This is a genomic window from Acinetobacter sp. UBA991, from assembly GCF_002292065.1.
GTDB lineage: Bacteria > Pseudomonadota > Gammaproteobacteria > Pseudomonadales > Moraxellaceae > Acinetobacter > Acinetobacter higginsii.
Map to the genome: position 1 here is coordinate 98398 of NZ_DBBF01000043.1, position 115343 is coordinate 213740.

Genomic DNA, 115343 nt, shown 5'->3' on the forward strand with positions numbered 1-115343 from the left:
TTGCTTTTTTTATGGCAGTTGGGGTGTTAACGGCCATCCCATGTAGAAATATTTGACAATCTAGCAATACATGCAGCAGCAGTGGATGAGGATTTACTCCAGTCTTTTTGACCTTGATCGTTTAGACAAATAACGCCATTGCCAGCTTGTGGTGTACCAGTCTTAGGTATTGCCGTTAATACCCATGTTGAAGCTGTAAGCGTATTAAAATCAAGATCATAGAGTGGAGTTCCTTGCTTCGGACTAACAGATGAACCATAAATAGCAGTTATGGTATTCTTTGATGTGTCTGTATTAAGATAGCTATTATACGCTAGCTTCCTTGCCTGCATTATCTGAGCGATATTAATCATTTCTGCTTGCACATCAGCACGCTTAGCTCTTTGTCCATATTGTAGATATGATGGATAGGCGACAGCCGCAATAATGCCAATAATGGCCACTACAATCATTAATTCGATTAGCGTAAAACCGTTTGTAATATTTTTCATCACCAATTTTCCCCACCTGTTCCACATGTAGCATAGGTAATGTTTGCACTTGTTTTATTTTGACAACGTAAGCCAGAACTGGTCATTAAAAATGAAAAATTTTGCACATCAGCACTCGTTGCTCTAATCGCCCAACTTTGTCCTGTTGCAGATGCTGCAGACAAAAGTGGATTTGTCGTCATTCCATCAACGATCGTTAATGTATATCTTACAGCTGCGCCAGTCGCATTTAATGGTACTGTCAAAGTTTGAGTACTTGCATCAAACGGCGTTGTCCCCGTTGAGTTATACAAATATTGGGCATTAAAGCCTTTATAGCTAAAATTCCTTGATTTATGCCGTTCAAGTTGCTCAGCTAATTTCTGCATTTCTTGTTGTGCCGCAGCAGCGTTTGCACGGCGGGCATAATTTTGATAACTAGGCAGTGCAATTGCAGTAAGGATAGCAACTATAATCAGTACTAACATAAGTTCAACTAGGGTAAACCCTAGTTTGAACTTAGCTTGAGATTGGTAATTTTGCATAGCATATCTCTTATTGGCGGTAACGTTCATACCAGCGCGTTTGTATTAAACGACTGGTACATTGCCATTCACCTGTTCCTTGCGTATTACCTGCCATCGTGAGTTTACCGCAACTTCCTGCACTACTATCAGGTTTTGGTACAAATGTAATGCCACGAATACCACCACCGATCACATTATCATTACATTCAGTTACCCCCGCAGGACAGCCGTTTGTCTTTGTCTGGAAGCCACTCTTAATTTCTAGTGCAGTATTTAAAGTTCCATCTGTTTTAATACATGCTCCAAACGGTAAACAGTACCTTTGCCAATCTGTTTCACCAACAACACGAGGTTTACAAGGGTCTTGTTGCTCAATACCAGTACCTTGTGGATCATAGACTGGTACTAACAAATTATTTGTAATGGCTAACGGCTCTTCGAATGCTTTCTGCCCCCCTCTAATACGGAAAGTACCATCCGCTCTTTCCATACTATTAATACCCGTTGTCGATGTACTTTTACTCGATAATGATCGATACCATCCAGCAGCCCCTGTGGTTGAACTCGGGAAAAAGAATCCAACAACTGTCTCACCTGTACCTAAAACTTGGGGATTCTTCTTAAAATCAGCTCGTGTCTTATTTTGCGTACTCAAAGTTGGACTAGCAGTAATCAAATCTCGCTTAGCAAAATCTTTATCCAATATGCCGTATACATTATTTACTGGTTGAGAGGTCAAGGCTGTTGTTGGTGTCATTCCATCTCGACCTGTCAATGGGAAAACATCTAGCGGGGTACTTCGATTCCCTGATGCAATACCAACCACAATAAAAGTACTTGTACCTTGATCATGAATGGTGACCGTTGGTGGTTCATAAAAACGCGGGGCTTTCGCTCCAGTGTAGTCATTCCCAACATCATTAGTTGTATCATTGGTTGCAAGATTTGCTAAACGGACTACACGAACACCAAAATCGCTATACGTTGAACCAGTCAATTTCTGATTATTATTAAAGTCAGCACGAAATACCTGCCCTCCCAAATCACCAAAATATAAATGATCAACTAGCCCATCAGCATCGCGATCCAAGGTACTAATACGACTTACAATGCTATGTTTCATATATTGCTTATCACCATCAGCAGTTGTAGACCCGTAGGTAGCGGACCAAACCAGTTCTCCAGTTTTAGCATTAATCATATAAACTGCATTACCTTTTGCTTTCGTTCTAGTCGCACAGGTACTATCATTTCCTGATGCCGCTAAGGTAAATTCAGGATCCTCATAACATTCATCATAGCCACCACCGACAATTATGACTCGGGTAAGCACACCGTCTTTGCGAATATTTGCCAATACAGGTTTAGACCAAGTTTGCCCTAAACGATCGAAACCAGAGGTTGAACTGTCAATTCTAAATAATAATTTAGGTTGAGTCGGCTCCAATACATTAAGACCATAATAACTATTCCCCCCCATTCGCATCCCACCGTAAATATTCATTTGTCGAGCAGTCACACTACTAGTCGCAGGAGTAGCTGTTGTATCTGTTGTGATTTTATAAGTAGGATCTGCTACCCAAGAGCCATCTATACCATATGCCGGGGCTAAAGAAGAATCACTTTGCCCTACTACAAGCGCTTTAGATTTCACACTATGGTTAAGAATCTCGGTAGGCACAAATACCATTTGCTCTTTACCATCCGAGGCATCAACAATATGAACACCTCCCTCCATTGAACCGTATAATATGGACTGAGTTCGGGCACTCGTTAAATTACCATTCGTATCCAAAGTTCCTGAATATGTCAGTTGCATCGGATAGGAGTGAATACTTCCTCCCATAGACAAATAAGGGGCGTCCGATGTTGTTAGTGAAGGAGGCAATGTTGTAGCTGTAATATCTGTACTATAGCCTAAATAATTTAATAACTTGAGCTTAATACCTATAGGGAAGTCTTTAAGTGTAGTTTGCCCAGTTGTGGTATTAAATTTATTTAAAACATAGGCCGCAGTTAAATCAATATTAGTATAAGGATCTGAGTTATCACTCGGCTTCGCAGGAATTTGCAATAATGCAGTTCCTGCAGTTGAGCCCGTTAACGGTGTTAAGCTTGTCCCATCCGAACTAGCAACATCGGTAAAAAGATTACGAATTTTATAAGCAGCAGTATAAGCATATCGTGAAATCACACCATTAGCACTAAGCTCTGTTTGCCCATTCATAGGTAAAGGAACTTTTGAGAATGTTCCACCCAAGAAAACCTTTCCACCATCAGTATACGTTGAGCCATTCCAATAATCCTTAGTCGTAGTTCGAAACGTACCATCAGTAGAGTAGACTAACCCCCCAGAATCTCCCTGAAAAGCTCCAAGATTTGCTGTTCCTGACATCGCAACACTATATTTTTTAAGATTACCACGCCATGTTAAAGAGTTATTCGCAGGATCAGGTTCAATCGCACGTAAGAAACCATATTCGGATAAGTTGTTTGGGTTTAATGCATCATAAGGCACCGAAATCTGGCCAGTGGTCAGAGGCTCTAACGTTCTCCCGCCTAAACTTTTAATAAATGCAACAACACTATTCGTAACTTCTGATGGACTAGATGCCTGAAAAAAACCACCATTACCAAAGCCACCATTATAGGTAGTCGGGGACGTAGGAGCAGGAACCGTAACTGTCCGTCCTCCTCCAGGAGAACACTTATCTGTTGGTGCCAGGTTAGTCAACGGATCATTATAAGCTCTAGAGCTAAGTTTACATGCATTTTGAGCATCTTGTGTGGCTGTACTATCAATTTGTTCCGTCTGGAAAACATTACCAAACCCCACAAAAGCAGTTTTTATTGAAACACCTTTTGGATTAGTTGCAGGGTTAAATAAAGCTTTAGCAAAGGCCCCAATACAATTCCAAGCACTACCAGAACTAGTATTAGGTAAGTCAGTGGAACAGCTAAATGTACTTCCAGAACTATCTAAAGCTTTTTGCATTACTTGTAATGCTCGGTCATTGCTTGAACCATTCGGTTGACCATCCGACAGGAAATAAATTCCCTGTCCATCACAACTAGCACGATCAGCTACTGTAGGTAATGGAGATTTATATCTTGTGCCTAGATTAGTACTTGTACGATCCTCGACAATATCTGAGTTCGCTGTTGTATCATTTGCTTTAGATTTTGGAGTACCACTATCATCATTTGAAACAACATATACAGATGGCAATGAATAATAATAATAATAATAATAAGAGTCGTAATCAGAAGAATACGGATTTAATATACCTATTCCAGGATTACTATTACTCCAACTTGACCAACCGTTATTTCTACAGTTTTGCCACAAGTTATTAAGATCAACAGAACTTGAAGAAGTTTCGCACTGCCTATACTCTATATTACCATTTGTTCTACGTACTCTTTTCTGATACATATCTTTTTGAATATTATATGACTGCTCAGAATATGTAGTTGTTCCAAGCAAATATGCTGCGGACTCAGCCATTGCATGAGCCGATGGTGTACTTGCTCCCGCTGAAAGGCCAGCAATTTTCTCTTTTAATAAATTACGTTGCGTACTATTTATATCACCGAGTGGTTTAGCGGCAACTAAAATTTGACCAGTCTTATTGTCAGCATCCGCAGAAAAGTTTCCTAATCCAATACTGGTTGTCGACAACCTAATTGGTGCGCCTGATGTATTCCCAATATTCACATCCGAATCACTGCTTCCTAATAACGCAAACATTCCATCTTTCAACCGCGTCAAACGGTCATAACAGCGATAACCTGTAATTGAACTGCCTGTTGCATTCAATGGAAAAGGTTCACACCCACCATTTTCGGGAGTCCTTTTTGCTAAAGAAGGTGCATCTCGAGCACTTAAATAGCAGAAATTACGAGAATATGCCGTTGACCCACTCCCCTGCGTAGTAAAATAATTTCTATTACTAGTTAAGCTTCCAGACACCGGAAATTCAACTGGCGCATTATTATCATTACAATTACCTGACGTTATACCGTAATCTCTATAGCTATTACCTGTACCATTGTCAGGTCCCATAGAGCCCGAAGTATCCAGCATCATAATAATAGTTTTTTTACCTGCTTTAGGTACTGCATAAATCTGTAAATCACTCGCCTGTACTATGGATGTAGTCATCAGCCAAGTCATTGCTAAAGAACTCGTACAAATGGCATACCATAGCTTGTTATGTTGAAAGTCTTTTAATCTTTTATTCATGGTATTCCCCTTAACTTCCTGGAGCTGAGACTTCAGTTAACTGATTCACATAGTTAAATTCTTGAACTTGAGTACTAAATGGCACTCCTTTGTCTGCAAGGCATTTTGCAAGCGTATATTCGCTTCCTGTGGCTAATGTCGCTGTCAGATCATCACTAACTTTGGCATTGGTTGAGCTTAGGCAGTCTGTTTGAACAGATGAGATATCCACAGCATAGGCAGGTAACATCGCTGTTGTAGTTACCCGTATCCGCTGTGCTGATGTCATACTCTTTGGTAATTGAGTACCTTCTGAAACATTAATTCCTCGGGGTAAGTTCGAACCAGGAGCATCATTATTAGCATTAGTTGGAACACTAACAGCAACTTGAGTCACCACAGCAGGCCTATTACTACCAAAGTCAGACGTCAAACTACAAAAACCAGCCACACCACCATCATCAACACTGGCATTATCTGTTGTACCTTTACGAATTAAGCTTGCATTCTTTGTTTGTGCAAAACGACTTGTTGTTGATGTTGGTTTATAACAAAAAATATATTCTCCACCGGGATTACTCTCATTCTCTTTTAATGCAGCCCCAATTACATTACCAACGCTTGTTACCGTAGTTGGATCAAAATTATTAAACCATGCAAGCGGTGCATCAGAGGATTGAAAATTTAATTGTCCAACCTGACTATTTGTTGCGACTCCCAATGAAACGATAGCGACTCGAACAGCGAGTATTCCAACCACAATAATGATTAGTAAAATGATCATGACTACAATTAAGGTCGCACCACGCTGACGTTTTAAATATGTGCGTTTTGGATGGTTCATAGTGAATCTCCCATTGCATTACGTAGTGCAACAGTGGTGCTATATACCCGACGTTGAAAACGTGTAGTTGTATCCGAAGGTGTAGCTGTTTGATCCAACATTAAGAGCGGCTGAGTTGGATCAATGGCCTTATTTTGCGCATTATTCGCGGAACGTACTAATACTGAAATCTGTGTTGATAAAATTCGTGAGCTCACCGATACTTTTCTATTCGTTTCTGTTGCGCTTCCAGCACCTGTTGTATTATCTGTCGCTGCAGTTTCAGCTACAGTACGGTACTGAGGAATCGTGTAGTAACCAAATTGATTCGACACTGTTTTTGTGGTGGTCGCGGTTACAGGTGTCACTGTTCTATTTGTAACGGTAGTTGTCGTTTCGGTTGTCACCATCGCACCAAGTAAAACATGGAAGTGATCAACACGAGGAATAATAATTTGCCCCGCATCTCCTAAACCAGTAATTGGTAAAGGAGAAATTGTATTTGTTGTTGAATTCACCGTTGTTCGCGCTGTAGTAGCTGCTATAACACCAGCAGCTGTTGCTGATGGCGTATTTGCATCACAAGCTAAAGCAAAGTCTGTAGAGGAACCATTACTATCGGGACGTACAAAATAACGCTGAACAACTAAATCGCCAGACAAAACGGTTGCACCTTCACAATTAGTCATCTGCGTTGGTGCAAAAAATTGAATTGTCAATTGATCACTTACAGGATTTGCAATAACTGCACCTGCTGAGTCTTTTAAAGTTACTTGGGTTAGTCCTTTCCAATAGTTTGATGTGGTTGAAACAGTATCATCCTGCCCACGACTTAATAAAGCAGAATCAATATAAGCCGAACTACTCACTTTCGGTACAAAGTTAACATTGGTTGAACTTGTTGCGGTTGATCCCGTTAAAATAATTCCACCATAAGGTGTTTTATCATTCAGTTTTAAATTAGCTAAGTTGTCTTGGTTCGCAAATCGAATATCTCGGACAATATAATCTAAACCAAAAATTCCACTGTCCTGAATTTCAGCATTGGCTTGCTGTAAGCGGCTTGAAAGAATTCCACCAGTAAATAGTTGTACTGCAGCAGCGACAACAATTAAGCCTAGAACCAGTGCAACCATTAACTCAATTAAGGTAAAACCTGACTGCGACTTCACATTATTTTTTTTCATTAATAAACCTCCATCATGAGACAAGAGGCTCCAGCAACATAGATACCATTACTCCCCATGCAGCTTGAAACATCTGCAGAACTGGTCGTCACTCCTGAAGCTGAATTTTCCTCGACAGTTGGAGCTATTTTCCCCCAAAATGCATATAAGCATTGGCGACGTATCGCCATCGATGAAGTCACCCCTGGACAATTATCCATGGTTAACTGCATCCCTAATTGATTAGCATTTCGTGCTGCTTGATAAGCATCAAATTGAGCAACTTGACTTGCTGTACACCCAGAATTAAAACAACTTGTAGGCGCTGTTGTTGCCGATGAAAAACCTGTGTAACCACGAACAAATGCAGGGTAACTCCCCATTTGGCTTTTATTAATACGCATATTTTCAGCAAGACCACGCATAATCACCATCGCCTGAGACTTCTGCATCGCTTCAGCAGAAGCATCATATGCTCTTAACTGTAAGGCGACGTACCCCAAAACGCCTATTGCCAGTAATAATAGTGCAACAAGAACTTCCATCAATCCGATGCCCGCTTGTTTTTTATATTTGATCATCAGCAAGCACTCACTGTCGTATCTGACTTAATAATGTATGCTCCTAGTCGAGTGATAACGATTGGCTTTTGAACCAATAATTTGGAATTGCACAATGTAATCGTGGTATCACCTGTAATATTTGCGACTAAACCATTGCTATCAAACCTTAAGGCAGAGGTTGTTGTAGTTGTCGTAGATGGTGGCATCGTAATCACACTTACTGAAGTCGGGGCAGGAGAAATCGTCAATGTCGTATTACTGTTTGCGACACCCCAGCTTAGTGTTCTTGCATTATTTGTACTTCCAGAAGAAGCAGCCAAATAAGCATCTATATTTGTCCTATTTAAAATTGCTTGGCTTTTTGCTTGAGATAATGCAGTTAGCAACTCCCTAGCATTTCGTTCATAACGTCTTTTTTCCATCAGGTTCGACATTGATGGCGCAGCCATGGTCGCAATCACCCCCAGTACAGCAATTGTTAGCATCAATTCAATTAAGGTGAACCCCTGACTTTTCCCCATCGCCCCTGCACCTAATTATTAAAATTCACTACTCTATATTAAATTTTATTTTTACAGAACCAATACAAAGCAGATAAGCACCAAAAAAAAACGGATGGAGTGTCATCCATCCGTTTCCATTTCACATTTTTCTAATAAAATTAGGCTTGTATCACTTGGATACGCAACTCTTTTGGTAGACTAAAGGTAATGTTTTCCTCACGTCCTTGTAGTTCTTTTGGTGGCGTCGCACCCCAATCTTGTAAGCGCTGAATCACTTGTTTAATTAAAATTTCTGGTGCCGATGCACCTGCGGTGACACCAATTTTGCTCTCTGCTTTAAACCAATCTTTTTCAAGTTGATCCGCATTATCGACCAAATAAGCAGACTTACCCATACGCTCAGCCAACTCACGTAAACGATTCGAGTTTGACGAGTTTGGTGAACCGACCACAAGAACCACATCACATTGTTCAGCTAGGTCACGCACTGCATCCTGACGGTTTTGGGTGGCATAGCAAATATCATCTTTACGCGGGCCTTGAATTTTTGGAAATTTAGTTCGAAGCGCATCAATCACTTTAGCCGTGTCATCAATTGAAAGCGTGGTTTGCGTGACAAAAGCGACTTTTTCAGGATGTCTTACCATTAAAGCATCAACATCCTGTTCATCTTCAACCAGATAAATCTCACCACCTCTAGATTTATCATATTGCCCCATCGTACCTTCCACTTCTGGGTGACCTTCATGTCCAATCAGGATAGCTTCAGTCCCTTCGCGTGCATATTTGGTCACTTCAATATGAACTTTAGTCACTAATGGGCAGGTCGCATCAAATACTTTTAAACCACGGCGATCGGCTTCTTGCTGTACTGCTTTCGATACGCCATGTGCACTAAAAATCACAATGGAATCATCAGGAACTTGATCTAATTCATCGACGAATACAGCACCACGCTGACGTAAATCATCGACCACAAATTTGTTGTGCACCACTTCATGGCGTACATAAATAGGTGGGTTAAAACATTCCAGTGCTCGATTGACGATTGCTATAGCACGGTCAACTCCAGCACAAAAGCCTCGTGGATTGGCCAACACGATTTCCATAACATCCTCTCTCATGATCTGAATTTTTACACCAAACTATTTCGTTTAATGGCACGCTACACTACAATAGCCAAGATATTTTATCATATTCAGGAAAAATATCATGTCGGGTCTATTGTTTGTCGTTTCTGCAGCCTCAGGAACAGGCAAAACATCTTTGGTCAAAGCCCTACTCGATCGAGTCAGCAACTTACACGTTTCTGTCTCACATACTACACGCGGTCAACGCCCTGGTGAACTTGATGGTGTTCACTACCATTTTACCAATAAAGAAAACTTTTTAGCACAAGTTAATGAAGGCGGTTTCATCGAATATGCAGAAGTATTCGGAAATTATTATGGTACCTCTCAAGCCAAGGTCAAAGAACAACTACTACAAGGTCATGATGTTCTACTCGAAATTGACTGGCAAGGTGCTGAACAGGTTCGTCGACTTTTTCCTGAATCAAAACAAATCTTTATTCTCCCTCCAACACAATATGATTTAAGGCAACGTCTTTCAAATCGTGGTACAGATTCAGTTGATGTCATTGAACATCGTTTAAGTTGTGCCGTTGAGGATATGCGTCATTTTGCCAGTTTTGACTATGTCATTATTAATGATGATTTCAATAAAGCGGTACATGACTTAGAAGCAATTATCGCTGCAAATCGATTGGTTACTTTGCAACAAAGTGTGCGTCATCAACAATTAATCGAAAACTTGCTTACCCTTGATCGTGAATAACTTGAGTCTGGACTAAAAGCCTTTTATACTACTCAGTCTTTTCAAATGTAATGTTCAAACGAGACAACTTATGGCACGTGTAACCGTTGAAGATTGTTTAGACCATGTAGATAACCGCTTCGAGTTGGTACTGGTGGCGAGTAAACGTGCACGTCAATTAGCACGTCAAGGCATGGAGCCCACTGTAGAATGGGACAATGATAAACCAACAGTCGTTGCGCTGCGTGAAATTGCAATTGGTCATGTGACTAAAGAAATTTTAAAACAACGCGATCAAGACTACCAAACATCAAACCTTGATATGGTACTGTCTACAAATTCACTAAACTTAGAAGGTTTTACTTTCTAAATCGAATTTGTTATGCGTAAAGCCCATTGTGAAGACTCTGGGCTTTTTTCTTTCTTGCAAAATTCAATGCATATTGATAAAAGCAATATCCGTCATTGAAAAAAATTACGAGTTTTTATAATGAACAAATTGACAAGTTTCTCAATTTGCTTTTCATTAGAAGATAAGCGTAATGTTTGCGAACACTTGCGATCAGTGTAAGTTTTCAATGGGATCAAATCTGGTTTCCGACATTCAATTCGCATTGAATCGGTGAACCATCAACGTAATATATCTTTATATCGTTGAAGTATCAGCAGACATAGCATTTCTGAATTTAGGTTATAAAAGGTGTTATATGCCAGGCGAAGAGGTCAGCCAAGCCAAGCAGCAGCTCAGAGCAATTATTGAGGCCTATCTTAATGATAGTGACGTTCAACGAGTACTTGCGGCCTGCGATTTTGCTGATTTAGCCCATAGTGGTATCACCCGTAAAAGTGGTGAGCCTTATGTGTTGCACCCGATTGCAGTAAGTTGCATTTTGGCGCATATGCGTCTTGATGCTGATACACTGATGGCGGCCTTACTACATGACGTGATTGAAGACACTGAATTTACCAAAGACGAAATTGGACAAAAATATGGCTCAGTGGTCGCCGAATTGGTCGATGGTGTCACCAAACTTAGCCATTCCAGTGATAAAGAATATAACAAAGCCGCATCCTTCCGAAAAATCTTGCAAGCAACGCTACAAGACCCTCGTGTCATTATTATTAAATTAGCCGATCGCTATCACAACATGACCACCTTAGGCGCATTGCGTCCAGATAAGCGTGCTCGTATTGCACAAGAAACACTGGATATTTTTGTACCCATGGCTCGTCTGGTCGGTATGAATGAGATGGCGGATAACCTTGAACACCTGTGTTATCAGAATCTTGATTTAGACATGTTTAATGATGTGCAAACTGCACTGCTTGAGACCAAGCCGAAGCGTTGCGAATATCAAGCGGTTTGGGAGCAAAAACTTTCTGAACTGCTAAAAGCCTATGACCTCAAAGGCCGAATCAAAAAGAAAAACAATAATATCGAGTTACTGCGCCATTTTATTAAAAATGAAATCGACTTAAATGAACTCAGCCACAGCCATGCCTTTGAAATTATTTTACAAAGTATCGCAGACTGTGACCGTCTAGTTGATGCACTGAAAGACAATTTCCAAGTTCTACAATATAGCGATCATATTCGCCGTCCTTTACCTGGTGGCAACCAATCACTCATGATCCAGTTGAAAGGTGAAAAGACCACACTTTCATTGACCATCCAAACTGAACTGATGCGTAAAGCAGCGCGTTTTGGTGTGGTACTGGGTGAAAATGCACCGCAAGCCTGTCGCTCAGCGATTCAGGCATCCATGCAGAACTTGAATACTCTAATTGATAGCGGCTGTGCCAAAACCACCTTTAGTGATTTGCTTGATTATCTTCACCAAGAAAAAATTTGGGTCTATACCCCACATGGGCAACTACATGAATTACCACAAGGCGCAACCGTAGTTGATTTTGCCTATTCAGCTAGCCTATTTTTAGGTAACCACGCGGTTGGTGCCAAAGTCGATGGTGAAATTCGCCCTCTATCGACACCATTACACAGTGGACAAGTGGTTGAGATCATTACCGATGTTTTAGCAACTCCAAATCCAGACTGGCTCAGCTTCATTAACACGCAGAAAGCACGTCGCGCACTGCAAAATATGCTTAGAGAGCAGGATATTGATGAACAGCGCTTAGTTGGTCAGCAAGCGTTAAACCGTGCATTAAAACTATTCCAGCGTTCAATTGATGATCTATCGCCAACTGATTGGACGAATGTGCTGGAGTGGCGTCATTTAAGTAGTAAAGATACCCTGTTCGAACAGATTGCTGTGGGTGATCTCTTACCACAACTGGTTGCAAATCATTTATTTGCTCAGGATTATCATTCACAGCATCATGAAGCATCTGATCGTCTGATTTTAGGTACAGAGGGTGTTGATGTAAAATATGCGCATTGCTGCAACCCAGTCTTGGGCGATCCAATCCAAGGACACCTCTCCAGACGCGGTTTGATCGTGCATCGCTCACGATGTCGTAATTTATTACATGAACAGCACCTTCACCCAGAAAATATCATGCCATTGCATTGGCAATCCGAAGAAATTGATGATGTCCGTTTCAGTGCTTATCTATGTATTCACATGGCAATGAATGATGAGCAGATCTCTGATTTAATCTATCAATGCCGTAAAGCCAAAACGGGGGTAGAGATGGTTCATTCACAAGACCAAAAAACCTATGTCAACATCGTGGTCAGCAACCGAAATCAAATCGCCCAAATTATCCGGGATTTACGCATGAACTTTGGCTTCCCTCGTATTGAACGCCTAAATATGCCCATCGTACAGCCTGAAGTCGCAAAATTGGCAACCACCAATTAAATACAAGTGCAGCTGTGAAATGAATCTTTAAAGCATTTCATCGACATAAAAGTTCTAATAAGATATCCATGCAACTGCGACTACACAGTACTCAAGACTTTCGTGCCTGAATTTTTGTGTTAAAGTCGCATGGTTTAAGATAGAAAAAACAACCTAGGAGAGCTAAATGTCACGCCAAGTTATTCATACTGAACACGCCCCTGCTGCTATCGGAACATATTCTCAAGCAATTCTTGTTGGCAATACACTCTACCTTTCTGGTCAGATTGGTTTAGATCCGTACAGTATGGAACTTGTAGAAGGCATTGAAGCCCAAATCCGCCGTGTATTTGATAATCTTAAAGCCGTTTGTACTGCGGCTGGTGGCAGTTTAGCTGATATTGCCAAACTCAATATCTTTTTAACTGACTTGTCACACTTCCAATTGGTGAACCAAATTATGGGCGAATACTTTGCGCAACCATACCCTGCTCGTGCAGCGCTTGGTGTTGCTAGCTTACCAAAAGGTGCTTTGGTGGAAATGGATGGGATTGTGATCATTCCATAAGCACTTTTTTAAATTTATATTTATCAAAAAGTTATAAATCATCAAAAATATCGCCGATCAGGCGGTATTTTTTTATTCAAATTCCCAATAAGAATATACTCATTGTTAGAATGAAATTCATTGACAAACGATAATAATTATCAATAATATCAATTATCGCATTTATATTTGTGGCTCACTCCCATGTATGTTTGTTTATGTCGTGGAATTACAGATCAGGATATCAAAGACGCCGTTGCAAATGGCGCTGAGAGCTATCGTGAAATCCGTGACCTACTCGATCTAGGAACATGTTGTGGTCGTTGCGCTCCAGAAGCCCGTGCTATTATCAGCGATGAACTTGCTGAAATCGCTGCACGTATTTCTATAGCTGCCTGATTTATCTTCAAAACTCTTCCTCCAATTCAATTCGTGTTTTACGACTCCACCGCTTCCTGTAGAACTTAAAAAGTTCCTCATTTAAGCGGTTTTTTTATAAAAATCATAATCATATCAGGATGTTTTTGATTGTGATTTTCATTTGCCGTTCTATAAATTACTCGCCAGATGCTTCTTTCTTGATTAAGATAAGATAAATTGCCTTAGCAACTAGGGCATCGTGTGGTGTTTTTGGAGTAAGCGCAATGAAAGGCAATCGCGAAGTTATCAATCAGCTGAATCAGGTGCTGTACCATCATTTAACTGCGATCAACCAATATTTCTTACATTCTCGTATGTTTAATGACTGGGGAATTGAGCAACTCGGTTCAGCCGAATATAAAGAATCTATTCGTCAAATGAAACATGCTGATAAAGTGATTGAGCGTATTTTATTTTTAGAAGGCTTACCGAATTTACAACATCTAGGCAAGCTCTATATTGGTCAACATACTGAAGAAGTTCTGAACTGCGATATCCGTAAGGTCAAAGAAAATATTGAAGCAATTAAACAAACTGTTGAACTTGCTGAAGCAGAACAGGATTATGTGACCCGTGATTTGGTCCAAGAAATTTTAGAGAAAGAAGAAGAGTATTGGGATTGGCTCGATACCCAACTTGATCTGGTTGAGAATGTGGGTATCGAAAACTATATTCAAAGCCAAATCTAATTCTTCTCTTCAACCCAAACTATTGATTGGGTTAAATCAAAAAATAAAGCCCTAATCAGGGCTTTATTTTTATCTCGCTTGCTTATTCATTTCAATCACTTCTGGCAAGCTGAGTGTTTGTCCATACAGCTGCTGTAAAATAAAAAGCTGCTGTTCTGCTTCTTCAAACTTGTGATTATAAACCAGTACCTGTGCATACTTTTTCAGATTATAAGGAGTTGCTTTATTTTTGACGAAAGCATCCATCCACTCCAAATCCGTATTAGACATTTGAGTTTGAGGTTGTAGATTGATCCAATCAAGTCGTTGCTGAAATTGCGTCAGCAGCAGAATCTTAGAACTTCCCAATATCTCTACTGTCGGTTGCTGCTTTTTAAAAATTAAACGGCTGTTTTCCTGAAATAGCTTGTAATCACGCCAGATCAATAACAGCAGTACAATACCAATCAGCCAGATAACGCGAATGACATTTGTATTTAAAGTTACTGCTTTTAGCTGAGGTGTTTGTGCTTGAACTAAACCCAATAAAAAGCCCATAGGCAGTAGGAAATACGCATAACGTTGCGGAAACTCCAGCATGGTATGGATCAGAATTGCAGCAACCATCATAATTGCAACCACTGAAGTGGTGTCTTTGGCATTTCGCTCTAACCAGAAAAACCAGACTGCCATATAGCCAATAATCAATAATCCAAGTGGTAAACCATTCCAAACCAAGATATCCAACAAAACATTGTGCGCACTGATCACCCACTCATGCGAAGGATGTAAATTAAAAATACTAATCTGAGCAATACTGGTTTGATTCCAGCCATAACCAAACCATGGCTGCTCTTTTAGCGCCAAAAGCATCTGCGTCCAGATATCAAAGCGTAAATAGCCTGAGCTCGCCCGGTCAGCCAAACTGGTTGTTTGGATGACTTCAGAGTTTGAGAACGTTTCAATGACATTTGTGAGTAGTGGTAAGCCCCAAGCCGCAATCACAAAAAAACCGATACACCAAATCCAAAGCTGACCAAAGTTGAAACGTGGTTGCTGCTTGTATTGTTTATACATCCAATAAAATAGAATAAATAAACACACCACCCATGAAGTTCTAGACTGGGTTAAAGCAATAGTAAATAGGATCAATAGACTAGAGGGCACTAACCAATACGCAGCTACAACTCTTTTCTCATATAGATATAACGCCCCCATTAAGCCCATGATCAAAAAAGTTGCCAAGTGATTTGGTTGACCAAAGTTTGCATAAGGGCGATCACCTTTTAATTGCATCACCCCATTAATCACACCGCCAAACCCGCACCATTGCACAATTGCCATGACACTACAGACAATCGCAATACCAAATAGCAGCTTAGCGGTCTCTTGCATCAGCAGTTCACGCTGATCCGCCTGCACCGAAAGGTTATAGCCAAGCACGATCATCAGCCAAAAAGCGAATACATAGAGTGAGCTTAATAGTGCCGTGCTAAAGTCATTGACCAGACCAAAGCCCCACTGCAACAATGGAACAGCAATAATCGGTGCGATCCAGAGTTGAACTCTGGGAATAATCATTTTTTTATTGAGAAAAACTGCAAGTAAAACTAGTCCAGCTGAAAAACTGGCAAACTCACCAGAAAAAGTAACCCAAGGATAAGTATGAAATGGGGAGAGCCAAGCAAAGCTGATCAGAACGCTGGCAAGAAAAAAGCATAAAAATTGCATAAGGTATCTTAGAAAAGCACTTATCTCTATAATACAGCAAAGTACTTTATACAGCTTAAACAAGTCAGATAAACTACACTTCTAAACTAATCTAGGACCACACTGACTATATTTCTAATTAAGCAAATTATTTATAAGATTGAGTTTTTTTATACAACCATACACATTAGAATACACTTATATTATCAATACTTTATCGATATGAAAACCGAGTCTAAAAACAAAAACATGTCACATCTTTACGCTATAATTAACAACAAGATCACAACTAAGCAATTAACCATTGCAGTGATTGGCTTGGGTTATGTCGGTCTACCACTGGCCTTGGCCTTGAGTAAAAAGTTTAAGGTTATTGGCTATGATACTAACCCAAAGAGAATTAGTGAACTCGAAAATCAACAAGACTCTACTTTAGAGATCAGCCGCACAGAACTTGGTGATTTATCTAATCTTCATATGAGCTCTGATCCAAAAAAACTCACGGAATGTGATGTTTTTATCGTCACAGTACCGACGCCAATCGATCATTTTAAACAACCCGATTTAAATCCCTTAATTCAAGCGTCAACCACAATTGCAAGACATTTAAAAGCTGGCGATATTGTGATTTATGAATCCACCGTCTACCCTGGTGCGACCGAAGAGGTTTGTGTTCCAATATTAGAAAAATATTCACAACTCAAGTTTAATCAAGATTTTTTTGTAGGTTATAGTCCTGAGCGTATCAATCCAGGAGATAAAACCAAAAGTGTTACGACCATTAAAAAAGTTACATCAGGTTCAACACCAGAAATTGCCGATTTAATTGACCAAATTTATTTAACTATTATTACCGCAGGCACACATAAAGCTGCGTCAATCAAAGTGGCCGAAGCAGCAAAAGTAATCGAAAACACACAACGTGATGTCAATATCGCCCTCATCAATGAACTTGCCCTCATTTTTAATAAACTCGGCATCGATACTGAAGAGGTATTAAAAGCCGCAGCGACCAAATGGAACTTTTTACCTTTTCGTCCAGGACTCGTTGGTGGGCATTGTATCAGTGTAGACCCGTATTATCTTACCCATAAGGCCCAATCTATTGGTTTACATCCAGAGATTATCTTAGCGGCGCGCCGATTAAATGACCGTATGGGTGAGTATGTTGCGACGCAACTCATCAAAGAAATGGTTAAACAAAAGATCCAAGTTGTCGGGGCAAATATTCTGGTGATGGGACTGTCATTTAAAGAAAACTGCCCAGATATTCGCAACACCAAAATCATTGATCTGATTCAATCACTCAAAGAGTATGATTTGAACCTTGATGTCTATGATCCTTGGGTTGATCCATTAGAAGTCATTAAAGAATATGGCTTGGAACCTGTTCAAACCCTTCAACCAGCTAATTACGATGCGATTGTACTGGCTATTGGGCATCAACAATTCAAAAATATGACTTATGAAGAAATTCAGGCTTTGGGTAAGGAGAACTTTGTTCTTTACGATCTTAAATATATTCTCCCATCTCACCAATCGAATCTCCGATTATGATTTAAATACCTCTACATATAGAAGGCAAAAACTTTTGGGAAATTTGTGATGATGCACACTCCCAACGTGCTGAACCATTACCCGCATAGTTCATCATTGCAAAAACAAGCGTTTTTCCTGCCACTCCAGCATTCATATTCGTAGAATTAAATGTAAATTCAAAAGCACATAAAGCTCCGGTATATGTTGTATTAATCCCAACGCTTTGAACATATTTAGTATTCAGTGTTCCTGATGCATTCAACCCCAAATCTGCTGGTGAAATCGGGCAGCTCCCGCTTTCACCATATTTTGCCAATAATTCAGCCTTAATTGAGCTTGCCATATTAAGTGCCTCAGCAACTTGCGCCCGCGTGGTGTAGTTTTGATATGCAGGAATAGCGATACTCGCTAAAATACCAATAATAGCAACAACAATCATCAATTCAATGAGTGTAAATCCTTTCGCACCAATCATGACTTTGCTCCCCAAAAATGTAATTATGGGAGCTTAATTTCAAAAATCATGCCAAATAAATAAAATAAACAATTTCAAATATATAAGTTAAATTAAAAGATCAAATGAATGACCTATTTTGTCACATGATGACTTATAAGATAATTTTATTGAATAAAAAATTTAACGAAAGAACTTCAAATCATATACACTTTAGAAGAGCTTATAATCTCTTAAAATCATGTCTAAGAAAAAAATATTGATCGTGACCCGCAATCTTCCTCCATTAATTGGAGGAATGGAACGCTTAAATTGGCATATAGCAGATGAACTATCTAAGGATCATGATGTTCTGCTTATTAGCCATACCAAAGCAAGAACAATCGCGCCATCAAAATCCACATTTTATGGAGTCACATTAGATCCACTTCCTCTTTTTCTTATATTGGCTTTTATCAAAACATTCTGGATATGCTTAACCCAACGCCCAGATATTTTATTTGCAGGCAGTGGTTTAACAGCTCCAATCACAGTTTTTTGGGCAAAGTTTTTTAGAAAAAAAAGTTTAGTTTATATACATGGTTTAGATATAAAAAATGATAGTCGTATTTATCATTTAGTTTGGACACCATTCATACGGGCTGCAAATCATATTATTACAAATAGTTCACCTACTCGTGATTTATGCATAAAAAAAAATATTCCATCTATGAAAATATCTATAATTCACCCTGGTGTAACATTTCCAGCAAAAATTCAAAATCATACAGTTATGCAAGAAATGAAAGAGAAATTAAATCTTAATAACAAAAAAATTCTCCTTTCTGTCGGACGCCTAACAGAACGCAAAGGTTTAAGTGAATTCATAAAACTTTCTTTACCTCAAATTGTGAAAAACAATCCAAACGTAATCTTGCTCATTGTCGGTGATTCAGCCAATCATGCTCTGAATAAGAATATGCAAACCCGAAATCAACTCATTAAAATAGCTCAAACTCATAACATAGACCAACATCTATGTTTTGCAGGAAAAGTTACAGATCAAGAGCTTTCTAGCCTATTTTATTTATCCTCTATTCATATTTTTCCTGTTAAACACATAACAAATGATCCAGAAGGCTTTGGTATGGTTGCGATAGAGGCTGCAACACATGGAATTCCTACAATTGGCTTTGCTACAGGTGGTGTAATAGATGCTGTAGAACAACAAAAGAGTGGTTTTTTAGTTGAGAGTAATAATTATCAAGAACTCAGTAATGTTGTTACACAATTTCTGCAGAAAAATACCTTAATAGACCGAGATACATGCCAAGATTATGCAGAGAAATTCTCATGGAACAACATGAGAATTAAACTCTCGTATTTATTAGACAATTAGGTTCGACCATACTCATCCTTGAAGCGAATAATATCATCCTCACCTAGATAAGAACCAGACTGTACTTCAATCAATTCCAATGGAATAGAGCCTGGATTTTCTAAACTATGTACTGTCCCCAATGGGATAAAGGTTGATTCATTCTCTGAAATAAAATATTGTTCCTCACCTTTAATAACTTTCGCTGTACCTTTCACAACAATCCAATGTTCTGCGCGATGGTGATGTAGTTGTAAAGACAATTTTTCTTTAGGTTGAACAGTAATTCTTTTAACTTGATAGCGCTCACCTATATCAATACAATCATATTTGCCCCATGGACGAACAACTTCTTTATGTTGTAACAACTCCACCCTTTGGGTGTTTTTCAACCTCTGCACTATATTCTTAATTTCTTGAGATTTATCTTGATGGGAAATTAATATTGCATCTTTTGTTTCTACAATAATAAGATTCTCAACACCTAATACGGAAATTAAACGTGAAGAAGAATGGATATAATTATGATAGCTCTGCTCAACTAGCACATCACCAAAAATCACATTCTCTTGCTCATCCTTTTGATTAGACTGCCATAAAGATGACCATGTACCTAAATCATTCCAGCCAGCTTTCAAACTTATAATTACACCATTTTGGGTATGTTCCATAACCGCATAATCTATTGATTCATCTGCACATTGTTGAAATATATCAGCATTAACACGGATAAAGTCCATGTCTTGTTTTTTACTTTGCCATGCCAGTACACAACTTTGATAAATTTCATCTTGATATTTTTTAAGCTCTTCAAGAATTACAATAGATCTAAACATGAACATACCACTATTCCACAGATATTGATTCGTGGATAAGTACTTTTCTGCAGTTGACCGATCTGGTTTTTCAACAAACTGTTTAAGTTTATAAGCCTCGTTTTTCTTAATTTCATCTCCCAATTGTATATAGCCGTAACCAGTATTTGCTTCTGTAGGAACTACCCCAAAAATAGCTAAATCGTTTTGCTTTGCATAATGATAGGCATTTTTAACACACTCTTCGAAGCATTCAATATCAGCAATAAAATGATCTGCAGCTAAGACAAGTAAGATAGTGTCATGCTCTGGATAGAGTTCGAGTCCCAGTAAAGCGGCTAGAGCTATTGCTGGGGCAGTATTTTTTGCGTAAGGCTCTAAAATAATTGAAGCGTTTTTAATATTTAACTGTCGGAGCTGCTCAGCAACAATAAATCTGTGCTCTTCATTACATACAATAATCGGTGGTGCGATTGGTTTTGGTAAATTTTCTAAGCGCTTCAAAGTTAATTGCAGCATTGTATGACTTTCATCTACAAGTTTTAAAAACTGCTTTGGGTAAGCTTGACGTGAAAGTGGCCACAAACGTGTACCAGCCCCCCCAGCTAAAATGACTGGAACAATCATGTGTATTTCCTTTCTAAACACATTGAAATATATTAAATATAATCATTTATTAGTAAAATGATATCACGAATTTTATCTTTGCTCTTCTTGGAAGCACTTATGACAACACCTGCAATCTGGTTTCCAGCAGTCAGAACCAATAGCGGCTCAGATAAATTCACAGAACAACTCGTAATAGCATTGAATAAAAATGGGATTCGGGCTGAAATTACTTGGTTGCCACATTATGCAGAATATTTACCATGGCTAGTAAAAGCACCTACTGCACCAGAATGGGCAAATATTATACACATCAATACTTGGCTTCCCTCAAAATTCTACCCCAAGAATCTTCCCATTGTTGCTACATTACACCATTGTGTTCAAGATAAAAATTTTTCACCTTATAAAACAAAACTGCAAAAGCTCTACCATTTTTTATGGATTACTCCAATTGAAAAAAAATCTATTCAGCATGCGACTATTATAACCACCGTTAGTCAATATACAGCGAATTGTGCAAAAGAGATTTTTGATATTTCCAATATAGAAGTTATTTATAATGGCGTAGATCTTGATATTTTTAATCCCGTACCCCGAAATGAAAAGAAAGAAAATCAAAAGTTCAGTCTATTGTTTGTAGGCAATAACTCAATTCGCAAAGGTTTTGACTTACTACCTAGGATAATGGAACAGCTTGGTGATGATTATGAACTGTTTTATACAGCCAAATCTGCCGAAAAACTCCCATCAAATATGAAACAATTACCATATCAAAAAAGCTCTCAAGATTTAGCAAATGTTTACAGATCAATGGATGCATTACTTTTTCCTTCAAGACTGGAAGGATTTGGTTTAGTGGTAGCAGAAGCTATGGCATGCGGTTTACCTGTTGTCGTTGCTAATAGCTCGGCACTACCAGAACTTATTGACCATGGGGTATCTGGTTTTATTTGTCAAAAGGATAACATTTTAGATTTCACAAAAAAGATAAGAAAACTGAGGGTTGACCAAAATTTGCAAAAAAAAATATCTAATGCAGCAACTACCTATATTCATAAAAATTTCAATATACAACAAACCATCGATGCTTATATTAAAATATATATAAAATTACTTGCAGATCGTTAGATATCTGCAAGAAAATCACCAATTCCTTTCTTGAAATTTTCCTTACTAAATCTTTTAATATTAATCAACCCCTTACCGGATAAATTCTCACATAACTCATTATCAGTCCATAATCTTTTAATGCATTCTGCTATTTCTTCTACATCTAATGGATTTTGCAACATTAATGCAGAGCCTTCAGTCACTTCAGGTAAAGAGCTATTATTAGAAGTTAAGACAGGTACGCCCAATGTTTGAGCCTCGATAATAGGTATACCAAATCCCTCATTCAAACTTGGAAATAAAAATGCTCGGCTATTTCTTATTAAGCACAGCTTTTCAATATCAGATACAAAGTCTGTTTTAAAAATATTAAATTTTGAATGAGAAAAGTTTCTATGGTTAACTAAATAATTCTCTAATAAAAATTCTTTCTTATATTCTATATCAATGCTACCAGAAATGACCAACGGAATAGACTTATCCGAATGTGTTACTTGAGCGTATGCTCGGACTAAATTATGGATATTTTTTCTCTTCTCAACAGCCCCTACATAGTACATATATTGACCAGATTTCAAGTTGTACTTATCTAGCACTTGTTGTTGAATTTCAGGTAAAGAACTCAGATAAATGCTATTTTCATCTGCAGGCAATGGTTGATACACAACTTGCACTCTATCATGCATTTGTGGAAAATATTCTAAGAATTTATTTTTTGAATGATTTGATACTGCAAGAATTTTATCTGCGTAGCAACACGCTTCTAATCTTTTATAAAAATACTGATAATATTTTCTTTTTTCATCAAGAGGTATAGTATCATGAACCGTTTGGATCATTTTATGTCTATTAGACTTAAATGCAAGTGGAGAATCTGTAAATATTATATCTTTACTAAAAAAACCAGGTAAATTAATATCCTGCAAGTATAAACTTTTAAAAAACAATAAATCTATATTATTTGAATAATAAAGCAACTGTTTATTTAAAAAAAAATTAAACATTTTTTCTTTTTCAAAAAAACTATCAGCATTATTTAAAAAAAGATAGTCCATCTGCATGATTTTATTAAAAAAATAACCCAACACTATTTTAAACTTATTATTGTGTTCGAAAAAATATTTATTAGGATCTCTTAAGTAATTAGAAACACTATCGTTTATCAAATCTTTATTATACATTTGTGAAAATAAACCAATATCGTAATGATTTCCTTTAATTGCCTCAATTAAAGATCTAGCGAATTGATAAACTCCTCTACGATCACTTCTATTAAATGAATAACTCAAAAAAACAACACGGTTATTAATGCTCATTTTTATTCCTTACTAACCTATAAAAGCGTCTCAACCTTAAATACACCTTGGGTGATAAAAAAATAAGAAAGGTTCTAACAAAATCCTCCAAAAAACCTAATCTAAAAAATTTAGTAAAATAAAAAATGCAGAACAACCTAATTAGCCTTAGGTTTATATATTTCACATTATAATAACGATAATACAATAAATTAATCTCATCAGATTTATAAATATTTTTTTCCAATAATTTTTGATCAGAAATAAATCTTTCAGGATAGATAAAACCTGTTTGCTCCCAATTAATAATATTAAAATTTAATGAAAGTATAATTTCAGAAAGAAAAAAATAACTCTTTGAAATATATGTTGTATAAGGCAGGTATATACCATATCCTTTTGAATTAACCCAATCAACCATTAAAGCTTGTTCTGGAGTCAACCTCTCCCCTTTATCACAAAAATAATTAAAACAAGACTTAATGCTCAATGGTGTAAATAAATAATCCCTAGAGAATAACTTTCTCCCCCATAAATCTTTCATTTGTCTTGTTAAACCAAATTGAACAACATCACCTAAGTGAAATAAAAAATGCTGATATGATAATGGATTTTTTGTGTATAAATTAGATACATTTATTGCTTCTTCAAAAAACTTATATTTTAAGTATTGATCAGGGATATTCTTTTTTTTCTTCACTTTAAAAAAATTATTATTACTTAAACTCAAATCAGCACGAATTTTTAAAGTATATTCACGATTAGCATATTTCAATCCTTCCATAGTAGAAAAAACCATTTTATTGAAATTCCAAGGCCTACTATCAAATCCCTCAAAAACCATTATACTTTCTGGTTCATCATTATATAGAACTTTATCCACAACCGATTCATCACAATTTTGCCCTTCCCATGTAGACACAATAATTTCAGCATATGGTAAATATTTTTTTATAGAGTCAATACATTGATAAAACAAGCAATTCTTGTCATCCTTCACATAATGAGTTAGACCTTGAATGACTACGGAAATACGTGCAGAGCCTATGACCTCTCCATCGCTTTGCAATTCTTTCATATCACTCCTCAATTAAATACTTATCATCTAGAGCTCCTGGAATCTTCACCACAATATTTATAGCATCTGTTAGTGCTTCAAAGTCTGTTACTTCGCCTGGCTGGAGTACAATGATATCACCTTCCTGCCATTCTTGACCTGCCATCCTTACTTTACCACTCAAAATCATTGTAATTTCAGTCGCTACTTTATGGTAATGCTTAGCTTCATAATCACCGATAACATACTTTTTTATAGCTACTTCACAAGCATTCGTATTAAAAGCAGTTGGTGTAAACCCACCAACAAACCAGCCCTTGATCATATCTTCATATCTTGCATGATTCATCATCATATTTCCTTAGAAACCACGAACTAATTTTATAAAATTTTTAAGCGCAATTCTCATAAGAGAGTCTATAAACCTAACGACAATTTTCCATAATTAGCTATCTTTTCTTTTCTATAAATGCTTCTAACTGTTCCAGTTGTTTTTCATTTTTTATAGGGTGATAAAGCTCAGTAGCAACTTTAAATATACCAATTCTATTTTGCTCTAATACTAACTCATTGAGGCTTGGGCAAATATAAAATAAACCATTGACTGAAGCATCTTTTCGAATCATATTTTTTGCAGCTTTTACAAATATTTCACCTTTCTCAAACCAGAAGAAACCAGCCGTCGCATGTCTACTAATGGGTCTTTTTTCTGCTGCTTCAATAACTAATTCATCTTCAATTTTCACATAAGAATAACGTGGATGTACAGAATTAAAGCTAACCACCCCTGCGTCTAAACCACGCTGACGAAAATTTCGTAAAGGTAATGAAAAATCAATATCTAGTAATTCATTTCCATTAAGAATAAGTAATTCATCATTATTATCAATATAAGGTATTGCAAGAAGTGCTGTACATGCGGCTCCTCGAGTATTATCAGAAACCTTGAGTATTTTAGCATCTGGAGAAAGTAGACATACAATATTATCTAAATAATAATCTCGAACATCTGTGTCACGTAAAGCAATAATAAAATTAACCTCTGAGTCAATAGAAGCACATTGTTCAATCAGTTTTTGAATCAAGGGAATACCCTCAAACTCAACCAATGTTAAAGGGTAACTTTCATTCTGACTTTGCAACGGCATATACCCAGCAGCTAAAATTAATACATTCACATCAAAGCCTCAATTTGTTTGATTTGAGATTCTATATTACTTAAATTAACATCATGTACGTCTTTTACCACCAACACATGTGCTCCAGATGCCCTTGCAGACTTAATGCCATTTTCATTATCTTCAATAACTAAACATTCCTTTGGCATTAAACCCAACTTTGTAATAGAGGTTAAATAAATTTCTGGGTCAGGCTTTGGTTTAATGACATCGCTCGCTGATACGATTTGATCAAGATAACCTCCAAGTTTGGATTTTTCCATCATTACTTCAACGGTATGTCTAATAGAGTTTGAAGCAACCGCAAGTTTAAATCCTCTCGCTTTTAGTTTTGACAAGGCATATTCATGGACAAACTGAGGTTTACATTCGGCATAAACAATTTCCATCGTATAAATCTGTTTCATTTCATTGATAAACTTATGAAGTTCCCTAGGGAGCCCAGATTCTAATGATAACATTTCAAGTTTTTTGATAGTGGGCAATCCATCATAAGTAGTTAGATGATCATATCGGTTAATTTGATAGCCAAATAATCCTAATGCACGATTGAGTGCTTTGTAGTGCCAATCCTTAGCCTCTATTAACACCCCATCCATATCAAAAATAATTGCTTTTATTTTCACGTTTTAGCTCGACTAAAATAAGCTTTAGCTTCTTCAGGTATGTCAGTACACAACATCAATTGAGAGTAATGAGATAAAGGGCGAATTAAGCTCCATAAAGAGGTTTTATCACGACCATGCAGTTCCGAAGATACAATACAAACTTTTTTGCCTTGAATTAAAAAATTTTCGATTATAGTCGAGTTATACCACTCCTCTGAAAAAGAATCTAGCCAGACACCTACGGCTTGATCAAACCATATAGGATGTTGTTCAACTTCACTCATTCGAGTAAATATTGGAAGTCCTAGTTTTATATAGGCTCGCATATCAGGTATTGACATATCAAAAACAAACCAGTTGGTATTCGGTATATTTTCCATATACATTTTAAGAGTCTCTGCCAATCCATCTGCTTTGACATTTAACGCCAATGGTAAATCAGATCCACTATAAATATCTAAAAAATCTTTAAAACTTATGGCATGATTATTAGGCATATCATGTGAAATAACCAGTGTTCCATTTAAATCCCGAATATCTGTTTCTGTACCAAACCCAAGATTGAAAGAGTGCATAAATGCAGCAATGGTGTTTTTCTCTTTTATCTGTCTCCAATAACCACGATGACTTAAAATAATCATGTATTCATCCCCGCTGCCCTTTTCGAAATAGGTAAACTCAAAAAAAGATCCAAATCTTGGGGAATACCTAAGCCATACATGCCTTGAGCTTCCGAACCTATATTATAAATTCCTATTTTTTGTCCTTGTTGAATGAGTCGATTATAAACAGGAGCAACATAGAACTCATCATTCACCCGCTCATTACCATGAATCATGTTTTCTGCGGCAGCTACAAAGTTACATCCGTGAGTATAATTATAAATACCTACGGTTGCCTCATTGGAAATCACTTCTTTCTCGACGACTTCTGTCGCCATATTTTTATCATTTAATCTAACAAATGACCATTTGGGATCATTAGCTGTCATCGTCATAATCAAACCATCTAAATTATTTGATCTCTGATAATTCAGATAGTCATCAATGCGAATATCTACATACTGATCACTATTGGCAATCATTAATGGATCTTTATTATTAATAAACTTTTTAGCAGCTAGCACTGTACACGCTGCTCCCTCAGTAAGACCCTCAATTTCTATAATTACTGAGGTTGGAGCCCATTGATTCAATTTCTCAATCAAATTATATTCTCTAACATGTTCTGCTTGACATATAAAGATAAATCGATGGGGTTGATTTGGCATTAGATTATCAATAACTAACTTAATCATTGGTTCATCATGTATTCTTATCAGCGGCTTTGGATCAATATAACCAGCCTTGGCAAATCGACTACCCGCACCAGCCATTGGGATTACGATATTCAGCATATATATTCCTGACTTATAAAGTAATAATGTGATCACAGTTCGCAACAGCACTTTCTCTATGCGCAATAATCACTATGGTTTTTTTTCCACTTAAATTTTTAATTGCTTCATTTACTGCATGTTCAGTTTCAATATCTAATGCACTGGTTGCTTCATCCATAAATAAAATTTGCGGATTCTTATATAATGCACGAGCGATTCCAATACGTTGCCTTTGACCACCAGATAACATTACCCCACGCTCACCAACTTTTGTTTGATACGCTTGTGGTAATTGCTTCACAATAAACTCATCAATCTGAGCCTGTTGTGCAGCAAATCTAACTGCCTGCATATCGATTTGCTCGACATCAAGACCAAATGCGATGTTTTCTGCAATACTTTTGTCCGCTAGATAAATGCTTTGCGGTACATATCCTACAATTTGATACCAAGCCTGTATATTATTCTGATTTAACTCAACACCATCAATTAGGATTTTTCCATTATTTGGGTGCAATAAACCCAACATAATATCCATGAGTGTACTTTTACCACTGCCACTCTTACCCACAATTCCTATGCTTTGATTTTTTAGAATATTTAAATTAAAATCATCAAAAACCAAATGATCAGAACGACTTGAGTAAGAAAAACATATATTTTCTAATTGGATTATTTTTTCAAATTTAAGTTTATAGTCTGGCTTAAAATCTATTTTTTCACGCTCTAATAAAAACTCATTTTTTATCACATTAAAAACGTTTTGAGAAAATTTTATTTGTGAAACTGCTCTATATATATTTTGTGCGGCGGGTAACATTCGATAAGCAGCTATTCCATACAATCCTAATATAGGTAAAATATGAGAGATTTCTTTACCAGAGACAACTAATGTGATAGCAAGAATAATAATACAGCCATACCCTATCGTCTCCACAATATGTAGAGGGACTTGACCTAAAGTTTCTTTCGTTGCTAAGTGTAGTGAATATAGTCTTGAACTATGATCCACTTTCTCAATGTATTGTTTTTCTGCATGATTAATTATAATATCTTTAATACCACCCAATACTTCCGAACAAGCTTGATAGCGTATTTCATTTGCCTCAACAAAACTTTGGCCTATCCGATCAAGAACTTTTTTCACACTTAAAAAAATAATAATATAAAAAAACATTAATATAAATGCAGTAGAAATTGCCATTATAGGATCATAACAAACTAAAATAGCAATCACACACAGGATAACAACACTATAAGCAATCAAAAACAATATAGGTTGAATAATCCCCCGAACAAGTTCATCTACTTCTGACAATATATTTTTTATCAAGTTTGAGCTATTTTTTTCAATAAAAAATTCATAAGGCTGTTGTAAGTAAATTTCTAAAAGTCGAGTTGAAAAATAATGCCGCTGTAGGTTAGAAAATCTATATAATGCATATTGAGTAATAATCTTAATAACGGTAGAACAAATAACAATGATAAGTGAAATTACACCTAGGTATACAATAAATTGACGTGTATCACTCACTAATAAAATTTTTGAAATTTTTTGAAGCAATAAATTGCTTTCTATAACTGTAGGATTCGCTAATACGGCGAGAAAAGGCATAATTGAAACAACACCAATTGCTTCAATACCTGCCATAATAACTACAAGAATAAGAACAACCAATAGTTTTCTTTTATCAAGCGGTGTCAAAATTTTCCACAACTGTATTAATATACTAAACACAGTAATTCCTACTTATTATCTTTATACATGAGGGCAGTCACTTGCTCAGAAATTAGCCCCATCAAAAATATCATCACACTTCCCGTGTAAAGCAATGCACTCATATTAGTAAAACGATGATATTCATAAAGTGTATAGCCATACCAACTTGTTGCAATCAGAAATAATACAACAGCTATCGGTAAAAACATCTTTAAAGGTGAAAATAGAGTTGCTATTTTAAAAATGATAAGAAAAAAACGTATTCCATCTTTTAATGGATGAATATGGCTTTTTCCAATTCGTTTAGCAGCATGGATTGGAATATAAGCGACTGAATACCCTGCTCTAAAAAATGCCATAGTACTGGTCGTTGGATAAGAAAAACCGTTGGGTAACAAATAGAGAAATTCTCTAAATTTCTCTGCACGTACTGCACGCAAGCCTGAAGTGAGATCTTCTACTTTATGTTCTGTCATATAAGTCGCTAAATTATTATAAAGTGTATTTGCAATACCACGACCAACACTTGCTTGCGAACCTTTTTGTCTTGCACCAACAACTAAATCATAACCTTGCTCAATTTTTTCAATTAATCGAGAAATATCATTAGGATCATGCTGTCCATCAGCATCCATAAAAACAATCACATCCCCTGTTGCTACTCTTGTACCCGTCTTAATTGCTGCACCATTACCTTTAGAATAAGGATGCGTAACCACCACTGCCCCTGCTTTTTCTGCGACTTCTTTTGTGCTATCAGTTGAACCATCATTGACAACAATGATTTCATAAGCAATATCTAATTGCCTGATCTTTTCAACTGTTTTTCCAATCGCCCCTGCTTCATTTTTCGCGGGTAATACTATACTAATATTCAACTGATATTCCCTCATTTTTTGTTTTGCAACTTTTGCTGCAAGACTTCCCTTAAACGTTTAATTTCAAAATCATATTCGCGCTGAGTACGTTTTAATGTTTTAGTATCTTGCCGACGATAAATTTCCTCTACTTTATCAAGCAAAATTAATGCTTCATCGTAATATTTTGCAGAACCTAACTCAGCTACCATCATCATTCCAGCTTCAACATCATTATAGCGTAATATAGCTTCTAAATATTGATTCAAAGCTAATTCAGGTTTACTTAGTGCTATATAAATTTTTGCTTTTAAATAGGGCATTAATCGCTGAAATAAAGGGAATTGATTATATTTTGCATTTTTTTCTAATGCAGATATGAGTGAAAGAGACCAATTTGCATATTTCAAAGTTTGTGGATTATCGACAGTAAATTCAACTAACGTTCTTAAGGCCTGTATTGCTTGCGCATCAAAAGGTTGTTTTTTTAATCGGTTTGCTGTTTGTTCAAAGTCATCAATTGTTGCTACACCTGCATATACTTTCTGTAAAAGTAAACGCATATTCAGTAATGCACTATCAGGCAATCTTTGCATCGCCTTTTGCACATATTGATTCGCTTCAAATAAATTCCCTTTATCAAATAAAACGGCTGCAATTGCATTTTGTGCTCTGGGCGAATCTGGAGAATTTTTTGCCCAATAAAGTTGTAATCGATCTGTATTTCCCCAGAGTTTGGCTCGTTCATAAGTAAAAAAGGACAAAATAGATAAAATCAATAGAATGATAAAATAGACTAACCTAGCATCAATATATTTTTTTAATGAATAAAAGCCACTAGCAATAGGTAAAAATAAAAAAATAGCTGATAAATAGTTCCGATGTTCAAAATATAATTCTAATCCAATAACTGTAGATTCCATCAAATGTGCAGCAAAGAAAAATAAAATCGCTAATGCACATAAAGGATATTTTCTTTTAAATATTAACACCAACAGCAATAAAATAAATAAAAAAACTATAGAATATAATGTTGTAATTGGCTGAGTTAATGATTTTGAGATATAAAAACCATCTTGATAAAGACCTTTCAATTCAACTTGAGGAACAATTAAATTATATAAATACTCACTTACAATACGAGCTTCACTATAGAGACGTTCAATCATATTAAAATTACGATTGGGCCATGGATGAGCTGAAAAATCCATATACTTTATAAGTAATAGAGTAATTGTAATAGAAGGTAACCATAAACAGACTGCTCGCCATTGCCATCTTGGTTTATTTTTTTCTTTATTTGGGTTACAAAATTCTATGACTAAAATAAGTAAAGGTAATAAAGCACCATTTTCTTTACTAAAAGTTGCTAAAACTGTTCCTAACCCAATACTTAAACTCATCAATATATAAGCAGGAATTGATTTTTCAGATAAAAATAAGCGTGCTTTTAAGTACCCCACTATTCCAATTAAACTAAATAGTGTAGCAAGTTGAGCCATACGTTGTATAACATATAGAGTTGTTGAAACGAAATAGGGGTGTAACAACCAAATTGCTGTACTGACTAATGCAATCCAAACTGCTTTTTGTTCTTGGTATTGATAGTTTCTTAATAGCAGTAATATTGCCCAACAGAGGAAAACCCCATTGAGTAAATGAATCATCAAGTTAGTATATTTAAAAGGATAAGGATCTGTTGGCCAAGTATTCGCATCAATTAAAAAACTTGCTAATGAAATCGGACGACCTGTAGGCCCTGCAAAACCATTAAAAATAAATGCTCTAGTTTTATCCCAACTATCAATTACCCCATATGTTCCAAGATCCTGTAAATTAGGATAATCATCAAATAAATAATCACCTTTTAAACCAACTGAATAAATAAAGATACATATAAATAAAGATAAGAATAATACAATACCAGAATAATATTTTTTATACATATTTAACTCATATTTGGTTTAAATCAATAAAAAACGCCCATTCAAGATGAGCGTTTTCAAGTCAAATATATATTAACGACAATTAGATGGAACTAATTTAGGGTCAATAGTACCCACTTTACATTTCCACTGGATTGCACCACCAGCAGTTGTCGGACTTAGAACAAGAGTTTTACCAGTTGTATCATCAATTTTTGTATTATATGCAACCGTAATTAAACCACTAGCTACAGTAACAGATGTTACAGCATTACCAGTAATAGCACTTGCAGCAGCTAAACCTGCGCTTGCGTTATTTGCAGGATAACGGTTATTCGATGAATAGAATTCTGTTACTGCAGTTTTTGCCCCTCCTGCGAGGTTAAGTCCTTCTGAAACGTGCGAACGTTTCGTATAGTTTTGATATGCAGGAATTGCAATCGCCGCCAAGATACCGATAATCGCGACAACAATCATCAATTCAATAAGAGTAAAACCCTTTTGCATTGTGTTCATAACATTTCTCCAATGTATAAATTTTTTATAAGCTTTTTTGCAGCTGCTTTGTATTTAGCATGTTTTATGCCAGTCCTTAGCTTAGCCAATTTTAACCTAAAAAAACAGAGACTTAAAAAAAAATCATATTGGATAAAATAAGATCAATTTAGACACTTTAAGAAAAAAAATGACAAATAACGTCATCTTTACTGTTTAATTATTCTTTTTTTTAGCGAACGAATTTGACTATTTTCTACTTGTATGTAAATTGAGCGACTCAATTCACAGAAACTTTATTAATATTTTTTTTACCGCTTATCAGAAGGAAATTGCAACAAGCAGCCGATTGCAAATTTTATATACAGAACATTCTGCACAATAATTGATTTTAAACAAAACAACAAGCCCTATTTTTAAATGACAAGATCGCGTTTTAATTTAAAATAATTGGTTCATTCGGCAATTCATTTTGATCGTCCAGATCTGTTTTTACATAATACTGATCTAATACCTGTCCAATTTCAGTAACCCCTTTATTCACGGCCTGTAAATATTGCTTTTGAGCTAACATCTGTACAATGTTTTGGCAAATCCCATTCCATGTTTCAGTCGGTGTGGCATTTTTTAAACCGCGATCAATCACAATTTCGACTTTGCGCTCGCATAGATTGAGATAGAGCAATACACCACTATTCAGTTCAGTATCCCAAACTCCCAGTTCAGCAAACAGTTGTTGCGCGCGTAAACGGGTATTTTGATGGTAAGCCTGTGAACACGGAATGTGTCCTTCAATCACCACCTGAATCTCCCCCACATGCCCCTTTTCCGCTTCGTGTACTGCTTTGGCAATCTCGACTCGATCTTGCTTATTGAAATAACGATGCGCCGACGAAACATAAAGGAAATGCTTGAACCAGCGTTTTAAACTTGGCTGTACATGCTCATCTAGTTTAGGCTGAGTAATAATCTGTGTTGTATCTGTCTTGGTTACCATGAGCCTGATGCTCCTCCCCCGCCAAAGCTACCGCCGCCACCACTATAACCACCGCCACTGCCGCCGCCAAATCCACCTCCGCCGCCACCGCGACCACCACCCGATAGAAAGGCTTGGAAAATCAGTTGCGCCAACGAGGTGATCAATAAAAAGAAAATCCCAACACCGAGCAATAAGCTCATCACCAGACCCGCACCGTTGACCAAACCTGCAACAGTTGCAGCCACAGCTGCGGTGGAAGCACTTAAACGATTACCGACAATAAATGAACCGACGACACCAGCTACCAGAATGAATAACGCCATAGTCAAAGTATTGTCTTTAGCCTGCTGTGCTTGTATCGCTTGTTCATGTCGATCTTTCAATTCTTGTGCGGCTTGCTGCGCAATCTCTGGGTCTAAGTTAACAATGCGACTAATTTCATCTAATCCCGCAGAAATACCTTGTGCGTATTGCCCCTGTTTAAAGTAGGGTGTGATTTGATTGCGGATAATCCGACTCAATACCACATCAGGCAGTACGCCCTCCAAACCATAACCCGTCAAGATCTGGATATTACGATCATTGACTGCAATCGCCATCAGTAAGCCATTATCACGTTTTGCTGAGCCAAGCTGCCATTTTTCACCAGCACGCAAGGCAAAATCAAAAATGGCTTCCTGCCCAGTGGTTGGTACGATAATCACCCCGATTTGCGCTTTGCCTTGCTGATACAGACTGAGAATTTTCTGATTGAGTTGCTGCATTTCAGCAACACTCAATACTTTGGCCTGATCAATCACGGGTTGATTTAAAGTTGGCAAACCACGAATCGATTCGCCCTCTGCCATGTCATTGACCACTTGGGGCAATGCAGGAGTTTCAGCATTTGCCAAGGCTGGTGTAGTCGTCGTTTTATTCTTTTGCTGTTCTTGAATAATTTTACCCGCAACAAGCACATCACTTTGATCAGTTGCGGTCGCGACTTCAGCCCAAACCGTATGTTGGAAAAACAGTGTCGCAAAAATAATGGTTAAAACAGCTAAGATTCGCTGCTTTAAGCTCTGCTTAAACACGTTCAACATACGGTAACTCCTCACAGTTCGAAACAATTTCAGATATTAATTAAATGAAACTGTTGGCGCTTGCTGTGCAGACTGTTCCGCTTTAAAGTTTTCTTTGGTTTTCATGCCAATGACTTTAGCCGTCAACGCTTGAGGGAATTGACGGACATAGCCGTTGTAATCTTGAACCGTGGTAATATAACGGTTACGCGCAACCGCGATACGGTTTTCAGTCCCTTCAAGTTGTGCTTGTAAATCACGGAATTGCTCATTGGCTTTTAAGTCAGGATAATTTTCTGAAACCGCAATCAAGCGCGATAATGCACCCGTCAATTGGCTTTGCGCTTGTTGGTATTTCTCAAATAGCGCTGGATCTTCCAACACTTCTTTATCAACTTTTAAGCCCGCAACATTAGAACGTGCTTGTGTGACTTCAACCAAAACCTGCTCTTCATGTTTGGCATAACCTTTCACCACATTGACCAAATTCGGCACAAGATCGGCACGGCGTTGATATTGGTTTTGAACTTCAGACCAAGAAGCAATCACAGCCTCATCTTTGACTTGCAGAGTGTTATAACCACAACCTGTAAATAACAGTGTGCTTGCCAATACAGTTGCCAATGCGGTTTGTTTGATGATTTTCATAAAAATTTATCCTCAAGTTTTTCTTTATATTTTTGCGATAATTCATTGTAATGAGATTTTTTGTCGGCTGTGTAACATTTATTAACGTTGCTTTATCTGAATTTAAATAAAAAAGGCATTACTCAAGAACCTTGATGTAATGCCATGCTAAGCAACTTTAATGGTATTGGATGATGATTAACTATAAATTTTAGAAGCAGTTTCTTCTTGGAAACTTGCCATCCCATATTCATCTGCCATGCGTGCTTTCCAGTAATTCACCAATGCAGTGTAATCGTGTTTTGCTGGATGAAAATCAGCTTGATAATAAGATAAATACTCAGGAATCAACTGTAATAGCATTTTACTCAGTAAATACATACCAAACAGATTGCCACCCAATTTCGGTAAGCTCTTCCATTTATCCTGCCAGATCAACCGCGTGGTCGCATAAAACGTCAGGCTGGCAAAGCCTGTCGTCACACTCCGCATCAGTAAACGGCGAATACGATCATCGCCATATACTTCTTGGTAAACATCAAATGCCACCGAACGATGCTCGATTTCTTCAATTGCATGCCAGACCCAGAGCTTCATCGCATCATCATCTAGTGTACTGAGTATTTCTGGGTGTTTTAAAATATAGCCACCTAACATTGCAGTAAAATGCTCAAAGGCACAGGTCAAAGCCAGTTGCAATTTCGGGTGAATATTTCGCAGCATATCATCCCGTTTCGCCAACCACGCCTGAAAACGATCAAGATTATAATCCTCACGTCGCCAAGCATCGTTAAACTCGGTATGTGCTTTGGAATGCATCGCCTCTTGCCCAATAAATGCCGCAATCTGCGCCTGTAGTTGAGGATCTTGCACTTTATCTCGGACATTACGCACACTATTCACAAAATACTGTTCTCCAATTGGAAATGTTGAAGACAGTGCTGTTAATAGATGTGACATTACTGGAGAATTGGCAAAATAATGACGTTTGATTTTTTTCGGATTAAATTGCAAACGTCGTACTGTAATTCCCAATGCTTTAGGGCGATTTAAATAATTTTTTTCCACATTCACATTTGCAAGAGCCATCTCGATTGCCTGCATCATTTCCTAGCCTGAGTTCGAGTATTGCGCTGGGAAAATGGCAAAGACAGGGCAAAAAAGCTTATAAAGTTTGCCAAAACTACCAAAATGATGACTGGTCTATGACGATGAAATCGGTGCGACACATTCTTCTTGTTTAATTTTTCTCAAGCTCCATATGGCTGCAATAAACAGTCCGCCCATGGTGGCAACCACACTATGAAAAGCCAATAACTGGGCCTGAGCCATAGAATAATGCAGTGTTTCAACGGTCCATTGAATAATTAATGCTGTCAGGGTCCCCAATACTGCAATGCCAAAGGTCAGGCCAAGCTGCCTGAGCATATTTAATATTGCCGCGGCAAAGCTGGCATCTGCCTGCAATACTGCATGCAGGCTCAAGGTACTCGAACTGGGTACAATCAATCCAATGCCTGCACCCATCAGGCCACTTAAGCCAATAAACAACAGATAAGATGAATTACTCTGGAAACTGACCATCGCGATCAATGCAACGCCTGAGATCAGCAAACCAATCCGAAGCAATGACAATGCTCCATAACTTTGCTGCAAGCGACCAAACCAAATGGAAACCACGGCCTGCATTAGGAATTGCGGAGCGATTAACCAGCCTGCTTGCGCTGCACTTAAATGAACTTGTTCCTGATAAAACAAAGCAAAGACAAATAAAGAGCTATAGCCTGCAAATCCCAATAAAAATGAAATCAGGTTAAAACGCAAAAAAATGCGGTTGCGAAATAAATGACGTGGCACCAGAGGGTGCGAGGCTTTATTTTGATGTCGAATAAAAATCAGAGCAAAGACAATCGAGATGAGAAAAGTAAAACTGATCAAATAACCGATATGGGCCTGCTGTACCATGATAATGCTATAGGTCAATGTTGCGATTGCAATCACGCTATAAATCAACCCTAAATAGTCAAAACTTACTTTTTGCTGACTTGAATCTGGTTCAATCCCTTTCCAGCCTAAAAACAAGGCCAATAATCCAACGGGTAGATTTAACCAAAAAATACTCTGCCAGCCTAGATAATGCACCATTAGGCCACCCATCAGTGGCCCAACAATCAAGGCAAAAGCACTGAATGAACTCCAGTTGCCAATTTCTCGTGCCTTGCGATTGGCTTGGGTAAAGTGATGTACAATGATTGCAAGGGTTAAAGGAATCAGCATCGCCCCCGCAATGCCTTGGATCACTCGCCCAACAATCAATAAGCTAAAATCTGGCGCAGCGGCACAAATCACCGAGCCAAAAATAAAGATCACGACACCGACTAACCATAAGCGTTTACGTCCCAACCATTGGCTTAAAGCCCCCACCGCCAACATTAAACTCGACATACTCAGCGCATAGCTATCAATCACCCACTGTAAATCGGCGAGATGACTATGGAACTGTGTCTGAATTGCAGCTAAAGCCAGATTGACACTGCTTAAATCCACCAAGCAGAGAAAGGTACTGGTATACAGTGCGGCAATTAACAGCCTGTCATTGAGTTTCGATGTCATTATTTTATCCACCCAACACAAAATAAGAATTATTATCATTAACAGCATAGCAAGGTATTGACTGCTTGTTAAAGTTTTTATTTTCTTAGTTCATAAAAGCAAATATCATCAACCATCGACAAAATAAAAAAGCCCAAGCACGAGGCTTGGGCTTTTAACAACTTAAATATCTAAAATCGGTTTAGACACCAAGATAATCCAAGATACCTTCAGCAGCTTGACGACCTTCCCAGATCGCGGTTACAACCAAGTCAGAACCACGAACCATATCCCCACCTGCAAAGATTTTTGGATTCGAGGTTTGGAATTTGAATTCTTGCTGTTCTGCCGCAACCACACGACCTGAACCATCTAAACTCACATTCGCACCACCGAACCAATCCGCTGGACTTGGACGGAAACCAAATGCCAATAATACGGCATCCGCTGGTAGAACTTCTTCAGAACCCGGAATCGGTTCAGGGCTACGACGACCACGACTGTCAGGCGCACCCATTTGTGTGGTTACAACCTTAACGCCAGTCACTTTGCCATTTTCACCAACAATTTCAATTGGCTGACGGTTGAACAGGAATTTTACACCCTCTTCATAGGCATTCTTCACTTCACGTGCAGAACCTGGCATGTTGCTTTCATCACGACGATAAGCACAGGTCACATCATGTGCACCTTGACGCAATGAGGTACGGTTACAGTCCATCGCAGTATCACCACCGCCAAGTACAATCACCTTTTTACCATCGACACTGATGTATTCGCTTGGATCTTTTTCCCAACCTTGGCAACGATTTACATTGGCAATCAAGAAATCCAGAGCATCATGCACACCATTGAGATCTTCACCCGGGAAACCACCTTTCATATAGGTGTAAGTTCCCATTCCCATAAATACAGCATCGTATTCAGTCAGAAGTTGTTCAATCGTTACGTCAACACCAATCTCGGTATTTAAACGGAACTCAATGCCCATTCCTGTGAAGATTTCACGACGACGTTTCATCACATCTTTTTCCATTTTAAATTCTGGAATACCAAATGTGAGCAGACCACCGATTTCAGGGCGTTTATCAAATACCACTGGTTTTACGCCACCACGCGCAAGAATATCTGCACAGCCTAAGCCTGCTGGACCTGCACCAATGATCGCAACTTTTTTATCAGTCCATTTAACCCCAGACATATCTGGACGCCAGCCTAATGCAAAAGCCGTATCGTTAATATATTTTTCAGCATTACCAATGGTCACTGCACCAAAACCATCGTTTAAGGTACAAGCACCTTCACACAAACGGTCTTGTGGACAAACACGACCACAGACTTCTGGCAAGGTATTGGTTTGGTGGCAAAGTTCAGCTGCTTGGAAAATTTGACCTTCTGCAATCAGCTTTAACCAGTTTGGAATGTAGTTATGTACAGGACATTTCCATTCACAATACGGGTTACCACAGCCTAAACAACGGTGGGTCTGATTCGCAGCCACTTCCGCAGTAAAAGGTTTATAAATTTCCACAAACTCTGCCTTGCGGACAGTAATATCTTTTTTCTCTGGATCTTGGCGTGCTACATCCAGAAATTGAAAGTCATTATTCAGGCGCTCTGCCATGTCTCTCTCCGTGGGTAGGCGCAGCGATGTCCCTCATCTCTGCACCTGCCTATGTCTATGCAGTCGTGGAATTATTGTGGATCGGCTTGTGTTGTTTTCAAAAGCGTTTGTAAATTAGCAGCTTTTGGTTTTACCAGCCAGAACTTACGACTATAGAAGTCGAACTCATTACGGATCTTGTAAGCCCAAGCACTACCCGTCTCTTGGATATGTTCATCAAGAATACGCAGTAAGTTTTCTTTGTGGTCTTCCATCGCCTCAGTAGAGATACGATTCAGATCAATAAGTTCGTGGTTATAGTAGTCGACAAAGTCATTATCAAGGTCAAGTACATAAGCAAAACCACCGGTCATACCTGCACCGAAGTTATGACCCACTTTACCCAATACTGTTACCACACCACCCGTCATATATTCACAACAGTGGTCGCCCGCACCTTCAATCACAGCAAATGCGCCTGAGTTACGTACCGCGAAACGCTCGCCCGCAGTTCCCGCAGCAAAGACTTTACCGCCAGTCGCACCATATAAGCAGGTGTTACCAATGATCGCAGTATTTTGCGTTTGGAATGGCGAACCTTTTGGTGGGAAGATCGATACTCGACCACCCGCCATACCTTTACCGACATAGTCGTTGGCATCACCTTCCAGTTTGATATGCAAACCACCTGCGTTCCAAACCCCAAGCGACTGACCTGCTGTACCAACAAGGTTCATTACCACTGGGCTGTTTTCCATACCCAAGTTGCCATAACGACGTGCAATTTCACCTGAGATACGTGCTCCAATCGAACGATCACAGTTACCTACGGTGAAGTTGAATGAGCCACCAGCGCCTGCTTCAATTGCTGGTAACATCTCTGCCACCATTTTCTCCGCCAACACACCTTTATCGAATGGTGCATTGCCTTGAACTTGGCAATATTGTGCCTTGCCTTCAGCAGCAGGATGCGACGTTAATAGTGCACTGAGGTCAAGATGCGCGTGCTTGTCTGTTTCACCTGGTAAAACTTCAAGTAAATCGACACGACCAATCAAATCTTTCAATGATGCAACACCAAGTGCAGCTAACCATTCACGTGTCTCTTCAGCAATAAACTTGAAGAAGTTGATCAGCATTTCTGGCTCGCCAATATAATGCTCTTGACGTAAATGGTCTTGTTGCGTTGCAACACCAGTCGCACAGTTATTTAAGTGACAAATACGCAGGTATTTACAGCCGAGTGCAATCATTGGCGTCGAACCAAAACCAAAGCTTTCAGCACCTAAAATTGCTGCTTTCACCACATCTAAACCTGTTTTCAAACCACCATCAGTTTGAACACGGACTTTACCACGCAAATCGTTCACACGAAGTGCCTGATGCGCTTCACTTAAACCAAGTTCCCATGGCGAACCTGCATGGTGAATCGATGACAGCGGAGATGCTGCTGTACCACCGTCATAACCAGAAATGGTAATGAAGTCTGCATAGGCTTTTGCAACACCTGCAGCAATCGTTCCAACACCTGGCTCAGAGACCAATTTCACCGATACCATCGCTTGAGGATTGACTTGTTTCAAGTCAAAGATCAATTGTGATAAATCTTCAATTGAATAAATATCATGGTGCGGTGGCGGTGAAATCAAGGTCACACCTGGTACTGAGTAACGTAAACGCGCAATTAAGCCATTCACTTTACCGCCTGGTAACTGACCACCTTCACCTGGTTTTGCACCCTGTGCAACTTTAATCTGTAATACTTCTGCAGAGGTTAAGTACGCAGGGGTTACACCAAAACGACCTGATGCAATTTGTTTGATTTTCGAGTTACGAATCGTGCCATAACGCGCAGGATCTTCACCACCCTCACCTGAGTTTGAACGACCGCCAATGGTATTCATGGCAATCGCAATGGCTTCATGCGCTTCTGGTGATAATGCACCTAAAGACATACCCGCAGAGTCAAAACGTGGAAGAATATCTTCAATCGTTTCAACTTGATCCAATGCAATCGAATCCGTGGTTTTGAGCTTAAATAAGTCACGAATCGTTGCAACAGGACGGTTATTCACCAACTCTGCATATTCTTTAAAGTCTTGGTATTGACCTGAACGCACCGCTTTATGCAGTGAGTTAATCACGTCTGGGTTGAACGCGTGATACTCTTTACCAAATACGAATTTAAGCAAACCACCTTGATCAATCGGCTTACGATTTTGCCAAGCAGTTGTAGCCAATTTCTTCTGGTCATTTTCCAAATCAGCGAATGTTGCACCTTGGATACGGCTTGGTACGCCAAGGAAACATTTATCCACCACTTCTGAAGATAAACCGACTGCTTCAAATAATTGACCACCACGATAAGACGCAACCGTAGAGATTCCCATCTTAGAAAGAACTTTGAGTAAGCCTTTCTCAATCCCTTTACGGAAGTTGGCTTGCGCATGGATTGGGTCACCCAATAACTCGCCTTTCGCAACCAAGTCATTGATCACATCATAGGCCAAGTATGGATACACCGCAGTTGCACCAAAGCCTAACAAAACTGCAAATTGGTGTGGATCACGCGCAAAACCAGTTTCAACTAAAATATTTGCATCGGTACGCAAACCGGTTTTAATTAAATGATGATGCACAGCGCCTGTTGCCAATGCAGAGTTTGCAGGCAAGAAACCTTCACGCAAGTTCTTATCGGTGAGCACAATCAGTGTTTTACCATCACGAACGGCTTGGGCCGCTTCTTCACAGATGCGTGCAATTGCCGCTTGCAAACCTTCAGCTTCTGCATAGTTCAGATCGATATCAACAACGCCATAGCCTTCACGTTCTTTTTCAACATCACGAAGCTGCTGCATTTTCGAATTTGACAATACAGGGCTAGAAATGATGATACGGTCCGCATGTTCTGGGCCTTGCTCAAACACGTTCTGTTCACGACCCAAACAGGTTTCCAACGACATTACGATTGATTCACGTAATGGATCGATCGGTGGATTGGTCACTTGCGCAAACTGTTGACGGAAGTAGTCAGACACATGGCGGACTTGGCGGGACAATACTGCCATTGGCGTATCATCACCCATCGAACCCACTGCTTCCTGACCACTTTCTGCAATTGGACGCAATAACTGATCGCGCTCTTCAAATGTCACCATAAACATTTTTTGCGCAGCTTTTAATGCATCACCCGTTAAGCCTTGATCAAGCAACTGCTCTTCAAGCTGTGGATTGGCTTGTAAACGGATGGCGTGATCACGCAACCATTCACGATATGGACGCATGTTTTTAAGATGGTTGCTGACATCTTTGGTATCCAACACTTTGCCAGTCAAAGTATCAATCACTAAAATTTGACCAGGCCCTACACGACCTTTAGATACCACATCTTCAGGTTCATAGCCCCACACCCCAATTTCTGATGCGAGCGTGATGTAATCATTCTTGGTGATTACCCAACGTGCTGGACGTAAACCATTACGGTCAAGCATACAGATCGCATGACGGCCATCTTGAATCACGAGCCCCGCAGGACCATCCCACGCTTCCATATGCTTCGAGTTAAACTCATAGAACGCACGTAAGTCAGCATCTAAAGTCTCAACGTTTTGCCATGCTGGTGGAACCAACATACGGAGTGCACGGAACAGGTCCATACCACCACCGACTAAGATCTCAAGCATGTTATCCAAGCTTGATGAATCCGAACCAGTACGGTTCACAATTGGATTTAACTCAGTTAAACCTGGTAGTAAAGGGTTTTCAAACTTTGGTGTACGTGCCAATGCCCAATTACGGTTTGCAGTAATGGTGTTGATTTCACCATTGTGCGCCAAATAACGGAAAGGTTGTGCCAATGGCCAACGTGGTAAGGTATTGGTTGAGAAACGTTGGTGGAATACCACAATATGTGATTTTAAACGCTCATCCGCCAAGTCAGTATAGAAGTCAGCAATGGCCGCTGGCATCATCAACCCTTTATAGGTGATAACAGTCGTTGCTAACGTCGTCACATAGAAAAGTGGATCATTTTGTAATTGTTGTTCTGCACGACGACGAGCCAAGAAGAGCTTACGGTTAAACTCAACTTCAGTTAAACCCATCGGGCAGTTCACGAGGATTTGTTCAAATGCAGGTAAGGATTGTAGTGCAATCTCACCCAAAGCATCATTATTGGTAGGTACAACACGCCATGCTGCAACAGTTAAACCTTCAGCAGCAATTTCTTTATTCAAAATATTTTTGGCATTTTGTGCTAAAGCAGGATCGATGTTTAGGAATACCGTACCAGCAGCAAAAATCTCAGTCAGGTTACTGCCTAATTTCTGTGCTTCTTCACGGAAAAATTGTTTCGGCATCGCCAATAACAATCCGCAACCATCTCCTGTCTTACCATCCGCGGCAATACCACCACGGTGCGTCATGCAACTTAAACTGTGAATCGCAGTTTCGACCAGATGATGGCTTGAGTCACCCTTCATATGGGCAATCAGACCAAAACCACAGTTATCCTTAAACTCATCAGGCTGATATAAACCTTGAGCGGGAGCTACAGTATTAGGCGATGGCATGTGCATAGCGTACCCTTCTTTCAACATGGCTCTTTCGAGCAACAAACAATCAATTCATTTTCTGCGATATTGCCGATTAACTCATACAAAGTTCAATGCTTCGCGAAAACATTTTTCATGGCGAATTTGCAATATACGTCTTTCCTTTACGAGATTGCACCCTATAAAGTGTTTTCAGTTATTACACCTTCACCTAGGTTTGTAAAGCACAAAAACTTTCCATTTCACCCAATTAATGAACTGTTTAGCACAAAACAGGGCAATGAGCAGACAAATTAGCACCACAAAAAAGCAAAAAACATGCCATATATGCATGTTTTTACTAAATCATTAAAAAAGTTAAAATAACATCAAGATATGAAGAAGAATGCACTCATTTTTGCGCACAAAAATGCACCAAAAACTTCCACGATGCTATAAAAAGAACCACAAACGCACAATTATGGTGCAATTTTAATTAAAAGGGTCACTCACTTCACGCTTAGAAGCATCTGAATTTTCTTTTATTTTTTCAGCAGTTGCAGGTGGTTTTGGTACCGATTGGGTCTGTTTTACATTAACGACATTACCCTGCGCATCACGCTGTGTAACTGTGGTCTTCACCGCCGATGGTTCCGTGCTACGTACAGCAGTTGTACTCTGAGACGCGCCGCTTCCCATCAGTAAACTCTCATCCACTCTAGGCAATGCCGCTGGTCTTAACTGAACTGCATAAAGTTGATTGGTTGCTGATTTCATTTCGTCAGCACCTAGATCATTCACTAAGGCAGTATAACTTGAGAATTGATGAGCCGTTGGCTGAACAGATTCTGGTAGGGTTAGATTTAATTGCGAAAATTGACGGCTTGCATCTTCAGCATTCGTAAATACACCATAGCTGAGAACATATTGTTCAACCTGATCTTCACCACTCAAACGAAAATACACGAACTTTCTGCGATCTTCACGGTTCAATAGAAAATTTTTAACAATTGCTTCATCTGAACTACGGAAAATTTCCATGGTCCATCGCTGCTGATTTTCTTTAATAAATTTAGTACCACGAAATTCAGGTGCATGATCATTGGAAACAACGACACGTGTTGTTAAATCCAAGGGCTTAACTTCATCCGAAAGAGCGCCTAAATGTGCTGTTGCAGCAACCTTTTCTGGCTGAATTTGGACTTGAGTTTCAGTTTGGGATGGCTGCTCTTCTTTGACCAACACTTGACTATCGGTAATACCCCAAAATATCAATGCAGCTATTAAACAAGCGACGGCAAAAACCAGCCAGCTATATTGTTGAATATTTTGCCAAATTGATCGTGATACAGCCATGCTTTTCCCAAATGATTAATTATGCAGATTGATTTGCAAGAATAGATTGTTTCATCAGCTCAACATCAAAATCTTTAGTAATCACTGCTTGCCCTAATTTCTTCAGTAAAACCAGGCGCAATTGACCATTTAAGACTTTTTTATCGTGCGACATATAAGCCAAGAATTCATCTAATGGAATTTTCGGACATGATATCGGTAAATGAGCACGTTGAATGATATTTTTTGTACGTTGCAGATCTTCCGCAGAGATCCAACCTAAACGCTGCGACAAATCTGCAGCCATCACCATCCCTGTTGCTACTGCCTCACCATGTAACCATGTGCCATAACCTAGATAAGATTCAATTGCATGACCGAAAGTATGCCCAAGATTGAGCAACGCACGCTCACCCTGTTCTTTTTCATCATTAGCTACAATACGTGCTTTATGTGCACATGAACGAAAAACTGCTTCAGCCAATAGATTTGCATCACGAGCAACCAAAGCATCCATGTTTTGCTCTAACCAAACAAGAAAATCAGTATCACCCAATAAGGCATATTTAATTACTTCAGCCAAACCTGCAGACAGTTCACGATCAGGCAAGGTATCCAGTTGTGCCATATCTGCTAGTACCACTTGTGGTTGCTGGAAAGCACCCAACATATTTTTACCTAAGGGATGGTTAATTCCCGTCTTACCACCGACACTGGAATCTACTTGTGATAATAACGTGGTGGGCACTTGCACAAAGTTCACACCGCGTTGGAAGCAAGCGGAGGCAAAACCCGCCATATCACCAATCACGCCACCACCTAAAGCCAATACCGTACAATCACGGTTAAAGCCCGCTTCGAGCAGAGCATCGAAAATTAAATTCAAGTGCTGGATATCTTTATATTTTTCACCATCAGGCAAAATGCATTGCGCCACTTGTTTATCCAACTGGGTTAATGCATTCACATAATGTTCGAGATATAACGGTGCAACAGTGGTATTGGACACTAACATCACTTGTCGGCCATGTAGATACGGCTCAAGTAAACTTTTAGGATCTAAATGGCTGCCAATAAAGATCGGATAACGACGATCACCTAACTCAACATGTAACGTTTGCATAAACTTAAACCAACCAGAGACTATTTAACTTGTTTAGATAAAATGACGTGTAAAATACGTTGCGCTAAATCCCGTGCTGCACCTTGATTTGTTTCAATTATATAATGTGCAACCTCACGATATAAAGGATCGCGGATCGTCAATAGATCACGTAATTTTTGCTCTGGATTTTCGACTTGTAATAATGGGCGATTTTTATCGCGATAGGTTCGCTGTAGCTGTAGCTCTACAGGCGTATAAAGATAAACAACGATACCGCGTTGTTTTAAAAATTCACGATTCTTCGCTTGAGTAACAACTCCACCACCGGTCGCCAGCACCAATAATGGACGGGAAGTGAGATCATTTAAAACATTGGTTTCACGCAAACGAAATCCTGCTTCCCCTTCTTTTTCAAAAATCCATGGAATGGTCGCGCCTGTTTTGCGTTCGATCTCATGATCACTATCAATAAAATCTCGGCCTAACAATTCTGCTAAATGTCGGCCAACTGTTGTTTTCCCTGCCCCCATCGGCCCTACCAAATAAACATTTGGTAGGGTTTCAAACGCTTTGCTTGGCAACGCGCCACCTATATTCATTGCAATTATTGAAAATATATTAATGATTTCTGGTCAAAGTGTCATTAACAATTCTCGGCGTCACAAAAATAAGCAGTTCACGTTTATTATCTGTTTTGCGCTCTCTACGGAATAATTTACCTAAATAAGGAATATCACCCAAGAAAGGCACCTTTGTCTGTGAATTAATATTCTCTTGTTCGAAAATACCGCCGAGAACCACCGTTTCACCATTATCAACCAAAACATTGGTATCAATTGAATTTTTATTAATTGTCAATTGTCCTGTTGGTGTTGGGTTACTTGGTGAATCCTTAGTAATATTCAACTTCATCATAACTTTACCCTCAGGCGTAATACTTGGGGTAACATCTAGACTTAAGGTTGCATCGATAAACTCGGTTTTCGGCACCGCATTCGCGCCTCCCCCGGAAGAAGATGCGTATGGAATTTTAGTCCCCGATTCAATTTTTGCAGGTTGTTTATCTGCAGTCATGACTTTTGGTGTCGATATCACTTCACCATAACCGTCCGCTTGGACCGCTGATAACTCGAGATCCAACATAAAATCAGAGAGACTAATCAAACCGAAAGCGATACGACTTGCACCAGGTGTCACCGCACCTAAATCCACATTGAGATTATCTGGGCGCTCAATCTCATATTTCCAACCGCCAGTATCACTATTCTTTTGCGGATCACGTAAATTCCATAAGGTATTATTACTACCGCCAACCAAAAGATCATTATTATTGGTAATCCCTTGCGATAGAATCCCCCATTTCACCCCCATCTCTTTGGTAAAGTCGGTACTGGCACTGACAATACGTGCTTCAATCATGACTTGCTTAACAGAAACATCGAGTAAATCGACCATCTTGCGGATCTGATCAATTTTCTGTGAAGTATCATTCAGAATTAAGGTGTTGGTGCGTGGATCAACCGAAACTGTACCTCGTGGGCTGAGTAACCCGCCTGACAATGTATCATTGCTTACTAAGCCAGAATTACCATTACTATTTGTATTAGCATTCTTACCTTGCGTAATCAACTTCTCAATATCAGCCGCTTTTGCATAGCTCAATTGAATATATTCGGTTTGCAAAGGCGCAAGCTTCACACTTTGTGCAATGGCTTTGGCTTCTTCTTCCTCAGCCTTAATCAACTCAGAAACAGGTGCAATCCAGATCACACTACCATTACGGCGTTTATCAAGATTTTTGGTTTTTAATACAATATCTAAAGCCTGATCCCAGGGTACATCTTTTAAGCGCAAGGTAATATTACCTTGTACCGTATCTGCCGCGACCATATTAATGCTGGTAAAATCAGCCAATAGTTGTAACACTCGACGCACTTCAATATCTTGGAAATCTAAAGAGATTTTATTCCCTGTATACGTTTGTGTCTTGGCCTTGGCTGGAGAGTTATCTATAGGGCGTTTCAGACTAATAGTGAGCTTATTCTCTGCCTGATAAGCCATATACTCATAGCTTCCAGCAGATTGAATAGTAATCACACCATTGCCTTTATCATTATAAGCATCAATACTCGCCACAGGTGTTGCGAAATCATTGGTATTTAAACGACGGGCTAAATGTGTCGGAATTTTATTCCCTGCTGTACGCACCACAATTTTACTGCCTTGTTGTTGTACATCCACAGGGGTGTTGTTACCCAGCAAATCAATCACAACCAAGCCTTCACCTTGGTTGCCTCTTTGGAAACCAATATTGGAAACGCCTTGCTGTACCTGACGCACAGCGGCAATAGTTGTATTTATCGCAGCAGGTTTGGCTGAGTTAATTTTAAGAACAAAGGTATTACCTTCAACACGTGTTGTGAATGCACCCGCATCTTTTAAATTCACAATCACACGTGAGCGCTGATCGTCCGATGCAACCTCAATCGAACTCGCTTCAGCGGTTGATACTGGAATCGAGTTTTGCTTTAGACCCTGTTGTGACTTATCAAAGTCAAGAATCAAGCGAGCAGGTTGTTCAAGTTGATACGCCTGTGGTTGTGGTGGAAGGCCATTAAACATCACACGAATTTCCGTGCCCTGATCACCCAAACTCATTGGTACGATATTGGTCATACTCACTTGCGCTGATGCCACTTGCATCACCGCAATCGCAATCGCACCCATAGAAAATTGACGGAATGCATGATTCATGGTCTTCGCTTCCCCAAATAAAGAATCTTTAAACTGTTTTTTCATTTTTATTCCCTTAATCTTACGGCGCTGGTCCAATTAAAACGAGTGTACGAGGTCTCTCGACATAGCCTTCTCGACCATCAGGTACAATCTCCACCAAATCGATTTGGGTTGGGCTAATTTTAATAATACGCCCTTGATTCATACCCAAATAACTTCCGACTTGCACACGTTCAATTTGACCGTCTGGTGTCTGAATCAGAGCAATGGTATTGCTGGTTTTACCGCGCATACTGCCCTTCATATTCAACGATTCCAGCGCATAACTCTCTAAAGGCTGTGGCTGGCGATTAAAATTCGGATAAACCCGTTTCCCCGCCATAATCTTCAATTCAGCAGCCAATGAGCTTGGCATAAATGGGCTTTTAAGTTGATGAGCTGAATAGTTAAACAATGGCACAGGGGTAAAAACTGGTGCTGGCTCAATTGGCAAAGGTGGCTGATTACGAATGTCTGCCATCTTCTGATTCACCGCATCAATACGCGAATCACACCCCACCAAAGTCGCCCCAATGAATAAACCCAGTAATAATTTATAATTATTCACTACTATTTTCCTCCTTGCGCAGGTGGAGTAGTTGCTTGCGCTGTACCAGCACTTGCAGCATTATTTGTTTGCTCATCCGCCCCAACATAACGATATGTTTTTGCTTTAACGGTATAGTTCACCACTGGAATATCAGATTTCTTCTGGGTATCTGTTGTTGCTTCAACCGTAAAATCATGCAAGGTCACGATACGTGGCAAAGCGGCAATGCCTGTCACAAAAGCACCAAAAGCATGATAATCGCCTGTTGCATCAATACTGATTGGCTGTTCAATAAAGAACTCTTGCTTCACTTCACTCTCAAGACGAATATTTTTAAATTTCAGCCCTGAATTCACACCGGTTAAGTTAATGTCCTCAACCAAGCTTGGAATTTCAGTCTCTTTAGGCAGTTGCTCTAACTGTTGGTTAAAGTTAGCTTCCATTTCTTGCAGTTGCGCTTGATATTGTTGCAGATTACGCAATTTTGAATCTTTTTCTTTAAACTCATTCAACAAACTTTGTTCTTGAGCTTCGGCGTTTGCAATCGATTCAAGCTGAGACTTAATCACCACAAAATAACCCAATGCTGCAACCGCCAAGAAAACAAAAATCCAGCAGGTAATTTTGACCGATAATGGCCAACTGCCATAGTTATTCATATCCAGCGTATTAAATTGTTGGAAGAATTGGTCTACCGTCATTTTCTTTTTCTTCACAGCAACGGTGTCTTGATTTAAATCATCCGATTTATCTAACTTCATTTTGTCACCCCTACTGCCCCTGATGCTGCAGCGTCTGACGTTGGTGCAGCATCAGCAGTTGTCCCGATTTCACCTAAATCCACAGTGACAACAAAGCTTCCATAATTTTCCTCAACACGAGGCACCAAAGAACTTGCTGTTTTGTCTTTATTTTTGTTTTCATCCACGGCAAGGAAGGAATTCATAAAGGCATTGCGATACCAAGGAGAAGCTTCTAGATTACGTAGAAGTTCAGCCACCGTATTTGGGCTTTCAGCTTTTCCTTCAATCGTGAATTTATCCCCAGTACGACTAAACTTGGTTAAGTACATGGTTGGAGGAGTCACTCGTACCAACTCATCAACCAAACGTACCGTAACAGGACGTTGTCCTTGCAAACCTTGAATCAGTTTCATGCGTTCAATAATCGCATTACGTCGTTCTTGTAGGCCATCCAATGCTTTTAATTGAGTATCTAAATTCTGATTGGTACTCACAATCAGTTGATTGGCTTGTTCCTGATCATTCAATTTATGATCAAAATACATCCACCCCGAAAAAACTGATGCAACCCCTAATGCAGCAACCCCAACACAAAATGCGACAAACTGTTTCTTTCTTTGTTCTCTTAGCTCATCACGCCAAGGGAGTAAGTTAATCTTTGCCATTAATCAAAACTCCTCAATGCCAAACCACATGCAACCATCAAAGAGGAAGCATCGTTTTCAATTTTTTTAATATCAATTTGGGGAGAAAAACCCATTTGTAGAAATGGATTGGCAATGGTGACACGATAACCGAGTTTTTGTTGTAATAGCTTAGCTAGGCCTGGAATATTGGCATTCCCACCAGCCAGTAAAATATGATCAATTTCATTGAATTGAGAAGATGAAAAGAAAAATTGCAGTGAACGCGCAGCTTGTTGTACGACGGCGTCCAAGAAAGGTTCTAGGACTTCTGTGTCATAATCATCGGGCAAGGTTCTTTCTTTTTTAGCACGACCAGCTTCTTCAAAAGAAAGGCCATAACGACTCTGAACATCTTGGGTCAATTGGCGGCCACCAAACACTTGCTCACGTGTATAAATGATCTTGCCTTTTTGCATGACAGATAAGGTCGTCATAGTATGACCAATATCCAAAATGCCCACCGTATTTGCGCCCATTGGTAGCGTATCTGCAAACACACTGAACGCACGTTCCATAGCATAGCTTTCAACTTCTGCAATTTTTGCAGTTAAACCCGCCAGTTCAAGCACTTCTACGCGCGTGTCTACATTCTCGGTGCGCGTTGCAACCAAGAGCACATTTACCCGGTTTGGATTGGCCAAACGATCAGGTAAAACTTCAAAATCTAGGCTCACTTCATCTAATGGGAACGGAATGTATTGCTCAGCATCCATACGAATTTGAACTTCTCGTTCTTCATCCGTCATGTCAGCATCCATCTCGATGATCTTATTAATGACCATCGATGTCGGTACTGCAATCGCAACATTCATGGTGTGAGGATTTGCAAGGTTGACCACTCTCTCAAGCGCATCCCCTACCGCCTCTGGATTCAGTATGCTTTTTTCAACCACGCTGCTTTCAGGCAATGGCATCACTGCATAACTTTCAACCCAATATCTACCGTTCTTTACAGAGAGCTCCAATAATTTAACAGTTGTCGAACTAATATCGACACCCGTTAACCCCTTATTTGGTTTACGATATAACCTGAGCACAGTACTTTCCTATTTATTTTTTTATCCCCAAAAATACAACACACTAATTTGTTTTGGTCTTTAATTGCTACGGATACAATAACTCATCTAACAATCCGCATGTCTAAAGGATATACTGACCACAATTAGTTTGTCATTCGCTCTTATTAAAACTTACTTATTATGAAAAAGCTATCCAGTTCTGGTATTGTTCGCCCATTTTTTTTGATCATTATTATTATCTTAGTCTCACTTCCAATGGGATTTTATGGCATGTATCTCTATCTCGCACCTTCATTGCCAGATATGAGTTCACTTAAAAAAGCGCCTTTACTAAAACCATTGCAAGTTTACACGGCGGATAATCAGTTAATTGCAGAATATGGCGGAAAATTATCCATTCCAGTTAAGTATGAGCAGATTCCTCCAACCTTTATTCATGCTTTTTTAGCAGCGGAAGACTCATCCTTTTTTGAACATAATGGTATTAGTTTTAAAGGGCTTGGGCGAGCACTTACTGAATCTGTTACAGGGTCTGATGTCCAAACTGGGGGCTCAACCATTACCATGCAGGTGGCAAAGAACTATTATTTAAGCCCAGATCGAACACTTCGACGCAAACTAACTGAAGTGTTTTTGGCACGAAAAATCGAGCAAAACTTAACAAAACAAGAAATTCTAGCGGCCTATGTGAATAAAATTTTCTTAGGTAAAAATGCCTATGGTATTGCTGCTGCGGCACGTGTCTATTACAACAAAAATATTGGCGAGCTGACCACAGCACAAATGGCAATGATTGCAGGTCTACCTAAGGCACCTTCAAAATATAATCCAGTGGTTAATCCTGAGCGTGCACTTGAACGTCGCAACTGGATTTTAGGACGTATGTTACAACTGGGCTATATCAACCAAAATCAATACCAACAAGCTGTTGCAGAGCCCATCAACTTAAATATGATTGATCGTTCGGTCAGCAACGTATTCCCCTATGTCGGTGAAATGGTTCGTTCAGAACTGGTTGAACATTTTGGTGAACAAGCGGTTGACTCAGGTTATAAGGTGTACACGACCGTTGACAGTAACCGTCAACGTTATGCCGAACAATCCATTCAAGATGGTTTAGAGGCTTATGATCGTCGTCATGGCTGGCGTGGTCCCGAAGCACATGACAAACCACTCAAACAGTTTATTGCTTATGCAAACACTTATCCTGCCCAAGTGGTCAAGGTCAATAACAATTCTTTTGATGCCTTGATGCAAGATGGTTCAACAGTAACGGTCAACTGGTCAGGGATGTCATGGGTTCGCCCGTACCGCAATGCCAATAGCGTCGGTGGAGCACCTTCGAACGCCTCACAAATTGTCAAAGTCAAAGATATTATTCGTCTACGTCCAAATGAAAGCAAAACGGTTTGGTCTTTGGTTCAAGTCCCAAAAGTCCAAGGGCAACTGATTGCAATCAACCCCAATGATGGCGCAATTGAAGCCGTTGTGGGTGGTTATAACTTTTATCAATCTAAATTTAACCGCGCAATACAAGGTTGGAGACAACCTGGTTCTACCATTAAGCCTTTTGTCTACGCATTGGCTTTGGAACGTGGCATGACCCCATACAGTATGGTCAATGACAGTCCAATTACCATTGGTAAGTGGTCTCCAAGAAACTCTGATGGTCGCTATTTGGGTATGATCCCTTTACGCCGTGCGCTTTATTTATCCCGTAATACCGTTTCAGTGCGTTTATTACAAAACGTGGGAATTGAGCGTACCCGTCAACTATTTATGGATTTTGGTTTACAAGAAGATCAGATTCCACGTAACTATACCATTGCATTAGGTACACCGCAGGTACTGCCAATTCAAATGGCAACAGGTTATGCAACTTTTGCCAATGGTGGTTATCGTATTCAACCGCACTTTATTACACGTATCGAAGATGCAGCGGGTAAAGTGATTTATGAAGCAAAGCCTGAGTACGCGTGTATTCCATGTATCAACAATCCAAATACCAAGGCCGAACAGCAAACAGTGAAAGCTAATGAATCTAAAGACAAGGTGACAGAAGTTAGCAACCAAACTTTAGATGAAATCTCTGCTGCTTCTGAAGCACAAATAGTGCCTGCTGATGCTGCACAAACAGCAAAAGCCAATAGTGATTATCGTCAAGCACAACGTATTTTAAAATCAAGCTCGGCTTACGATATGGCCAACATCTTACGAGATGTAATTCAACATGGTACTGGTCGAGCTGCACTTAAAATTGGTCGTGATGATCTCGGTGGTAAAACAGGAACAACCAATGATGCTAAAGATGCTTGGTTCGCAGGTTTTAATGGGAACTTAGTTGCAATTGCTTGGGTCGGTTTTGACCAACCGCGCACACTGGGTCGTCGTGAATATGGTGGCGTTGCTGCACTTCCAATCTGGACCAACTTTATGGGCAAATCTTTAAAAGATACCCCATCAGCTTGGGTGCGTTTGGATAAAGAAGCGAAAGATCCAATCTCTCGTGATAAGTTACAAATCCAGCAAAGCGAAGATAAAAAAGAGTATCGGGCCTCTCCACCATTGGCGCGCCCACTTTATCGCCCTGCACCACCTGCACCAGTTCGCTCAACACAAAATGATTTCTCAGACCTCCCTGGAACAACACCAGTGACTGACGAACAGCCTATTGTCCCAGCGAAAAAGCAACCGCCTGCAATGGGTTCAAATTCACAGAACCCACCGCCAAAAGAAAAGGATGGGATTGAGCATTTGATCAATCAAATCCAGTAAATAAAAAAGAAGCCATCACATTGATGGCTTCTTTCTTTTTTGGAATAGATAAATCTGAAAGGCGGCAGTCACTGCAAATTGCTGTGCTTGCTCAAGTACTTTACGTCGTTCAGGGTTTGCTTTATAAGCATAAGGCGTCATCGCAATTAAATTCTTTAATGCTTGTTGATCCAACTGTAGCGGTGCTTCAACAATCTGTGCCTGTTTTAACTCAAACTGAGCATCTAGCTGTTCTACAAATTTTTGTGGTTCATGCAAATTCACTTGCTCAAACAATGCCTCACGTAAATCATAAAGATGTTTAGGTGCAGGTGTTGCCACAATTAGATAGCCATCATCACGCAAAACTCTAACGATTTCATCTTGTGGAATCGGACTAAATAGACTGGTACAAATGTCAATGGAATGATCTTGCACGGGTAAGGTTGCACCTGTTCCCACCACCCATATGACCTCTGCATTTAACTTTGCTGCGCGCTGGACGGCTGTTTTGGCAATATCCACACCGATACACTGTTGGGTATGTGCTTGCATGGCACTGGTGTAATAACCCTCACCACAACCAATATCTAGAACGGCTTGAGGTTTAAGTTGCTGTAGAATTTCAACTACAGCTTGCTGCAAGGGCTGATAAAAACCTGCTTGTAAAAATTCACGACGTGCCAGCACTGACTCAGGGGTATCCCCTGGACTTTTACTATGCTTATGCTGCACCACGTGTAAATTAACATAGCCCTGTTTGGCTACATCATAGTGATGTCCTTTTTCGCAACGCCAAGAATTCTCAACCAAATTCAAGGATTGGCGACAAACAGGACACATCAACAAACTCATCTATTTTCTCCAAACATAAAAAAAGCTGGTCAATACCAGCTTCTTTCTTGAATCTTGGTTTAACGTAATTTTAAGGTCATTAAGCCTAACACGACGAGGAAAATCGTGATAATCCAGAAACGAATCACAACCTGAGTCTCTTTCCAGCCTTGCTTTTCATAATGATGGTGCAAAGGCGCCATCAAGAACACACGCTTATTCCTCATCCGTAATGAACCGATTTGTAAGAATACAGAAATCGCTTCCATTACAAATACACCGCCCATAATGGCAAATACGATTTCTTGACGAACCATCACCGCAATGGTACCTAGCATTGCGCCAAGTGCCAAAGCACCGACATCACCCATAAAGACTTGGGCTGGATGTGCATTGTACCAAAGGAAGGCCAAACCAGCACCAACCATGGCAGAACAGATCACCACCAGTTCAGAGGTATATTTTACATAAGGAATATGCAAATAATTGGCAAAACGAATATCACCAGATAAATAAGCAAATACACCTAAACCCGCTGCGACCATGACAATTGGCATAATCGCCAAACCATCCAAACCATCCGTCAAGTTGACCGCATTGGATGCGCCATTAATCACCAGATAAGTAAATGCAATAAAGGCTAAACCTAACGGCACAGCTGAAAGCGGGATAGAAAGATTCTTAAAGAATGGAATCAACAAATCCAACATATTGGCCGTATGCTCTATGCTGTCCTGTTGTTTTGCAATCACATACAGTGCAATACCAGCTCCCAAAGAGGCAACTGAGGTCCAGAAGAATTTTTTGCGTGCAGGCAAACCCGCATTGTCCTTATAACGGACTTTAATCCAGTCATCCGCCCAACCAACAGCACCAAACACCACCATGACACCGAGCACAATCCAAACATATGGATTAGATAAATCAGCCCAAAGCAAGGTACTAATCCCAATGGAGAGTAAAATAAGAATCCCGCCCATGGTTGGGGTTCCCATTTTTTTGGCATGGTTTTCAGGCGCAAAAGAACTCACAGCCTGACCATATTTTAATGCTTGTAATTTACGAATCATCACTGGTCCTAAAACCAGTCCGATCGTCAAGGCCGTCAGTAAGCTCAACAAAGAGCGCAATGTTAAATAACGAACAACCTGAAACGAACTATTATAGTCCGCCAATTGCTCAAATAACCATAACAACATTTAAATTTTCTCCATCAAGTCAGCCATCAACGTTTCCATGTGGGTATAACGAGACCCTTTGAATAGGAAACTCATTGACTGGGGTTGATGTGTTTGGACTAAATTAATTAAAAACGGTAATGCTTCTGCCTGTGTTGCAAAGGCATGTAACTTTTCTGAATGAGATGAACCTTGTTGCGCTGCTTCAGCGAATTCACCGACCACAACCAGATGCTCTAATGGTAACGATACCAAGTCCCGGCCGAGATCATGATGCTCTTGCCAGCTACTGTCACCCAGTTCACCAATATCTCCCATCACCATGACTTTTAAGCCCTGTTGCTGCAAGAGCACCTGTGCTGCTGCACGCATAGAGGTCGGGTTGGCATTGTAGGTATCATCAATAAACAAATGATGTTGGTGTTGAATAAAGTTCAGACGCCCTTTGGCACCTTGTGCCTGCTCTAAACCTTGCACAATATCATCCAATGCAATACCAATTGCTAAAGCAAATGCAGTCGCTGCTGCTGCATTCTGTACATTGTGCGCGCCAGCAAATGGCAAATTCACTGCACGAATACCTTGTGGTGTATGCAAGTTAAACTGTGCTGATTGAGGATGAAGCTGAATATCTGTAGCAAAAATATCCCCACCCTCACCAAAACTCAGCATTGAATGTGTTTGCGCATTCACACGAATCGTTTCAGAAAAATCATCTTGTGCAGGCACGATCGCAGTGCCTTGAGGCAAAATATGCGCATAGATTTCTGATTTAGCGCGGCAAATGCCTTCGCGCCCACCAAACTCACCCAAGTGTGCTGTGCCAATATTCAAAATCCCTGCCACATGCGGCTGTACTAGATTCGAGGTGTAATCAATTTCACCTTGATGGCTGGCACCCAGTTCCATTACGGCATACTGATGCTCAGGGCGCAGCTCAAGTAACATCATCGGAACACCGAGATCATTATTCAGGTTGCCACGGGTAATTAAGGTCGGTGCCAAGCGAGATAAAATACTGCCCAACATTTCTTTGGTGGTGGTTTTGCCACTACTGCCTGTTAACGCAATCACTTTCAATTGAGGGTTATGTTGGCGACGATAAGCACCCAACTGCCCCAAAGCCAAACGCGTATCTTTTACGATCAACTGTGCAATATCAACATCAACAGGATGATCAACAATCGCAATTTGGCACCCTTGTGCAGCGACTTGTGCGACAAAATTATGCGCATCAAAACGTTCACCCTTTAATGCAAGGAAAGTATCGCCAGCTTCTGCATGACGCGAGTCCGTTAAAATACGTTTAATTTCACCTTGTGGAATATTCTGTTGAAACCACTCGCCTTGGGTCGCTTGCTGTAATTGTTCTGCGGTCCAAGGTTGTAATGGAACAGTACTGGTCGTTGAAGTATGCATACGCTTTATTTACCTTTTAACCTTATTGCGCAGGATAGGCTGAATCGACAGGATGTGGCTGTGCATCAATCGCAGACTGCACTTCAACCACATCATCAAACCAATGGCGAACCCCATCAATTTCCTGATAGTTTTCATGTCCTTTGCCCGCGATCACCACAATATCACCTGCTTGGGCTTGCGCCACCACAAATTTAATCGCTTCACGACGATCATGAATTTCATGCATCTCATGTTCTGCGAAATTGATGCTTTGCTTCATATCCGCAAAAATCTGTTCAGGATTTTCAGTGCGCGGATTATCCGAAGTCAGCACAACAGGACTGGCATGCTCAAGTGCAGCTTGCGTCATGAGTGGACGTTTGCCACGATCACGATCGCCACCACAACCAAATACTGCCCATAGTTGTCCAGTCACATGACGTTTCAAGGTCGTTAGCACTTGGATCAAGGCATCAGGTGTATGCGCATAATCCACCACAAATAGACGCTCAGCATCTTGAATGACTTGCATACGACCTGGTGCACCTTGGAGCTGCGGTACAAACTGGACTAAGTCAGCAAGCGTAAAACCTGCATATTCAGCAGCAATCAGGCTGGCCAATAAGTTCTCAACATTGAACTGTCCGAGTAATGGACTTTGCACCACATAGTGACCCGTCGGAGCGATTAATGTAAAACTTGCTCCACTCAAGCGATATTGCAAATCCACAATATGATAATCTGCTGTCGTCTGAGTCAAAGAATAAGTCAGAATTTTAGGTTGTGCCGGATTCGCCTTTGCAGCATTCAACATGAGATGTGCATGTGCATCATCCAAGTTGATCACTACAGCTTTTAATGTCTTGAATTTAAATAATAAAGCTTTGGCTTCAGCATAAGCTTCCAAAGTACCGTGATAATCCAGATGGTCACGACTTAAATTACTGTACACCGCAATTTCAAGCTCACAACCATTAAGACGCCCTTGCTCCAAACCATGTGAACTGGCTTCCAGTGCGACAAAGCTCGCGCCTTGTTTGGCATAGTCATGTAACGCATGCTGTAGTTGCAGTGCATCCAAGGTGGTATGTGTGGATGGGGTTAAATTTGGCAGAATACCGTTACCTGTCGTCCCCATTACTGCACAGCCTTTACCTTGTGAACTAATCAGCTCCGCAATGAGGCGTGAAATCGTGGTTTTGCCATTAGTTCCTGTCACCGCAATACCACGTAAAGGCTGAACAGGATCAGTCGCTTGTAAATACTGCTTCTGCCATTCGCCCATTTGATAACGAACATCAGCACAAACCCATTCGTTTGCGAGACCCAATGGTGCCTCACTGATTACGGCCAATGCACCTGCATCCAAAGCATTTTGTGCAAACTGGCGTGTTTTTTCAGGTTGGCTATAGCTATTTAAAGCAATAAAAATTTGCCCTTTCTCAACCTTGCGGCTATCCAAAGAAAAACCCTGAAAAGGTTGGGTATACCAAGCCGCATCTATGCTGATCGGGTGTATCTGTTGAAAACGAATCGACATAATTTACCTACGGATTGGATTTTATAGAAGTATCAAGTGGTTTATCTAAAGGCACATTCAAAAGGCGTAAAGACTCTTGCATGATGCGCGCAAATACAGGCGCAGCAACCAAACCACCATAGTAACGGCCTTGTGGGTTTTCAACCACGACAATCATGGCTAAACGCGGATCGCTGATTGGCGCAACACCTGCAAATAAAGCACGATACTCACTGTTTGAGTAACCTTTACGGTCTGCACGTAATTTATGCGCTGTCCCTGTCTTCCCCCCAACGCGATAGCCAGGAATCACCGCTTGTTTCGCTGTACCACCAGGCATGGTCACTTGCTCAAGCATGGTCAGGACTTGATCGGCAATTTTAGGACTCAACACCTGTGTGCCTTCTGGAACCTTATCCAATTTTCGCAAACTCAATGGCATTTGTACGCCATGATTTGCCAACATGGCATAGCCTTGTGCAACTTGTAAAATTGTCGCATTCAAACCATAACCATATGCCATGGTTCCCAACTGCGATGGATTGAGCTTATCACCTGAATAGAGCAAACCAGAACTTTCACCCGGAAATTTCACCGCTGAACGATGGCCGAAACCTGCACGTCTAAAGAAAGATGGAACGGTATCTTTTGGTAAAGACAGGGCGATTTTTGCCGAACCGACGTTCGAGGATTTAATAATGACGCCTGAAACGGTTAAAGCACCATAGTTATGTGTATCACGAATGGTATGCCAACCTAAACGCATCGATCCAGGTGAAGTATTAACAATCGTATTCGGCGTGTATTTCCCGCTTTCCAAAGCAGCAGCCACAGTAAATGGCTTCATGGTTGAACCTGGTTCAAACATATCAATCGCGCCACGGTTACGCATCGCATCTTTATTGCTGAGACCATTCTTATCGTTCGGGTTATACGACGGCCAACTGGTCATCGCCAAAATTTCACCCGTTTTGACATCAACCGCAATTGCTGTTGCAGAGCGAGCGTTATTGGCCACACCTGCAGCTGTCAGTTCACGGTACATAATATATTGCAAACGTGAATCGATACTCAGGGTAACATTTTCACCTGATTCAACTTCTTTGATCACTTCTGAAACTTTCAGACGATTACCCTTTTTATCGCGGATAATTTTCTGCTCGCCATCCATGCCTGACAACTGTTTATTCAGTTGCATTTCCAAACCTTCAACCCCCACCCCTTCACTATTGGTCAAACCAATAATCTGTGCATTCGGCTGCGGTTGTGGATAGTAGCGTTTATAACTTTTCTCAGCATAAACGCCTTGGAAATTACGCTTGGTAATCAAGTCAGCTTGTTGTGGTGGAATTTCTTTTTGCAAAACTAAATAACGTGAACGTGGACGTGCCTGCATTTGTTTCTTTAAATCTGCACGATCTACACCAACTGCATCTGCCAATTCATCTAGGTTCAAGTTTTTATCGGGCAATTGACGTTTTAATTTACGATTATTCGGGTCTTTTTTGAGTTCTGCCGTGATGTCATCAAATTGCTGTTTGGTTTCCCAATAATCCCTTGGGTCCATCACAATTTTCATGATCGGGGTGCTAATCGCCAAAGGTACGCCATGGCGATCACTAATCACACCACGCATCGCCTCTAAACGCTCAGTCCTTAAAATATTGGCATTGGCTTTATTTTGCAAAAAGTCTTTATTGACCACTTGCACATAGAACGCACGCGCAATCAACACAACAAAACAAAGGAGTACCGTTCCCCAAAGCAGATAAAATCGCCACATATCCAAAGCAAGGGTCGGTCTTTCAGAAATAGACTGCTGTTTTTTTCGTATTGGTTTACTTCGCTTATCTGCCATACAGCATGCCTTATTTATCTTGCTTTGAAGTCATAGGTAAAGAAATCACAACCGTCTGCGTGGCTGGAGGTGAGAACATACGTAGTTGTGTGACTGCGCGAGAACCAATCTGTGCGGTTGCACCAAAGGTTTGCTGTTCAATCAATAAACGCCCCCATTCAGCGTTTAAATCATCTCTTTCACGCATATATGCACTCAAGTCACGATAATCATGACGGTATTCAAACACTTGAAATACCACCATCATCGCACTTGTAAACACCAATGCAACGAGTACAGCATACACAACAACCTTTTTCAGTCCTTTTCTGCTGCTTGGTTTTACGTCGTCATCATTCTTGTTGTTCATTCTCAGCCTTTTTGCTCTAAACGCTCAGCCACACGCAGCCATGCACTACGCGAACGAGGATTTGCTTTTACTTCTGCTTCACTCGCACGAATACGAGAAACTTTCTTTAAACGTCGAGTATCGACCTGTGCTTGAGGCATCCCCCAACCCGTGTCTTCAGCCAAACTCGATTCTTTTTGAATAAACTGCTTGATTAAACGATCTTCCAAAGAATGAAAGCTAATCACTGCCAGCTGTGCAGTTGGTTTTAATAATGTGACAGCTTGCGGTAAAAATGTCTCGATATCATCAAGTTCTTTGTTAATGGCAATACGAATCGCCTGAAAAGTACGCGTTGCAGGATGCTTATGCTTTTCCCATTTCGGATGTGCGGTTTTAACCACTTCTGCCAGTTGGGCAGTCGTTGTCATTTCACCTGCCAGTTTAATGGCTTTGGCAATCCGACGGCTATAACGTTCTTCACCATATTGGTAAATAATATTTGCGAGTTTTTCTTCTTCAATTTCAAGCAACCACTCAGCTGCTGTTAGACCTTGCGAATTATCCATTCGCATATCCAGTGGCCCATTTTGCATGAAGCTAAAACCACGTTCAGCTTGGTCCAGTTGTGGTGATGACACCCCTAAGTCAGCCATAATGCCATCAACTTCAGTCAGACCAATTTGAGCTAACTCGGATTGAATATCTGCAAAACTGGCATGAATAATTTTAAAACGTGAATCTTCTTGTTCTAATTGTGCTGCAACTTCAAGGGCTTGTGGGTCTTTATCGAAGGCGTAAACACGTGCGTTTTGGTCTAATTTTGAAAGTAACAACTTGGTATGTCCACCACGACCAAAGGTCGCGTCGACAAAAATACCAGTATCGCGACCTGCCAATACGCCATCAACGGTTTCATGAAGTAAGACAGAAATATGCGACATAAGAAATGAATCAACAGCTGAAAATGTAACTGCACATTATCACCTTGTTTTATGCCAGCACCAAACGACTTTTTGTAGAGAATTCTTAACTTTTCATAGATAAAACCGTTTTCTTATCATTTTTCACTCAATAAAAAAGCAAACACCTTTAGTATTTGCTTTTAATCGTTCTCTTTAATCTCTGTAGAAACTGAATTTATGGTTTTTCTGCATAAATTTGGTCAAAAATCGCACCATTCACAAAGTGTGTTTTTTGTGCTTTTGCCCAGCCACCAAACACATCATCAATCTTGAATAGTTTAATCTTTGGAAATTGTTGCGCATATTTAGCAGCAACCTGTGGATTACGTGGACGGAAATAATATTTCGCAGCCAGCTCTTGCCCTAAAGGCGAATAAAGGAAATTTAAGTAACCACGCGCCAATTGACGGTTGCCATTTTTATCGACAGTTTTATCAACGATTGCCACAGAAGGTTCAGCCAAAATCGAAATTGAAGGATACACAATTTCAAATTTATCTTTCCCTAAGCCTTGAGTTGCCAATAATGCTTCATTTTCCCAAGACAACAACACATCACCAATGCCGCGTTCAGCAAAAGTGGTGAGTGAACCACGTGCACCTGAGTCTAAGACTTTGACATTTTGATAAAGCTTTTTCACCAATTCACGCGCCTTGGCATCATTACCACCCGGCTGTTTCAATGCATAACCCCAAGCCGATAAATAAATCCAACGTGGTGCACCACCGGTTTTTGGATTTGGAGTGATAATTTCCACACCTGACTTGGTCAAATCATTCCAGTCACGAATATTCTTTGGGTTGCCTTTACGCACCAAGAACACCACCGTTGAAGTGTAGGGTGCCGAATTGTCTTTAAATTGTTTTTGCCAGTCTTTACGAATTAAACCGGCATTGGCAATTTCATCAATATCATTAGCCAATGCAAGCGTTACAACGTCTGCCTGCAAACCATCGATGACTGAACGCGCCTGTTTACCCGAGCCACCATGCGACTGCTTGAAATCAACATCCTGCCCTGTTCTTTTTTTCCAGTACTGACCAAATGCTTGATTGTATTCTTGATAAAACTCACGTGTTGGATCATATGACACGTTTAAAAAAGTAGTTGCCGCTTGTGCTACACCATTTAAACCCAATGCCAACAATGCTGCTGCGATGACAGTTTTCATTTATTGTTTACTCATTTCGCCCCGTTTGTCACCACTATATTTCTTTAAAAATAATTTACAATCATATAGTTATATCAATAACTTTATTACTATTCTATTTTTAAGATATAGCCCTAGCGCGTATTTTTTGTATTAAAACAATACTCAGCCTTTTATTTTTATGGCAAAATGAGAAAAATTATCATTCTCCACTTTTTCTACACATTTGCTTGCTAAATTCAACTTGCACACAAAGTAGCCATTTTGCTATAAATACATGTCAAGATGTGTCAAATTTTAAGATTTTTGTAAAAAGTGTGACGTAGTTATACTTTTTTATTAAGATTTATGTTTAAATCGTATTATTAAAGCAATACTATAGTTGTTTGGTTAGTCTTGTAGACTCAAAATCATGAAGGGGATGTGAGCAATGCGAGCATTAAAATTGAAAAAAGCACTATGCTTAAGCTTATTTTTAGCAGCTTCTGTTCAAATGGGGCATGCGGCAGCAATTAAAGAAAGTAATAACATAAAAACAATTGATAAATCATCTTCAAGCTTAATTGTTAAAGCGCTTGACCAGCAAAAACGTAATACCGGTTTATTACCATCGTCAGACGATGAGTTAAAAATGTTGAATACGATTCGGACCACACCAACACAAACGTTCTTTGCCAGTCAACATGAACGTTTTTCACGTTTCGTTCAAACCATATTCCAGCCACATACTTCTTAAATTTTAAATATGTGCCCCTTCACATGTTTAAATCAAGCCTAGTCATGCTGTGACTAGGCTTTTTCGTTATAATAGTTTCAATTTAAATTTAAGCTCCGATCATTTATGAAAGTTCGTACCCGTATTGCGCCTTCTCCTACAGGTTTTCCACATGTAGGCACAGCTTATATTGCGTTATTTAATCTATGTTTTGCCAAACAGCATGGCGGTGAGTTTATTTTACGTATTGAAGATACGGATCAACTTCGCTCAACGCCTGAATCTGAAAAGATGATTTTAGATTCTTTGCGTTGGTTAGGTCTGAACTGGTCAGAAGGTCCAGATGTAGGTGGTCCACATGCCCCTTATCGCCAATCAGAGCGTATGGGGATTTATAAGCAATACGCGCTTGACTTGGTTGAAAAAGGTCACGCTTTCTATTGTTTTGCAACCGCAGAAGAACTTGATCAAATGCGTGCAGAACAACAAGCGCGTGGCGAAACACCTAAATATGATGGCCGCGGCTTAAAATTATCACAAGAAGAAGTACAACGTCGTCTTGCTGCGGGTGAGCCCCATGTCATCCGTATGAAAGTACCAGAGGAAGGCATTTGTAAAATTAATGACTTACTCCGTGGTGAAGTTGAGATTCCATGGGCACAAGTTGACATGCAGGTGCTGTTAAAAACGGATGGTTTACCAACCTACCACCTTGCCAATGTAGTGGATGACCACTTAATGGAAATCACTCACGTGTTACGTGGTGAGGAGTGGTTACCATCTGCACCGAAGCATCAATTACTGTATCAATATTTCGGTTGGGACATGCCAACATTGTGTCACATGCCATTGTTGCGTAACCCAGACAAATCGAAACTGTCTAAACGTAAAAACCCAACCTCAATCAACTACTATCGTGACATCGGTGTTTTACCAGAAGCGTTATTAAATTATTTAGGTCGTATGGGTTGGTCAATGCCTGATGAACGTGAAGTATTCACCCTAGAAGACATGATTCAAAACTTTGATGTACAGCGTGTTTCGCTGGGTGGACCAATCTTTGACGTTGAAAAACTCAACTGGCTCAATGGTCAGTGGATCAAAGGATTGACGCCAGGACAGCTTCTAGACCGCTTGTTGGCATGGAAAAGTGACCGTCAAACCCTTGAAGACATTGCTGCAGCGATTCAACCGCGTATCAACTTACTCTCTGAAGCCGTGAATTGGGCTGGTTTTTACTTCAACCATATGCCACAAATCAGCAAAGAGCAGTTTGAAAGCAAAAAATTGACTGAAGAACAAGTTCGTCAGAGCCTACAATTTGCAATTTGGCGTTTAGAAAGTCAGTTTACCTGGAACAATGATACCGTCAGCCAAACCTTGATGGACTTGGCAAATCAGATGGAAATCAAATTACGTGATTTCATGCCAGCCTTCTTTATTGCGATTGCAGGTTCGACTAGTTCAACACCTGTCATGCAAGCGATGGTTACTCTCGGCCCTGATTTGACTTTTGCACGTTTACGTCACGCCCTAGAACTTGTCGGTGGACCAAGCAAGAAAGAGCTAAAAGTTTGGGAAAAGCTAAATGAATCACTAAAATTGCCGAAAAATGATGCAAATAGTGAGACTTAATTCAGTTTAATGATTGACGTGTGAGCGCATTCCCCCTAATATTGCGCTCACACATTCTGGGGTCATAGCTCAGTTGGTAGAGCGCTACAATGGCATTGTAGAGGTCAGCAGTTCGATCCTGCTTGGCTCCACCAGAGTCTCGAAATCGCAATGCTTTTCCGAGATGAAGTTAGGCTTTCAGTCATGTATGTGTTGCCTCATCTGTCCCTATCGTCTAGAGGCCTAGGACATCGCCCTTTCACGGCGGTAACCGGGGTTCGAATCCCCGTAGGGACGCCATATTCTCGAATATAATAATTATATTTTTCTAATAATCTTTCTCAAGCAGATTGCACATTTTCGAATTTTCCATAAAATAGCCGCTTCTCTATGCTTGGACAAATTGTCGTATGCAATCTTCCAACTCAAATGCGAATTCAGAACCAACAACGCTAAAGCGTGCCATGAGCACTCGCCATTTAGTCATGCTTTCTTTAGGTGGCGCGATTGGTACAGGTTTGTTTTTAGGTTCTGGCGAAGTTATCGCTCAAACCGGCCCTGTGGGTGCAATTATTGCCTATGTTTTAGGTGGCTTAATTGCTTATATGGTCATGCTCTGCTTAGGTGAGCTTGCAGTACACATGCCTGTTGCTGGATCTTTTGGTGCATACGCTCAAAAATATATTGGTCCAGGCACAGGTTATATGATTTCTTGGGTCTACTGGCTCACGTGGACTGCAACTTTAGGTACAGAATTTACCGCTGCGGCCTTACTGATGCAGGAATGGTTTCCACACATTTCCATGTGGATTTGGACCATTATCTTTGCAGTCACCATTTTGGGGTTAAATCTCACCTCAACCCGAATGTTCGCCGAATCCGAATTCTGGTTAGCCCTAGTTAAAGTTGTGACCGTGATTGCCTTCATTATCCTTGGTTTATTGGCAATTTTTGGTTTGATCTCATTCAATGGCTATGAATCAGCACCACTATTTCATAATTTGACTGCACACGGCTGGTTCCCGCAAGGGCTTATTCCAATCTTTACCACCATGTTGATTGTTAATTTTGCCTTTTCAGGTACCGAATTAATTGGTGTTGCCGCAGGTGAAACCAAAGACCCTGCTGAGAATGTTCCAAAGGCAATCAATGCGGCCATTTGGCGTTTATTGATTTTCTTTGTCGGCACAATCGTGGTGATCAGTGCTTTACTTCCATTCCAGGTCGCGGGCCTAGGTGGTGAAGGGGTGAGTAGCAGTCCTTTCGTAACGGTATTTAACTACATTGGTATTCCTTATGCCGACGACATTATCCGTTTCGTGATTATTACCGCACTTCTTTCTGCTGCAAACTCAGGTCTTTATGCTGCATCACGTATGATGTGGTCTTTATCAGATCAGCGTCAGTTACCAAGTGTATTCTCGCGCTTATCAAAAAGTGGTACCCCGATTATTGCGCTGGTCGTAACCATGTTTGGTGCGATTCCTGGTCTGTTATCAGAGCACTTTGCCCCTGAAACGATTTTTAAGAATTTATTAGGTGTTGCGGCATTTACCATGGTCATCGTCTGGATGAGTATTTGCTGGAGCCAATTTAACTTTAGACGCCAATGGTACAAAGCGGGACATACCGCAAAAGACTTAAAATTTGCTGCACCGCTTTATCCTATCGTACCCATCTTAGGTTTTATCTTCTGTTTCATTACCGGTTTAAGTATGGCGGCAGACCCTGAGATGCAAGCAGGCTTTATTGGTTGTTTGCTGTTTATTGCAGCATGTTACCTAAGTCATTATGTTTTCTATCGAAACCGTAAATAATCAAATCTCAGAAAAAAATGCAGCTTAAGCTGCATTTTTTATATCTACCAATAAACCATTTGTTTGATGATTTTTTTGCTTAACTGCTTATTTTTGATTATTTATTCTGCGATATGTTTTATTTTTAGACACTTATTCACTTTTTTTAAATTTTATTCTGAAAAGTGTTTGACACCCTATCTAATTCACCCTAATATACGCCCACCTCTGAAACGTCCCTATCGTCTAGAGGCCTAGGACATCGCCCTTTCACGGCGGTAACCGGGGTTCGAATCCCCGTAGGGACGCCACTAAATTCGAGGAAAAGCAAAGATAAAATCTTTGCCGAGAATTTAGGCCTAGCGATCAATATGTTTTACATACGACGCTCAGGTAAATTTCCTCAGATATGTCCCTATCGTCTAGAGGCCTAGGACATCGCCCTTTCACGGCGGTAACCGGGGTTCGAATCCCCGTAGGGACGCCAAATTCTGAAAAAGCCACTGCATTGACAGTGGCTTTTTTATTGCCTATGCGCTGCCAATACCGACCTGAACTTCTAGACGTCCAGACTGCACACGTAGGCCACGGATCTCGAATTGATCAACCAGTTGTTGTACCAACTCACGGCTTTCCTGCAAGATATTTAAACCTGGTAAAATACTAAAATCAGTCAGATTCAATAACTTATCCACCATCCATGAACGGTTATTAATGAAATCAATAAAGCCGGCTTCTTCCAGATCGATATACCACAAGCGATGTCCCTCTTTTTGAATCCCTGGGACATCACGAATCAGATGATTGATCAAGAATGGAATTGGTAAAGAATTAATTAATTCAAAACTGACATTACCAACACGACGTGCAGCCCAATTGGTTAAGGTGCCTCCATGGCGAATTTGTAGATCAAGATGCTCATCGACTTGGCGTAGACGCAAATACTTTTCCTGCCCAATACGACACTCTAAGACATTAAATTCGAGTGAAAGACGATACAGAAAACGACGATAGTGCCCATCGAGTTCAATATGGAAACGGTCATTACCACACTCAATCTTAATATCGTCAATTTCACTACGATCCATTCGCTTGCGAATCTGATTATTCAGCAACATCTCGGGTAAATATAGGGTCAGACTACTTTTCCCCAAAGAAGCTCTCGCCATGGCTAAAGCAACCTGACGTGCCGCTTCACTGGTCTCCGAGACCATATCACGTACCGTATTACGCACCCCTTCGACACCACGTTTGGTGTGATGGGTGACATGATCCAAGGCATCTAGTGCTGCATCTGCCACACCCGCAATATTGCGTGAAGTATCGCTGGCAAATTCCACTGCATCCTGTGCATGCTGTAATGTTTTATTGATCAGTCGACGTGATAATGATGGTTTCTCAGCTGAGACTTCCGCATCCGCTGGCATAATATCGAACATCGCCTTTTTATCATCTTGTCGATTCAAGATGCTCTCCCTCTTCCCTTTCTTACAGGCTCATTTCTTATGAGCATCAATCTGCTTTCTGAACTTATTAGATGTTTTTCTGTAGATTAGCATGCTCTGCGCTGCGATTTGCGTCTTTTTGTTGCATCGCTTCAAATTATTTGCTGCTTCAGACCAACATCGCTTTTACATAAAATTCTATGACTCATCAGCTTGAATAGGTGCCTGCCCATCTTCGACGCTCAGCGTCTGCATCTGGCTCAAACGCAGTGCTTTATATTTTGCCAATACCAATTCAAGCTGCTGCACCTTCTCCTGCCCAATGCCAAAATTTGATAGTTCACGTAATGCCACCCATGCGGCTTGCATCTGCTCAAACTCATTGCCTTTCACCAGTTTTAGCGTCATCCAATCAGCGAGATCCTGCACACGTTTTTGCATTTCAAACTGCAAGGCAAATAGTCCACTGCTTAAGGCCGATCCATCCAATAATCTCAATCCGTTTCGTACTTGCTCAAACTGCTGGCTTTGTTGTTGCAGATATTGAGCTAAAACCTCCTGATTGAACCAGACGGCAAAAGTAATCATCTCCTGAACAACCACATCACGTTGCGCATAGAGTGCATTACGCTCAGGATGTTGTTTATTCAAACGGATGTCTCCTAAATACGCCATCAGCCCTTGTTCCAGAATCATCTGAATATGCCCCAGATCAAAAGCAGGCTTTGGCTTCGATTCAATTGGAGTCAATTGAGCAAGCAATTCCTCATGGTGAACAGGTTGCTGTAATAGACACAAAATCTCTGCATTCTGCTGCATGGCTTGCCATAAATAAGTCAGCGGTAGATCAGCTGGCCCTGTACTGGCCGTATTCTGCTCGAGAAGATGCTGCCAGGCGACTTGCATCGTGTTTTGCTGAACCAAGCTTGAGAGCACACACTGTGCTGTTAAAAGCTGCGGTGCGGTTGCAATCACCTCCTGACTAAAAGGGAGATGCGATTGCTTAGCGCCAAAAATGCTATTTAAGGATTTCCCCAGTGAATTTAGGCCACGTCCCATATCTGCCAATAGATTGCTATTTGAAGCTCGTGTCCGCCGTATCGACTCAGGTAATAACAAACTGACCGCACGCTGTAATCGTTGAGTCTGGTTGTTCTGGTCAATCGGTTTCAGATGATGGAGTAACAAATGCAGTGCATATTCAACATCACTCAACTGTGGCTGACATTCAGGCTGATTGCGACTCAACAGACAATCAATATAAGCATAAAAGGCAGTTTCATTACGCTGCTGCGATTGTTGTGCCGCCCATTCATAGTATTCAATTGCTTGACTGTATTGTGCTGCCCCTGCATAGGCTTTGGCTAGCGCAATCGCATGTTGCGCACTTGGATAATGTTGTTGAAAATAATGTAAAAGATCAATTTTCGGTTGTTGATCCAGACAGCGATCCAACTGACGTAGATAGCCATTGATATGTTGCTGATTCGGCTGAGTCTCAATGAAATTCAGACGATAAACCAAACACTGCTCATACCATGCATACTTACGCGCATGCGACTCATAAGCACTCTGCAGCTCATCTTCAATCAACTGAATCAATTGGCTGGCATAGAGAATGTCTTCAGCATCCTCATGCCTGAATTTCCACTGCTTGGGTAAAGTCACCTTAAATAAACGTAGGAGGAAGTGAGCACTGAGATCAGGGCTTTGCATCGTCACCAACATCAACTTATCTTGGCTAGATAAATGTTCTTTGCCCTTCTGAATGCGAGATAAACGCAACTTTAGAATCTTGGTGCTTAACATGCGTTTCCTTTCGCATTATTCAACCCACTCATCTTGCAACTTAACAGACTGCCCTGACTTTTGCGAATGGCTTTAGACGAGCTGTAGCAAGCTTTTCAAACAAATGTAAAAATCGACTTTGTGGCATCATAAACAACAAAATAAGTAAATTTATGTATTTGAAAGGCTCAAGATTTTTGCTTTTGCATAATTTTCGCTAAAATGGAAAAAACAGAATAGGAATCTTCTATGCAATACCGTTGCCCTAAATGTCAAAGCGTGAAAATTATGCCTGTCAGTCAGGGTGCTAACAGCCCTCGTCCGAATGTACCCAAAAGTTTGGTGCTTCTGGTTCCTGCCATTTTTATTTTATTAATTTTGGTCTTGATTAGCGTTGCGATGTGGATTTTTGGCAATGGTGCCGGCCAAGGTCTGCAAATTGCGACCGTCGTGGTGTTTGCGATCTGTGTGATTGCAGGGGTTTTATTCTGGCGTGATCTACCTGATTTTAAAATTTCAATGCAAGCGTTTATGCAGGCACAAAAACATTGGAAATGCCGTGACTGCAACAACGAATGGCAGAATTAATTATTATTCCAAAACAAATCTTCACATCAGCTTAATGCTGATGTGAAGGATCTTGTTCAGCTTTCTCATCATGTTGATGGGTATGCTGGCAATTCATTTCTTCATCATCTTCAATTTGCAAGGTCACTTCAGCAATACCATGCTCATGCGATAACATCTCAATCGCAGCACGATGCAATTGATTACGATCAGCTCCCGGTGCAAATAAATGTACAGTCAGATGAATATTCTTCGAGGTAATCGCCCAGACCTTTAACTGATGGATACTCTCAACACCATCCAATCCCAGTAGATCATTACGTAACTTTTCAATATCGACCTCTTCTGGCACACCTTCCAACAAGATATTGATACTCTGCTTGAGCAGAATCCATGTTCTCGGCAATACCCAGAAACCAATCGCAACCGCAAGAATGGTGTCGACCCAATACCAATTGGTGAAATAGATCACCACTGCACCCACGATGACAGCCACTGAACCTAATGCATCACTCAGCACTTCTAAATATGCGCCTTTCATATTCAGGCTTTCAGCCGCACTAGACATTAACAATTTCATGGAAATTAAATTAATAATCAGACCCAAGCTCGCCACAATCAACATACCGACACTTTGAATTTCAGGCGGTTGCGTAAAGCGCTGGTAAGCTTCGTACAGAATGTACATTGCCACAAAAAAAAGCATCGAGGCATTAAATAAGGCTGCCAGAATTTCAAAGCGCTGATAACCAAAAGTACGTTTGTTATCTGCGGGACGTTTGGCAATTTTAATTGCCACTAAAGCAATCGCTAATGCAGCCGCATCGGTAAACATATGTGCTGCATCGGACAGTAACGCCAAACTCTGGGTGATTAAACCCGCAACCACTTCAACCACTAAGAAGGTTGAAGTCAGTATCAGCGCAATGGTGAGTTTTTTGATATTACCTTCAGTGACCGCTGCATGACTATGGTCATGCCCTTGATGTCCACCCATGTTGGACTCCTTATCATAATTGAATAAGACCTGTTGCAGTCTTAAAGTCAGCCAAGGCGAAAATCGCTTTGGCTGGTTCAGATTCTTCTTAATAAAGTGCTTCATTAAGAAGATAGCATAAACAGATTAAATTGCACTTTCCTGACGTTTGTCCTGTTTGGCTTCATTCATCCAACGATACACCACTGGCAAAATCAGCAGGGTCAGCAAGGTGGATGAAATAATCCCGCCAATCACCACGGTTGCCAGTGGGCGCTGAACTTCTGCACCCGTACCTGTGGCAATCGCCATTGGGATAAAGCCAAGCGATGCAACAAAAGCAGTCATCAAGACAGGGCGTAAGCGTAATACCGCGCCATGCCATGTAGCGTAATGAACATCATATTGCTCTCGTAACTCTTTAATAAAGCTCAGCATCACCAGACCATTCAGCACGGCGACACCAGAGAGCGCAATAAAACCGACACCTGCCGACATCGACAAAGGAATGTCGCGTAGCCATAGCGCCACCAAACCGCCCGATAGGGCAAATGGCACACCACTAAACACCAGCAAGCTTTCTTTAAAGTTATTAAACACCGCCATCAACAGAACAAAGATCATCAGCAATGCCAATGGCACCACAATCTGCATTCTGGCTTTTGCCGAGGCCAGATTTTCAAACTGACCGCCATAACCAAGCCAATAACCGCTTGGTAATTTTTGCTGAGATAATTTCTGCTGCATTTCACCCACAAATGAGCCCAAATCGCGGTCGCGTACGTTGGTGGTGACCACAACCCGGCGTTTGCCATTTTCACGGCTGACTTGCGCCAAGCCTAAAATATTCTCCACTTTTGCCACGTCTTGTAGTTTGATCAAACCACCATTCGGCAGCTGAATCGGCAGCATGGCCAGTTGCTGCGGCGTACGCATCCCATCATCCAAACGCACTACAAAATCAAAACGACGGTCACCCTGTAAAATCTGCCCAACACTTTGTCCACCAATACTTGCAGCAACCAAATCCTGAATGGATTTCACTGATAAACCGTATTGCGCAGCCAATGCATGGTCGATATCGACATTGAGTAAAGGTAAACCATCAGTTTGCTCAACCTTCACTTCACTCGAACCTGTGATGGTTCTCAAGGTTTGAGCAACTTTTTCTGCTTCTTGGTTCAATACCTGCATATCATCACCAAAAATTTTCACCCCAATATCACTACGTACGCCTGAAATCAGTTCGTTGAAACGTAATTCAATCGGTTGTGAAAACTCACTGTTGTTACCTGGAATTTTCTCAACATAAGCCAACATTTTGGTTCGAAGCTCGTCAATGGTTTCCGATTTATCAGGCCATTGATCACGCGGCTTTAACAGAACGATTGCATCAGAAATATTAGGGGGCATCACATCCGTTGCCACTTCGGCCGTACCTGTACGGGCAAAGATCGCTTTGATTTCTGGAAACTCTGCGAGCAATTGCTTCTCAACACTTTCCTGAATCTTCAGTGACTCTTCAATTCCGGTACTTGGTGCACGCATCAACTGTAAAGCAAAGTCACCCTCACTCAGTTGTGGCGCAAACTCACTACCGACACGCGAACCAATCGCAGCGGTGAGTACCAAAATAGTCACCGCACCGGCCACCACCACATAGCGGAAAGCATAGGCTTTATCCAGCAAGGATTTATAACCGTTTTTTAAGGCGGCCATCCAACGACTTTCTTTCTCTTTGACCTCACCAGTAACAAATAACGCCACCGCAGCAGGAACAAAGGTTACGGATAAAATAATCGCACCAATCAAGGCCAAGACCACGGTCATTGCCATTGGGTGGAACATTTTCGCTTCTACGCCTGCCAGTGCAAAGATTGGCAAATACACCACCATAATGATGATTTGTCCAAAAATCAGCGGACGTCTTGCCTGTTTTGCCGCCAAGAACACTTCGGTAAAGCGTTCTGAACGGGTCAGGAGTCGACCTTTATGGTGTTGAGCCTCTGCCAGCCGTCGGATACAGTTTTCGACAATCACCACCGCACCATCGACGATAATCCCGAAGTCCAATGCGCCTAAACTCATCAGGTTGGCACTGATTTTCTGCTCCGCCATCCCTGTCAGGGTAAACAACATGGATAAGGGAATAATACAGGCGGTAATCAATGCCGCACGGAAGTTACCCAAGAACACAAACAGGATCACAATCACCAAGATTGCACCTTCGATCAGGTTCTTCGCCACCGTCTTAATGGCTTTATCAACCAAGTTACTGCGGTTATAGACCGTTTCGACCACCACCCCTTCAGGCAATGAACGTTTGATTTCCTGCATTTTGCTGTCGAGTGCTTGAGCGATGGATTTACTGTTCTCACCCATCATCATCATGGCAATACCGAGTACGGTTTCTTCACCGTTGTATGTTGCACCACCGGTTCTTAGATCATGGCCAATCGAAACTGTTGCAACATCGGCAACACGAATCGGCAAACCATTCTTGGTACTGACCGTGACATTTTCAATGTCTTGTACTGTTTTCAACATCCCCGGAATACGTACCGTCAGCTGTTGACCATTTTCTTCAATAAAACCCGCACCGCGGTTTTCATTATTTTCAGTGAGTACAGTTTGCAAATCGGATAAGGGAATTTGCAGTTGTTGCAAACGTTTCAGGTCGGGAGAAACCACATAGGTCTTGTTATATCCCCCAATGGTATTGATTTCAGCAACACCCGGCACACGTTGTAATTGAGGACGAACAATCCAGTCCTGAATTTCACGCAAGTCCATGGCCTCATAAGGCGTACCATCGGCCTTTTTGGCATTCGGTTCAGCCTTGATCACCCATTGATAGATCTCGCCTAGGCCGGTTGAAATCGGTGACATTTGTGGATCAATCTCATCAGGCAAAGCACTCTTGGCTTCCTGTAGGCGCTGGTTAATCAGCTGTCGCGCCCAGTAGATATCGGTACCATCTTTAAAAATCACTGTGACTTGGGACAAGCCGTAACGGGAGATCGAACGGGTTTGTTCCAAGTTCGGAATACCCGACATGGCATTTTCAATCGGATAAGTAATGCGTTGTTCAACCTCAGGGGCAGTGAATCCCCCCGCCTGACTATTAATCTGCACCTGTACGTTGGTAATGTCAGGCACGGCATCAATCGACAGTTTTTGGTAGCTATAAATACCGACCCCGATCCACGCCACCACAAACAGCATGACCCAAATCGCATTGCGGATTGAAAACTGAATAATCCGATCAAACAGACCTTCCGCGGGAGGAAGCTGCAACTTATCTTTAGTGTCCATGCTCGGCCTCTCCCTTCTCGATCTCAGATTTCAAAAGGAAACTGCCTTGACTGACATATTGTTGCTTTTCAGTCAGACCCGATTGGATTTCCACCCACTGCCCATCACTTGAGTAATTACCCAGTTGTACAGGTGTTGGCGTGAAATGCATTTGGTCTTTCTCTTGCTTGGCCACGAAAACTGTAGCTTTACCCTCGATCTGCTGAATCGCCGCTTTGGCAACACGAAGCACAGGCTTCTTGTCCGTGCCATCTAACAATACGTTCACCATCAAATTAGGTCGTAATTCTTTGGCTGGGGTTAGTACTTTGGCACGCACCTGCAAACGACCTGTCTGGGTATCTGCCGCGGTGGTCAAGGTCTGGATCTGTGCTTTAAAGCTATTATTGGTTTGCAGCGACTTAAACTCGATCTGCTGATCTGGTTGGACATTGATGTTATTGACACTTGGTAAAATAAACTCAATCCAGAGTTGATCCAGCTGATCAATTACAAATAATTGCTTATCGGCGGTAATTTGCTCACCTACCACAATATCTTTCAGACTCACCACACCGCTTAAAGGTGCGGTCAAGACATAGCGACCCTGACTGCCACTGGATGCACCCAAGGCAGATAAGCGGCTACGTGCAGCTTGTACCTGAATCTGTGCCTGACGATAGGCATTATAGGCACGTTGATAATCCTGACGTGCAGAAACCCCTTGTTCCCAAAGTTGTTTTTCACGTTGATAATCTTGCTGTGCAAGCGTTAAAGCTTCTTGGGCAATACTTAAATTGGCTTGCTGATCTACCAGATCTGGGATAAATAGAGTGGCTAATACTTGCCCTTTCTTGACTTGTTGACCGAGTACCGCATTGACACTTTCCACACGCCCAGCAAAGGTTGCTGAAACATGCGCTTGCTGATCGGTATTGGTCACCAGTTTTGCTGGGTAAGCAAATTGCTGTCCGACTTCACCTACACCAACCTGAGCCAGCTTAACCCCATATTCAGTCATCTGTTTTGGGCTTAGGTTTAAGCTACCTTCCTCACTTTCAGCCTGCCCAGCCTCACCTTCTGTATGTCCTTCCTCACCTTCGCCATGACTATCAGCTGCTGCCTCACCGCTGGCTTTGTTTTTACCCGTGAAAAATAATAACGCGCTCAGGACTAAGCCAACGGCGATAACCAGAATGACCCAAAACCACTGCTTTTTAGATTTATTTGTCGACATTATTCTGCTCCTACTACAGCGGGAAGGCTATTGGTATCTTTCCAAAGGGTTTGATTAATCTGATTTAAGGCATCACTTGAACTCACCATACTCGGCTCAATTCCCAGTGCTAAACTTTCTGCATCAATTTGCTTTTGCCAGGCACTCTTAAGTAACTGCACTTTATTTAAACGTTGATCCTGCAATTGCATGGTGGCTTGCTGCACATCGGTAATGGCATATTTACCAACTTTGAAACCGAGCAGCATTTTCTCTTGCACCGTTTCAGACAATGGAATTTGTCGTTGATTGACGAGATCGAACTGTTGTTTCAATCCCGCCAACTCTGCAGTTAAGGTCTGAATGGCATTCAAGTTTTGCTGTTTGTAAAACTGTTGCTGTTTGACCAGTAAATCTTGTTTGGCATTGGCAATCCGTAATGAATACTGCTGACGATTAAAAATATTCAACGGGATATCGATGCCCACTCGGAACTTGTTATCGGTCGAATTGGTTTCTGCGCTTTTACTTTGCACCATGCCTAAATTGACCGTCGGATTTGGTCGGTTGGATACTTTTAAATAATCGATATTGGCTTTTTGACGCACAATGTCGAGTTGAATGGCGCGCTCAAATAAGTTGTTCTGCAAATAATCTTGCAAATCTTTTTGTTGTGGCCAGACATTGCTTGCCTGAGTAGAGAAGCGGTTATCGGTACTGCCCCACAGATTCGCCAATTGACGCTTTGCAGTGGCTAAGGAGAGTTCGGTTTGTTGAAATAACCGTTGATTTTCAATATGCGCCATCAAGGTACGATCTAAATCGACCTGCGCAATGCTGCCCGCTTTGAGCCTTAAGCGCGTTGCATCCAAAGTGTCCTGACTGGTTTTTAACTGTGCCTGAACCACATCATGTTCCAGCTCTAGCACCACGACTTGCGACCACAGATATTTAACTGCTAACTCAAGTTGCGCATTGTAGAGTTCCTGATTAAGGCCCACTTGAGATGCTTGTACATCGGCAAGCTTAACCGCAGCACGACGTTGACCAAAAATGTCTAATTTTTGTGAAACACCAAATTCCAGCTCTTTGTCTTTGCCTGACCTAAAGTCGGTTTGCTGAATAGAAATACTTGGATTCGACCATAACCCCGCTTGTTTTACATTGGCCTCAGCGATTCCTTGCTGTGTTTGCCACACCCCTGTACCAGCCTGATATTGCTTCACATCCTGCAAGATTTGCTCAAAATTCAGATTGCGTTGTGCAGCTTTGCTTACAGGCTGCTGATTCGCATCCAGTAAAGATTCTGCGGCAATGGATGGACTCAAAATGGCCGTGCTTAAAGCAAGTGCCAACACTGACCACTTCAATGACAATTGAGTACGATTTTTCCGCGTATGCTGCTCAACTGCATGAATACGCTGATTTAAACTAGAAGACATATAAAGCCCCGCAAAGTAATAAGAATGCGGTGGGCTATTTTTCGGCTACCCCACCTATAGCGGGGTCAATACAGGGGGCGGATTTAATCCAGAGAGATGTGGTGACTGGTAGGAATTAGACCAGTAATATTTTTGTTCTACGTCCTGACTGTGCAACATCGGTTCATTTACACGTTGCTGAACTTCAGCCACCACCACATGAAAACAAGATGGCAGATGGTCATGATGATCTTGCAAGCTTAAAGGCATCGGTAAATCTGCTGCGACTTTATCAAAGATAGCGCCTTGTTCAGCACTGTGTGTCTGTTCAGCAACATGATGCCCAAAATGATTCAATGTACTGTATTCACTGACCGTCTCATGCGCGCAAAATGCTGCCGCCACATTCCAGAAACTTTGGAACATGAACAAACTCAGCAAGACGGTCACGAAAACAGTTGAGCGTTGCAACAGCACACCCTTACAGTAAATTGCACAAAGGCACTATAGCAGGCTATGCCAATGTAATAAAATTACAAAACATTTTTTAGTCAATTTCTCACTGATTTAAAACGTTTTTTGATTCTCATTCATGATAACAATGTTCTCTGTTACGGGTATTTTATGTATAAAATCTTCTCTCTTTGGGTCTTAGCTATGGTATTAAGCGGATGCGCAACCAGCCTACTTTCCACTGCCTTACCCAATGAAAGCTCACAGGTTCAAACCACCACACTGAAAACCGATCAGATTCTGGCGCTTGGACAAGCCATTCAAAATGAAAAAAACCAAGGACTAATCTTTATTGGAAAAGATTTCAATTACTTAATGACCGATGGTAGTACTGAACTCCTAAAGCTTTTGCATGCCATTCCAGCCGAGCAACGCAGCTTTAGTCATCCTAGTCCACTGGTACTGACCATGGATGACCCGAATCATTTTCGTGGCGTATTACAAATTCGCTATCACACCCGTATGGTGGATCTCAATCCAAAGCAAAAAGAATTATTGAAATCCTTAGGTTTTAGACAAAATTTTGACTTGATTCAAAACCAAGAAACTGCGCCTTATCCTTATATCAATGTGTTTTTTAAAGGGCAGCTGTATCAAGCACTCGATCAGCAAAAAATCCAACAAAAATTGGCACAGCCCTATCCAATTACCTTACAACAAGAGACCACCATCACCACCAAACATCCAGTCAAACGCGCAACCCGTATGGTGCTCTATCCTTTGGCAATGGTCTTCGATGTAGTTACTGTTACACCGCTCCTGATGTGGTCTGATCTACGAGGTGATTTTAATAAATAGACACAAATAAATGGGTACAGCTAGATAAGCCAATGACCTAAACAATCAGGTATTGGCTTATTTTCTATAGCATTTCTCACAGCTATGGAATACACAAATAGAACAATAGCTGCAAAGAAAAAACATATATTAAAAACATAATAATGAAAAACTTAGCTCAAGGAGTTGCATGATGAATATTGCAAGTATCAAACAGCGGTTGCATTCCTATTGTTCTGGTTTGGTTCAACAGAACATCATCTCTGAGTCTGAACGAGAAATTCATAAAGCTGAGTTTTTTCAAACATTGGCACATCATGAACACGAGCAAGACAGCCACCCTTTTATTTCAGCCAATGACCGTAATGCGGTTTGGTATTTTCTTCGTGCAGCCTTACGTGGTAATGCAGATGCAGCTTTTAAACTCGGCGAAAGCTATTTGCATGGCGAGTTAGGTTTAGATAAAAATTATGGCAAAGCACAATATTGGTTAGAACGCGCAGCCCATTTAGGGCATCCTGAAGCGAAAGCCTATTTATATAGCGCATTCAGTGAATTGGCTTTTTCATAAGCATAAAAAAAACCAGCTCGGAAGCTGGTTTTTTTTATTGACAGAAATTAACCTGTAATCTTTTTATATTTAGAACGTTTTGCGACCGCTGCATCACCTAAACGCGACTGACGGTATGCTTCATATTCAGCATAGTTCCCTTCGTAGAACTCAGGCTGTTCATTTTCAAATGACAAGATATGCGTTGCAATACGGTCAAGGAACCAACGGTCATGCGATACCACCATCACTGTGCCTGGGAATACAAGAATTGCATCCTCAAGTGCACGTAAAGTTTCGATATCCAAGTCGTTTGATGGCTCATCCAGCAAGATAACGTTTGCACCCAACTGTAAGATTTTCGCAAGTTGTAAACGGTTACGCTCACCACCTGATAATTCGCCTACACGTTTTTGCTGATCTTGGCCTTTAAAGTTAAAGCGACCAATATAAGCACGCGATGCAATTTCGTATTCACCGATTTTTAGGATATCTAAACCACCAGAAACTTCTTCCCAAACGGTTTTATTATTATCCAAAGTATCACGGATCTGACCCACGTAAGCCACTTTAACTGACTCACCTAAAGTCACAGTACCCGTATCTGGTTGCTGTTCGCCAGTCATCATACGGAATAGCGTGGTCTTACCCGCACCGTTCGGACCAACAATACCAACAATCGCAGTTGGTGGTATTGTGAAGGTTAAGTCTTTATAAAGCAGACGACCATCAAATGATTTGCTGATGCCTTCAACTTCTACAACTTTATTGCCTAGGCGCGGGCCAGGTGGAATATAAATTTCAGAAGTTTCGTTACGCTGTTGGAACTCACGTGAGTTAAGTTCTTCAAAACGCTCCATACGCGCTTTGTTTTTCTTTTGCTGACCTTTGGCATTTGAACGAACCCATTCCAGTTCTTTTTTCAATGCCTTGGCAAAAGATTCTTCTTGCTTGTTTTCTTGCTCTAAACGCGCATTCTTTTGTTCTAACCAAGAAGAATAGTTACCTTGGTAAGGAATACCCATGCCACGGTCAAGTTCAAGAATCCACTCAGCGACGTTATCTAAGAAATAACGGTCATGCGTAATCGCTACGATTGTGCCTGGAAAATCTTTCAAGAAACGCTCTAACCAAGATACTGATTCAGCATCTAAATGGTTTGTTGGTTCGTCAAGAAGCAACATATCTGGCTTAGAAAGCAATAAACGACATAATGCAACACGACGGCGCTCACCACCTGAAAGCAATGATACATCTGCATCCCAAGCTGGAAGATTCAATGCATCAGCAGCAATTTCAAGCTGGTTATTCAGGTTATGCGCATCCCAAGCATGGATGATTGATTCTAATTTTTCCTGCTCTTTTGCAAGCGCATCAAAATCTGCATCAGGCTCAGCATATTCAGCGAAAACTTGATCAAGACGAGCTAAAGCATCAAGTGCTTCACGTACACCATCTTCAACGTTACCACGAACGTCTTTGGTTGGATCGAGTGGCGGTTCTTGTTCTAAGTAGCCGATCTTGATTCCTGGTTGCGCACGAGCTTCACCTGAGAAATCTTTATCTACGCCAGCCATAATACGGAGTAAGGTTGACTTACCAGCACCGTTCAAACCAAGCACACCAATTTTTGCGCCTGGGAAAAATGATAAAGAGATGTCTTTTAAGATTTCGCGCTTCGGCGGAACCATTTTCGACACTCGATTCATCGTATAAATATATTGGGCCACGCAGGACTCCTCAAGAAAAACGAATACATCGCAAAATAGCGAATAAAATAATCGGCGTATTATACGCTGAAAACCCAATTGACTTGAAGTTAAGATGACATTTGTTTGTCTGGATCAAAGAATTTTCTTTTGCAAGACATTACAGGTTTGAATTATTTGGTCATTTTCAAAAACAATTACGACCGATAAAGACTCGCTATATCACTAAAATCACTATCAAGCGCAAAAATTATGCACCATTTTGGATAAAATATACGCTAGACTCGATCAATATTTAACACACGTAGATGATGTAATCATGACTTATAAAGATGAAACTTTAGCTATTCATGCGGGATATTCACCAGAAGCAACCACCAAAGCAGTGGCGGTGCCGATTTATCAAACCACCTCGTATGCCTTTGATAATACGCAACATGGGGCAGATTTATTTGATCTTAAAGTTCAAGGAAATATCTATACCCGCATTATGAACCCGACCACGGCCGTACTTGAACAGCGTATTGCGGCACTTGAAGGTGGTATTGGGGCATTGGCTTTAGCCTCTGGTATGGCTGCGATTACGTACGCGATTCAAACCATTGCCGAAGCAGGTGACAATATTGCATCGGTATCCACCTTATACGGTGGAACGTATAACCTGTTTGCCCATACATTGCCAAAGCAAGGCATTGAAGTCCGTTTCTTCGATTATCAAAATCCAGAAGCATTGCGTCAGATTATTGATGAAAAGACCAAACTGGTCTTTGTTGAATCGATTGGTAATCCCCTTGGCAATATTATCGACCTTGAAGCGATTGCCAAAATTGCCCATGAGTATGGCGTCCCTGTTATTGTTGATAATACCGTAGCGACACCTGCCTTATTAAAGCCATTTGAATTTGGCGCCGACATTGTTGTGCATTCACTGACCAAGTATATCGGCGGACACGGCAATAGCATCGGTGGCGTGATTGTCGATAGCGGCAAGTTTCCTTGGGGCAAATATCCTGAACGCTTTAAAGCTTTAAATACACCTGACCCAAGCTATCATGGCGTGAATTATGTCGAAGTCTTAGGTGAAGCCGCTTTTATTGCGCGCGCGCGCGTGGTGCCATTACGTAATACCGGTGCAGCAATTAGTCCATTAAGCGTCTTCTTGATCCTACAAGGACTGGAAACCTTGAATCTACGGATGGAACGCCATACCGAAAATGCCATCAAAATTGCCGAATATTTAAAACAACATACAAAAGTGAAGTGGGTAAATTATGCAGGTTTAAAAGACCATCCGCAGCACCATTTGGCACAAAAGTATGTGAAAGGTAAACCTTCTGCCATCCTTTCTTTCGGTGTTCAGGATGGTCTGGCAGGCGGCACCCGCTTTATTGATGCATTACAGCTGTTTACCCGTCTGGTGAATATCGGAGATGCCAAAAGTCTAGCTTGCCATCCAGCCACGACAACCCACCGCCAACTCAATCCAGAAGAGCTCAAATCAGCAGGCGTCAGTGAAGACTTAGTGCGATTATCTATTGGGATTGAGCACGTCGATGACCTGATTGCCGACCTCGAACAGGCCCTTGCTCAAGTTTAATTTTAATGAAATCAATAAGCCCCTCTTCAGGGGCTTATTTTTTGTTCAAAATCACAAAATTTTTATTGCTTTTTCAACTATTACAAGATCTTGTTTTAGAGCTTTTACTCTAAAAAAGACATTATTTTTCAAATATTTACACTAGACAAACAAAAAATATCGGTTAATATTACACCAAAATAAAGTGTAGTGTTTAATCGTAATAAGAAGGCATTGCAAACAACAGCGTGATTAATGTAGGTAACTTACATGAATGCAAAACTCAAAAAACTTTTTCAGCAAAAAGTCGACGGTAAAACAATCATTGTCACAGGAGCATCAAGTGGTATTGGTTTAACGGTTTCAAAATACCTTGCTCAAGCAGGTGCTCATGTCTTATTGCTCGCTCGTACTAAAGAGAAGTTAGATGAGGTCAAAGCAGAGATCGAGGCTGAAGGTGGAAAAGCGACCGTATTTCCATGTGATCTCAATGATATGGAATCTATTGATGCCGTTTCAAAAGAAATCTTAGCAGCAGTAGATCACATTGATATTCTTGTAAATAACGCAGGACGTTCAATCCGTCGTGCGGTACATGAGTCAGTTGATCGTTTCCATGACTTCGAACGTACCATGCAGTTAAATTACTTTGGTGCAGTACGTTTAGTCTTGAATGTTTTACCGCACATGATGCAGCGTAAAGACGGTCAAATCATTAACATCAGCTCAATTGGTGTTCTTGCCAACGCAACTCGCTTTTCTGCTTACGTTGCGTCTAAAGCTGCATTGGATGCATTTAGTCGTTGTTTATCTGCGGAAGTTCACTCACACAAAATTGCGATTACCTCTATTTATATGCCTTTGGTCCGCACACCAATGATTGCACCAACCAAAATTTATAAATATGTACCAACACTTTCACCTGAAGAAGCAGCCGATTTAATTGCTTATGCAATCGTGAAGCGTCCGAAAAAGATCGCGACGAACTTAGGTCGCCTTGCTTCGATTACTTATGCGATTGCACCAGACATTAACAACATTTTAATGTCGATTGGTTTCAACTTGTTCCCAAGCTCTACCGCGTCTGTTGGTGAGCAAGAGAAGTTGAATTTAATTCAGCGTGCTTATGCGCGTTTGTTCCCAGGTGAACATTGGTAATCCATTTTGAAGATTCAAAAACAGCCAATCTTTTGATTGGCTATTTTTTTATTAGAAATAAGTTCTAGTTGCTTTGATTGATCCAGTCGGTGGTTTTACGGATCGCTGCTTCTAAATTTCCCGTCGAAATCTGCCAGCGCTGTTGAAACTGCGTCAATCGTTCTCGATCCAGCTGTTCTGTTCTTAGAAAACTTAGCATTTCCGGAGACATTTCTAATTTTTTCGCCAACCATTGCCATTTTAAAATAAGCCTTAGCAGTCCAACTGGTACATGTCTGGTTGGTGTACTCACCTGTAATTGATCTGCAATCATTCGAGTGAGTTGATGCAAAGCCAGATTGTTTTCACTGACAGCCAACATCGCTTGATTCGACAAGGCCATATCCACAGAAGCACTGACCATTATCCGACATAGGTCATCGACCCGAACCAAAGGTAGATAATGCTGAGCCGTTGCAGGGATGGCACTCATTTTTCTCCGTTTGAGCAAATCAATCATTTGTGCGATTGGCTGATTCGTGGGAATTTCACCAGACACATCATCGCCAACAACTGTTGCAGGATGAATAATGGTCCAATCGACTGATAGCTGTTGTGCACGCTGTATCCATGCAAAATGCGCTTCAATCTTCGATGCTTCATAAGCCCCCAAATATTGATACACAGCTTGCCACTCGGTACGATCAGGTTGTTCAAGGGAGATCCCTGCTTGCTGTAAATGACCCGTGATCGTCAACATATAACCCGAAACATGTACCGCACGTTTCAAAGCACAATGTTGCTGAACACAAGTTAATAAATTTAACGCACCTTCGACATTTACGGCCCGCGCTTGTTGCATACTCAGGTTCCACGCAAACAACGCACTACTATTATATAAAGTGTCCACTGCGCTTAATTTTTGCCAATCTTGCTCGCTGATGGCAAGTTTAACCTGTGTCACATCACCTTGGATAAAGCTCAGTTGATTCAAAGACACACCTTTTTGACTGAGCCAATTTGTGAGCACGGCTTGTTGTTTAGCTTGATTCCGGACTAAGGCAAAAACCCTATGTCCTTGTTTTAATAATTCTAAAATTAAATAACGGCCAATAAATCCTGTTGCACCTGCGACCAAAGCGACTTGTTGATCTTGCTGAGTTTTTAAGTTGTTATGCGCCATCTCATATGCTCTTTTGATTGAATGTAGGCATAGGCTAAAGGATGGAGTACACTCAATGGTCAAGTCATTTTTTAGACATATTCAAGAATAATAAGGATGATCACCATGTTAATTGGACAATTGGCAAAACAGACGGATTTAAGTCGGGATACCATTCGCTTTTATGAAAAAATGCAGTTGATCCAGTCCATCACCTGTAATAATGGCTATAAAGATTATTCAGAACAAACGCTGCAACAGTTACAACTGATTCGTACCGCAAAAAATCTTGGATTCTCGCTCAATGAAATTAAGCAGATTTTAGCGATGACAGCCCAAGATGAAATCCCTGCCCCACAAGTACAAAGCATTTTCCAAGACAAGTTAGATTTGATAGATGAGAAGATTGCACAACTTCATCAAATCAGAATGATGTTAAGTCGATTTACTCAGGGTGAAGCGTGTCCATTGAGAAAAGATTGTCCGATTCCAGACCTCAACCAATTGCTTTAAAAACTTTCTGAAATGACCGCAACTGCCCATGTGTATAAACTAAAACTTATCCACAGCTTTGCTGCATTAATCATCAGTAGCGTCTGTTGATTTTGCTTCTCGCATATTTTCTGGATCGCATATTTCCAATGCGATTGCCACGCTCACCTTCCAAGACAAGCACTTCATGTCTTGAATTGAGATAAAAAGATGAAAATCCTAAAAAATGCCTTTATTACAATCTATTTACATAACAGCAGCTTGTCTTGTTCCTAAATTGTCCCTTGATACAGCTCAATTAATTGCTTTTAAAAACATTAAATTCCCAATATTGACCATTCTGACATTCTTTATCTGTCAATGATTTAGCTAAAAACCAGTATTATTCTCTCTATCTAAAAATACATTCATAAAAAGCATACAAAATAGTGTCATTTTCATGCTTCTTTAGCGGTATATAACATTCTGTAAAGATTCAGTTACAGAATCTTGCTTGGTTGAAAAGGAACATATATGAGTCAGACATATAGCAAGGAAGAAAAAAGAAGTCGTATCAAAGGTATCGTCGGTGCGGCATCAGGGAATTTAGTTGAGTGGTTCGATTTCTATATTTATGCCGTTTTTGCTGCCTATTTTACCCATGCATTGACCGCTCCAGATATGGATCCAACTACCAAAGCCATTTATGTTTGGGGGGTGTTTGGCGCCAGCTTTTTCATGCGCCCAATCGGCAGTTGGCTATTCGGACGTATTGCTGACCGCCAAGGCCGTAAGCAATCAATGGTCATTTCAATTTGCTTAATGGCACTCAGTTCATTCCTGTTCGCAGCCTTACCGACCTATGATCAAGTCGGAATGTGGGCACCCTTTTTACTGCTCATGGTACGTTTACTGCAAGGTCTCTCCGTGGGTGGTGAGTATGGTGCTGTTGCCACCTATATGAGTGAACTCGGCTTAAAAGGGCAACGAGGCTTCTTTGCATCATTCCAGTACGTCACGCTTTCAGGTGGTCAGTTACTTGCCAGTTTACTCGGGGTGATCTTGCTCGGGTTTATGACTGAACAGCAATTGAATGATGGTGGTTGGCGTATTCCTTTCGTCATCGGTGGTGTTGCTGCATTATTGTCTTTGTTCGCCCGTAGTCGTTTAGAAGAAACCTTGTCACATGAAGATGCCGAACGTGAAGAATCGGGTAGCTTAATCGCCTTACTTAAACAGCACTGGAAAACGTTCTTACTGGTTGTCGGCTATACCTCTGCGGGTTCACTGACCTTCTATGTAGTGACCGTTTATTCAAAAACCTACCTCACCAATATTGGTATGGATGGCAAAACCGTTGGCTTTATCATGACCACGGCGCTATTTGTATTCATGTTGGCGCAACCTTTATTTGGGATGTTGTCAGACCGTATCGGTCGTCGTGCTTCCATGTTGGCATTCAGTTTACTCAGCGCCATCTTTATTTATCCGGTCATGGTCACCGGTATGCGCAGCTTTGCTGACTCCCCTGTCATCATCACCCTGTTACTAATTTTCTTGATGATGTTGCTGAGCTTCTATACCTCGATCAGTGGTTTGGTCAAAGCTGAAATGTTCCCGCCGCATGTCCGTGCCTTAGGTGTAGGTTTCTCCTATGCGGTGGGTAATGCCTTATTTGGCGGTTCTGCACCTTCTGTGGCGTTATTGTTTAAAGATGCAGGCATTGAAAACACCTTCTTTGTCTATGTCATTATCATGCTGTTAATCTGCTTCATGTGTAGTTGGGCCTTACCGAAAAAGCCTGAATATCTGGAACATGATCACTAAATAAATTGTGCCCGAAATCTAAACCACTTTTGTAAAAGCAAAGGTGGTTTTTTATTTTGAGCGTTATTGTACATAAGGATTGAAATTCACAAGCTGCTTAAAGCCACTCTGCACCAGCATGGCAGTACGAGATCGAGGCCGTTGCTGTGCTTCCTGTTGAGTAAATTTAATCATGATCTGATTAAAATCAAGACGAGGGTATCTTTGCTGTAATTGCTGTCTAAACTGCGTTGAAAATTCAAAACCACGACTGCCGATGACGTCACAACTGGCCGCTTGCTGCAGCAAATGCGCTTCTATCCCCTCAGTCAATGCGACATGGGGATTCATATGCAGACTGATCACATCAAACAGTTGATCTGCACGAGGCAATTGCCAGCCCTGTTCAAGCGACCAATCTCTTGCAGCATAAGCGCCCTGTCCTGCAAAACAACGGCAATGTTGATGATGCTGATAATGTTGTTCAGTCATCCCTAAATCATGCAATAAGCAGGCAACTGCTAATAATTCATCATCACGTTGCATGTTTTGCATCTTGGCAAAAGCAATGGCATAACACCATGTACGAAGACAATGATTTTGCAGAGACCTTGAGCTACAAGACTGCATCTCCTCTAAAGCCCGTTGCACATTTACGCTATCAGGCAAGATAAGATCATCCAGACGCAATTCATGTTGAACAGTCGGTCTGTTGCGATTCGCCAAACTGTACATTTTTATACTCTGTTTTAACACAGGAAAAAGGCTGTGGCGCAACAGCAGCATACGATCTTTTAAGGATAAATCCCCTGAAGTCTGCGCCATCCAAACGTGTCGACCAATTTGCATTTTCACCTCTTTTTAAAAATTAGAGTAATTACTCTAATTTATGTTGTACTGCAAAAAACGACCGAAGTCAAAATCAAGTCATTCATTTTGATTGTTCTCAGCACAGTATTTTTTAGAAAGTTGGTGATTAAATCTACCGCTGCCATCTTCTGTTATCGCTCTAAATTTGGCTACTTTTCATTAAAACCATCATTTTTCTATGACCAATTTTCCAGAAAAATTAAACAAAATGTTCATTTCTCGGCCTGTTTGTTTAGTTTTTATCCTTAAGCTTAAGAACAAATTAAGTTTTTATGCATAATGGTCGGCGCTTTAATTTTTATTTTTGGTGTATTTTTAACACTTTTTTATGTCAAGAGGTTACAACTTTAGGGAGTAAATAATGCTGACGCTGATAGGTATTCTAATTATTGTGACAATTGTTGCGCTACTGATGTCTGGTAAAACCAGTCCAATTGTTGCAATGTCGATTGTTCCTCTTATTGGCGCGCTCATTGCTGGTTTTTCGATTAGCGAGATTTCTGGTTTCTTTGAAGCCGGTCTAGCCAAAGTGACCAAAGTGGCGACCATGTTTTTATTCGCCATTTTGTTTTTTAGCATTTTAAAAGAATTACATGTCTTTGATCCCATGATTAAACGCATGGTGCAAATGACGCGTGGCAATGTGGTGATTGTTGCTGTGATGACCACCCTGATTGCTGCGATTGTGCATTTAGATGGTTCAGGCGCTGCCACTTTTTTAATTATTATTCCAGCCTTATTACCACTTTACCGTAAATTGGGCATGAGTCCCTATCTGATGCTATTGCTGATGGCGGGTAGTATGGGCGTAATGAATATGGTGCCATGGGGCGGACCTTTGGGACGTGCTTCAGCTGCGACAGGTTTAGATGCTGCCACACTCTGGCATAGTCTGATTCCCGTTCAAGTGGTGGGTGTTGCAGGGATGATGGTGTTTGCCGTATTTATGGGTTTACGTGAGAAAAAACGTATTCTCGCGGCTCAAGCCCTTGGCACCACCCCATTTGAACAAGACTGCATGGCCAAAGATCTGGCCGAAGATCTGCAAGAAGACGCCAAACCAAAGAATTTATGGTTTAACCTCGGTCTGATCGTTGCTGCCATTATCTGTTTAGCTTTTGGACTATTCTCTGCACCTTATGTGTTTATGATTGCCCTTGCCTTGGTCTTGATCGTCAACTTCCCACAGCCGAAAACACAAATTGAAGTCATTGGCCGTCATGCACCACAAGCTCTAAGCATGGTTGCCATTATTTTTGCAGCAGGTGCCTTCCTCGGAATCTTGTCTGAGTCAGGTATGTTGCAATCGATTGCCCTAGATCTCATTAAAATCCTACCAAGTACATGGATTGCGAGCCTGCACATTCTGGTGGGAATTCTAGGTGTACCGATGGACATCTTTACCAGTACCGATGCCTATTACTTTGCATTACTACCTATTGTGCAGGAAGTTACTGCTACCGCTGGGGTGAATGCAGATTCTGTGGTGTATGCCATGGCGATTGGCAACAATGCAGGAACCTTTGTCAGCCCATTCTCACCTGCAACTTGGCTTGCGGTCGGACTGACAGGTACCGATATGGGACGCCATTTGCGCTATTCGTTTGGCTGGATCTGGTTATTCAGCTTCTTTACCTTAGGCGCTGGCTTCTTACTTGGTCTGTATTAATCCTTGCCAAAATAAAAAAGCATACTCGGGTATGCTTTTTTATTGTCTCTCTGCTTTGTCCACATGCATTGGCAGTTCCCTTCCCATTACAACTTGGTTTTTAATAATTCATTTAACCAGTCAATAAAGTCCTGAAAATATTTAGGACGGTATTGGCGGTCGGTTAGCAACAGACTGACGGGTAACTGTAAGCTTGGGGTATCAATAAATAATCGCTGTAACTGTCCCTGTTGTACATAAGGCGCTGCATCAAATTCAGGAATTTGAATCATGCCAATGCCTGCTAAACCTGCCTGAATATAAGCCTCGGTATTCTCAACCAATAAACGATAAGGCATTTTGACTCGATGCGCTTGGAATAAAAGCTCACTCCACTCTCGATAATGTTTAGCGACATGGTAATCCACGGCGAAGTGCTGTTGTAGTTCTTCAAAACGTTGAGGTTCGCCAAACTCTGCCAAATATTGCGGCGCTGCCACAGTCCATATTTCAGTTTGGGCAATGGGCCGAATCAGCAGATATTCATCCTGAACTTGTCCGACACGTACTACACAATCCAGCTGTTGCTCGATCAAATTAGAAAAATCATCACTGCCATTCACCAACACTTTTACTTTGGGGTAACGTTGATAAAATTCAGATAGATGAGGAATCAGAACTTGTGTGGCTAAGCGTTTCGGCATACCAATACTGATCTTCCCTTCCTGACTACGCACATGGGTTTTAAAACGATTCAGCTCTTTTAACTGTGCCACCAAACGCATGGCTTCATCGTAAAATAAACTCCCTTCATGGGTTAAAGCCACTTTACGCGTGGTGCGATAAAACAGTAATACCTCATACTCTTTTTCAAGTTTTTGAATCGCATAAGTCACATTGGAACGCGGCAAACCCAATTGCACTGCAGCTTGTGCAAAAGACTGCTTCTCTGCCACCAAACAAAAGATTCTTAAACGATCAATCTTATCCATTTTTATTATTCAACTTTTTTGCACAATCAGTTCAATACTAACAACTATTTCAAACAAATAAATTCAATTAGTATGTTTTTTATGCAAAAACAACATCAGGACAAATACATGTCACAACATCATTTAAATGGAAAAACCGTACTGATCACAGGCGGCGCAAAAAACTTAGGCGGTTTAATTTCACGCAAGTTTGCTGAACAAGGTGCAAATTTACTGATTCATTACAACAGCGCTGCCACCCAAGCCGATGCCGAACAAACCTTACAAGACGTACAGGCACTCGGTGCAAAAGCCGTTTTGGTACAAGCTGATTTATCCGATATTCAAACTATTGAGCAGTTGTTTATCACCGCTAAACAAAACTTTGGTGGTGTGGATATTGCGATTAATACGGTAGGTCGTGTGCTGAAAAAACCATATTTAGACACCACCGAACAAGAGTTTGATGGCATGAATGACATCAACAATAAAATTGCCTATTTCTTTATTCAATCGGCAGGTCGTCATCTGAATGACAATGGCAAGATCTGTACCATCGTGACCAGTTTACTTGCAGCGTATACGGGACTTTATTCAACCTATGAAGGCTTAAAAGCCCCTGTCGAGCATTATACCCGTGCGGCATCCAAAGAGTTTGGTCAACGTGGCATTTCCGTTACTGCGGTCGCACCAGGCCCGATGGATACGCCATTTTTCTACGGTCAGGAAGCACCTGAAGCCGTGGCCTATCATAAATCAGCATCTGCTTTAGGTGGCTTAACCAAGATCGAAGATATTGAACCTTTGGTTCGCTTCTTGGTGACAGATGGCTGGTGGATCACTGGACAAACCATTTTTGCCAATGGTGGTTATACCACCCGTTAAGTCGAATATTGACAGTAGTTTGGGCATTCAAGCGCAATGCCCAACACCCTAAGGCAAGAAAAACACCAAAGCATAGAAACAGGCCAAACTCAGGATAATGGTCAATAAGGTATGTTTCACTTTATACGCAATGATAATGGTTAAAATTGTGGCCAAAAAATACGGATTCAATAAAGTCGAACGAAATGCGCCATGTTCATCCATAAACACAATCGGCGTTGCAATCGCAGTCAATAAACACGGTGCAGAATACTGTAAAGATTGTTGAAACCATTTTGGTAAGCGCAACGGAATATTCGGTTCTAGCAAAATATAGCGGTTCATAAACACCACCACAGCCAGAATAATCAAAAGGAACCAAGTCATGCCACACGCTCCCGTAGATTCTGTAAACACGTCGCGGTTAGCATCCCGATCACCCCTGCCAAAATAGCGGCACTTTTAATCCCTAGACTCAGAAAAACCAAGGTTAACAGCACCGATACCAACACACCGACCAAGGTATTTATGTTTTTAATAAACGGAATCACAATGGCGATAAAGGTCGCAACAATCGAAAAGTCTAAGTGATATTGATCAAGATTCGGCACCGATGAGGCAAGCAGCACGCCACAAACGCTAAACAAGACCCAGCACAGATAAAAACAGCTTCCAGCCCCCAATAAATAGTAAATATAGTGTTGTTGCTTTTTAATACTTACCGCAAATAATTCATCAGTCAGCAAAAAGCCCAATAGTAAGCGATGTTTTAAAGGTTGTTTGGAAATATCTTCACGTAGGTACAGGGCATATAGATAATGCTGTGTGGTGATCAGGAAGACTGAAATAATGATGGTCAAGGCTGGCGTACCTGCCATCACCAACCCCAAGGTCATCAACTGTGCGGCACCTGCAAACACCAAAGCTGACATGCCGATCGCCTGCCCAGTGCTTAACCCGGCTTGCACCGCCATAGAACCCGCCAATAATCCCCACGGTAATACCGCGAAACACAGCGGCAGTATTTTAATTACCCCATTGAGAAATGCCCGCGATATGCTCATCGGCGTATCATCGGATATGCTTTCACTTAACATCAACATCACAATTGCTCATAAAAGACCCTATCACTATGCCAAAAATTGATAAGAGAGAATTGTATAAAATTGCTATTTTATTTGAGATAAGCCACATAGCCGCCAGGAGTAATCCCAAAAGTCTGACGAAAATGCCGACTGAAATGACTCTGATCCGAAAAACCACATTGTTGTGAAACCTCAGATAAATTAAGTCCTTGTCTTAGCAGTTTTTGAGATTTCTGCAACCGTGCCTGCACCAACCACGCATGCGGTGATAGTCCGACATGTTTTTTAAATTGACGTAAAAAATGCCATTGGCTGAAATTGGCCATTGCTGCAAGTTCGGCCAATGAAAATTCTTGCTCAGGCATAGTTGCCATCAGCTCTTTGATATTGAGGATACGTTGCTTGGCATTACTCAGATCAGTAATTTGCGGTTTCACCTGACTATATTTCGATACCAACCAGGCAATGGTCGAAAGAAACAAGGTCTGTTTTAATAAAGTATTATGCGGTTGTTCCAATAAATCGAATAACAGACGGAATTGCTGCGCCAATCCTTCATCATGCAATACGGCCTCTCTAAACCACGGCGCTGTACCATGCACGCTGGTCAGATCACGAGTCAATTCATGGAACACTTCAGGGGTTGGATAGATGGCACGATAACGCCACCCCGTTTCGACCGCAGCAGAACCCGTATGTACTTCATCGGCATTGACCAGAATAATATCGCCTTGCGGTGCAACATGGTTACCGCCAGTACGATAGAAGCGCTGCGCCCCTTCTTCAATCACACCAATGCAAAATCCTTCATGGACATGTCGTGAAAATTCCTGCTGATAATAACTTGCTTTCAGCATTTCCAGACCACCTAGTTCTGCTAGGTGTAAATAATCGACTTGCTCACGAGGTCTGCGCGACATCACGACCTCCTTTGAAGTTTTTGCATTGTGTCAGGTTAACGCGATTTAGATAGATATATAGAACAAAATAGCTATTTGTTCAAAACAAAGATAAATCTTGGCGGTTCAATAAAAACCGATGAATAAGCTTTTATTCAATCCTTTAAATTGTGAATTAAAATAAAAAATCTATTTTATATAATCCAATACAAAGAAAGTAAAAAAGATAATCATCCCAGCATATTTAATTTTTATTTAAAATCTTTTAAACTCCGCACATAATTTATGCAATAAATTGTAATAAAACCAAAAGCAAAAAAATTGAGAGAACACTATGTTAAATCCCCTGCACCCTAAAAAATTAATCCCTTTAAGTTATGCAATCGCACTGAGTCTTTCTGTATTAGGAACCACCACGATTCCGAGTTATGTGCACGCATCGGCATCAACAGAAGAAACTGCAACCAATACCACCACGACTCAAAATGCTGCAGAAAACCCGATGGCAACCTTAGATTGGCATTTAGGGCCGAAAAAAGAAAATGTCGCCAATGTGGCAACGTTAAATACCCTCAAAGATGAAGGATTTTTAGATCCAAAGAATGCCGATAAATTCTTAGAACTCACTGGAAATTTAACCACAGGAAGTACCAATATTTTAGTCGCTCCCGATGATTCATGGTGGGCAACCTTTGATTTTGATCCTTCAGGTTATGTTAAAGATGATGAAAAAATCGATGCCGATGCCTTATTAAAACAACTCAAGGCCTCTGATGAACCGTCTAATGAAGAACGCACGCGTTTAGGTTATCCCAAACTGTATACCATTGGCTGGGCTGTTCCACCTCATTATGACAATCAAACCAAACGTTTAGAATGGGCACTTAAAATCCGTGATGAAGAGAATAATGAAGCTATTAACTACACCATCCGTATTCTAGGTCGTACTGGTGTAACCAGTGCAACACTGGTATCTGATGAAGAACATTTAACCCAGAATATTAATGCATTTAAATCCAGCTTAAAGGGCTTTGATTATAATTTTGGTGAGAAATACGCAGAATATCGTGAAGGCGATAAAGTCGCTGAATATGGCTTAGCTGCATTAATTGCTGGCGGTGCTGCGGTCGTTGCAACCAAAAAAGGGTTCTGGGCTGCGATTGCCGCATTCTTCGCAGCAGCATGGAAATTCATTGCTGTAGGCGTGGTTGCCGTAGGTGGATGGCTGCGCTCCCTGTTTAATAAAAAGAAATCATAAATGTCGTTATCCTTCGACATACTGATTATACTCGGGATAGTCGGGTTCTATATCTATGACTCGGCTCATCTCTATTTTTATAATGAGTTTAATCTGCAAAAAGGGCTGGGATCCACCTTTAAATCACAATTGATTTCACGGCAACTGAACGTTTTCCGTAAATATTTATTCACCCCAAACCTACTTTTATCACATCAACTCCTTTTTAAATGTGCATGGAAGATCAAAGATTCTGAGCTTATCTTGCATTCCGATGATATTCGCCACCTCAAAAATATCAGCCAAACCTTAAAGCCGCTGCAATGGATCAATATTTTCGTCTTTGCGCTGACCTTAGCGATTTTACCCTTTTTAATTTTATTTAAAGCAGGCTATCTTGCCGTTGCGATCATCTTAGTCATTATTTATAGTTTAAATCTCATTTCTATCTTGTTTGTGATCGTAAAAAGGAAAAAACTCCAGCTTTCCTGGCTTAAAATCATGCAGCTATTATTAGATGCCCTACTCTGCCCTCCTTTTGCATTAAATCTATTACGAAAAATTAGTTTAAATTATCATGCCAAAACAGATGGTATATTGCTCGCTGCTCAAATCCTCAACCCGCAACAATATCAACAGTTACTTGATGAGATTCTGCTGGACATCCAAGCATTAAAAATCGCATCAAATGAAAAAAACATCGTACAGCTCGAATTAAGAGAGCAGCAGCTGCTCCAGTTAAAAGCGCCACTTGAGCATCCATACAATCGCCCGTAGCAGATAATTCAAAGAAGAATTAGTTTAATGATGCTGGAAGATCAACCCGTCTCATCTCTTGACCATATTTGAGCATCGAATCTTGTTTCATGTGATAGCACACTTTGACATTATCATAGGCATCTCGATAGGCATCGACACTGCCTTGAATACACAATTGTGGCTGTTTAAGCGAAAACTGAATCAATGCAGGCTGACCGTTTAATCCGCCTTTCTCATCTTTAAAGCCTAATACTGCGTCACGTAACGGAAACACCACACCCGTTTGCGTATCTATCACCACATAACGAATTTCACGAGTCGATCCAACATTGAGCAAAATTTTTGTTGCATCATAGTTAGGCGACTGTTTTGCCAATGCAGCTTTATATTGAGCAATATTGCGCTTGGAACAGAAGTCAAAATCATCATAATCAAAGCGACAGTCAGCGGTTGCGCTATAAGGGACTTTCGCCAGCACAGCAAAGCTCCAAGCTGTAATCGCCAATACAAACAATATTTTTTTCATTATTAACCCTTCATTTTTATGCTTATTGCCATCACAGACATGCAAAAATTAGAACCCTCTCACTCAAAATAAAAGCCTCCGAAGAGGCTTTTATTTATTTGATCAATTACTTAGAACCTTTAATCCCAGCTTGTAATAACAACGCACCTAAACCACCAATTTTTTGCTCTTGCGGCTTCTCAGTTTTTGGCTTGTTATTTTGCGGACGCTTGAACTCACCGTCTTTACGTGGTGGACGTTGGCCTTGTGGCTTACGTTCTGAACGTTCAGTACGATCTTGTTGTGGACGTTGCTGACGTGGTGCTTTGGCTGGAGCTGAGCCTTCAGCACGCATACTCAAGTTGACACGATTACGTTCCACGTCCACTTGCATCACACGGACTTGCACAATTTGACCTGGTTTCACCACTTTATGTGGATCAGAAACAAACTCATTGGCAAGTTCAGAAATATGCACGAGACCGTCTTGGTGTACACCCACATCTACAAAGGCACCGAAATTGGTCACATTGGTGACTACACCTTCAAGTTGCATGCCTTCAGTCAATTGCGAAACTTCGGTAATGTCTTCACGGAATTTCGCCGTACGGAATTCTGGACGTGGATCACGACCCGGTTTTTCCAATTCAGCCAAAACGTCTTGAATGGTCGGTAGACCAAATTGATCATCGACAAATTCATCGGCTTTGACTTGGCGAATAATTTCGGTATTCCCGATAATGTCTTTTACCGTGGTTGCTTTTGCTGCAACAATTTTTTCTACCAAACCATAACTTTCAGGGTGAACAGCAGAAGCATCTAATGGCTCTGAACCATTTTGTACACGCAAGAAGCCCGCAGATTGTTCAAAAGTACGCTCGCCTAAACGTGGTACTTTCTTCAATGCCTGACGGTTATCAAAACGACCATTTTCTTTACGGTATTCCACAATCTGCTGAGCAATCGACTTATTCAGACCCGCAATATAGGCCAAGATCGCAGGAGATGCTGTATTCACGTCCACACCCACCGCATTCACACAGTCTTCAACCACAGCATCCAGTGTTTTTGCGAGACCTGTTTGGTTAACGTCGTGTTGATATTGACCTACGCCAATCGACTTTGGATCGATTTTTACTAACTCAGCCAATGGATCTTGTAAACGACGTGCAATTGACACCGCACCGCGAATCGAAACATCAAGCTCAGGTAGCTCTTGTGAAGCCAATTCACTTGCAGAGTAAACAGAAGCACCCGCCTCACTTACGGTGATACGTGTCAGTTGCAGATCAGTATTGGCCGCCATCATTTCAGCAACAACCGCTTCTGTTTCACGACTTGCAGTACCATTACCAATCGCAATAAGTTCCACGTGGAACTCTCGGCATAAACGTGCAAGTTCAGCAATCGAGCCTGCTTTGTCTTCTTTCGGTGCAAATGGATAAATGGTGCTATGCGCTAGGACATCACCCGCATCACTCACCACAGCAAGCTTCACACCGGTACGGATACCAGGGTCAACCCCTAATGTGGTACGGCTGCCTGCAGGTGCAGAAAGCAATAAATGACGTAGATTTTCAGCAAATACATCCATTGCTTCAGCTTCAGCAGCCAAACGCTTGTCTGTTAATAATGAATGTTCGATTTGAGGACGAATTTTGCCTAACCAGAACAGTTTAGCCGTTTGTTTTAGATAATCCTGACGGCTTTGTGGTTGAATTTGTTCAAGATTATATTCTGTCTCAATACGAGCCAACGGCGCATCATCTTCGCCATCCACTTTCAGACCCAATACATTTTCTTGGCGGCCACGTAACATCGCCAATAAACGATGTGAAGGGACTTTATTAAAGTTTTCAGAGAACTCGAAATAATCACGGAATTTTTTGCCAACTTCTTTTTTCTCTTCAGAAGCTACCGCACTTTTCAATACTGCGGTTTTAGCAAAAGTTTGTTTTAATTCAGTGGTTAATGCAATATTTTGTGCCCAGTCATCAATCAAGATATGCTGAATCGCATCAAGTTGGCTTTCTGCATCTGGGTAGTCTTCATGACTAAAACCAGCCAATGCTTCAGTTGGATCAACTTGTTCTGCAATAATTTTTTCAGCAATAGCGCCAAGGCCTGCTTCTTTTGCTTTAAATGATTTACTGGTACGTTTCGGGCGATACGGTGCGTAAATTTCTTCTAATGCATTTTTAGTCTCAGCTGCATTTACACGCGCCAATAAATCATCGCTTAATTTATCTTGTTCTTGTAAAGATTGGATCACCTTCTCACGACGCTCAAATAAATCACGTAAATAAGTTAAACGTGTATCGAGTTGACGTAATTGCGTATCGTCTAAGCCTTGCGTGACTTCTTTACGGTAACGTGCAATAAAAGGAACGCTAGCACCTTCATCAATTAAACGAATAGCAGCTTCTACTTGGTTTGGACGTACGGCAAGTTCATTTGCCAACTGCTGAACTAAGTCAGTCATCGTGATTGATTCCACAAGGGTTAAGTCTAAAAGCACTGATTATAAAGTTCATGGCTATAAAATCCACCATTGTTTTTTTGAATATTGTGCAAGTAGTTTATGCAAATCGCTGAATGTTTCTAAAATACCAAGATTTTTTCGCCTAAATATTGAAAAATAGATTGATTGTCATAATTTTGCCTGTATATATTTGGTATCTATCTCTTGATTTTATTGGCAATATTTGTTGCTTTATAACATAGCCAAAACTGTGCAATGAATCGTATACTCAAAGGTCTATTGATATTTCACAATCGCATTGCATAAAGACGATGACAATAAACGATAAAGGAGCACATCATGAGTTTAGTTGTACCTGCCGAATCGACGGAAACTGTACACCATGAGACAGACCGGGTCGAACGCATCTTAGTGGTCGATGACGATGTGCGCTTGCGTACGCTGTTACAACGCTTTTTAGAAGACAAAGGCTTTGTGGTAAAAACTGCCCATGATGCAACTCAAATGGACCGTTTACTGCAACGTGAATTGTTCTCGCTTATCGTGCTCGATTTTATGCTTCCTGTAGAAGATGGTTTAAGCATCTGTCGTCGTTTACGCCAATCAAATATCGATACACCGATTATCATGCTAACAGCACGTGGTAGTGACTCTGACCGTATTGCGGGTCTTGAAGCAGGCGCAGATGATTATTTACCAAAACCATTTAACCCGAATGAATTACTGGCACGTATCCGTGCAGTATTACGTCGTCAAGTACGTGAAGTTCCTGGTGCACCAAGTCAACAAGTTGAAGTGGTCAGCTTTGGTCCATGGTCTTTGGATTTATCGACTCGTACCTTAACTCGTGAAGGTCAAGTCGTAACGCTCACAACGGGTGAGTTTGCAGTTCTAAAAGCATTGGTTCAACATCCACGTGAACCACTGACACGCGACAAGCTGATGAACTTGGCGCGTGGTCGTGAATGGGGTGCAATGGAACGCTCGATTGATGTCCAAGTCTCTCGTCTACGTCGTTTAATTGAAGATAACCCTGCCCGTGCGCGTTATATCCAAACCGTATGGGGCGTGGGCTACGTTTTTGTTCCAGATGGTGCTGAATAAGCTTAGGAAATAAAACGTTGAAACTTGAACCAATCGATCCACAAGAATTTACGGATTTCGCGGCTTATTCTGAAAGACCACGAACCAAATGGGAACGTTTTTTAGATAAAATTAAACCGCGTTCCGCAGCCATGCGCACCACCATTCTCGTGTTGTTCATGGTGTTTTTCAGTCTGTTTATGTCCTTGTGGTTCTTTTGGCGAACACTTTATCTTCCTGAATTACAGCAACATGCCCGCTACCTCGCGATTGAATTAGAATTGGTCAATAATCCAGATATTCGAATTTTACATCGCGAGAGTGAAGTTGATGTCGATACCTGGCTAAAGAATCGTATTGGCATCGAATATGTAACTGACCCAAACGAATTTCCTCGAGTTGAAGATAAATTCTTAGCGGAACTGTTTACCAATCAAATTGAGTCCAAACTGGCTAAAGAGTTAGGTGTAGAAAACGTCACGGTTTATTTTAAATTTAAACCGATTCCACGCATCTGGATTCAAACGCCAGAAATGAACGGGAACTGGGTAAGAGAACCTTTAAAAACCTATACCAACTATAGTGTTGAACTAATTGCTGGCTGGTTGTTTGGTGTTCCAATTGTATCGTCCATCATTATCTTGATTTTGGTTCGGCAAATGAACCGACCTTTGCGTCGCTTACAAAATACAGCCAACAACTATAGTAAAACCGGCAAGGCGCCTTATCTTGACACCAATCATGGGCCACTCGAAATCCGTCAAGTGAACCAAGCTTTTAACCATATGGTGTATACGCTTGAACAAACCGAACGTGATCGTCAGATTATGTTGGCGGGTATCTCCCATGATTTGCGCACACCATTGACGCGTATTCGTTTAACCGCAGAAATGCTCCCTGATGAGTTTTTCCGTGAAGGTCTGATCTACGATGTAGATGACATGGACGCAATTCTCAATCAGTTTATTTCCTATATGCGGGATGGCTCTGATGAAGAACTCACGGAAACCAATCTTAATACCCTACTACAAGAGCTGGTGGTGCAGTTCAAACCACTGGATATTCGTTTTCAGGCACAAGAACTACCGATCATTGCTGCCCGTAGCTTGTCCTTAAAACGTCTGATTGCCAATTTAATTAACAATGCTAAACGCTATGGTGCAGAGCCGATTGAACTGTCCGCCAGCCATGTCGATGAGCACATCTTAATTACAGTTGCCGATCATGGCGAAGGTATTCCTCCCGATCAAGTGGAAGAGTTAATGCAACCTTTTGTTCGTGGTAATTCGGCAAGAACGATTCAAGGCAGTGGTTTAGGCTTAGCAATTGTGAAACGTATTGTCGATATCCATCAAGGACAGATTAGCATTCGTAACCGAGAGCAAGGTGGCTTGGAAGTGGTGATTTCCCTCCCCATTCCTCCAGCGCCCAGTGACGAACCACAAAACAATGCTATCGACAAAATCAAGCAAACCCTAACAGGGCATTTTTAAAGTGATCAATCAGCATCCTCTTATCATCTATGCAGGACTCTTCGACTAAAGTCTTCAGCCCAATTGATGCTGGATTGATGGCTTTAGTTCGGTTTTATACCGATTCAAACCGTGCAATGAACCTACCCCCAAGTTTCTTTCCTGTATAAATTCAAGCAAATATCACACAGAAAATAAGCAACTGAAAAGCAGATGAATAAAGCGTATGCAGCTGTATTAGACCTTAGCCTTATTTCAATTCACTTTTCATGTTTTAGCGCTAAACTCCATATCCAATGAAAAGCAATATTGAGAATGGATGATGTCTTTAAGTCGTATTCGTCTTGCAGCACTGCATGACAAAGTGATGAGTGCAGAGCAGGCAGCTCAGTTTATTAAAAATGATATGACGGTGGGTATGAGCGGTTTTACCCGTGCGGGTGAAGCGAAAGCAGTCCCACAAGCATTGGTTGAACAAGCCAAAAAAAATCCGTTAAAAATCACATTAATTACCGGCGCAAGTCTCGGCAACGACTTAGACAAACAATTGACGGAAGCAGGTGTTCTTGCACGTCGTATGCCATTCCAAGTCGACAATACTTTGCGTCGTGCCATTAATAACGGCGAAGTGATGTTTATCGACCAACATTTGTCTGAAACCGTTGAACAAATGCGTAACCAGCAACTAAAACGTCCTGATGTTGCGGTGATCGAAGCGGTTGCCATTACCGAAGATGGTCATATCGTGCCAACCACGTCTGTCGGTAACTCAGCAAGTTTTGCGATTTTTGCAGAAAAAGTAATTGTCGAAATTAATACCTCGCTCAGCGAAAATTTCGAAGGCCTACACGATATTTATATCCCGACCTATCGCCCTACCCGTACACCATTGCCTTTAACGCAAGTGGATGACCGCATTGGTTCAACCGCGATTCCAATCGATCCAGCAAAAATCGTGGGTATCGTATTCAATGACACAGCAGATTCACCATCAACGGTGACTGCACCTGATGCTGAGACTCAAGGTATTGCCAACCACTTGATCAAATTCTTTGAACAGGAAGTGGCTGCAGGTCGTTTAGCGAAAAACCTAGGCCCATTACAGGCAGGCATTGGCTCAATTGCCAATGCTGTTTTAACAGGACTTAAAGATTCGAATTTTGAAGACTTGGTCATGTATTCAGAAGTATTGCAAGACTGTACTTTTGAGTTGATTGATGCAGGCAAGATGAAGTTTGCTTCAGGTAGCTCAATCACCCTATCAGCACAATGTGGCGAGCGCGTTTTCGGTAATCTTGAGCACTACAAAGACAAATTAATACTTCGTCCTCAAGAGATTTCTAACCATCCAGAGATCGTGCGTCGTTTAGGGATTATCGGCATCAATACGGCGCTTGAGTTTGATATTTACGGTAACGTGAACTCAACCCACGTTTGCGGTACCAAGATGATGAACGGTATCGGTGGTTCAGGTGACTTTGCGCGTAATGCACACTTAGCGATCTTCGTGACTAAATCCATTGCCAAAGGTGGTGATATCTCATCAATCGTGCCAATGGTCAGCCATGTCGATCATAACGAACATGACGTTGATATTTTAGTGACCGAAGTCGGTCTTGCTGATCTTCGCGGCTTAGCACCACGTGAGCGTGCCCGTGTCATTATCGACAACTGTGTACATCCACTTTATCAAGGTGCACTTAACGATTACTTTGACCGTGCATGCGAACGTGGCGGCCATACCCCACACATTCTTCGTGAAGCCTTATCTTGGCATGCCAATTTTGAAGAAACAGGTCATATGTTAGCGCCTGCAGCTGTGGCGAAGTCTGCTTAACATTCAGCTCCCATCCAAAAAAAAGCATGTTCCGACATGCTTTTTTTATTTTTCTACCCAGAAGTAGCTAAGCGCCCGACTCTGAGCAAAATTGGAAAACGAACTGCAATCGGCTGTTGTATCTGCAAAATATCTTCTAAGCTCACCAAAGGGCTGACATGCAGCCGATCTTGGTAATGCTTTACTGCAGACCAAGTATTGAGATAATCCCACAACTGTGGCCCTGTCCAACCTAACTCGATCTGAAACTGTGGCATTGCGATTTCCTCAAAGGGAAATGGAATCGTTTGATAATGCTCATCAATATAACGTCGCTCTGCATCCCAAAAGCCCTTTAAAGTCTGATGATAGAGCAGATCGATTCGCTGATTTAAATCTGTATCATCTAACTGAATTAAGCCATAGCCAATTACGGCAAAAAGACCATTTAGCTTTAATGTTCGTTTTACTTCTGCATAAAACTTTTCAAAATCAAACCAGTGAATCGCTTGGGCAACAGTAATTAAATCAAAAGACTGATCTGCAAATGAGGTTTGCTCTGCGGCTTGTTGTAAATACTGCACATTGGATAATGCTGGGGCCTGATCTAGTTGATTTTGACTAAGATCAGTTGCAACCACATGCTGAAAATAAGGAGCGATCAGCTGAGTCAGTTGCCCAGAACCTGCCCCACAATCCCACGCACAGTCCAAGCCATTCAGCTGCGCTATTAAGCAGTTTACTAACGTTTGCGGATAAGTTGGCCGTGCTTGTTGATAAAGTTCACTTTGCTCAGAAAATAAATCTTTCATACTGGTCTATTCTTAAAATTTTTGACTCAGCTTTAATATAGCAAAATATTTTAAATATAAAAAAAGCCCCAAACTTTCGTTTGAGGCTTTTTGAATATGGTGGCGAGACCCAGGATCGAACTGGGGACACACGGATTTTCAATCCGTTGCTCTACCTACTGAGCTATCACGCCAATGGGGTGTATTAAGCCGTATCTCAGATCAATAGTCAATAATTATCATGAGCTTTTGATTTGAATGCACATTTTTCACGCAATCATTTTTTTGGCAAAAAAAATCCCTGATGGGATCAGGGATTGAAAATACAAATTTATGGTGGCGAGACCCAGGATCGAACTGGGGACACACGGATTTTCAATCCGTTGCTCTACCTACTGAGCTATCACGCCAAAGTGGGCGTATTAAACAATGTTTGCCTAAGCCCGTCAAGCAAATTTGTGGATTTTTCTCTTAAGCGCTTAATTTTGCTCCAAAGTAGCAAGCTAAGTCTTAGATTTTGCCAAGATGTGATAAACAGCGATGGATTGCCCCACAACCCGGTTCAAACTGTTTAACCCCTTGCTCTTCTTCCATACGGCATACCTCTTCAACCAAACGTTCTGCAACCCCACGCCCGCGATTGGCTGGATGTACCACAATATATTCCAAAACACGGCTTTCACCTTGTCCTGTCGCCCAAATTGCACCTATAATTTTGGTGTTAAATTCAGCAGTGTAAACTGTGGTATATTGCTGGAGATTTTGTTCAAGTTGTTCCATTGCATCTTGCCCATCGCCAAACTCTGGGCTGGTATCGTAAAGTCGCTCTAGCTGAGTACGAATTCCTAGATTATCCAGAGAACTGTAAGCATGTACGGTAATAGGCATTGATTAACCCTCCTGAGCAAACTATGATGCTGTCACTTTTTCGTCACAGCAAAACTATTGGTTTTTAATTCAATCATTTTTGACGTTTTTTGAGGAACGTGTCCATGACGCAACGTATCAGTGAAGTGGTAAGAAATACCAACGAAACAAAAATTCGAGTTCGACTCAATCTCGATGGTACTGGTCAAGGCACACTCAACACTGGAGTTCCATTTTTAGACCATATGATTGATCAAATCAAGCGTCATGGTCTATTTGATATCGACATTCATTGCGATGGTGACCTAGAAATTGATGACCATCACACCGTCGAAGACTGCGGAATCACCTTGGGGCAAGCATTTGCGCAAGCTTTAGGCGATAAAAAAGGCTTACGTCGTTATGGACATTTTTATGCACCATTAGATGAAGCACTGTCTCGTGTTGTGGTTGATCTATCTGGTCGTCCGGGTTTGTTCATGGATATTCCATATACACGTGCCCGCATCGGAACATTTGATGTCGATTTATTTTCAGAATTTTTCCAAGGTTTTGTCAATCATGCGCTGATGACATTGCATATTGATAACCTGAAAGGCAAAAATAGTCACCACCAGATTGAAAGTGTGTTTAAAGCTTTAGCACGTGCATTGCGTATGGCATGTGAAATTGATCCACGCGCAGAAAACACCATCGCTTCGACTAAAGGTAGTTTGTAATGACCCGTATTGCTTTACTTGATTATGGCATGGGCAATCTACACTCTGCGGCAAAAGCCTTAGAGCATGTCGGTGCAACAGTTGATGTCACCAATGATCCTAAACTGATTGCCAAAGCGGATAAAATTGTTTTCCCGGGTGTCGGTGCTATGCGTGACTGCATGCAAGGCATGCGTGAAGCTGGAATTGATGAGGTGGTACGTCAGGCTGCTTTCAACAAACCTGTGCTCGCAATTTGTGTCGGTATGCAAGCGCTACTACAAAGTTCGGAAGAAAATGGTGGCGTCGAAGCACTGGGTATTTTTGAGGGAGTGGGAAAACACTTTCCTCAAATCCCAAATTTAAAAGTACCGCATATGGGTTGGAATCAAGTACATCAACTTGATCCAGAGCATCCGATGTGGAATAACATTGAGCAAGATGCACGTTTCTACTTTGTACATAGCTATTATGTTGAGCCAACCGATTCAGCAATTATTGCAGCGACCTGTGATTATGGCGTGAATTTCTGCACGGCGATTCACAAAGATAATTTGTTTGCAACGCAGTTCCATCCTGAAAAAAGTCATACCGCTGGCCTACAGCTGTTAAAGAACTTTGTGGAATGGAAGATTTAAGTCCACCTAATGCAGATCAAGTTTTTCGTTATCACTTGGTCTGCAACTCATAAAATAATTTAAGCTTTAATTTTGCAATTTTTTCTTTATTATTCTAAACGATACATTTTTCAATTTTTACAATCTCATAAAAACACCTAGATAGGAATAACAATGAATTTATCTACTCAAAGCGTGGATCACCCACTGAGTCCCAAAGGTCGTTTTGGCCGACTATCCTATGCAGCTTGGACATTTTTAAGTTCAATCGTCGCAGTGATTCTCATTTTTGTCTTGGCATTTGGTGCTGTACTCGTGACTGGCGGCAGTCTTGAACAAGGGCAAGATTATCCAGTCCTCGCAATTGTCCTGTTTATCATTCTCTATATCGTGTTCGTCTATTTTTCTTTTGTATTTACCATTCGTCGTCTACATGACCGTAATCAAACAGGTTGGTTGTCATTATTAGCCATTGTTCCCTTTGTAAACTTCATTTTCATTATTTATCTGCTCTGTGCCAAAGGAACAGCAGGTGAGAATAAGTTTGGTGTTGAACGTGAGACATCAGGCTGGGAAAAAGTCTTGGGCTGGATTTATATTGTGATTATTCCACTTGCCGTCATTTTTGCCTTAGTGGGCAGTGCAGTTCCTGCATATCAGGAATATGCGCAAAGAAGTCAGTTGATACAGCAACAATAAATGACTTCAAAAACATAAACCGCAGCCAAGTTCCGACTTGGCTTTTTTATTTTGATAAAACCCTTTAAGCTCAATCAAACGCTTTGAGCCTTTAATGCAGATGGATACGCCTCAACACACTCCCCCTTTAAGCAAAGAAAAAATCCGCGCATTGCCTGCCTTTCAGAATCTAAACCCAGATCGTATCTTGGTGATCCAAACGCTTGAACAGTGCAAGGCAATTCAAGCTGAGCTCGCTTCTATTCAGGTCTTTGGTTTTGATACTGAATCTAAGCCAACGTTCAAAGTTGGAGAAAAATCGACGGGGCCTCACCTGATCCAGCTGGCAACCCCAAACCAAGCTTATCTGTTCCAAGTCAGTGCTGAAATTTTAGCCTTCCTCAAGTCGATTCTGGAAAATGAACAGCAACTCAAAGTCGGTTTTGGACTGAAAAATGATGCGCATATCTTTCGTGGTAAAGGTATTCAACCCAATGCAATGATTGATCTATCCAAGAGCTTTGCAAGTTTTGGTTATCGTAGCCAAGTCGGTATCCAAACGGCAATCGCTCTCCTGTTCCAACGTTATTTTGCCAAAAGTAAAAAAGTCAGTACCTCAAACTGGTCTGTTAAAAATCTTAGTCCTCAACAAATCAATTATGCCGCTGCAGATGCCTATGCAGCACTGCTTTGTTTCGAACAACTGTATCAGCAACAATTACTCACAACCCAATTATTGCAACAAATCAGGAGAATACTGGCAGGTTTAGCAGACAAGGCTTAGCGATTGATCAATATTTTGCTAATATGTAGCCAATTTAAACTCTATGATGATGCAAGGAGCGAAAGCATGCTAATCATCCCAGCAATTGACCTGAAAGATGGTAAATGTGTCCGTTTGAAGCAAGGACGTATGGAAGACGATACCGTTTTCTCTGAAGACCCTGTGGCAACTGCACAACATTGGGTGGATGAAGGCGCACGTCGTTTACATTTAGTCGATTTAAATGGTGCTTTCGCAGGTACACCAATTCATAAACCCGTGGTTGAAGCGATTGCGCGTGCACAACCTGAACTTCCAATTCAGATTGGTGGTGGTATCCGTTCACTTGAAACCATCGAACACTATTTGGAAGCTGGTGTTTCTTTCGTGATTATCGGTACCAAAGCCGTGAAAGAACCAGAGTTTGTTGAAGAAGCATGTAAACGCTTCGCAGGTCATATCATTGTTGGTATTGATGCCATCAATGGCATGGTGGCAACCGATGGTTGGGCCAATGTGACTGATGTAAAAGCGACAGATCTTGCTAAACGTTTTGCCGATGCTGGCGTATCGAGTATTGTGTATACCGATATTGCACGTGATGGCATGATGCAAGGTGTTAACGTTGAGCAAACTGTGAACCTAGCAAACTATTCAGGTCTGCCTGTAATTGCTTCAGGTGGTGTGACTAACCTTGATGATGTACGCAACCTAAAAGACAAAAAAGGCATTCTAGGTGCGATCACAGGTCGTGCAATCTATGAAGGCACTCTGAGTCTTCGTGAAGCACAAATATTGTTAGATCAACAATCGCTATAATTATTTTTCAGCTCTAGTTATTGTAACAATCGCTAGAGCTTTATCACCTTGAGTGCTATGCTTGCCCCAGTTCAAATAAAGCCCCTCTCTGCTCACATGATGCTTACGCCACCTTAAGTTTTACATTTCCTATGTATTAACTCATCACTGTCTAGTGATGTGGTGTAGTTGTGTGTCTGTATATCACATCACTAGCCTTTAAAAATTCCTAAAAAATAGGCTATTTCTATGTTTTCCAATATTCGAGCGCAATGGTTCTCCAATATCCGTGCGGATATTTTGGCTGGACTGGTTGTCGGTTTAGCACTGATCCCAGAAGCCATCGCTTTCTCTATTATTGCGGGGGTCGATCCCAAAGTTGGTTTATACGCTTCATTCTGTATTGCCGTGGTGATTGCTTTCGTTGGTGGTCGCCCCGCTATGATTTCAGCAGCAACAGGCGCTATGGCCTTGGTCATGGCCAGTTTAGTTAAAGAACATGGCTTACAATATCTACTGGCTGCCACCTTGCTCACAGGGGTATTGCAAATTATCGCGGGCTATCTAAAGCTGGCGAAACTCATGCGTTTCGTGTCCAAATCTGTGGTGATTGGATTCGTCAATGCACTGGCGATTTTGATCTTTATGGCGCAACTGCCTGAACTGGTCAATGTCACATGGCAGGTCTATACCTTGGTGTTATTGGGTCTGATCATTATCTACCTATTTCCGCTGATTCCGATAATCGGTAAATTATTGCCTTCACCCTTGGTCTGCATCATCACGGTGACTTTGCTGGCAATCTACTTCGGCATTGATATTCGTACAGTGGGAGACATGGGTTCATTACCTGATACGCTTCCTGTGTTCTTAATTCCTGATATTCCCTTTAATTTTGAAACCTTAAAAATCATCTTTCCCTATGCAGTTGCACTAGCAGCAGTCGGTTTACTTGAGTCGATGATGACGGCGACGATTATTGATGAAATGACCGATACTCCAAGCGATAAATTCCAAGAATGTAAAGGACAAGGCATTGCCAATATCGCCTCAGGTTTTATGGGTGGCATGGCAGGCTGTGCCATGATTGGGCAATCGATGATTAATGTAAAATCAGGTGGATTGACTCGATTATCGACCTTTTCAGCGGGAATATTCCTCCTCATCTTAGTCGTATTTATCAGCGACTGGTTAAAGGTGATTCCCATGGCTGCCTTAGTTGCCGTGATGATCATGGTCTCGATCAGTACCTTTGAATGGAAATCCATCAGTAGTTTTAGCAAGAATCCAATCAGCAGTAATGTCGTGATGCTTGCAACAGTGGTTGTGGTCGTTGCAACCCATAATTTAGCCTTAGGCGTGCTTACAGGCGTGTTACTGTCTGCTTTATTCCTTGCCAATAAATTAGAGCAAGATATTCGAGTTGAGCGATATTTTGAAAATCAGGCACGCGTTTATAATCTGAAAGGTCAAATTTTCTTTAGTTCTTCAGAAAAATTTATGCAAAGTTTTGATTTCAAAGAGGATGTAAAAGAAGTCATTATTGATTTGACCCATTCACATATTTGGGATGTCACTTCAGTGGCCATGATTGACAGTGTGGTGCAAAAATTCCAGCGCAAAGGCATCCATGTTATTGTGCGAGGTTTGAATGAAGCCAGCTCGATCATGATTGATAAATATGGAACTCATCAAAGCTCAAGCTAAGTCTGCATAAATAGCCACGAACTCTAAAAGTGCTTAAGTAATCCAGCTTAAGCGCTTTTTTTAGAGTTAATAAATTACGTTTCGGACAAAATGAACAGTGCTACTTCCTTGATTGAGATAACGATAATTGACAGAACTCTCAAATAAAATCGACTCACCTGCTAGAAGCACTCGATTTTCTTGTTCAAACGAAATCGTCAATTCGCCATCGACAATATAAATCAACTCTTGCCAGCCTTTTTGATCTGGTTCAGCCTGATAGATCTCACCCACAGCCAAAGACCATGTCCATAATTCGACTTGTGTTTGGGTCGGTACTGCAGCCAACAGCATGGCCTGACTTTCAGCCTGTTGGCCTTGCCACGCCAAAGTATTCACAATGGCTGATTCACTCAGTTCGGATGGACTGACCAGCTTTTTAAAATCGACCGTTAAAGCCGTTGCAATCGCATCGAGCTTGGCCAAACTGATATTGACCTGTCCTGTTTCCAAAGCAGCAATAGTACGGCGACTGACACCTGCTCGATCTGCCAAATCTTGCTGGCTAAGCTGACGTTCGGTACGAAACAGACGGATATTCTGTCCCACATATTGCAATACCGTCTCTGAATGACTCATGCATTCCTACAGTGAAAATAAAAATCTGCGCAATATATTGCACAAAGACAACAAGCAATGCAATATGTGCAGTATATTGCACTTTACTCATGAGGATGGCTGCGTTGACCGCTTTGTCTCAATCTCCTAAAGCCGCACAATTCGCGCTTATTTTTATCACCATGATTTGGGGTGGTACCTTTTTAGCGGTGCAATATGCGCTGAATTTTAGTAGCCCCATGTTTTTTGTCGGCTGTCGTTTTGCAGTCGCGGCTTTAGCGATCTTATTAATCTCGATTAAATCCATGCGTGGCTTAACCCTAAAAGAGGGCTTGGCAGGTACAGCCATCGGGATTGTAATCGCGATTGGCTATGGTACTCAAACCATTGGCCTACAAAGCATTCTGAGTAGCGAATCCGCCTTTTTAACCGCACTGTATGTGCCCTTAGTGCCCATTTTAATGTGGGTGATCTTCCAAAAGATGCCCTCTATGATGACGTGGTTGGGTACTGCACTGGCTTTTACAGGTTTGATCTTGTTAACAGGCAATGGCTTTTCCAGTATTAACTTTAGTTATGGACAAGTACTCACCCTGATTTGTGCCTTTGTGATTGCACTCGAAATTATACTGATTGGTTATTTTGCAGGGAAAGTGAACCTAAGACGGGTCACGGTGATTCAACTGGCAGTCGCTTCATTCTTATCATTTGCTAGTATGCCTTTGGTTGGTGAACACAGTATTCCTAACTTTTCATGGGGATTACTGATTATTGCAGTGGCGCTCGGCTTAGCCAGTGCGTTGATTCAATTTGTGATGAACTGGGCACAACGCATGGTCGATCCGACGCGTGCTGCGATTATTTATGCAGGTGAACCCGTCTGGGCGGGGGTGATCGGTCGTATTGCGGGAGAACGTTTACCATTACTGGCCTTGTTTGGAGGTGTATTGGTGGTGCTTGGGGTACTCGTCAGCGAATTAAAATTTAAATTCTTTGCGAAGAAACAACGACCAGAAAATTAATAGATAAAAGTGCACAACAGTTTTAGTTCAATAAAATCTATTGTGCACTTTCAAAAGACTAAGCTGGAATTTCTTTTTGATTCACAGCAACAGGACTATTGCCAATCTGCCACACGTACGGCAAAGGCGCTTGATTGACTTCCCAATCTCCAATCACTTTCTGTTTATAGACCAATGGGTTGTGTGATGCAACCACACGAGCATTGCGCCAAAAACGGTCCAACTGCTTGTCAGTGCTACTGGCCGATGCGCCCAAGGCATTAAACAGCTCGGTGCTCAGATTCAAGACCAACTCCGCAATCACCACCTGCCCCTGTGCCGATACTAATTCAGCACGTTCATTGGCCTCCAACTCAGCCTGTTCATCATTCTGAAAATGTTGTAAATACGCAGCATCCAAAGCTTCAGCAGTAGTTAATGCAATACTTTGCGCCGCATAAGCTTCTGCAGACGCTTTGCCAATCACTTGCAGGATTTGTGCATCTTCACGTACCAAACTGGCATTGCCATGACTATAAATCCGCGTCCGCTGACGCACTTCCTGCTTAAAGGTCTCCACTGCACTGTGTGCAATCCCCGCCAAAGTCGCGAGATGTACCACCTGATAAAATGCGGTTTGATATTTAAATCGGTTTTCAAACACCAAAATGTGATCTCGGGCAATTTCTACATTGTTTAAGGTCAAGGTTCCGCTGCCCGTGGTTTTTTGCCCAAAGCCATCCCAATCATCCACAATATCAATGCCTTCTGCTTGCGTAGACACCGCAGCAATCACATGCTGATTGGTGCTTTCATCCAAAGCAAAAAGATCAATCCAGTCTGCGAAAATCGTGCCTGTGGAATAATACTTCTGACCATTAATACGGAGTTTGCCATCTTGCGTTACCTTGACACGAGTCGCCACATCTCCGATTTCAACTTTACCAATTTCTGTCCACGCATTCCCCACAATCTCACCACGGACAAAGCGTTCAAACCAGAGTGTCTGTGCTTCAGTTTTTTGTGCATTTAAACGGTCTTCGACAAAGGCAAAATGCCCGCGTAAAGCCTGAACCACATTGGAATCTGCTTGAGCAAGTTCAATTAATAAATGAAACAGCTGCTTTTGCGAAACCCCATCACCACCAAAAGCCACAGGCACGCGTACCGCGCCAAAGCCAGCCTGTTTTAACCATTGAATCGGTTCATAGGGCAAAGTTCGGTTTTTTTCCCGTGCTAAAGCACCTTCCGCAATTCGTTCGAAAATAGGACGGAACTTGCCCGCCACCTGTTCATAATGTGCACCCAAGGAGAGATTTTGATTACTTTGACTGGTCATAATAGCGTCCTCTTAGCTCCACGCATGACGTGGCAGTGCCACACCATTCAAATAATAATTACCCACTAGATTGTATTTCCAACGTACCGGATCATGCAGGGTATGCGTGCGTGCATTGCGCCAGTGCCGATCCAGATTCAACTCAGATAAGGTGGAACGGGTACCGGATAACTCAAATAATTTATTGGCTGCCAAGAGTGCGATTTCCGTAGTCAATACTTTCGATTCAGCCGTGAGTAAAGTTGCTTCTGTTACGGTATCTTCGGTTGGATTGGCCAAAGCACGATCAATCGCCTCACCTGCCAAAGCTAAAACTGCCTCTGCGGCACGCAATTTAATTTTTAGCTCACCAATATTGCTAATGGTATAAGGATCTTCACTGGCGTGTTCCACACCTGAATCAATCCACGGACGGGCATGCTCACGCACATAGCGGATGGTTTCCTCAATCGCCCCACGCGCAATCCCGGCATCGACAGCGGACTGAATAATTTGCGAAATTGCACCTGCTGCTGTTGGACGTTCAAAAGCCTGATGGATCGGTACCACATATTTTAAATCGACTCGAACATGATCCAGCTGCACGCTACCACTGGCCGTAGTGCGCTGACCAAAACTGCTCCAGTCATTCACAATGGTCAAACCTGGTGTATGTTGTGGTACCAGTGCTGCAAATACTTTGCCATCGTCACTGACTGCAACCACTGGAATCCAATGCGCCAATAGAGCACCTGTGGCAAAGAATTTCTGACCACTGATCACAGCATAATCATCTTTAAATTCAATTTTGGTGGTCAAATCCGCGACGGTTTTCGAGTTTTTTTCAGAGAATGCATTGCCTAAACGCTTGCCTTGCAGCACTTGTTCGAAGAAGAACTGCTGCTGTTCCAATGACGCATCCAAACGGATATGTTCTAAAAAGGCCCAATGATTTTGTGCAATTTGACCTAAAGATGAATCTGCGCTGGAAATAATGGTCACCACCTCAGCAAGGGTTTTATAACTCACCCCTGCACCACCGAACTGTTTTG

99 protein-coding genes, 6 tRNA genes and 1 pseudogene (1 of these 106 running past the window's edge) are annotated in these 115343 nt (G+C 41.0%); 38 read left to right on the forward strand and 68 right to left on the reverse strand.

Annotated elements, in window-relative coordinates; genetic code table 11:
* Positions 1-26: 26 nt before the first annotated feature.
* From B2727_RS18760 to ispH, 8 genes are all read right to left on the reverse strand, one after another.
* Positions 27-482, reverse strand: coding sequence for a type IV pilin protein (locus B2727_RS18760; RefSeq protein ID WP_033134540.1), 456 nt, complete (start codon positions 480-482; stop codon positions 27-29).
* A gap of 8 nt (positions 483-490) precedes the next feature.
* Positions 491-1015 (reverse strand): type IV pilin protein, encoded by a 525-nt coding sequence (locus tag B2727_RS18765; protein ID WP_033134532.1) that lies wholly within the window; start codon positions 1013-1015, stop codon positions 491-493.
* 10 nt (positions 1016-1025) lie between these two features.
* Positions 1026-5174 (reverse strand): pilus assembly protein PilY, encoded by a 4149-nt coding sequence (locus B2727_RS18770; RefSeq protein ID WP_409449599.1) that lies wholly within the window; start codon positions 5172-5174, stop codon positions 1026-1028.
* Positions 5175-5253: 79 nt separating this feature from the next.
* A complete protein-coding gene (locus B2727_RS18775; RefSeq protein WP_033134530.1) occupies positions 5254-6066 on the reverse strand; it encodes a PilX N-terminal domain-containing pilus assembly protein in 813 nt (270 codons plus the stop codon).
* Positions 6063-7232 carry a PilW family protein gene (locus tag B2727_RS18780; protein ID WP_033134529.1) on the reverse strand — a complete coding sequence of 390 codons (1170 nt, stop codon included), beginning with the start codon at positions 7230-7232 and terminating at the stop codon, positions 6063-6065. Before B2727_RS18780 ends, B2727_RS18775 begins: the two co-directional genes overlap by 4 nt.
* Positions 7232-7792: a type IV pilus modification protein PilV gene (pilV, locus tag B2727_RS18785; RefSeq protein ID WP_033134528.1), complete on the reverse strand. Its 561-nt coding sequence runs from the start codon at positions 7790-7792 to the stop codon at positions 7232-7234. The genes B2727_RS18780 and pilV overlap by 1 nt, the downstream gene beginning before the upstream one ends.
* On the reverse strand, positions 7792-8295 hold the full coding sequence (locus B2727_RS18790; protein ID WP_033134527.1) for a GspH/FimT family pseudopilin: 504 nt from the start codon (positions 8293-8295) through the stop codon (positions 7792-7794). Before B2727_RS18790 ends, pilV begins: the two co-directional genes overlap by 1 nt.
* A 140-nt stretch (positions 8296-8435) precedes the next feature.
* A complete protein-coding gene (gene ispH, locus B2727_RS18795) occupies positions 8436-9386 on the reverse strand; it encodes a 4-hydroxy-3-methylbut-2-enyl diphosphate reductase (RefSeq protein ID WP_005317749.1) in 951 nt (316 codons plus the stop codon).
* Between the two features lie 103 nt (positions 9387-9489).
* Between ispH and gmk the strand changes: the two genes are divergently transcribed.
* The 6 genes from gmk to bfr all read left to right on the forward strand — a co-directional run bounded on the left by gmk (position 9490) and on the right by bfr (position 14552).
* On the forward strand, positions 9490-10113 hold the full coding sequence (gene gmk / locus B2727_RS18800) for a guanylate kinase (protein ID WP_033134526.1): 624 nt from the start codon (positions 9490-9492) through the stop codon (positions 10111-10113).
* A 70-nt stretch (positions 10114-10183) separates the two neighbouring features.
* The gene (rpoZ, locus tag B2727_RS18805; RefSeq protein ID WP_004803954.1) at positions 10184-10462 is read left to right on the forward strand and encodes a DNA-directed RNA polymerase subunit omega; all 279 of its coding nucleotides are present in this window, start codon (positions 10184-10186) and stop codon (positions 10460-10462) included.
* A gap of 337 nt (positions 10463-10799) precedes the next feature.
* Positions 10800-12917: a RelA/SpoT family protein gene (locus B2727_RS18810; protein ID WP_004803952.1), complete on the forward strand. Its 2118-nt coding sequence runs from the start codon at positions 10800-10802 to the stop codon at positions 12915-12917.
* A 166-nt stretch (positions 12918-13083) separates the two neighbouring features.
* On the forward strand, positions 13084-13464 hold the full coding sequence (locus B2727_RS18815) for a RidA family protein (protein ID WP_004657462.1): 381 nt from the start codon (positions 13084-13086) through the stop codon (positions 13462-13464).
* Positions 13465-13647: 183 nt separating this feature from the next.
* The gene (locus tag B2727_RS18820) at positions 13648-13842 is read left to right on the forward strand and encodes a bacterioferritin-associated ferredoxin (RefSeq protein WP_004776027.1); all 195 of its coding nucleotides are present in this window, start codon (positions 13648-13650) and stop codon (positions 13840-13842) included.
* Between the two features lie 245 nt (positions 13843-14087).
* Entirely contained in the window at positions 14088-14552 is a 465-nt protein-coding gene (bfr, locus tag B2727_RS18825) for a heteropolymeric bacterioferritin subunit Bfr (RefSeq protein WP_004803950.1), read from the forward strand.
* 69 nt (positions 14553-14621) lie between these two features.
* On the opposite strand, the gene B2727_RS18830 is transcribed toward bfr, so the two are convergent.
* Positions 14622-16262, reverse strand: a complete 1641-nt coding sequence (locus B2727_RS18830) for a PglL family O-oligosaccharyltransferase (RefSeq protein ID WP_033134525.1) — start codon at positions 16260-16262, stop codon at positions 14622-14624.
* 228 nt (positions 16263-16490) lie between these two features.
* Here B2727_RS18830 and tviB point away from each other — a divergent pair, with 228 nt between their 5' ends.
* On the forward strand, positions 16491-17798 hold the full coding sequence (tviB, locus tag B2727_RS18835) for a Vi polysaccharide biosynthesis UDP-N-acetylglucosamine C-6 dehydrogenase TviB (protein ID WP_050511495.1): 1308 nt from the start codon (positions 16491-16493) through the stop codon (positions 17796-17798).
* Position 17799: 1 nt separating this feature from the next.
* Here the strand turns inward: tviB and B2727_RS18840 are convergent, their stop codons facing one another.
* Positions 17800-18255: a pilin gene (locus B2727_RS18840; RefSeq protein WP_033134524.1), complete on the reverse strand. Its 456-nt coding sequence runs from the start codon at positions 18253-18255 to the stop codon at positions 17800-17802.
* Between the two features lie 220 nt (positions 18256-18475).
* On the opposite strand from B2727_RS18840, the gene B2727_RS18845 reads away from it, so the two are divergent.
* The gene (locus B2727_RS18845; RefSeq protein WP_033134523.1) at positions 18476-19612 is read left to right on the forward strand and encodes a glycosyltransferase family 4 protein; all 1137 of its coding nucleotides are present in this window, start codon (positions 18476-18478) and stop codon (positions 19610-19612) included.
* Here the strand turns inward: B2727_RS18845 and B2727_RS18850 are convergent.
* Positions 19609-21033, reverse strand: coding sequence for a mannose-1-phosphate guanylyltransferase/mannose-6-phosphate isomerase (locus B2727_RS18850; protein WP_033134522.1), 1425 nt, complete (start codon positions 21031-21033; stop codon positions 19609-19611). The two genes, B2727_RS18845 and B2727_RS18850, sit on opposite strands and share 4 nt — an antisense overlap.
* A gap of 99 nt (positions 21034-21132) precedes the next feature.
* Here B2727_RS18850 and B2727_RS18855 point away from each other — a divergent pair, with 99 nt between their 5' ends.
* Complete coding sequence (locus B2727_RS18855; RefSeq protein ID WP_033134521.1) at positions 21133-22143, forward strand: glycosyltransferase family 4 protein; 1011 nt, start codon at positions 21133-21135, stop codon at positions 22141-22143.
* On the opposite strand, the gene B2727_RS18860 is transcribed toward B2727_RS18855, so the two are convergent.
* The 26 genes from B2727_RS18860 to B2727_RS18985 all read right to left on the reverse strand — a co-directional run bounded on the left by B2727_RS18860 (position 22140) and on the right by B2727_RS18985 (position 52263).
* Positions 22140-23441, reverse strand: a complete 1302-nt coding sequence (locus tag B2727_RS18860; protein WP_033134520.1) for a glycosyltransferase family 4 protein — start codon at positions 23439-23441, stop codon at positions 22140-22142. The genes B2727_RS18855 and B2727_RS18860 overlap by 4 nt on opposite strands.
* A complete protein-coding gene (locus tag B2727_RS18865; protein WP_033134519.1) occupies positions 23431-24498 on the reverse strand; it encodes a WavE lipopolysaccharide synthesis family protein in 1068 nt (355 codons plus the stop codon). The genes B2727_RS18860 and B2727_RS18865 overlap by 11 nt, the downstream gene beginning before the upstream one ends.
* Position 24499: 1 nt before the next feature.
* The gene (locus tag B2727_RS18870) at positions 24500-24829 is read right to left on the reverse strand and encodes a hypothetical protein (protein WP_096089489.1); all 330 of its coding nucleotides are present in this window, start codon (positions 24827-24829) and stop codon (positions 24500-24502) included.
* Between the two features lie 97 nt (positions 24830-24926).
* Entirely contained in the window at positions 24927-25655 is a 729-nt protein-coding gene (locus B2727_RS18875; protein ID WP_033134518.1) for a glycosyltransferase family 2 protein, read from the reverse strand.
* A complete protein-coding gene (locus B2727_RS18880) occupies positions 25652-26281 on the reverse strand; it encodes an HAD family hydrolase (RefSeq protein WP_081406968.1) in 630 nt (209 codons plus the stop codon). Before B2727_RS18880 ends, B2727_RS18875 begins: the two co-directional genes overlap by 4 nt.
* A complete protein-coding gene (locus B2727_RS18885; protein ID WP_033134517.1) occupies positions 26278-26904 on the reverse strand; it encodes a phosphodiesterase in 627 nt (208 codons plus the stop codon). The genes B2727_RS18880 and B2727_RS18885 overlap by 4 nt, the downstream gene beginning before the upstream one ends.
* Entirely contained in the window at positions 26901-27659 is a 759-nt protein-coding gene (locus tag B2727_RS18890) for a glycosyltransferase family 2 protein (RefSeq protein WP_033134516.1), read from the reverse strand. The genes B2727_RS18885 and B2727_RS18890 overlap by 4 nt, the downstream gene beginning before the upstream one ends.
* Before the next feature lie 13 nt (positions 27660-27672).
* The gene (locus B2727_RS18895; protein ID WP_033134515.1) at positions 27673-29379 is read right to left on the reverse strand and encodes an ABC transporter ATP-binding protein; all 1707 of its coding nucleotides are present in this window, start codon (positions 29377-29379) and stop codon (positions 27673-27675) included.
* A gap of 8 nt (positions 29380-29387) precedes the next feature.
* A complete protein-coding gene (locus B2727_RS18900) occupies positions 29388-30239 on the reverse strand; it encodes a glycosyltransferase family 2 protein (RefSeq protein WP_241345200.1) in 852 nt (283 codons plus the stop codon).
* A gap of 11 nt (positions 30240-30250) precedes the next feature.
* Positions 30251-32164 (reverse strand): tetratricopeptide repeat protein, encoded by a 1914-nt coding sequence (locus B2727_RS18905; RefSeq protein ID WP_033134513.1) that lies wholly within the window; start codon positions 32162-32164, stop codon positions 30251-30253.
* Positions 32165-32236: 72 nt separating this feature from the next.
* Positions 32237-32659 (reverse strand): pilin, encoded by a 423-nt coding sequence (locus B2727_RS18910; protein WP_033134512.1) that lies wholly within the window; start codon positions 32657-32659, stop codon positions 32237-32239.
* A gap of 415 nt (positions 32660-33074) precedes the next feature.
* Positions 33075-33635 carry a TPM domain-containing protein gene (locus B2727_RS18915; RefSeq protein ID WP_033134511.1) on the reverse strand — a complete coding sequence of 187 codons (561 nt, stop codon included), beginning with the start codon at positions 33633-33635 and terminating at the stop codon, positions 33075-33077.
* On the reverse strand, positions 33629-34699 hold the full coding sequence (locus B2727_RS18920) for a TPM domain-containing protein (protein ID WP_241345201.1): 1071 nt from the start codon (positions 34697-34699) through the stop codon (positions 33629-33631). The genes B2727_RS18915 and B2727_RS18920 overlap by 7 nt, the downstream gene beginning before the upstream one ends.
* Before the next feature lie 36 nt (positions 34700-34735).
* On the reverse strand, positions 34736-35326 hold the full coding sequence (locus tag B2727_RS18925) for a LemA family protein (RefSeq protein ID WP_033132630.1): 591 nt from the start codon (positions 35324-35326) through the stop codon (positions 34736-34738).
* A gap of 177 nt (positions 35327-35503) precedes the next feature.
* On the reverse strand, positions 35504-36394 hold the full coding sequence (locus tag B2727_RS18930; protein WP_032865077.1) for a metal-dependent hydrolase: 891 nt from the start codon (positions 36392-36394) through the stop codon (positions 35504-35506).
* 114 nt (positions 36395-36508) lie between these two features.
* On the reverse strand, positions 36509-37918 hold the full coding sequence (locus B2727_RS18935; protein WP_033132631.1) for an MFS transporter: 1410 nt from the start codon (positions 37916-37918) through the stop codon (positions 36509-36511).
* A gap of 181 nt (positions 37919-38099) precedes the next feature.
* Complete coding sequence (locus B2727_RS18940) at positions 38100-39521, reverse strand: FAD-dependent oxidoreductase (RefSeq protein ID WP_033132632.1); 1422 nt, start codon at positions 39519-39521, stop codon at positions 38100-38102.
* Positions 39522-39592: 71 nt separating this feature from the next.
* Entirely contained in the window at positions 39593-44071 is a 4479-nt protein-coding gene (gene gltB / locus B2727_RS18945) for a glutamate synthase large subunit (RefSeq protein ID WP_171248642.1), read from the reverse strand.
* A 453-nt stretch (positions 44072-44524) separates the two neighbouring features.
* On the reverse strand, positions 44525-45388 hold the full coding sequence (locus tag B2727_RS18950; RefSeq protein ID WP_033132634.1) for a hypothetical protein: 864 nt from the start codon (positions 45386-45388) through the stop codon (positions 44525-44527).
* Positions 45389-45407: 19 nt separating this feature from the next.
* A complete protein-coding gene (gene aroB / locus B2727_RS18955; protein ID WP_033132635.1) occupies positions 45408-46490 on the reverse strand; it encodes a 3-dehydroquinate synthase in 1083 nt (360 codons plus the stop codon).
* Positions 46491-46510: 20 nt separating this feature from the next.
* The gene (gene aroK / locus B2727_RS18960) at positions 46511-47071 is read right to left on the reverse strand and encodes a shikimate kinase AroK (RefSeq protein WP_005201348.1); all 561 of its coding nucleotides are present in this window, start codon (positions 47069-47071) and stop codon (positions 46511-46513) included.
* Between the two features lie 19 nt (positions 47072-47090).
* On the reverse strand, positions 47091-49226 hold the full coding sequence (gene pilQ / locus B2727_RS18965) for a type IV pilus secretin PilQ family protein (protein ID WP_162180557.1): 2136 nt from the start codon (positions 49224-49226) through the stop codon (positions 47091-47093).
* 61 nt (positions 49227-49287) lie between these two features.
* Complete coding sequence (locus B2727_RS18970) at positions 49288-49815, reverse strand: pilus assembly protein PilP (RefSeq protein ID WP_005201352.1); 528 nt, start codon at positions 49813-49815, stop codon at positions 49288-49290.
* A gap of 2 nt (positions 49816-49817) precedes the next feature.
* Positions 49818-50558 (reverse strand): type 4a pilus biogenesis protein PilO, encoded by a 741-nt coding sequence (locus B2727_RS18975; protein ID WP_033132637.1) that lies wholly within the window; start codon positions 50556-50558, stop codon positions 49818-49820.
* Positions 50555-51205: a PilN domain-containing protein gene (locus B2727_RS18980; RefSeq protein ID WP_033132638.1), complete on the reverse strand. Its 651-nt coding sequence runs from the start codon at positions 51203-51205 to the stop codon at positions 50555-50557. Before B2727_RS18980 ends, B2727_RS18975 begins: the two co-directional genes overlap by 4 nt.
* The gene (locus B2727_RS18985; protein ID WP_004803903.1) at positions 51205-52263 is read right to left on the reverse strand and encodes a pilus assembly protein PilM; all 1059 of its coding nucleotides are present in this window, start codon (positions 52261-52263) and stop codon (positions 51205-51207) included. Before B2727_RS18985 ends, B2727_RS18980 begins: the two co-directional genes overlap by 1 nt.
* Positions 52264-52425: 162 nt before the next feature.
* Here B2727_RS18985 and ponA point away from each other — a divergent pair, with 162 nt between their 5' ends.
* Positions 52426-55020 carry a penicillin-binding protein PBP1a gene (gene ponA, locus B2727_RS18990; RefSeq protein ID WP_033132639.1) on the forward strand — a complete coding sequence of 865 codons (2595 nt, stop codon included), beginning with the start codon at positions 52426-52428 and terminating at the stop codon, positions 55018-55020.
* A 15-nt stretch (positions 55021-55035) separates the two neighbouring features.
* Here the strand turns inward: ponA and B2727_RS18995 are convergent, their stop codons facing one another.
* The 8 genes and pseudogenes from B2727_RS18995 to B2727_RS19030 all read right to left on the reverse strand — a co-directional run bounded on the left by B2727_RS18995 (position 55036) and on the right by B2727_RS19030 (position 64253).
* Entirely contained in the window at positions 55036-55854 is an 819-nt protein-coding gene (locus B2727_RS18995; protein WP_005201360.1) for a putative RNA methyltransferase, read from the reverse strand.
* 59 nt (positions 55855-55913) lie between these two features.
* Complete coding sequence (gene mraY, locus B2727_RS19000) at positions 55914-57032, reverse strand: phospho-N-acetylmuramoyl-pentapeptide-transferase (protein ID WP_004803897.1); 1119 nt, start codon at positions 57030-57032, stop codon at positions 55914-55916.
* Positions 57033-58430, reverse strand: coding sequence for a UDP-N-acetylmuramoyl-tripeptide--D-alanyl-D-alanine ligase (locus B2727_RS19005; protein WP_033132640.1), 1398 nt, complete (start codon positions 58428-58430; stop codon positions 57033-57035).
* A gap of 22 nt (positions 58431-58452) precedes the next feature.
* Positions 58453-59952, reverse strand: a complete 1500-nt coding sequence (locus B2727_RS19010; RefSeq protein ID WP_033132641.1) for a UDP-N-acetylmuramoyl-L-alanyl-D-glutamate--2,6-diaminopimelate ligase — start codon at positions 59950-59952, stop codon at positions 58453-58455.
* A 3-nt stretch (positions 59953-59955) separates the two neighbouring features.
* A pseudogene (gene ftsI / locus B2727_RS19015) lies at positions 59956-61789 on the reverse strand (penicillin-binding protein PBP3).
* A gap of 10 nt (positions 61790-61799) precedes the next feature.
* On the reverse strand, positions 61800-62138 hold the full coding sequence (gene ftsL, locus B2727_RS19020; RefSeq protein ID WP_004803889.1) for a cell division protein FtsL: 339 nt from the start codon (positions 62136-62138) through the stop codon (positions 61800-61802).
* Between the two features lie 2 nt (positions 62139-62140).
* Positions 62141-63061, reverse strand: a complete 921-nt coding sequence (gene rsmH / locus B2727_RS19025; protein WP_004803887.1) for a 16S rRNA (cytosine(1402)-N(4))-methyltransferase RsmH — start codon at positions 63059-63061, stop codon at positions 62141-62143.
* Positions 63062-63257: 196 nt separating this feature from the next.
* Entirely contained in the window at positions 63258-64253 is a 996-nt protein-coding gene (locus tag B2727_RS19030; RefSeq protein WP_004803885.1) for a sulfate ABC transporter substrate-binding protein, read from the reverse strand.
* A 472-nt stretch (positions 64254-64725) separates the two neighbouring features.
* Between B2727_RS19030 and B2727_RS19035 the strand changes: the two genes are divergently transcribed.
* The 7 genes from B2727_RS19035 (at position 64726) to B2727_RS19065 (ending at position 68844) form a co-directional block, all read left to right on the forward strand.
* Entirely contained in the window at positions 64726-64968 is a 243-nt protein-coding gene (locus tag B2727_RS19035) for a DUF4179 domain-containing protein (RefSeq protein WP_374755504.1), read from the forward strand.
* A gap of 105 nt (positions 64969-65073) precedes the next feature.
* Positions 65074-66582, forward strand: a complete 1509-nt coding sequence (gltX, locus tag B2727_RS19040) for a glutamate--tRNA ligase (RefSeq protein WP_005317633.1) — start codon at positions 65074-65076, stop codon at positions 66580-66582.
* 58 nt (positions 66583-66640) lie between these two features.
* Positions 66641-66716: transfer RNA gene (locus tag B2727_RS19045), tRNA-Ala, on the forward strand.
* Positions 66717-66785: 69 nt separating this feature from the next.
* A tRNA-Glu gene (locus B2727_RS19050) sits at positions 66786-66861 on the forward strand.
* 110 nt (positions 66862-66971) lie between these two features.
* Positions 66972-68378, forward strand: coding sequence for an amino acid permease (locus tag B2727_RS19055; protein ID WP_033132643.1), 1407 nt, complete (start codon positions 66972-66974; stop codon positions 68376-68378).
* Positions 68379-68592: 214 nt separating this feature from the next.
* Positions 68593-68668, forward strand: a tRNA-Glu gene (locus tag B2727_RS19060).
* Positions 68669-68768: 100 nt separating this feature from the next.
* Positions 68769-68844 (forward strand) — tRNA-Glu (locus B2727_RS19065).
* A gap of 43 nt (positions 68845-68887) precedes the next feature.
* Here the strand turns inward: B2727_RS19065 and B2727_RS19070 are convergent.
* Positions 68888-69823: a hypothetical protein gene (locus B2727_RS19070; protein WP_033132644.1), complete on the reverse strand. Its 936-nt coding sequence runs from the start codon at positions 69821-69823 to the stop codon at positions 68888-68890.
* 177 nt (positions 69824-70000) lie between these two features.
* The gene (locus B2727_RS19075; RefSeq protein WP_033132645.1) at positions 70001-71611 is read right to left on the reverse strand and encodes a hypothetical protein; all 1611 of its coding nucleotides are present in this window, start codon (positions 71609-71611) and stop codon (positions 70001-70003) included.
* Positions 71612-71839: 228 nt separating this feature from the next.
* Here B2727_RS19075 and B2727_RS19080 point away from each other — a divergent pair, with 228 nt between their 5' ends.
* On the forward strand, positions 71840-72178 hold the full coding sequence (locus B2727_RS19080; RefSeq protein WP_005201370.1) for a hypothetical protein: 339 nt from the start codon (positions 71840-71842) through the stop codon (positions 72176-72178).
* Between the two features lie 31 nt (positions 72179-72209).
* Here the strand turns inward: B2727_RS19080 and B2727_RS19085 are convergent, their stop codons facing one another.
* From B2727_RS19085 to B2727_RS19105, 5 genes are all read right to left on the reverse strand, one after another.
* Positions 72210-73154, reverse strand: a complete 945-nt coding sequence (locus B2727_RS19085; RefSeq protein WP_033132646.1) for a cation diffusion facilitator family transporter — start codon at positions 73152-73154, stop codon at positions 72210-72212.
* A gap of 126 nt (positions 73155-73280) precedes the next feature.
* Positions 73281-76448: an efflux RND transporter permease subunit gene (locus tag B2727_RS19090; RefSeq protein WP_033132647.1), complete on the reverse strand. Its 3168-nt coding sequence runs from the start codon at positions 76446-76448 to the stop codon at positions 73281-73283.
* The gene (locus tag B2727_RS19095; RefSeq protein ID WP_005201374.1) at positions 76438-77664 is read right to left on the reverse strand and encodes an efflux RND transporter periplasmic adaptor subunit; all 1227 of its coding nucleotides are present in this window, start codon (positions 77662-77664) and stop codon (positions 76438-76440) included. Before B2727_RS19095 ends, B2727_RS19090 begins: the two co-directional genes overlap by 11 nt.
* Positions 77664-79085 (reverse strand): TolC family protein, encoded by a 1422-nt coding sequence (locus B2727_RS19100; RefSeq protein ID WP_005201375.1) that lies wholly within the window; start codon positions 79083-79085, stop codon positions 77664-77666. The genes B2727_RS19095 and B2727_RS19100 overlap by 1 nt, the downstream gene beginning before the upstream one ends.
* Before the next feature lie 54 nt (positions 79086-79139).
* A complete protein-coding gene (locus B2727_RS19105) occupies positions 79140-79535 on the reverse strand; it encodes a cation efflux protein, CzcI-like (protein WP_201772394.1) in 396 nt (131 codons plus the stop codon).
* A gap of 153 nt (positions 79536-79688) precedes the next feature.
* Between B2727_RS19105 and B2727_RS19110 the strand changes: the two genes are divergently transcribed.
* Positions 79689-80375 (forward strand): hypothetical protein, encoded by a 687-nt coding sequence (locus B2727_RS19110; protein ID WP_033132648.1) that lies wholly within the window; start codon positions 79689-79691, stop codon positions 80373-80375.
* A gap of 172 nt (positions 80376-80547) precedes the next feature.
* The gene (locus tag B2727_RS19115; protein ID WP_004803862.1) at positions 80548-80925 is read left to right on the forward strand and encodes a tetratricopeptide repeat protein; all 378 of its coding nucleotides are present in this window, start codon (positions 80548-80550) and stop codon (positions 80923-80925) included.
* Positions 80926-80972: 47 nt separating this feature from the next.
* Here B2727_RS19115 and ettA read toward each other — a convergent pair whose 3' ends face one another.
* Positions 80973-82634, reverse strand: coding sequence for an energy-dependent translational throttle protein EttA (gene ettA / locus B2727_RS19120; RefSeq protein WP_005185595.1), 1662 nt, complete (start codon positions 82632-82634; stop codon positions 80973-80975).
* Positions 82635-82932: 298 nt separating this feature from the next.
* Between ettA and B2727_RS19125 the strand changes: the two genes are divergently transcribed.
* A complete protein-coding gene (locus tag B2727_RS19125) occupies positions 82933-84210 on the forward strand; it encodes an O-acetylhomoserine aminocarboxypropyltransferase/cysteine synthase family protein (protein ID WP_033132649.1) in 1278 nt (425 codons plus the stop codon).
* 249 nt (positions 84211-84459) lie between these two features.
* On the forward strand, positions 84460-85347 hold the full coding sequence (locus tag B2727_RS19130; protein WP_004803857.1) for an SDR family NAD(P)-dependent oxidoreductase: 888 nt from the start codon (positions 84460-84462) through the stop codon (positions 85345-85347).
* 64 nt (positions 85348-85411) lie between these two features.
* On the opposite strand, the gene B2727_RS19135 is transcribed toward B2727_RS19130, so the two are convergent.
* Positions 85412-86509: an SDR family NAD(P)-dependent oxidoreductase gene (locus tag B2727_RS19135; RefSeq protein WP_033132650.1), complete on the reverse strand. Its 1098-nt coding sequence runs from the start codon at positions 86507-86509 to the stop codon at positions 85412-85414.
* 105 nt (positions 86510-86614) lie between these two features.
* On the opposite strand from B2727_RS19135, the gene B2727_RS19140 reads away from it, so the two are divergent.
* Together B2727_RS19140 and B2727_RS19145 are read left to right on the forward strand one after the other, a co-directional pair.
* Positions 86615-87001: a MerR family DNA-binding protein gene (locus B2727_RS19140; RefSeq protein ID WP_033132651.1), complete on the forward strand. Its 387-nt coding sequence runs from the start codon at positions 86615-86617 to the stop codon at positions 86999-87001.
* A gap of 492 nt (positions 87002-87493) precedes the next feature.
* The gene (locus B2727_RS19145; RefSeq protein ID WP_033132652.1) at positions 87494-88786 is read left to right on the forward strand and encodes an MFS transporter; all 1293 of its coding nucleotides are present in this window, start codon (positions 87494-87496) and stop codon (positions 88784-88786) included.
* Between the two features lie 63 nt (positions 88787-88849).
* On the opposite strand, the gene B2727_RS19150 is transcribed toward B2727_RS19145, so the two are convergent.
* Positions 88850-89614 (reverse strand): HD domain-containing protein, encoded by a 765-nt coding sequence (locus B2727_RS19150; protein ID WP_033132653.1) that lies wholly within the window; start codon positions 89612-89614, stop codon positions 88850-88852.
* A 382-nt stretch (positions 89615-89996) separates the two neighbouring features.
* Here B2727_RS19150 and B2727_RS19155 point away from each other — a divergent pair, with 382 nt between their 5' ends.
* Positions 89997-91304 carry a CitMHS family transporter gene (locus B2727_RS19155; protein WP_004803844.1) on the forward strand — a complete coding sequence of 436 codons (1308 nt, stop codon included), beginning with the start codon at positions 89997-89999 and terminating at the stop codon, positions 91302-91304.
* A gap of 86 nt (positions 91305-91390) precedes the next feature.
* Here the strand turns inward: B2727_RS19155 and B2727_RS19160 are convergent, their stop codons facing one another.
* A complete protein-coding gene (locus B2727_RS19160) occupies positions 91391-92275 on the reverse strand; it encodes a LysR family transcriptional regulator (protein WP_033132654.1) in 885 nt (294 codons plus the stop codon).
* Positions 92276-92383: 108 nt separating this feature from the next.
* Here B2727_RS19160 and B2727_RS19165 point away from each other — a divergent pair, with 108 nt between their 5' ends.
* A complete protein-coding gene (locus B2727_RS19165) occupies positions 92384-93139 on the forward strand; it encodes an SDR family oxidoreductase (protein WP_033132746.1) in 756 nt (251 codons plus the stop codon).
* A gap of 48 nt (positions 93140-93187) precedes the next feature.
* Here the strand turns inward: B2727_RS19165 and B2727_RS19170 are convergent, their stop codons facing one another.
* The 3 genes from B2727_RS19170 to B2727_RS19180 form a co-directional block, all read right to left on the reverse strand.
* On the reverse strand, positions 93188-93505 hold the full coding sequence (locus B2727_RS19170; protein WP_016542691.1) for an AzlD domain-containing protein: 318 nt from the start codon (positions 93503-93505) through the stop codon (positions 93188-93190).
* Complete coding sequence (locus B2727_RS19175) at positions 93502-94215, reverse strand: AzlC family ABC transporter permease (RefSeq protein ID WP_033132747.1); 714 nt, start codon at positions 94213-94215, stop codon at positions 93502-93504. The genes B2727_RS19170 and B2727_RS19175 overlap by 4 nt, the downstream gene beginning before the upstream one ends.
* Before the next feature lie 77 nt (positions 94216-94292).
* Positions 94293-95123 carry an AraC family transcriptional regulator gene (locus tag B2727_RS19180; RefSeq protein WP_033132655.1) on the reverse strand — a complete coding sequence of 277 codons (831 nt, stop codon included), beginning with the start codon at positions 95121-95123 and terminating at the stop codon, positions 94293-94295.
* A 313-nt stretch (positions 95124-95436) separates the two neighbouring features.
* On the opposite strand from B2727_RS19180, the gene B2727_RS19185 reads away from it, so the two are divergent.
* Positions 95437-96360, forward strand: a complete 924-nt coding sequence (locus B2727_RS19185) for a DUF2167 domain-containing protein (RefSeq protein ID WP_033132656.1) — start codon at positions 95437-95439, stop codon at positions 96358-96360.
* Positions 96361-97116 carry a hypothetical protein gene (locus tag B2727_RS19190; RefSeq protein WP_033132657.1) on the forward strand — a complete coding sequence of 252 codons (756 nt, stop codon included), beginning with the start codon at positions 96361-96363 and terminating at the stop codon, positions 97114-97116. It begins immediately after the preceding gene.
* A 19-nt stretch (positions 97117-97135) separates the two neighbouring features.
* Here the strand turns inward: B2727_RS19190 and B2727_RS19195 are convergent, their stop codons facing one another.
* The gene (locus tag B2727_RS19195) at positions 97136-97624 is read right to left on the reverse strand and encodes a hypothetical protein (protein ID WP_033132658.1); all 489 of its coding nucleotides are present in this window, start codon (positions 97622-97624) and stop codon (positions 97136-97138) included.
* Between the two features lie 106 nt (positions 97625-97730).
* A complete protein-coding gene (locus B2727_RS19200) occupies positions 97731-100085 on the reverse strand; it encodes a Tex family protein (protein WP_033132659.1) in 2355 nt (784 codons plus the stop codon).
* 339 nt (positions 100086-100424) lie between these two features.
* On the opposite strand from B2727_RS19200, the gene ompR reads away from it, so the two are divergent.
* The 3 genes from ompR to B2727_RS19215 all read left to right on the forward strand — a co-directional run bounded on the left by ompR (position 100425) and on the right by B2727_RS19215 (position 104477).
* Positions 100425-101189 carry a two-component system response regulator OmpR gene (gene ompR, locus B2727_RS19205; RefSeq protein ID WP_004657337.1) on the forward strand — a complete coding sequence of 255 codons (765 nt, stop codon included), beginning with the start codon at positions 100425-100427 and terminating at the stop codon, positions 101187-101189.
* 17 nt (positions 101190-101206) lie between these two features.
* Complete coding sequence (locus B2727_RS19210) at positions 101207-102661, forward strand: ATP-binding protein (RefSeq protein WP_033132660.1); 1455 nt, start codon at positions 101207-101209, stop codon at positions 102659-102661.
* A gap of 301 nt (positions 102662-102962) precedes the next feature.
* Positions 102963-104477, forward strand: a complete 1515-nt coding sequence (locus B2727_RS19215; RefSeq protein WP_033132661.1) for an acetyl-CoA hydrolase/transferase family protein — start codon at positions 102963-102965, stop codon at positions 104475-104477.
* A 53-nt stretch (positions 104478-104530) separates the two neighbouring features.
* Here B2727_RS19215 and B2727_RS19220 read toward each other — a convergent pair whose 3' ends face one another.
* The 4 genes from B2727_RS19220 to B2727_RS19235 all read right to left on the reverse strand — a co-directional run bounded on the left by B2727_RS19220 (position 104531) and on the right by B2727_RS19235 (position 106135).
* A complete protein-coding gene (locus tag B2727_RS19220) occupies positions 104531-105268 on the reverse strand; it encodes a class I SAM-dependent methyltransferase (protein ID WP_004803819.1) in 738 nt (245 codons plus the stop codon).
* Positions 105269-105365: 97 nt separating this feature from the next.
* Positions 105366-105441 (reverse strand) — tRNA-Phe (locus B2727_RS19225).
* A 140-nt stretch (positions 105442-105581) separates the two neighbouring features.
* Positions 105582-105657: transfer RNA gene (locus B2727_RS19230), tRNA-Phe, on the reverse strand.
* Positions 105658-105757: 100 nt separating this feature from the next.
* The gene (locus B2727_RS19235; RefSeq protein WP_004657331.1) at positions 105758-106135 is read right to left on the reverse strand and encodes a GNAT family N-acetyltransferase; all 378 of its coding nucleotides are present in this window, start codon (positions 106133-106135) and stop codon (positions 105758-105760) included.
* A gap of 104 nt (positions 106136-106239) precedes the next feature.
* On the opposite strand from B2727_RS19235, the gene hisB reads away from it, so the two are divergent.
* The 6 genes from hisB (at position 106240) to B2727_RS19265 (ending at position 111375) form a co-directional block, all read left to right on the forward strand.
* Positions 106240-106833, forward strand: a complete 594-nt coding sequence (hisB, locus tag B2727_RS19240) for an imidazoleglycerol-phosphate dehydratase HisB (protein WP_004803817.1) — start codon at positions 106240-106242, stop codon at positions 106831-106833.
* A complete protein-coding gene (gene hisH / locus B2727_RS19245) occupies positions 106833-107450 on the forward strand; it encodes an imidazole glycerol phosphate synthase subunit HisH (protein WP_004803814.1) in 618 nt (205 codons plus the stop codon). Before hisB ends, hisH begins: the two co-directional genes overlap by 1 nt.
* Before the next feature lie 153 nt (positions 107451-107603).
* Entirely contained in the window at positions 107604-108128 is a 525-nt protein-coding gene (locus B2727_RS19250) for a DUF805 domain-containing protein (RefSeq protein ID WP_033132662.1), read from the forward strand.
* 94 nt (positions 108129-108222) lie between these two features.
* Positions 108223-108891 carry a 3'-5' exonuclease gene (locus B2727_RS19255; RefSeq protein WP_081406928.1) on the forward strand — a complete coding sequence of 223 codons (669 nt, stop codon included), beginning with the start codon at positions 108223-108225 and terminating at the stop codon, positions 108889-108891.
* Positions 108892-108957: 66 nt separating this feature from the next.
* The gene (hisA, locus tag B2727_RS19260) at positions 108958-109689 is read left to right on the forward strand and encodes a 1-(5-phosphoribosyl)-5-[(5-phosphoribosylamino)methylideneamino]imidazole-4-carboxamide isomerase (RefSeq protein ID WP_033132663.1); all 732 of its coding nucleotides are present in this window, start codon (positions 108958-108960) and stop codon (positions 109687-109689) included.
* A gap of 228 nt (positions 109690-109917) precedes the next feature.
* Positions 109918-111375: a SulP family inorganic anion transporter gene (locus B2727_RS19265; RefSeq protein WP_033132664.1), complete on the forward strand. Its 1458-nt coding sequence runs from the start codon at positions 109918-109920 to the stop codon at positions 111373-111375.
* Between the two features lie 66 nt (positions 111376-111441).
* Here B2727_RS19265 and B2727_RS19270 read toward each other — a convergent pair whose 3' ends face one another.
* Complete coding sequence (locus B2727_RS19270) at positions 111442-111993, reverse strand: helix-turn-helix domain-containing protein (protein ID WP_033132665.1); 552 nt, start codon at positions 111991-111993, stop codon at positions 111442-111444.
* Positions 111994-112088: 95 nt separating this feature from the next.
* On the opposite strand from B2727_RS19270, the gene B2727_RS19275 reads away from it, so the two are divergent.
* Complete coding sequence (locus B2727_RS19275) at positions 112089-112994, forward strand: DMT family transporter (protein WP_033132666.1); 906 nt, start codon at positions 112089-112091, stop codon at positions 112992-112994.
* A 58-nt stretch (positions 112995-113052) separates the two neighbouring features.
* Here B2727_RS19275 and B2727_RS19280 read toward each other — a convergent pair whose 3' ends face one another.
* Entirely contained in the window at positions 113053-114312 is a 1260-nt protein-coding gene (locus B2727_RS19280; RefSeq protein ID WP_033132667.1) for a monooxygenase, read from the reverse strand.
* 12 nt (positions 114313-114324) lie between these two features.
* On the reverse strand, positions 114325-115343 hold the 3' portion of the coding sequence (locus tag B2727_RS19285; protein ID WP_033132668.1) for an SfnB family sulfur acquisition oxidoreductase. The gene runs 232 nt beyond the window's last position; 1019 of the gene's 1251 nt are visible here — the last part of the coding sequence; the start codon falls outside the window, past its right edge; it ends in the stop codon at positions 114325-114327.

Coding starts and splice junctions, on each gene's coding strand:
- B2727_RS18765 (WP_033134532.1), bottom strand. CDS start 1,015: ATGCAAAATTACCAATCTCAAGCTAAGTTCAAACTAGGGTTTACCCTA.
- B2727_RS18770 (WP_409449599.1), bottom strand. CDS start 5,174: ATGACTTGGCTGATGACTACATCCATAGTACAGGCGAGTGATTTACAG.
- B2727_RS18775 (WP_033134530.1), bottom strand. CDS start 6,066: ATGAACCATCCAAAACGCACATATTTAAAACGTCAGCGTGGTGCGACC.
- B2727_RS18780 (WP_033134529.1), bottom strand. CDS start 7,232: ATGAAAAAAAATAATGTGAAGTCGCAGTCAGGTTTTACCTTAATTGAG.
- pilV (WP_033134528.1), bottom strand. CDS start 7,792: ATGATCAAATATAAAAAACAAGCGGGCATCGGATTGATGGAAGTTCTT.
- B2727_RS18790 (WP_033134527.1), bottom strand. CDS start 8,295: ATGGGGAAAAGTCAGGGGTTCACCTTAATTGAATTGATGCTAACAATT.
- ispH (WP_005317749.1), bottom strand. CDS start 9,386: ATGGAAATCGTGTTGGCCAATCCACGAGGCTTTTGTGCTGGAGTTGAC.
- gmk (WP_033134526.1), top strand. CDS start 9,490: ATGTCGGGTCTATTGTTTGTCGTTTCTGCAGCCTCAGGAACAGGCAAA.
- rpoZ (WP_004803954.1), top strand. CDS start 10,184: ATGGCACGTGTAACCGTTGAAGATTGTTTAGACCATGTAGATAACCGC.
- B2727_RS18810 (WP_004803952.1), top strand. CDS start 10,800: ATGCCAGGCGAAGAGGTCAGCCAAGCCAAGCAGCAGCTCAGAGCAATT.
- B2727_RS18815 (WP_004657462.1), top strand. CDS start 13,084: ATGTCACGCCAAGTTATTCATACTGAACACGCCCCTGCTGCTATCGGA.
- B2727_RS18820 (WP_004776027.1), top strand. CDS start 13,648: ATGTATGTTTGTTTATGTCGTGGAATTACAGATCAGGATATCAAAGAC.
- bfr (WP_004803950.1), top strand. CDS start 14,088: ATGAAAGGCAATCGCGAAGTTATCAATCAGCTGAATCAGGTGCTGTAC.
- B2727_RS18830 (WP_033134525.1), bottom strand. CDS start 16,262: ATGCAATTTTTATGCTTTTTTCTTGCCAGCGTTCTGATCAGCTTTGCT.
- tviB (WP_050511495.1), top strand. CDS start 16,491: ATGTCACATCTTTACGCTATAATTAACAACAAGATCACAACTAAGCAA.
- B2727_RS18840 (WP_033134524.1), bottom strand. CDS start 18,255: ATGATTGGTGCGAAAGGATTTACACTCATTGAATTGATGATTGTTGTT.
- B2727_RS18845 (WP_033134523.1), top strand. CDS start 18,476: ATGTCTAAGAAAAAAATATTGATCGTGACCCGCAATCTTCCTCCATTA.
- B2727_RS18850 (WP_033134522.1), bottom strand. CDS start 21,033: ATGATTGTTCCAGTCATTTTAGCTGGGGGGGCTGGTACACGTTTGTGG.
- B2727_RS18855 (WP_033134521.1), top strand. CDS start 21,133: ATGACAACACCTGCAATCTGGTTTCCAGCAGTCAGAACCAATAGCGGC.
- B2727_RS18860 (WP_033134520.1), bottom strand. CDS start 23,441: ATGAGCATTAATAACCGTGTTGTTTTTTTGAGTTATTCATTTAATAGA.
- B2727_RS18865 (WP_033134519.1), bottom strand. CDS start 24,498: ATGAAAGAATTGCAAAGCGATGGAGAGGTCATAGGCTCTGCACGTATT.
- B2727_RS18870 (WP_096089489.1), bottom strand. CDS start 24,829: ATGATGAATCATGCAAGATATGAAGATATGATCAAGGGCTGGTTTGTT.
- B2727_RS18885 (WP_033134517.1), bottom strand. CDS start 26,904: ATGATTATTTTAAGTCATCGTGGTTATTGGAGACAGATAAAAGAGAAA.
- B2727_RS18890 (WP_033134516.1), bottom strand. CDS start 27,659: ATGCTGAATATCGTAATCCCAATGGCTGGTGCGGGTAGTCGATTTGCC.
- B2727_RS18905 (WP_033134513.1), bottom strand. CDS start 32,164: ATGTATAAAAAATATTATTCTGGTATTGTATTATTCTTATCTTTATTT.
- B2727_RS18910 (WP_033134512.1), bottom strand. CDS start 32,659: ATGAACACAATGCAAAAGGGTTTTACTCTTATTGAATTGATGATTGTT.
- B2727_RS18915 (WP_033134511.1), bottom strand. CDS start 33,635: ATGGTAACCAAGACAGATACAACACAGATTATTACTCAGCCTAAACTA.
- B2727_RS18920 (WP_241345201.1), bottom strand. CDS start 34,699: ATGTTGAACGTGTTTAAGCAGAGCTTAAAGCAGCGAATCTTAGCTGTT.
- B2727_RS18925 (WP_033132630.1), bottom strand. CDS start 35,326: ATGAAAATCATCAAACAAACCGCATTGGCAACTGTATTGGCAAGCACA.
- B2727_RS18930 (WP_032865077.1), bottom strand. CDS start 36,394: ATGGCTCTTGCAAATGTGAATGTGGAAAAAAATTATTTAAATCGCCCT.
- B2727_RS18935 (WP_033132631.1), bottom strand. CDS start 37,918: ATGACATCGAAACTCAATGACAGGCTGTTAATTGCCGCACTGTATACC.
- B2727_RS18940 (WP_033132632.1), bottom strand. CDS start 39,521: ATGGCAGAGCGCCTGAATAATGACTTTCAATTTCTGGATGTAGCACGC.
- gltB (WP_171248642.1), bottom strand. CDS start 44,071: ATGCCATCGCCTAATACTGTAGCTCCCGCTCAAGGTTTATATCAGCCT.
- B2727_RS18950 (WP_033132634.1), bottom strand. CDS start 45,388: ATGGCTGTATCACGATCAATTTGGCAAAATATTCAACAATATAGCTGG.
- aroB (WP_033132635.1), bottom strand. CDS start 46,490: ATGCAAACGTTACATGTTGAGTTAGGTGATCGTCGTTATCCGATCTTT.
- aroK (WP_005201348.1), bottom strand. CDS start 47,071: ATGAATATAGGTGGCGCGTTGCCAAGCAAAGCGTTTGAAACCCTACCA.
- pilQ (WP_162180557.1), bottom strand. CDS start 49,226: ATGAATCATGCATTCCGTCAATTTTCTATGGGTGCGATTGCGATTGCG.
- B2727_RS18975 (WP_033132637.1), bottom strand. CDS start 50,558: ATGAAGTTAGATAAATCGGATGATTTAAATCAAGACACCGTTGCTGTG.
- B2727_RS18980 (WP_033132638.1), bottom strand. CDS start 51,205: ATGGCAAAGATTAACTTACTCCCTTGGCGTGATGAGCTAAGAGAACAA.
- ponA (WP_033132639.1), top strand. CDS start 52,426: ATGAAAAAGCTATCCAGTTCTGGTATTGTTCGCCCATTTTTTTTGATC.
- B2727_RS18995 (WP_005201360.1), bottom strand. CDS start 55,854: ATGAGTTTGTTGATGTGTCCTGTTTGTCGCCAATCCTTGAATTTGGTT.
- mraY (WP_004803897.1), bottom strand. CDS start 57,032: ATGTTGTTATGGTTATTTGAGCAATTGGCGGACTATAATAGTTCGTTT.
- B2727_RS19005 (WP_033132640.1), bottom strand. CDS start 58,430: ATGCATACTTCAACGACCAGTACTGTTCCATTACAACCTTGGACCGCA.
- B2727_RS19010 (WP_033132641.1), bottom strand. CDS start 59,952: ATGTCGATTCGTTTTCAACAGATACACCCGATCAGCATAGATGCGGCT.
- ftsL (WP_004803889.1), bottom strand. CDS start 62,138: ATGAACAACAAGAATGATGACGACGTAAAACCAAGCAGCAGAAAAGGA.
- rsmH (WP_004803887.1), bottom strand. CDS start 63,061: ATGTCGCATATTTCTGTCTTACTTCATGAAACCGTTGATGGCGTATTG.
- B2727_RS19030 (WP_004803885.1), bottom strand. CDS start 64,253: ATGAAAACTGTCATCGCAGCAGCATTGTTGGCATTGGGTTTAAATGGT.
- B2727_RS19035 (WP_374755504.1), top strand. CDS start 64,726: ATGGGGCATGCGGCAGCAATTAAAGAAAGTAATAACATAAAAACAATT.
- gltX (WP_005317633.1), top strand. CDS start 65,074: ATGAAAGTTCGTACCCGTATTGCGCCTTCTCCTACAGGTTTTCCACAT.
- B2727_RS19055 (WP_033132643.1), top strand. CDS start 66,972: ATGCAATCTTCCAACTCAAATGCGAATTCAGAACCAACAACGCTAAAG.
- B2727_RS19075 (WP_033132645.1), bottom strand. CDS start 71,611: ATGTTAAGCACCAAGATTCTAAAGTTGCGTTTATCTCGCATTCAGAAG.
- B2727_RS19080 (WP_005201370.1), top strand. CDS start 71,840: ATGCAATACCGTTGCCCTAAATGTCAAAGCGTGAAAATTATGCCTGTC.
- B2727_RS19085 (WP_033132646.1), bottom strand. CDS start 73,154: ATGGGTGGACATCAAGGGCATGACCATAGTCATGCAGCGGTCACTGAA.
- B2727_RS19090 (WP_033132647.1), bottom strand. CDS start 76,448: ATGGACACTAAAGATAAGTTGCAGCTTCCTCCCGCGGAAGGTCTGTTT.
- B2727_RS19095 (WP_005201374.1), bottom strand. CDS start 77,664: ATGTCGACAAATAAATCTAAAAAGCAGTGGTTTTGGGTCATTCTGGTT.
- B2727_RS19100 (WP_005201375.1), bottom strand. CDS start 79,085: ATGTCTTCTAGTTTAAATCAGCGTATTCATGCAGTTGAGCAGCATACG.
- B2727_RS19110 (WP_033132648.1), top strand. CDS start 79,689: ATGTATAAAATCTTCTCTCTTTGGGTCTTAGCTATGGTATTAAGCGGA.
- B2727_RS19115 (WP_004803862.1), top strand. CDS start 80,548: ATGAATATTGCAAGTATCAAACAGCGGTTGCATTCCTATTGTTCTGGT.
- B2727_RS19125 (WP_033132649.1), top strand. CDS start 82,933: ATGACTTATAAAGATGAAACTTTAGCTATTCATGCGGGATATTCACCA.
- B2727_RS19130 (WP_004803857.1), top strand. CDS start 84,460: ATGAATGCAAAACTCAAAAAACTTTTTCAGCAAAAAGTCGACGGTAAA.
- B2727_RS19135 (WP_033132650.1), bottom strand. CDS start 86,509: ATGGCGCATAACAACTTAAAAACTCAGCAAGATCAACAAGTCGCTTTG.
- B2727_RS19140 (WP_033132651.1), top strand. CDS start 86,615: ATGTTAATTGGACAATTGGCAAAACAGACGGATTTAAGTCGGGATACC.
- B2727_RS19145 (WP_033132652.1), top strand. CDS start 87,494: ATGAGTCAGACATATAGCAAGGAAGAAAAAAGAAGTCGTATCAAAGGT.
- B2727_RS19150 (WP_033132653.1), bottom strand. CDS start 89,614: ATGCAAATTGGTCGACACGTTTGGATGGCGCAGACTTCAGGGGATTTA.
- B2727_RS19155 (WP_004803844.1), top strand. CDS start 89,997: ATGCTGACGCTGATAGGTATTCTAATTATTGTGACAATTGTTGCGCTA.
- B2727_RS19160 (WP_033132654.1), bottom strand. CDS start 92,275: ATGGATAAGATTGATCGTTTAAGAATCTTTTGTTTGGTGGCAGAGAAG.
- B2727_RS19165 (WP_033132746.1), top strand. CDS start 92,384: ATGTCACAACATCATTTAAATGGAAAAACCGTACTGATCACAGGCGGC.
- B2727_RS19170 (WP_016542691.1), bottom strand. CDS start 93,505: ATGACTTGGTTCCTTTTGATTATTCTGGCTGTGGTGGTGTTTATGAAC.
- B2727_RS19175 (WP_033132747.1), bottom strand. CDS start 94,215: ATGTTAAGTGAAAGCATATCCGATGATACGCCGATGAGCATATCGCGG.
- B2727_RS19180 (WP_033132655.1), bottom strand. CDS start 95,123: ATGTCGCGCAGACCTCGTGAGCAAGTCGATTATTTACACCTAGCAGAA.
- B2727_RS19185 (WP_033132656.1), top strand. CDS start 95,437: ATGTTAAATCCCCTGCACCCTAAAAAATTAATCCCTTTAAGTTATGCA.
- B2727_RS19190 (WP_033132657.1), top strand. CDS start 96,361: ATGTCGTTATCCTTCGACATACTGATTATACTCGGGATAGTCGGGTTC.
- B2727_RS19195 (WP_033132658.1), bottom strand. CDS start 97,624: ATGAAAAAAATATTGTTTGTATTGGCGATTACAGCTTGGAGCTTTGCT.
- B2727_RS19200 (WP_033132659.1), bottom strand. CDS start 100,085: ATGACTGACTTAGTTCAGCAGTTGGCAAATGAACTTGCCGTACGTCCA.
- ompR (WP_004657337.1), top strand. CDS start 100,425: ATGAGTTTAGTTGTACCTGCCGAATCGACGGAAACTGTACACCATGAG.
- B2727_RS19215 (WP_033132661.1), top strand. CDS start 102,963: ATGTCTTTAAGTCGTATTCGTCTTGCAGCACTGCATGACAAAGTGATG.
- B2727_RS19220 (WP_004803819.1), bottom strand. CDS start 105,268: ATGAAAGATTTATTTTCTGAGCAAAGTGAACTTTATCAACAAGCACGG.
- B2727_RS19235 (WP_004657331.1), bottom strand. CDS start 106,135: ATGCCTATTACCGTACATGCTTACAGTTCTCTGGATAATCTAGGAATT.
- hisB (WP_004803817.1), top strand. CDS start 106,240: ATGACGCAACGTATCAGTGAAGTGGTAAGAAATACCAACGAAACAAAA.
- hisH (WP_004803814.1), top strand. CDS start 106,833: ATGACCCGTATTGCTTTACTTGATTATGGCATGGGCAATCTACACTCT.
- B2727_RS19250 (WP_033132662.1), top strand. CDS start 107,604: ATGAATTTATCTACTCAAAGCGTGGATCACCCACTGAGTCCCAAAGGT.
- B2727_RS19255 (WP_081406928.1), top strand. CDS start 108,223: ATGCAGATGGATACGCCTCAACACACTCCCCCTTTAAGCAAAGAAAAA.
- hisA (WP_033132663.1), top strand. CDS start 108,958: ATGCTAATCATCCCAGCAATTGACCTGAAAGATGGTAAATGTGTCCGT.
- B2727_RS19265 (WP_033132664.1), top strand. CDS start 109,918: ATGTTTTCCAATATTCGAGCGCAATGGTTCTCCAATATCCGTGCGGAT.
- B2727_RS19270 (WP_033132665.1), bottom strand. CDS start 111,993: ATGAGTCATTCAGAGACGGTATTGCAATATGTGGGACAGAATATCCGT.
- B2727_RS19275 (WP_033132666.1), top strand. CDS start 112,089: ATGGCTGCGTTGACCGCTTTGTCTCAATCTCCTAAAGCCGCACAATTC.
- B2727_RS19280 (WP_033132667.1), bottom strand. CDS start 114,312: ATGACCAGTCAAAGTAATCAAAATCTCTCCTTGGGTGCACATTATGAA.